Raw genomic sequence first — 115,343 nt, forward strand, 5'->3', positions numbered from 1 at the left:
GAAAGATGAAGGGTATAAAATAATCCGGTGCCAGATATGAATTAATTTACCAAACAAGATTTGGCGGTATAATTGCTTCTTATTTACACTTAATCGATGGGAAGATATCGTAAAAAAGCTGAAAGACGCATTTATCATGATAAATTGCTTCCTTTATCCAGACTGGAAATGCTAATTTAATGAGCCGTTATCCAGCATAATGTCCAAGCAACAATAGATAACAGGAAAAAATGTGAAATATTTTCTGATTTTATTACTGGTATTGGTGATCTTTGTCATCTCAATGACTCTTGGATCAAATAACGATCAGAACGTTACATTTAACTATCTGATTGCTAAAGGGAATTACTCTGTATCTACACTTTTGGCTGTATTGTTTGCTGGCGGTTTCGTGTTAGGTTGGGTTCTCTGTGGATTATTTTATCTTCGTGCTCGTTTGTCATTAGGCAGAGCTGAACGCAAGATTAAGCGACTTGAAGCGCAACTGGAGCAACCTGTTGAACCTTCGGTTACTCATTCATCGCTTGCACTTAGCAAGGAATAAACTCCTATGTTAGAGCTGTTGTTTCTGTTGCTTCCTGTGGCCGCTGCTTATGGCTGGTATATGGGGCGCAGAAGTGCTCAACAGGATAAGCAACAAAATGCTGATCGCTTATCACGAGAATATGTTGCCGGGGTTAACTTTCTCCTTTCTAACCAGCAAGATAAAGCCGTGGATCTGTTTCTTGAAATGCTTAAAGAGGACAGTTCTGCTTTTGAAGCGCATTTGACTTTGGGGAATCTATTCCGTTCCAGGGGAGAAGTAGAACGGGCTATCCGTATTCATCAATCTCTTATGGAAAGTGCTGCTCTGACATTTGATCAGCGTTTGCTTGCCACGCAACAATTGGGCCGCGATTATATGTCTGCGGGTTTGTATGATCGGGCTGAAAATATGTTTGCTCAATTGGTGAATGAAAAAGATTTTCGGCAAAATGCGTTTCAATCATTGCTGACTATTTATCAATCAACCAGTGATTGGAAAAAAGCCATTGATATCGCAGAGAAACTGGTCAAATCTGGCAAACATGATTTACGGGAAAAAATTGCGCATTTTTATTGTGAACTCGCTTTACAGGAGATGAGCGGTGATGATCTTGACGAGGCTATCGGTTATCTCAATAAAGCGGTTCAGGCAGATAAAAACTGCGCCAGAGTTTCTATCATGTTGGGGCGCCTGTTTATGGCCCGGCAAGAGTACAACAAAGCGGCGGATGCTTTAAAATCTGTTCTTGAGCAGGATAAACAGTTGGTGAGTGAGGTGTTGTCTATTCTCCAGGAGTGTTACCAGCATCTGAATAAGATTGATGAATGGGAAGATTTCCTGAGACGTTGTGTCGAGGAGGATTGTGGGGCAGCGGCCGAACTTTTGCTGGCTGATATTGTCGAGCAGCAAGAAGGGCATGAAATTGCGCAAATTTACATTAACCATCGATTAGAGCGTCATCCAACCATGCGCCTGTTTTATCGCCTGATGGATTACCATTTGGCTGAGGCAGAAGAGGGGCGGGCAAAAGAAAGCATTATCTTGCTACGGGACATGGTTGGTGAACAAATTCGTACCAAACCTAATTATCGCTGCCATAAGTGCGGCTTTACTTCTCATTCACTTTATTGGCACTGCCCATCATGTCGTTCGTGGGATTCAATTAAACCGATCCGTGGATTAGATGGTCAGTGACAGTGTCACCATAATATTGCTTTGTTAGTTAAAAAGGTTAAAAAATGACATCTCATACCTTAACATCGTTTGGTAGACAGATTAGCTCGCCTGTCATTGTTGCTTTAGATTACGACAACCAAGATGCGGCGCTGGCTTTTGCCGACAAAATTGATCCACAGGATTGCCGTCTGAAAGTAGGTAAAGAGATGTTTACCCTGCATGGTCCGCAGTTTGTTAAATTGCTGCATCAACGGGGTTTTGAAGTATTTCTGGATTTGAAATTCCATGATATTCCTAATACCACCGCCAGAGCGGTAGCCGCTGCTGCTGAGATGGGGGTTTGGATGGTAAACGTACATGCTAGTGGTGGTGCCAGAATGATGACCGCGGCGAAAGAGGCGTTGCTACCTTATGGTCATGATGCTCCGTTGTTAATTGCTGTCACGGTATTAACCAGCATGGAACAATCGGATCTACAAGGTATTGGTATTGATATGACACCAGTGCAACAGGCTGAAAGGTTGGCAAAACTGACTCAGGCATGTGGGCTGGATGGTGTGGTTTGTTCCGCGCATGAAGCTCAGCAACTGAAAAAGGTTTGTGGTCAGAATTTTCAATTAGTGACTCCGGGAATTCGTCCGACGGGCAGTGATGCGGGCGATCAGCGCCGTATCATGACGCCAGAACAGGCGGTATTGGCTGGTGTTGATTATATGGTTATTGGGCGTCCGATTACCCGTGCCGCCGATCCTGCGGCCACATTGCGTCAAATTAATCAATCTATTGCGGGAGTGATTAATGCAAGATAATAATTCGCGGTTGGTCTATTCCACAGACATAGGGCGTATTCAGGAAGAAGTGGTTAAACCTCAGCGTCCAAAAGGAGATGGCATTGTTCGTATTCAGCGTCAAACCAGTGGCCGTAAAGGAAAAGGGGTTTGCGTGATTACCGGGATTGATGCTGATGATCAGACACTAGTTGAGCTGGCGGCTGAATTGAAGAAAAAATGTGGCTGTGGTGGTTCAGTCAAAGAGGGTGAGATCGAAATTCAGGGCGATAAAAGAGATTTATTGAAACAGTTACTTGAAGCTAAAGGTATGACAGTTAAATTAGCGGGTGGTTGATAGAAGGGCGGATATTCGCCCTTCATTTATACCCTTCATCTTTCAAGCTGCCGCTTTGTTGGCTACTTTCACTCACCCCAGTCACATAGTTATCTATGCTCCTGGGGATTCGTTCACTTGCCGCCGCGCTGCAACTCGAAATCTATTAGGTATATTTCATTCCTGAGTCTAATTATTGGTAGCGTTTTAATATATTTATTAATAATATTCCTAAGCATTTAAATTAAAAAAATTCACAATAAAGAGGCAAGGTATATTATTATAAATATTCTATGGGAATAATTTGTTGATATTATTTTTTTCCTCTTAAAAATAAATTTCAATTTTTTAATTGAAATAATAAACAAGAAACGGTAATGTGAAATTTAATATTATTTCTTCATTTCTCTGATAAGATCATTATTTAAGGTTGTTCTCATGTATAAATGAGCAGTTTTGATGATAAAGGCGATGAGTATTATAATTACTTTTTAAATCATAGAGATAATAATTTAAATCCATTTTTTTAGTAAAGAGGTTGACTATGGAGAATGATCGTTCTACCATGAAAAACATGGAAGGTGAGCAAGCGCCCAACATCAGGGAAAACATGTTGGATGTTGTTGAGGAATTGATTTACACAAGGGGGATTGCAGCGACAGGTATCGATCTGATAACGCGCACGACAGGTTCTTCACGTAAGACAATTTATCGTTATTTCGGTACGAAAGAGGGGTTGGTAGAAGAGGTTCTTCGTCGGCGAGATGAGCGCTGGATGCGGTGGTTTACCTCGTCATTAGCCGAATATAAAACACCTAAAGAGAAATTGCTGAATATTTTTCTGGTATTACAAAGATGGTTCGCAAGTGATGATTTTAGAGGATGTGCATTTATCAATACATCCGGTGAACGCCCTAATCCTGATGATCCTGTAAGAGTCATTGCTAGGGAACATAAAGAGAAAGTTTTTACTTACGTGCTTTCTATTTGTGAAGAAATATCGCCAGATTCATCAGCGGATTTAGCCAGAAAATTTTTAATTCTGATAGAAGGCGCTATTACAACGGCTCATGTAATGAATGATAGAAATTATGCTTTAGAAGCAATGAATATTGCTAAGGCATTGCTGAATAAATACGATGTGAGTTAATGGAAAATTTAATATTAGGAGACAACATGTCTGATACAAAAGAAATTCGCCAGCCGGTACCGCCATTTACCCGCGAAACCGCTATTCAAAAAGTCCGTTTAGCGGAAGATGGATGGAATAGCCGTGACCCTGAAAAGGTTTCGTTGGCCTATTCATTGGATACCCATTGGCGTAATCGTGCTGAATTCGTGCATAGCCGTAAAGAGGCTCAGGGTTTATTAACCAGAAAATGGGCGAAAGAGCATGAATATCGCTTAATTAAAGAACTTTGGGCGTTTACTGAGAATAGAATAGCGGTTCGTTACGCTTATGAATGGCATGACGATTCCGGTAACTGGTTTCGCTCGTATGGTAATGAGAATTGGGAGTTTAACGAAGATGGCTTGATGTACAACCGCTATGCTTGCATTAATGATCTTCCGATAAAAGAATCTGAACGCAAATTTCATTGGCCTTTAGGCCGCCGTCCTGATGATCACCCTGGATTATCTGAATTGGGATTGTAATTTAATCGCAGTATAAAGCCGTAGGTTTGGCTGCCACTCTTTTCTGGTGACGGCCGGGACGCTGCCGATGTGCGGTACTCCCTGCCGTCAGATTCTGATTAACAGAAGAATCCAGAAGGTTCGTCCCCTGAATTTATCGTTTGAGGCAGGACAGATTTCGGTTAATGCAGTTCGTGACCTGATGAAGTTCGTCAGCGGGAATATCATCAGTTACATTCTGTGCAATATGAGCGAAGTCGGCGGCGACATCCGCTACTTCATCAATGATGGTGTTCATTCTGGCCGGCATGATGCCTGCATCTTTGGCAACCTTAAGCAACATGGTGCGGGTGATATCCGTTCCGTGGCCGGTCACCGAGGTTTGATGTTGTCCGCCGGGGCCGTCCGCAAAGGTCAGATCATAGGCGGGGGAAACGACCCACTCATTGCTTTCATTCAAAATGAAGGAGAAATTTTTCACATGATCATCGCGATTATGCATCAACACGTTGAACACCATACGCCGGGCCTGGATTTCTCGCTCAACAACAGAGCGTGTGATGGAGCCAGTCGCCCGTAAGATATTTATGTAATCCATACAGGGTAATCGGAAGTCGGCATGTAGGGCACCGGCCATACTCAGTACTGGCACTCGCATTCCATTCTCACGATCAAACCGCCGGACACCGAAGGCAGCGAGTTCTCCTTCAAGGCGGAAATAGCGACTTGTGGGGAAATCAATGCCCGCCATTCTGGCGGTACAGGCATACGCTGCTTCAAGGGCACAGACCCAAGGATTTTCCTCTGCTGCGGGGAATTTGACCAACCAAGGCTCACTCCCTGGGAACGCAGTCGTTTTCATCTGGCCGGTGGATGGATTATATTCTACCTGTGCTTTTGGTCTGGCTCCGTGAGGCGAGCCGCCAAGTAGGAAAAGTTCACGCAGTGCCTCCGAGTCCTGACCAGTTACTTCCTGACGGATCTGCTGAGCCAGCCCGGTCAAATTCAGAATACTATATTTGTCTTCCTGGTCGTCTGGTAAAGGCAGGGCAGGTTGGTAAGTCAGAGCTCCCATCGTGTTATCGCTGAGCAATGCCAGGCGTTCCAGAACGGAAATCCGACCAGGATCGACATGATTACGGCGAAGGAACCGGTCCATAAGCAGCCGTCCCCACCCATCTGGCAGGGAATCTGCGATGAAGCCGGGGAGCCAGTCCTGAAAGTATTCAAAATTCGCGTAAGTATCAGCGGAAAGTGGTAGTTGCAGAGGCGAGAATTCGATACCGCTATCAAGAGCTTTGTCGGTGTACTCAAATAAATAGCGGCCATGCCCGGTACTTTCGGCCAGATGACCCAATACCCACTGTTCTCCACGACCGTTGTAGATCACTTGTAGTTGGCCAAGTGATCGGTACTGAAAGTTTCGCGTCGTCATTTTTTTGAGTCTCCTGATTGATGAGCGCGGCCATTGCCGGAGGGCTTCCGGGATGAACGTTGGGTTCGCCGGGCGCGCTGGCGAACCGGCGCTTTCATGGCTTCGAGTTGAGCAATGCTGGCCGGTTGTAGCATAAACAGGGACTTAATTTCGTTCTCCAGCCGCAGAGCAAAGGCGACCTTCATAAAATTCTCAAGCGTGCCCCGCCCGCTGCCTTCAAGTTTTTTGAGCGCCGAGACGGAAATACCGCTCCTGAGTGCTAGCTCTGTCTGGAGCATGTTACGCCGTAGCCGATGTTCCCGGAGGCGATGCCCAAGTTCTGCCAGCAACTCCGATTCGGTATAAAGCATTAGAGCCACAAACACATCTCCTAAGTTTGAATTTGGTAGTTAAGAGACTTTATTATACCTCTTATTTTACCAAAACCTGATATGAAAGAAGAAAACTTTAAGAGCTTTATATAAGTCTCATAAAGGTATTTAAGATACTTTAGAGTTTTATATGAACTCTTTATAAAAGAAATGCTAGTGAATGCCTGACTTGTAATAAGTTATCTACATCAAGGCGACCCGACTACCGGGAGAGGATCTGATATATTGCGGCGAAATGTTTCCTCATGTTGTGTTGGCATGGTTAGATCTCCTATGGAATGTGTACAGCAATATTTAATTTTCAACGAATAGTTTGAAATAAATAAGGCGAGAAAAAATTCCTCGCCTCAATTTGGTGTTTCAAGTAATACAAAGAGACCTTTTAATTATCCAGAACTTTTAATTATCCATAAATAGGAAAGGGGCTATACCAACGATTTTTTCTGTTATGAAATTATGATGCAGATTGACTGCAATAACAGAATAAATTATTGCTCCGTCTGGCGTGAGTGTCACCGATCGTTTTGAACGTGAAAGAATCACCGTTGGTTGTAGTTTGGGTTCATAACCACCGCCAAGGCCGGTATCATGTACTGATTTCATGTTCATTCTATTCAATTCTTCACGACAGGCAACAAAGGTTATTTCATCATATTTTGCCATCCGTTTGTCGGTTCTCAGTAGAGTAAAAATATCGGACAATTTTTTACGATTTCCAGCTTCTGGGCTAACCAATAGTGCATCATATTTATAGATATTTGTACTGTCTGCTCTATTTTTCCATATTGCCGCCTTCACCTCCTCCTCAGGCATTTTTTCATAATATTTGATACCGTAATTTCTCACCTTGCCATGATTGGTTGTATTGGCTTCTACTCCAGTGGCTAGCCGATAATTTTCAATATCATCGGCAGCCATATTCTGAATATCGTTCACGGTAAACGTTTTATCACCTATTTTTACACTGGCCGCACCTGCTTTATTGCCTGATTCTATCGTTGCATAAGGTTGTATCGTAAAGCCACTATTACCCAATGTGACATCAAAAGGCGAATTTAATGGATTATCCGGTGCTTCTAATAATGTCTGATCGTGGGGACCAAGAAATTGAATCGTTTTTCCCGTGGGGACTTGCGTCGCTGCACTATCAGAGAAAAAATATCCATGTGAACTCAGCATCAATTTATTCGCAGGTTCATTAGGTACTGTCCATAATTCGAATGCACCCCCAAGCTCAATTTTTTGCGGTTCAAATTGAGGATATTCTTTTTGTAAAAGCCCAATTCTGGATTGTGCTTTTGTCTTTCTAAAATCACCTGTTCCAATGTCTTCTTCCGGTTTTTTATTAGTTTTTCGCCATTCCCTTACTCTATTTCGATAATCGGTAGCTGATTCTCCGGGCATTTTTTCAGGTTTTCCATCACCTACACCCATGACATTACGGTGTGATTCATTGGTGCTTATTCTCGTGCTTGTTAATGGGATTTGACTATCGCCTTTACCATAATAAGGTTGAATAATATACTCGCTTTCACCTTTGAATATAGCATATTCCGCTCTGAATCTATTTTCTGTCAATAAAGCCGAATTATTTTCCAATAAATAGTTAGAATCACTGAAATCAAATAATGTATTTTTATCGTTGGAGAAATATTTTGTTCCCACAATACGTGACTCTTCCAGCAAAGAAAAACCGCCACTGACTTTTTGATCAATCATTTTATTATCGATAGAAGTAAACCATGTTGGGTAACGATTATAATAGATATGTAGCATCTCATGATATAAAGCGACAGCAGGTTCACGGGAACGCCAGGGCTCCTCGGTCAGTTTCTCTTCTGTGCCAATCAGGTGATTCTCTGGATCAAAGGCGATACTGCTACCGGCGCTATTACGGGCATAAAATTGACCATTTTTTTCGCGTACAATGGCATCCATCGTCGGTGGTTGGATATTTAAACCCTGTTTTTCAAGTTCCTGAATAACGATATTTCCGGAAGGAATTTCACTTATTTCATCTAGTACGTGAGTGACTTGATTAATAAATAGATCATTACCGGTTATTGTGATCCCGACAGGAGGAATATCTACACGATTACCCTCTATCGATGTGTATTGTATTGTTTTTTGGATATTACCCGAAGAATATTTTGGCATAGGTGTGCCAGGTATTTCTTCAATGGCTAGAGCGATTTTATTAATCTCTGGTGCATTAGGTAATTGATTTTCAATGGGATAGATTTCCCGCAATAAATAAGGTAGTTCGGTTTTGATAGCATTAATTTTTTCAGCCGAAATACTGAGATTATTCTGTAATGGCAAGGTGACTTCACGTATCCAGGCTTGTTGGATATTGACTACCTTTGTGTTGCGTAGGGCTTCTTTATTTCCAAGTTTTAGCGATTTTTCAAAGAAATGGGTTAATGTGTCAGTAATATCTGATAGTTTATCGATATCATACTTTTCATAATTTTTGAATGCGGTATTGATATGAATAAATGCATCCAATATTTTATCGTTATTAATATTACTGCGTGCTGCTTCAAGTTCCTGAACTATTTTTTTACTTTGTTCCAGGATAAGAAGTTTATTGGATATATCGGTATGAGTGATCCAATGTCCATTTTTATCTAATTTCACCGCAGGCCAGTAACTAAATTGTTCTGGATAAGCCGGGTTGGCTACGCGCCAGGTGTGGTTTGCTTCATCCCATTTGACTTGATAATTCGCACCAGATTCCTTTATATAGTAGTTCTGTTTAATTGCTGTTTCCGCATTAGTGGGGCGTATTGAATAAATCCCTTTATATACTCCCTCATTTGCATGAGGTACCATTCCGTCGAGTGAAATATTGCTGACTTTCCATTCATATTTAAGTTTACCAAGTCCTCTGGTACTTTTGCTAAAAATATCAGCGAAACTTTTCTCAAGTTTAATGCTATTTTTTATTGCACCTACTGCGCTTACGACGCCTCGGTAAGTTAAGGTCAGCGTTGATCTAATAGGTAAAGGTTCAATTAAATCGATTAATCCGCCGAGCAAAATACTAGAAGATTGGCGCAAGGTGATGATGCCATGCTCTGGTAATGTTCTGATAACTGCTGTAATTAAAGCTCTCCCAGTCAGACCGGCTTGTCTGAGGCGCAATGTGGTTTGTGTGACTTTTGCAGCCATTGATTCAGTTAATGACATACCCAGGGTAGCAACAACTAACAGCACATTCGCTGTATCAAAGACAATTGAGCCAATATCCTCTCCAGTTAATTCATATTCACTATCGGTTGTTGCTTTATAGATAACATTATAGAAAGGAATAAGAATAGTTGCTGCTATATGCCACCCAGAAGTAATATCCAGTGCTTGTTTACTTTTTATTGCAATATCATTTAAACCTTGCTGTATTATCGTTGCGGTAATAGAAAGTAAGTTCTCTTCTTTATAAAAATTAAATTTAGGTGAACCTGTGAAGCTAATTCCTGAATTCATTCCTGAAGTTATACCGTAATAATCATTCCAAAATGCGTCGTAAGAATATTTATATCTGTTTGTTTCTGAGAAGCCACTCAAGGTTTTGGCCCGCTCAGAGCCAATTGGAAACAGCCTTTTCCCAGTATTGACTATTTGATTTTCCATAAATATTCCGATGCCTATCATAATTTTTCGCTCAATTAAAAATAGTGCATTAGGTCTGGACATAGCACGTAAGGTGGGCTGGCTATCAACTTGTTGTTGGGAATATTTTCTTGCTTTCACTCCTCCTTGTATTGTTGAGACAACCAACCAATTACCCTGATACATTTTTATCATGGCGACATTTCCCATGCCCTGTTCGACTGAATAGAGAAAAGCTTCTTCTGGTGGATTAATAATCTCTTCGGCAGTTAATTGAGCAACCGGAGATGAAAGTATTAATTTACTAAGTGAAATGGATTCATAATGACTGTATTTGTTTTTATAAACATTAAATTGTTCATTAAAATTATATTGTGAATCAAATTTATCTCTCTTTTTGAAATCGATAAAAGAAAAGTATCCTGCTGGCTCTACGTTACTTTTATTGAAAGGATTAAGTTTTTGCTTGTCATTTTCAAATAATTTTATTGTTTCTAATGTGGAATAGTTAAATGCTTGCTCCACATTGGCATGCTCTTTTCTCATTTGATAAATGATTGCTGCTGTTAAAATAATACAGCCTTCCATTTCAATATGTTTTGATTCTTGAGAAAGAACATGATCAGTATCATAGTGAATATTATGTTTTTTAAATAATAATTCAGCCTGATTTTGGGAAAAAAGGATATCGCGATAATCACCATGACCTTGAGTCATTTTTTCGACTTTAGGGACAATCTGATATAATAGAGCACCTAATGAAGATAAGACTAATAAATGATACTTAGCAGCTTGTAGAGTTTGTAGTTCAAGAATATCTTTCTGGTTATATTCGGTACGATGTTGTTTTTTTAGTGCTACCTCTTCTTTGGCTAGTAGAGCTAATAGTATATCATCGCCAATACTGATACTTTGGTTTGTTTCTGGATGAATAATCGGAATGCCTGGATTAATATTATTAGCGGAAATTAAATTATTTACCTTTTCAATACCTTTTTTATAGGATTTGAAAAGATCTTCTTTATCTTTGATTCGTTGATTATAATCTGATTTTTCTTTATCACTTAACGCTATATTGCCATCTGACATAAAAGTTAGCAATGCATCAGAATAGACCTCATCATCGATCTCTTCGGTAGAAAATGCCTGACGATATATTTTCAGTAAAGGTTCTTCCGCGTTGATACCCAGTTCCTGCCATATATCGATTTTAGTTTGATCTGAATCTATTTTATCTTTATTTATGCTTGCTAATTTTTCATGAATTTCTATTTTTGATATTAAAATATTGATTGCTGTATCGATATCAGGACTATCATAATTCTTTATGAAAAAGAGGTTGAATATATTGTTAATGTTATTCAGCAAATCAGAATATTTTATTTCGGAATATTCATTGAAAACGGCATTCACAGCTTGTTTTAAAGTCTGTTGTAATTTAGTTGAGTATTTATTATAAGAAAATAAATTTTCTATGATATATAGACTTACTTCTTTAATATCGGAGGTTATCCAGGTTGGATAGTCTTGATTGCCTTTTAACAGGGAAATAAAAATATTATCACTGTTTTTATCATCTTTTTCCTTATATTTCCAATATTCTCCATTGACCACGGTATATTCATTTTCTTCTGATTGATAGGCATCGTTTTTATTTACGATATCATATTCAAAATGTGACATATAATCCTCCAAGTTGATTAAATTTATTATTTAGCTATATAGCTACCGCATCCATCTGATTTATAGAAATGACTGTTCATATAAAAACATTATTTTTTGATTTTAGCGTCACAATCGTAAGGCAGGGTAATTATAGTTGATCTCAGTTAATATCAAATATCAATTAATAACATTGTAAAATTATTAATTAGTATAACTATATATAAATATTTATTTATAGTTTTTTATAATATGGTTAAATATAACACAATGTATCCATTGAGGAGTGAGCTGAAAGGTCTCTGTGGCTAATACGGGATGTTTATTACAGGCACTCTATAGCGAGTAGTAAACAGTAAAATAGTCAATGTTTGTAAAGAAGTGGAAAGGAAAATGTTATCACTGTGTGTGGGATATTGCTAATTAAACGTTTTGATTGGAATGCAGCTGTATATTAGAGGGATATCGGTCATTTCTTGAGAAACCAGAACAATTCGGGGCTAAAATGTTATTTTTTGATCATTAATATTAAAAAAATCCCTAACAATATTTGCCAGAGATTTTTTTATAAAATACTATTTTTATGTTTGATTAATGGAGATTTATTCTTTTTTACTGGGTCTTAATACTATTAGGGGGACCGGATAATCAGTCGATCAATTTTCTTGTTATTGAACTCCTTATATTCCTTGCGAAGGGATAATAAGAAATCTGGATCTTGCGCGGTATAGTACAAATATCGTGCTGATAGGGTAAATGAATCTGCATTTTCCAGCGCTTTTCTGGCGCCAGTGGCACGACGTTGTTTCTCTGTTCGATCCTGTTCATTTGCCGGTGGCATAAGGATATTGAGCAAATCGGTTAAATCGTGTGAGCCAGGGGTGGAGAGAACACCAATATATTTATGATCTTGAGTCTGCAATACGCCATGTGAGAGCTCATGAATCGCGATATGTGCAACGTGTTCACGCCCTAATAGCGGATCTTCATAGACCCTATTCAGCGCATCGGTATATACATTGAGATAAGTACTCTTATCGCCTTTTGACCGTTTTTTATACTCATCAACATTCAAATCGGCAACGGTACTGGATGAACCTGATTTATCCTTTTGATAATGAATATTTTTTGTGGTTTTCAATTTATCTAGTCCATGCATAACGCTGTCAATACGTTTCTTCCATTGTGGTAGTTGATCAGCTTCCTGATGACCACCGAAAAATATCCTGTAGATTTCAAGAGCACTTTCACTATTTTTGCTCTCTTTCAAAAAGTTACTGGCTATTTTGAGTTGTTTAATGGCTCTTTTTTTACCTTCTTTGAAAGTCGCTTGAGCTCTATCGTGCGCATTGGTGCCCGATTCATCCTGATAACGGATCGGGTTATTCTTGACCATGCGGTACAAGTTCAAGCCATCGACTGTTCCGGCGGGATCGGCACTTAGCCATCTTCCCATCCACGGCTGATAGTAACGATATTGGTAATAATACAACCCGGTTTTGTCTTGCTCTTTACCTGAATACCTGACGGTTTTATAACTGGCTTCAATCTGGTTTTTGGCTGTCCATATTGCTGTGCCTCCGTATGGATAATACTCTTCCTGGCTGATGATTTTACCTTTGGCATCCAGTTCAAACATGCTGTTGCCAATTAGATTGTCGTAACTGTAGCGTATTTGATCTCTGTTGATATCATTGGACTTCATTGCTTCCCAGTGTAGTACCCGAACTTGTGCCCGGCCGGCTTTCCCAATAGTAATAACTTGTAGGCTTTCGGTGATCTCGGAGCCTGATTTTGTTTCCCGTAGTTCTAGTCCGGGTAGATAAACAACCCGTTGCTGCTGTGTACTATGACTCGTCTGCTGTTCGCTCACTTTCAGCACCCGCGTTGCATCTGTGTTGTAGCGGTACCATTCCTTATCTGTTGCGTTATTACTATTATTATTACTATTGCTACGGCTGATCGTAGTGACCTGTTGCAGTTCACCTCGCGGATTCCAATGCAAGTTTTGTCCCGTTCGTAGCGACATCTGATGTCCACCGGCATCAAACTGTAAATCGACATCATCTGGCGTTACTCCGGGCTTACTCAGTATGGCCCGGTTGCTGCGGTGAGATACGATGATTTCCGTCGTATAAATATTACTCGTTGCCGGGGCGTTATGTTTGATTTGCGTCAAGTTGTTACCTCGGTCATAACGGTAGGTACGAATGTATTTGGTATAGGTATTGTCATCAGAGGGAAGGGGGACGATAGGGTTGGGTAGCCGGCTGTTTTGCTGACCTATGTTAGCCATCTCACGGCCGGTGGATTCGCTAAGTTGATACAGAGAATCATAGGCATAGGTGTTTTGGGCGGATATTTTCTGATTGCGCCAGAAATGGGTTTCTTCTGCATTGTTGCGAATACTCACCACATTACCTACCGGGTCATATACATAGTGTAAAGACTGTAATAATTTCTCATTAAGGAGATATCTTTTGGCACGTTGAGTGGAGATATTGGTTAATCTCTGGGTCTCGGGTTCATAAGAGTATTTGGTGGTTACGCCGTTACCATGCGTTTCGCGTAGTTTTTGGCCTGCGGCTCCATAGGAGAGGGCGTTAACGATTATCTGCTCTGTCTGCCTTTGGATCGTTAACCAACGACCTTGCAGTTGCCCGGCGACATTATACGCTAGACGTTGCATATTTCCTTTGGCATCGATTTGCATCAGGGGAGCACCGGTAGCATTAGTGGTATTTTTTGAGGTGTAAATCTCATTTTCTAGTTTGCTTTGCCAGACTGGCCTGTTATCACCGCTCCAGTCCGGTATTTGATCGTCTTTGAGCAGTTGTCGTGACCAGGACAATTTCGCTCCGGTCAGAGACAAGCTGTTATGTTGATTCATCCCTGCGGTGTCATAGTGACGTGTATACTGACCGGCCAGATTAAGATTTTTCTCTGCCGGGGAATTACTGGCCCAAATAAAACGTTCGATAACCTGTGGCGCTTCTTCATTAATGGATTGTTCACTGACTGATAGCAAGCGACCAGGCAATGAGCGATCTTCATACTGCCAGGTTTGCACTGTGCTTGTTGCATTCACGTTCAAAACCGGGCGAGCTGCAACATCTTTTAACGTCACCGTACACCCGGCATCGGCACTTATCGTGCGTAGTACCGTGCCTATCAGGTCGTATTGCCAGTGGAAATTGGGTTGTACGGTATTATCTGCTTGCATTAGATCGTATAAACGCGGATCGATACTTTGGACCCGATTTCCGTGTAAATCATATTGATGTCGGGTAATGAGTATGTCGGTATCTTCGTTAGCTTTAGCACGGTGGAAAGCGATCTCCCTCACGGCCAATCCTCGGTTATCTAATACATTGACGGTAGGTGTACCGGCATATACGGCCGGATCGAAGGTGGATGTCATTTTATTTATGCTCCTTGATTTGATGGTTGTCCTAATAGGTGAAAAGGTAAAATTTTTTGCGATTGCATCCCTTATATAAACCCCCTTATTTGCATGTTTTCAGCTAGAATAATCGAACGCTCTAATTTCCTCGTTAAAACCTGTCACTTGTTCAAAACTGAGAAGACCTAATTTATTCCTCGACCGAGCCCAAGAGGCTTAAGCTATTTTTCTTGCCAAAGATCATTAGCTCGACCAATTAGCATTGGTCCTTTTGATAAAAGGGCTTTACGATAAACTAACCAGCAATACTCTGCTAGATCATTAAGATGATGATTATTCCTTTGATTGTTAGGGCATTCGAACATGTTTACTCCCAGATTAACGATGTTGCGCTTATTATGTGAATCTACCATGGATTTCAAAGATAAATTATTATTGGGAATGGGAAAATAGGGTTCAGCATTGCTGCATCACAGATATTTTCCCTGATTTGGTGTGATTGTGGTTGAGTGGTGATGTTTTTGTATTTTAAACGGTTTTAATTATCTTTTCATAATTAACTTTCCCCACTCTTTGATGAAAGTTTTAATACTTGTTTATTAATGCTATTAATTCTAATTTCTATTTTGTTTCTTGTCCTTGCTAATGTATCTAAGGTTAATTTTTCTCCCTTTATTTTAGAGGAAAACCCGGAAAGGCTCATTGCATTATCGCCATAGTTTCTACGCATAAATGTGACTGCATCAGAATGGCTTTCATTGAGAACTTCACGGATACTATTGGTGAAATCTAATATATGTCTGGCTTTATCATTACTCAATCCTGCTAATGCTTTATGGTGCGATACGGCCAGTTCAGCAAGTTTATAGACAGGAATTTTTGCCGGGGATATTTTGCTTGCAATTTGTGATGTGATTAAACCACCGGCAGTCACTTTTAGATTGTCTTTATTACCAAGCTTCTTCTTTATTGCTTTTAAGATAGGGTTTTTATCGTAATTATTGATATCAAATATCATGTTTCTTGTTTTAGGATAAGGGTGTGCGATTTCCAATTTCTCATTTAATTTTTCAATCGCCGTATCATTAAGATAATTTAATCCTGTTCCGGCTAATGCACCAATACCCATGCCAGCCAGAGTGCCAATACCCGGTGCTATAGCACTTCCTATGGCCCCGCCAATAGCGCCGCCGGCTATACTGCCTCCTGTATTTAATAGGGTTTGTAATGCAGTCGTCCCTATATTTTTAGCCATATTACTTCCAGCAGATTCAGGGGAGTTCATTGATTTTAAGGTCCAGTCTAATTGTTTTAAGTGACCTTTAACCACAACCATCCATTTGTAATATTCGGAAATATTTTCTTTCCAAAATGTATATTCATTAGTTTGGTCTAAACTAACAGCATTATTTCTCCTCATATGATTTAAATCCAATCCCATACCTAATGATGTGCTGCCTATATTACTCTCATCATATTCAGTCTGTATTGAAGGTCTTTTAACGCTATTCTCTAAATGTTTAGTATTTTCACTGTATTTTTTGTTTGGCATATTACCCTCTTTTTATTGCTATACTTAATTTTGGCCAAAATAGTAAATTCAGCCCCAATCCAAATATATATATGTCCTCATCATCTTCGGTAGAATTCCCTAACTACATTGATTGTTTTTTTCTCTGTTTTTTGAATGTATATGATTGATTAAATAGAAATGCTAAACTTCAATTAATTTATCAGTATTTTCTTCAATAATTATAATACCTATACCATTTATCTTAATCACTGTACCCTGATTGTTTTTCCATGTTGAGATAATCCCCTTGATTTTGGGTAAATAACCTGAATGGCTAATGCCCGAAACATTAAGAATCATATTTTTATTTTCCTGATGTTCATTACTTTCCATGGTGAGTTTAGTTGTCAGCTTTACTTTATTAAGTGCAAGGCGGACATCTTCTGTGCCCCCTAAATCGGCACATAATTTATCAAATAAGGCTTGGTTTATTTGTGAATTATCCAGAGTTGATTTTTGATTCAAAGAAGTGGAAATTTGTCTAACTGGTTTTATGGCATCTTCAATATTTTGCAGTTTTACTGGTGCGGTAATGGAATATAATAAAGAAAGGCGAGGGCGATTACCGAGAGCTTGCCAAAAGTTACCTAGACTATTTAGATTTTCTTGTGGTGGAATAACTCTGGTATAGGCTCCAGGAATTTTAGGTAATTGGCGGTTGTTAATTAATGCGTTTAAAATAGCTGTCATGACTCGCGCAGCTTGATTATTGGGTTGACTGTCAGGGCTGGAACCATCTGTTGGTGGTTGGCTCGAATGCCAGTAAGTTATTAAATAGTTATAATTAATATTTACCCATCCTGGTAATAGTGAGCTGGTGGTAGGATGATAACTCCTCGGTTCGGCAGAACGTAGTTGTAGATCTTCGTGTATATCATAAAGAAATACACTGACCGTAGGCTTAGAAGGGATTGAATTAATTTCAGGTAGATCAAAACGGATATCAACTCCTTGATTAAAAATGTTGGGATGCTGAGATAAGATTTCATTTAATGCGTTATTAACTGCAATAATAGCATAATTAGGATCAATTATATTTGTCATATCGACTCCAATTTTATTAAATGTTTAAAAGAATAGTCGGCCAGTTTTATTCAATTCGAGAATAATAGCCCGTTCTATATGTTTATTTTCAACGCTATTATTATTATCATTTGCCGATAATATTGATGATAATAGAGCAATATTCTTGATATCTGCACCGGTTAGATCTGCCTGTTTAGCCAAATGTTCATAATCAAGCTCATCCGATAGATGAAGTTGTTCAGGCCAAATTGCCTGCCACATTTTTTTACGTAATATTTCATCGGGATAAGTAAAATGGGTAATAAAAGTAAAACGGCGGTTAAAAGCATTATCTAAATGACTGCGATTATTAGTGGCTAGAATCACTAATCCGGGATAATTTTCCAATCGTTGTAGCAGATAAGAAACTTCAATATTGGCATGTCTGTCTTGAGCATCTTTGGTTTCACTGCGTTTGCCAAATAAGGCATCAGCTTCATCGAAAAACAGCACGCCAGAATCGGCTTCGGCCAGATCGAAAATGCGGGAGATATTTTTTTCCGTTTCACCAATATATTTATTCACCACCGTAGAGAGATCGACTTTAATCAGATCAACACCAAGATGTCCGGCAATCACTTCTGCGGCCATCGTTTTTCCGGTACCAGATTCACCGTAAAATAGGGCGCTAATGCCGGTACCATAACCTATTTTTTCCTGAAAACCGGCGTTTAATACTTGGTTACGGTAATTAATAGCGGCAATAATTTCTCTTAATTGTTGAGTTAATCCCTCTGAAACGACTAAATCATTAAAACTGCGTTTGGGTGTTATCCGTTGAGCTAATTTACCAAAATTTTGTTGGGCACGCAGATTTAATGCCTTACGTAAATCGATTTCTTCTAATTGTCCTTCTGGTTGCCGTAATATTTGATATTGAGTTGCTTCTTTAATAATTAAAGGTAACGTTTCTGGAGTAAATGAAAAGCGCTGACATAACTGAGTAAGATTAATTCCCTGATCGGCATTATCTGGCAGATTTGCTGTCAGTATCGCTTTTTTCTCTGCCAACGTGGCTATAGGCATCTCAATTTGCACCATTGGTAGGTGTTGAACCCATATTAATGAATCGCCCGGCTCTATCAGACAAACCACTCTTAAATTTGGTTGATTTAACAGAGCGGATAATTCGCAGATCCCTATTTTCTTTTCCTCTGTAAGCAAAGAGAAATTGCGGATTAATAAACAGGAATCGTGTAGCCGGGCTTCTCGTATTGCATCGATTAACAGGCCAGATATTGTATCAGTGTTCTCTTCGTCCCGTAGGCAGGCTAAATCAAGAATTAAGGTACTGATACCATGAAATGCCATAATATTATTGACCGCTAATTCTCTGGCGCTGTCCTGTTTTCCTCTGAGTATAACTAGTGGGCGAATCTCATCGGTTTCATTTAATAATATCTTCTCAAGTGAATAATAAAGGGTTTGCGGATACCAAGTCTGTAAAGCAGAAGAATGCCAATAAGCACAAGTTATCAAAGGAGGTAAAATAACGCGTTGGCCGGATAAAAAATGCCAGACAGCACTGTGCGTTAAAAATTGCGTTTGAAGCCAAATAGATTCCTCGTGGTTATTGATCTGTAACAGATGGTGACTGATTAATGGTGTTTGTGGCAGAAAGCTATTTTGCAGTAATTGCCAATCACTTTGGCGTTGGCTAAATAATTCAATGGCTAAAGCAAAACTGGGCCACTGCTTTTTACTGTTACCGTGCAGAAAAGCAAATAATGCATGATAACGGCTGTCAAAATGGGGTAATAAGCCTAGCAGTAAAATATCACGCTCAAATTCAGTGAGTTCAAAACGCTCTATCAGCAATGATAATGAACCGGAAATAGACTTATTTTCTGCTGCCTCATGATTAATAATATCATTCTGTTTTAACCAATGGGGCATGCCTAATGGTTTTATCAAACGTTGCTCTATTTCATCTTCGGTCAGTAAAAAACTTTCTGGTAAGGAATCGTACCAATTTCCCTTTTGGTAATAGTAGCGTTGTAATAACAGATCAATACGCTCCAAATGAGGATAAATCCAATGTAATTCTGCTGCCATACAGTGGTTATTTGTTAGAGGAAAGTTCATATAAACCTTTTAAATATTTTGCCAGTTGATTAATACAGGGTGATCCAGCCAAGGCAATTTGGCGATATTTAATGGCCATGGCCAGTCAGCTAATAGTGCATCAAATGGTTGATGTTGAATTGTGATGTTGATTTCCTGTTCATCTATTCGTAATTCTCCCGGCCGTTGTAAAAACAATTGGCGAACATCATTGTGGCTTAATTTTTTCCAGGCAGGAAGTTGGGCGATAACCGCATCCAGCCATTGTTCTGTTATCAACTGTTTTTCTGGTTCAATGGGCATTGATTCGATATTTTCATCAGCCATGAATCCACATAAAATATGATTTAATCCTTTGTGTTCTATCGGAACTTTTTCGTTTCCCCAAATCAGATAATCAAGCAGATCAACGGCACTGAATTGAGCTTGACGATGGATAAATTTTTGCTTTTCGATTAAACCGAGTTGATTAAACAGAGCAGGTAATATCGGCCATAAAACTAATATTCCCGCATTATTTACCTGACGCAGAAGGGTTTGTTCAGGTAATAAAGTTGTTTCAGAGAGTGTGGTGTCGTCAGTTCGATGTTGGTTGTGGTTATTTTCTTCTGTTGTAATAGCGCGTTCTGATAGATATTGACATTCTTCAATCGATAGATATTTCTTACAGTGTTGTGAAACCGGTATTGTTTGCCAAAGTTGTTTTAGCCAGTCATTTAATGGAGTGTGGTGGGCTATAGCTTGGCGAAATAATGCGATAATAGATGCTATATTAATCGTACCATTATTAAGTTCAGTCGTGATACGTGAGATAATTTTTGCATCGGGTTTAGGAATTTCCTTTGTATTATGCTGTTGTATATATTTCAACGCATTTAATATCAGTTGGCAGGAGGAAACGAGTTCCTCCTGATGCTGCGGTGTGATTATTTTCTCCGATAATTTGCGATTAACAGTAATTAATAAAGCGGGTTCTTTGATAACCAAAAGCTTTTGCAGACTGTATTCGGATAAACAGCTTTTTGCTAGTAATAGTATCCATTTGTTTTGTACTCTGGTTAATTGGTTAATTAATTGTGTGATATTGATGTTATTAATTTCACTATTCTCTTTTGTCTCCGTTCGGTTTAATGTGGAATTTCCTTGATGTAAATAATAAATAAAGTTTTCAACATCTGTTTGATTATTTACCTGATATTGGCTTAATGCTTGACTTAATTTAGAATTAAGCCGAATAGGAAACAGTGAATTAAAATTATGTAAACTTATTTCACCAAGGTTCAGAGTGAGTTCCTCCAAATAGATATTTGGATTAATGGTATATGAATTAAAACAGGCATTGATCAACTTATTTATATTGAATTGATTAAGCAAGGAGCCATGCAATACTTTTTTAGCTACCTGTGTGTTATTAACTTCAATAGTAATGATTATCTGGTTTAACAGATTTATATTTGACCTCATATTAATATTCTCTTTTCTTAACTAATAAATATGGGGAAATTGGTTATTATAGTTAATAATCAAATGGGTTTGCTTCAACTATATTGTAGCTTATGTCTTCTGAAATAGAAGGTTTTTTTCCTAGCGTTAACATTTCTAAAATATTGTATGCTTGATCTCCTAAAGGAGCGCCATTATTTTGCCAACGTTTGTATATTTGGGCAAAGTTGTTGAAGTGTGATTCTGGTAACCAATGAATAACTAATGAGATATGAGCAGGTAGCTCAGCTAAAATCTCATATTTTACCCAAGATTCTAATTTGTAAAGATCGACTGTGCTATTCTCAAATAATCCTTGATTCAGTACTACACTAATTACAAATGAAAAGTGATCGGTTTTGATATATCTATTTCCGGAGAAGTACCATTGATGATTCGATGCATTACTTTCCTGTGGGAAATTATTTTCTTGACTTGTTATTTTTTCAACTAATATTTGTCTATTAATACGATCAAATTCTTTTACCTTCGCTATAATTTCATTATAATAATCGGCTGTCAGAGTGATTTCATCATTCTTTTCTATCATGGCTGGGAAGGAGTTTTGGTTGTTAATAGTAATCCATCGTTCATTTTCTGTTGCCTCTTTGGTGTGTCTTCTATTATCATAAACTAATTGATACTTCATATCTTCCAGCCATATTTTGCTGTTTTTCCAGTTCATAACATATTTTTCTTCCGCTATTTTATTCAATGTGTTTTTCAGATCCTTGCTGTTATCAGCGCTAAGGGTGAATCTGTCTTCTCTCACTTCTGTAATCATTAGATTATTCACTGTGATTGTCTCTTGGCCGAGGTAAAATTCTAGGTCAATTAATTGATGTTGCTGTAATTTGGTTTCTCCATTATCTTTCCACATGATTTCTAATTTATTATTTTCAATCACCTTAAAATTAGCTTGTTGATCTTCATTGAATTTATTATGTGGTTTTACCGGTAAGAGTTGCCGATGTTCAATGAGATAAAAAGGAAGGTTAGCCAAGTCTGGTTCTGGTTTAAAACACTCTCCGCCTAATCCCAGTCGGGCAGCAATACGCTTCTGGAGGGCAGACACTTTATCAATACGAATATTATTACGTTGATAGGCTAGGCTAGGTTGTTGAGCAAGATATTCGCGCTGAGTAGATAGAAAATCTTTATCTTGGGATTCTTTTAGCCCTGGTTGCTGTGAGTTTGTCTGTAGGAGAGGGATTGAACATTGAGCTCCAAAATATCGCAACAGATAATCTATAATTACCAACTCTCTGGCATAGCTTTTATCATTATTGTCGATTTGCGCCCCATTATTTATCTGATCAATTAAATTAGGTTTTATGTTTTGATGAATATTCTGACCTACACTATTTTCTTTAAAAGGCCATTGAGTTCCATATACAGTATTTCCTCGTTGTTTAAAAGCCAATAGTTTTGGTAATAAAGCGAGATCAGCACAGCTATTAGCCAGCATTTGTTCAAATGGCAACATAAACAGGTGTAATGGTATTTGTTGTTGGGTACTAGTTTGTAATCCATAGCAAGCAGGTAATTTATTACTTACTGGGTAGTAATCCAGAATCTTACGATGTTTACCCCAATTTAGCAATTCAGGTTGTGTATCAATCAATGGAACTGCAATAATCTTGTTTTCTATATCTTGTTTAGAAATCGTAACTTTAATCCCACCTTTGGCGGTAATAGTGAGTGGACTGTTTGGTGAGGTAATCAATTGTAAGGGATCATTGTCCCATAGTCTGGGGTAGTACCCTTGGGCGATTTCCCAAGACCAATTATCATTTAGTAGCTTAGAAATTTTTTCATCATGTTTATCTAACGTTAATTGGGTAATATTCTTGATTCCTTTGATCTCCAGTAATTGGTTAACCAGAGGGCTTAGATTTAATTTCTTAGATTTTGTGTAATCTTTGATTGAAGGTAACTTAGGTATCCAACCATGACGTAAATAAGGTCCATTAAAAATTTCTTCATTACTGTAACCCATTTCTTTCATCGCTTGGGTGGTATAACGTAGCGGCTTTTCAAGCACCATTTGTTCCGCTGTTATATAAACTTTAGCGAATATATCTGCGATATTTTTGACGTCATCATCAAGTTGAATATCAATCTTTAATGGCAAATCAACAGGCTGCAACCAGATAATCTGACTAACCGACTCTCCCAAATTACGATTATCTTTAAGAAATGCTTTTAATCTATCCTCAGCTAGTGTTTTATTATTCTCACTTTCCCGGCTAGGGATTAAATAAAGCCAATAGTTTCCCCTTAGTGTTAACTTTAATCTGTTTTGATCTTCAGTGAAACTATATTGCCGTTCTTGCTTGTCATACCAGTATGTGTAGCGTTGATTTTCAGGTTCACGAATAAGCTGTACATCGTTAAAGAGAAAATAACCATCGATTTTGTCGTTGCTATGCAAATCCAATAAAGCCCGGCGATAATCCTCTTCGGTGATGGGGCCACAAGTTAATATCTGTTGTGGGCCAAACTCGTTAGGGAAAATACCATTGCCGGGTGTCTGTTCCTTTTGTTCAGGAGTAAGAAGATCTTTCAATGGTAATGAATGGCGGTAAGCTAAATCAGATGCACCGTAACAACAGGCTTCTAATAAGGTGATGCCGGGATCATTTTCCCCCGCATCATTCCAATATTGACCGGATTGTTGTTCAATAACGGTTTTTGCCTGAGTAAGTAAGGTATCAAAGGTAATATCATCTTTAATAATGGGAAATAGTGTATCTCGATTATTCATTTGTTAACTCCTTCGTTTAGGGGTTTTTATTCCAGACTAAAATCAATACTTCATCATCGTTAGCTTCTATACTTTCACCTATGGAACCAGTGAGGCTGCTTTTTTTTAAAGTTAAGTTAGTGACTCGTTCAACTAAAGGTGATTGTTGAATCGTGGCTAATAGTGGGTAATAGTCAATGCGATTACCCGGTGTTACGCCAATAGCTGTATTTTCTCCCCACGGCATATAGATTCGACTCAGTTCCTGCTGTAATTGCTGGCGGCCATAATCGGGGTTAACTCTTGAAGCAAATACCAATTCATAGTTAATCGGGACATCAACGTATTTGGGATTCTTAATTTCAATGGTTGTCCAGGGACTGCTTAATTGATCTAACCATTCGACCATTTCAGTTAATCGGGCTTGGTTCAATTCTGGGCGTAGTGAATCATCGTTATCTTTATATCGGTTATCAGGGATAACGATTAATTGTCGTTTTTCTGGCGCGGGAATTTTGGTTAATTCATTGGTAGAAGGATATTTGATATCAAATATGCTGACAAACCGTTCTTTTAGTAAGGTGACAATATCGCTCCAATTCAATGCCCGGTTACGATGGGACAGCCGGGCAGGAACCCGTTTCAGGAATGTTTGCTCATCTTCTTTCGGGCCACCGTTCCAAGATGCCCAAGGTTGAGTTATCTCGCTTATGGCAACAGATGTATTGACGGGTTGTTTAATACTGCTGGCGGTCAATCCATTTAGCAAGTGATCCGATTCAATGGTTTCTGCGTTAATTAGAGTAGCGGTTATAGCGTTATACAACAGTCCTTTAATTCTTGGATAATTAGGCGGTTTTTCACTAGATACCTTTGGTGCCACCTCAGCTTTTAGCCAGTATTTATCTGTTGGCATTAGAGAAGCCTGATTTGAAGCATTTTGTGGTAACAACGTTCGCCAAGTTCCCCGATCAAACAGGTTGCGGGTTTGGTCGTGAACCCGTTGGGTTAATGGCTGCCATGTATTGTCTTTACTAAGATAAAACCAGGATATGGAGAATTGTTCAAAGCCTTCTAACTGCCAGTACAGAGATAAAGTTTGTCCCGGTAATACATCGGTAAAGCCTAAATAGAATGTATCATTGGTTGGTGACGATATATTTGCTTGGTCCCAAATTTGGGGGCCAGATTGAACTATGGCATCGTTGGGTGTTGGGCTAAAAAGCTTAATACCGTTTTCAGGTAATTTAATATTATCTGAGTGGCTTAATATTATTGCCGATTTCCAGTCAGTGTTATCTTTCCGATACCAACGCAGGTCGGTTAGTTTCCCTTGGTTCGCTAATAAATCAGCATCTGATGCATACTGTAACGGGTTTCCGGCGCTATCCTGCCCGGCATCAAACAGGGTTCCTTTAGGGATAAAATATTCCGCATTATCTGTATTTAAGGTAATGCTTAAAGCAACGCTATCCGCTTGGGCATTTTTGGGTTTTAGACCTAATAATTCCCGGTAATAAAGATCACGATGCCGTGCTGGAAAGGTATTGAATAATACTTTGGTTGTTTCTAATAATTTTAAAAAAGCCAACACAAAAGCTTGATGGGCGGGTAAATAGCCATTGGCTTTATTAGCGTTTTGGTAAATATCCGCTAATTTCTCAGGAGTATTTTCCTGAATAAAGTAGAAGCTATCCCAGAATTGTTTTTTCTCTTGATTGAAAGGAATTTTTTTAGCGTATTCTTGTAGCCAATTTAAAATATCCAGCGTATTTCTTTCATCAAGTTTAAAATCTGTCTCTGGTACGATAGCGGCGAGTTTATTCTTTAATTCGGTGAGTCCCATATTATACCACCTGTTATTTGAATATATTGCTGATAACTTTGTGTTATTTAATAATGAGTTTTAAGGGATGATTTATCCGGCATTAACGGCATATTGGCTGGCAATAAAATGGCCTTTTCCCATACTGGGTGCTGTCACATCCGGGCCACTCGATGGATTATTGGCTGGCTGTGTCGGGGTAAAACAGGCGATAAATTGTTGCCCGACAACCATCACCGTGGCAGGGCTACGGCAAAAGTTTACCTGCTGACTAGCATCCAATTGAGCAATGGTGACCATACCCATGCCGAGTATCGGATGGCTAGGGGTAATGTATTGCGCTTGAAGTTGTACCTTTTTTTCATCACCCACAATGGCGATCTTTTTGCCCTGGATTTGCGCGTGTCCGCTGCCTTTGATGGTTGCCTGCTCCAAAATGGTGACTTCCCGGTTGCCGAATAATGGCTCGAATAGCAGACTATCGCCATCGACGATTAGTTGTTTGCTCATAAATTTACCTTTGCCTGACCTTCGTTGATTTCGAGAATGCTTTCAAGTTGTTGAGTGATTTCGCTGCCTCTTAAAGCATAGGCCACTTGAATATGTAGGGTATTCGGTGAATCTGTTTTCTGAATTACCTGAATATCGGTGATTTCTGCTCTAGGTTCATAACGTAATACTCGCTCTTCAATGCGGGTTTGAATTTCCGACAGTAATTCATCACTGATGTTTTCAAACATATAATCATTCAGACCACAGCCATAATCTTCACGCATAATCCGTTCGCCGGGTTCAGTTAAAAAAAGGATTTCCATACTCTGGCTGACATTTTCGGCACCTTCGGCCATTGCTATTCCAGTCTCAAGAGAAAACTTTGGCGGAAATGCCCAGCCGCGACCATAAATGTCGGCTAATATTTGGTTTGTCATTCCAATACCTCATTACTGTGTTAAGTTAATTTCCGAGCCCTTAATATCGACCCTGGATTTTCCTGTGGCGGATAAAGATTTTTCCGCTTGTATATTAATTTCTTGGGCCTGAGTGATGAGATTTTTAGTTGAATTAAACGTAATATCTTTATCCTGTTGCAGAGAAACTTTATTTTCTCCGCTATTAAGTGCTACAGTGTTTTCTTTGTTATCGAATATTAATGCTTGTTGTTTATCTCCTTGCTTAATAACTAAAGTTTTCACCGGATTTTTTTCACTGGGTTCTAACGGTGGTTTATTTTTAGGATTATGCATGGAACCTAATATCACCGGAAAACGGGGATCGCATTCAAAGAATCCGATAATTACTTCATCTCCCGGTTCTGGGTAAAAGCAAAATCCACTTTCATGACTGGCATAGGGTTTACCTAATCGAGCAAACAGGACACCTTGGGTTAAGTTTAATGCCGGTATTCTGACCGGGATACGGCCTAGTGATTGGCTGTCTGGTTGATATTTTTCCACAATACCAATATGTAACTCTTTCACTTGTGGCACTGGAGGTTCCATATCTGGTCGCAGTCCTAAGGTTAATCGGGTGCGCCAGCCTTGCTTTTGGTTAATTATTTGATTTACACCAGTGATAATCCCTTGACCATCCATTCCCTGACCAAAACCCTTTAATGCCAGCACATCTCCCGGTTGATAGCGGTGACTGCCTTCGATTTCAAAACTGCCAGATATATTATGGCTTCGCAGATTATCCATGATGCCCTGAGCAAGATGTTTGGCTTGTTCATTATCCAGCGGATAGCTGTAAGCCCATTGCCACTCTTTATCAGCCAGTGCGGCGATACTGTCCACAGCCAATTTATGACTGCCAAGTCGGCTATTTTGGGTATTGATTGCCTGAGAAAGCTTCTGTTGAGCAATATTCCAGGCGCGTACACTCACTGTTTTGGGGCTATGTTGGTTATTCCACTGGAGATCCGCCTCAAATAGCACAATGTCTTGATCGTTGGCATGTCGATTAAGAGTATGTACCGTTGACTGATTCAGGGCCTTAGGTGTTATCAAGGTAACTGATTCATTGCCGGGCAACAGCCAGATGTTAGTGGCAACCAATCGGCTTTTTAGAAATGCCCAGTCATTGCAACGAAATTGTACCATTTGTTCATGAACGGCTTTAAGTTGAGGCGCCTGCTTTATCGTCGTTTGGATACCATTCTGATTGAAGAGTTTTTTGATAATGGCTTCATCACTCTGTTTATTGAATAGCTGTGAGTGAAAACTGTGGGTTAATTTTTGCAGATGATGTTTTGCTGTCAGGGTAATGATGCTGTCCTGACCTTTAAGCCCCAGTGTCTGCCGAACGATGACTCCCTTAAACAATACGGTTTTTTGCATTTGCACGATAACTTCATGGTTCGGGCGACAGCTTGCCAATTCAGCCTGCGTTTTGGTGTCAAAAATATGGTTGGCATCACCGGCGATACCCAGAGTGATGTTGGCCGAAGGGATACCATTGATGTGATGGTGGGTTATCAGACTGATTACGGTAAATTGATTAAGAGTCTTACCACCTATTTTAATAGTTACTGTGGGTATTTTCATGCATCCCCCTTAGCTTGTAGGGTTTGTCCGGGGGTAAAGTCATCAAGATTATCCAGACCGTTTTGCCAGGCCAGTGAGAGATAATCGATACCACCGGCCAAAGAGGCACCAGCACCTAAGGCGATCAAGGGTAGGGAAAGCATATCGGTTACGCTCACCGCCGTGGCCGGAGGTGATTTTAACTGTCGCTCAGTATTCTGAATAACAAAGCTCTCGTCTGCCACCAGGGATAGGGTGGCGCTGGCCCGTAATGGGGTGGCGTCTCGGTCAAACAGGGTGTAATTGATAGCGAGTCCACTGGACCGGCAGGCAAAATAACCTTTGTTTTCCCAGCGCATTTTACCCCATTTGATTTTAAGAAAGTGGGGCACTTTGGTGCTGGCATCAACTGCACACAGGGATTTTAGGGTTGCCAGTTGTGTCTCTATTGGAGTGTTATTGCCGGGCATTGATGCATCAAACAACAGGACTAACGATAACCCGGCGGGTTGGGATAACACATAGCGGCTGCTCTGGCTGGCACGATTAACACTTTCATCCTGTTGGTAGCGGGTTTGGTAATCCAGTTGGATCGTATCGGGGTTATACATGGCCTGTAAGCTACCCACGGAAACTTTGCCTTCCCGATCTTTAAAGGCTGTCAGGGTGAGTCTGGATAAACCGCGTTCAATTAAACTCATAATCACCTCCTGTTTCACGTAATGCCTCTAATACCTCCCGTTTCACCATCTCAATCAAACGGGCGTTATCCAGTTTTTCCTGAGCTAATGTTCGTGGGGAGAGTTGATCACTCGTAGGATCAGTGACTTTAGCCTGAATAATCAGTTCCTTAATTTCTACAGTCATGCTTTTACTCCTAACCATCGCATATCCTGATAACGTAATTCCAGAGAGCTCACCAGCACAGTGCTGCTATTAGCATCAAAGTCGCTGGTGGACCAACGCACAGGGAGTGCGTTACTGACCGTCCAACTTGCCACTGGCAATGAATGTTCATTCAAGAGCATGATAACGACGTCGGCATACACCGCTTTTTCACCACGCAAAACGCGATCAAATACCAGAGTGAGTGGGGTAATGGTCATGACGCCACGCTCCAATACCAAACTGCCATGTTGGATTTTTTCAGCTAGCCAGACATTTCTGGCGTTTTCCCCGCCCTGGCTGTGTTGGGTGGTTTGCAGCTCTCGGTTGAGTCCCGATATGCGCTGAAAGGCGATATCAAGTGGACTGGGAATGTTGTTAAACAGAAAACTGGCGATAAAATGGTGTGATACTGACGGGGTATATAGGTTGTACATGTTTTTCCCCTGTTGAGATTAGCTAGGTACGGAATTGTTACGGATATCAAATGTCAGACTCAGTTCAATAAATTCCGCTGGAATTAACAGGGCCAGCTTGATTGTCATGATCATCTTTCCGGCCAATATATCCGCTTCACTCATTGATTCATTAACACCCAGTGACACCTCAAATGCTTGATCTTCCTGAGTGCCTCGCAATCCGCCTTTTAACCATAGCTGGCGTAGCCAGTTGTGGGCTTGACCTTTAAATTTCATCCAAGTGATGGCGTTGTTGGGTTCAAAGACAAAGGCCCGGCCGAGTTGGGTCATGTGGGTTTCGATGTAGGAAACCAGACGACGAAGTTGGATATAACGCCAGGGAGAAGCGGGGTCGTTATCCAGCGTGCGGCATCCCCAGATTTTAATGCCTTTGCCGGGGAAGCTGCGAACCAGATTCAACGAAGGCACTTCTTGATTAAACAGGGCTCCAGCTTCAATGAAAGAGCGTACCGGCCCGATCACTTTGGCTAAAGCGACATTGGCGGGAGCAGTCCATACCCCTTTCTGATGGTCGTTACGTTGAATGACGGCAGCCACCGCCGCGGTAGGTGAAAGTACGATATGTTTACCGTCTTCTTGGTAGGTGGTTTTTATCCTTGGCCAGTATACGGCGCCCCATTGGCGATCACTTGAGGAAAAATCGGCCAGACAATTAGCGGCTAATGTCGGATCATCCGGGGCATCCAGTAATCCCATGATGCCGCGTCGGCTTTTGCAAAGATCGAGTATTGATTGCCATGCTTGTTGCCAAAGGGCTTTTTGCGCGTCGGTATCATTAAAACGGGTGATATCAGGTGCGACAATTAGCGTGATTTCGCTTTCTGCGGAGATCGCTTGTTTTACCCACTCCTGTTGTAGAACGGTGATCAATAATTGAAAATCGGTTAGTGATTTATCATGACCTAGTGATAGTGCATAGGCTCGCTGTCCGCCGTTTTCAAAAAAGTGGCGCACGGAGTAGTACATTAATCCTGCCTTACCAAAGGGTTGGGTAAACTCGGTCAGGCTGTTGAGTTTGACGGCGGTTTTATTGCTTGAATTTTTTTGGGTATAACCGATAAAAACGGGTATACCGATAAATTCATTGTTTGGCGGCAAGGATATACGGTTTTCCGTTATTGTGACGCCCGGCTGTTTTATCTCCATTATCATCTCCTCAATGACTGAATGGACGCGGTGTTAAACCGCGCCTCAGTACGGTTACTGTGCTACGTATTGTGAAAATTGAAGGATAATAAATTCAGCCGGACGCACTGCCGCCATACCGATTTTGACAATCATTTTCCCTTGCTGAATGTCGCTCTCGGACATGGTGATATCTTTACCGATCTGGACAAAGTAGGCTTCCTGCGGTTTATTTCCCGCTAGTGCGCCTTGTTGCCAAAGTTGATAGAGATAATTGTCAATGGCTGCTTGTACCCGTTTCCAAGTTGGCTGGCTATTAGGTTCAAAGACGGCAAATCGCATTGCCCGCTTGATATCCCGTTCCGCTGTATTAAATAAACGTCGTACCGGAATGTAGCGCCAGTTGTCCGTTTGATCTAATGTTCGGGCTCCCCAAATCAGTGTGCCTTTGCCGGTAAAGTGACGGATAGCATTAATACCGGCTTGATTCATGGTGCCTTGCTTATCATTTGTGATCGGCTCAGATGGTTTAGCATTATTCAACGCCACGTTGGCAGGCGCTTTCCAGACACCACGACTGGCATCAGTTGCAGCATAAACACCCGCGACGGCAGCGCTTGGGGGCAAGGTAATTTTAGTGGTTTTTAATACGTCATCGACCGCCTTTTTAGCGTTAGTGTATTCCCCTGATGAAGTTGTTTTCAGATTATCTAGGGTGGTAGCACCGTCATAACCGCTTAGCGTAATATGGGCATCTGCTGGTTTGCTATAAGTAAAAGAAGTCACTAAATCAGGGTAATAGACCGCGGTTTTATCCGGTTGAGTAGTGGGTTTATTTTCTCCATCTGTGCTATCAGCAATCAAGAAGTAACCTACTTTTTGTTGCAATAAGGAGTTTACCGCATCGTAGACCTTCTGTTTTAACGTTTTATCCGTTTCAGGACAGACCAGTAAGGTAATCTCCTGTTGTTTTTCAATCAGCTCTGGCAGCGTTGCTAAAGCATCTTGTTCAGTCTTTACCAACGGCAACAGATAACAGACTCCACCGCCGTTGTTAAAATAGTGTTGTATTGCAAAGGCACTCACAGAAGTAGCTGTGACAGTGGCAGCATAAGTATAGTTTTTTTGGGGGCCATCACCTTTACTTGTAGCCGTCACTGATACGGTCGGTGAAAGTGAAAACTGTGAGATAAAATCCAACCAACTGGTAATTTTAATACAACTCCATTTTTTGGGTTGGCTGCCGTCTTTTTTAAAAAACTTACCAATAAAGACGGGAATAGCGGTTGGACTGGTGCTAATCGACAGCGCTAGCGAAGCGTCTTCTTCAATATAAACGCCCGGTGTGGCATAGGTTGCAGAAGTCATGGGGTTTTCCTTAAATAGGATAAGTATGTGGTGATCTTGAATCAGCTATTAGCCCCATTAAGATTGGGCAACATTTTGGGTAAATTGCAGGATAATAAATTCAGCAGGGCGAACCGCAGCCAAACCCACTTTGACAATCATTCTGCCCTGTTTAATATCTTCTTCGGTCATGGTGGTGCCTTTACCAATTTGTACAAAGTAAGCCTGTTCCGCCTTGTTACCGGCTAATCCCCCTTGTTGCCAGAGGGTATAAAGATAGTTATCGATAGCCCGATGTACTGCTTTCCAAGTGGGTTGGCTGTTAGGTTCGAAGACTGCAAAACTCATGGCATTTTTAATATCCCGTTCTGCACTGTTAAATAGGCGGCGAACCGGGATATAACGCCAGTTATCACTATCATCAAGTGTGCGAGCGCCCCAGACGGTGACGCCGGTATTTGGGAATTCACGGATCATATTGATGGCTTTACCGGTATTATAGGTACCTTGCAAATCATCAGTGACTTTAAACTTCGGTTTCACTCCACCTTGTAATACAACATTTGCCGGTGCTTTCCAAACACCTCGGTTGTTATCGACACTGGCATAAATACCGGCCATCACGGCGCTAGGTGGAATATCAACGTTGGCTTTATTTGCCCCCCATTCGGCAGTTAGCCAAGGGTAATAAACGGCGGCAAACGAGTTTTGGTCATAATCATTTCGAGATGTGCCACCAGAATTTAACTCTGTGGTTGGGCCATCAAGAATGGCAAATAATCCTTTTCCTGATTGGCAAAGTGTACTTACGGCAGTTCTGATATTTTCTCCGGCAGCAACCAGTAAGGTGACATCATCTAGTTTTGGAATTTGTTCTGCTAACTTTCCGGTTTTTACGAGATAACCATATCCACCGCCATTAATAAAATAGGCACGTAGTGAAATATCAAGTTTGTCGCTAGAGTTAAATTTCCCGCTTTTTAGTGTCAAATATTCCAACCAGCTATTAACACGAATATAAGGATTATCTGATACTGATAAATTGTTATCTTCGACAGCAAAAACAGGCACTGCCGTTGCACTGGAACGAACTGAGAGTGATAGCGAGGCGTCCTCTTCAATATAAACGCCAGGATAGGTTGGTGTTATTGGCATATATTGCCTCCAATTATTGAGCGATATTTTACATGAATTGTAGAATGATGAATTCAGCCGTTATTCTGGCGTTTTAGGCTGCCTGAATCATGACTCTATCCGCAGTCAGCTTTATCTCTTGGACTGCGATATCATTGCTGGTGGCATCAAAAGAAGGGGAGGTTAATGAAGTTGGGAACGCATTTGCTACGTTCCAAGTCATTAAAATTTCGGTGCCGGCTTCATTAGTCAGGCTAATTGAAACATCTTTTTTCTCAACTTGATTAAGCTGAATGGAATTAAGCCAGTCGAAAAGTTTAGTATCCCCAGGGAATACCCCTTTACGCAGCGTAATATTGATCAACTGACGTTGGCCCGGCATTTTATAGTGATTACCAATACCATCTTTATATTCTATTACATCATAAGTGATATCGAGCCCGGAAACGTTGTTGAAAGGGATTTGCTCATTACCAACGGAGACAACAAATCGATAAGTCGGTATTGGATAATCAACAGCAATTTGTTCTGTAGTTATGGACATGGTTTATTTCCTTAATGTGTTATTTGTATGGTAGGTCAATGCGGTTATCGCCATCCCCTTCATCTTTCAAGCTGCTGCTTTGTTGGCTGCTTTCACTCACCCCAGTCGCATAGTTATCTATGCTCCTGGGGATTCGTTCACTTGCCGCCGCGCTGCAACTCGAAATCTATTAGGTATATATTTCTCTTAGCATTTAGCGATAGACAATGGCTACCGCACTAACCTGTTTTGCCTTGGTTGCTATTTATATAGGAACGTTATTCGGTGAATTTAAGATCACATTAATGATCACGGTAAATTATAATCAATGTTTGTTAGTTTTAAATATCAATTGTTATTATAAGAAATTATTTTATGTAAAAATAATTTACAAAGAAATTGTTTCGTATTCATATTGTTATATTTTTTTAGCCAAGTATGAATAAATATTGTGTTATAAATTTTGACATGAAGATAATGATGCTTTGTTAATAAAATTATTTATTAACAAATGGTTATGTTTTATTTTTGAATTTAATCCAGCAAGGCATTTAGTTTTAATAATGGGAAGCACAGAAAATGAGTATCTTGTTATCTGTTGTTACTCAGCTATGATTCATATCGTTTTGGTTTTATAGATAAAGTTATATTTGATTTGATAGTTAAATATCTCTAAAGGAATATTACCTTATGAATTATAAATACTTACTCACCATTTCAACAGTAGTGTCGTTTTCCATTTTTACTATGCCAGCATTGAGTCACTCTGATCGCTCTCTTCCTGCGACTACGATAACTAAACAAGTTAATGCTGAAATGGCATCTATTTTACCTTTCAACGATAAATCTGATTTTGATGATGCTAAACGTGGTTTTATCGCCAAACCAGATTCTCTGATTATTCGTGATGCTAACGGTAAGGTTATATTGGATCTAGACCAGTATCGTCAGTTTATTACCGATAAAACGCCGGCTCCAGATACCGTTAATCCGAGCTTGTGGCGTAATGCCCAACTTAATATGGAATATGGGCTCTATAAAGTGAGTGATCACATTTATCAAGTGCGCGGTTATGACATATGTGACTGCTCCCCGCCGTAAAGTAAACGGCGAGGCTTCCCACTTCTCAGGCCGCCACCGTCGATATGACGGATTTACGCTGGCCTCCATGGGCAGAGGCGACGAGTCCCGCCGCCTGTAACTCCATTATGCCCTTACGCTGGATATTGATTGCCGCGTTTACATCGCGATCATGTTCAACATGGCAGGCAGGACATTGCCAGATCCGCTTATGCAGCGGCATTTCCGGCACTTTGTGACCGCAGCAATGGCAGGTTTTCGAGCTGGCGAACCACTGATCCAGTTTGACCAGATGAACGCCCGCCGCTGCGGCTTTGTATTCCAGTTTCTTGATGAAGCCATGCCAGCCTGCATCCCCGATAGCGCGGGCAAGGTGGTGATTTTTCATCATGTTGCCCGATTTCAGCGTCTCAACAATGACTGCTTGGTTTTCGTCAACCATTGTCCGGGAGAGTTTGTGTTGAAAATCGGCGCGGGCATGGGCTATCCGCTCATGGACTGCCGCCAGACGTAAGCGTGCCTTGAGGCGGTTAGCGCTGCCCTTTTGTTTGCGGGATAGCGATTTTTGCTTACGGCGCAGGTTACGGGTGGCATTGATAAGGTGACGAGGGTTATTCACCTTCTCCCCGTTCGACTGGATAAGATAGTGGGATAAACCCATATCACACCCTGTCACGCGGGTGATAAAGCCTGGCTTTTCCGGCAAATCCCTGCCATCGTCACACAGAATAGCGGCGAAATATTTTCCCGTGGCTGTTCGGGATAGCGTTATGCTCTTAACTTGCCCTTCCATTTCTCGGTGTAGGTGCGCCTTTATCGGTGACAATTTCGGGATCTTCACTGCGCCATCCAGTACTTTCACCCCAACGCAGTGATAGCTGGATTGCCGGCCCTGTTTGCGTTTGAACGTGGGAAATTGAGATCGCAACTTCGGATTGAAAAAATTATCAAACGCGGTATGCAGATTGATCACCGCCTGCTGTAACGCGATGGCGTCATATGCCTTGAGCCAGGCGTACTTGCGTGATTTCTTCGCGACCGCCAGTAGCGGTTTGAGGTCTTTGCGCGGATTTAAATTCACGCCGTGACGTTGGTAAGCCTGCTTTTTGATGTACAGCGCCTTGTTGTACGCAAAACGGACCGCACCGAACTGGCCATTAAGATATTTGGCCTGTTCTGGCGTGGGATAAATGCGTACCTTTGTGGCTCTTAACATATTCAGCGCTCATTGAGAGAGTGCCTTCATTTTAGCCGGTTACAGGAAGATATCAACGGGTTGTGCATGTGATATTCACGACAAAATCCCGTCGAAAGCGCTTTGATGGACGGATGATAAACCCGTTACGTGAGGCATTCAATTCAGCGGCGGCAAAACGAGAATGTGAAAGGGTTGAGAGGGATGGTGAGTGTGATCATGTGCATTTGCTGGTCGCCTATCCGCCGAAACGGGCAGTCAGCGTCATGATTACTCATTTAAAATCGGTATCATTACGGTGCCTTCGTCAGCAAAACCAGACTTCTGTGGTCGAGGTCATACTTTACCTGTAGCACAGGGGGCGCAACGAGAGAAACGTGAAAAGCGTACGTTGCCAGTCAGAATACGCCGGAGTAGCCAGCCCTAAATTGATGAATTTATCGCTCTGCTGGACAGTTTCCCATTCTGGTTCAATATAGTGACACCCCGTGCAGAATAGAAGGTGATGTATCTCAGTGAAGTGATGACGCTCCTCATCTTATTCCACATGAGCCATTATCGTGATTTTAAAACGTTTTATATTCAGCATGTTAAACACTATCTTCAGGCCGATTTTCCCCGGTTGGTCAGCTACTCCCGGATGATTTGTCACAGGCCCTGTGCGATGAACTGGACGCAGAAGGAATAACGTTAATCACTCATGTCCGTAGTAACATGAAGGCAAAAGCGTTATCTCTCTGGGATAAGCTGATGTTAAGAAGGCGATTTCTGATAGAAACGGTCGTGGATCAGCTCAAAAATATTTCTCAAATAGCGCATTCAAGACACCGAAGTCAGCTCGGTTTTTTATTGGAAATCGTCGCGGGCTTAATTGCTTATACATTCCAACCTAAAAAACCGAGCTTGAATTTACGGGATTGTGATATCGCTATTTTTAAACGAAGCTGAGGTTAATGTAATCATTCGCCTTGATTGCGGATTTTTAATATCAAACTACAGCGATTGAGCTGTAGTTTGACGCAGAAAGGGGTTATGAGAAAAATCAGGCCACAGGGCGGGCGACAATATTACGCGTTTCCATTCTGACTTCCTCAATACGAACATCAATAATGTCGTTCAATTGGTAAGCGACTTCACCTTTGATAATTACGGTGCCGGTTTCTTGGCTACATTGCAATTCATCACGCACGGCATGTAGGAATGGTGCGGGTATGAAGGCCACTGCACCGTTATCGACCAGCCGGACACGTAAACCGCCACGGGTAATATCAATGATTTCTGCGGTAAATCGTTGCTCGGTTCCTGCATGTGGTTGCAGGAAGCGTGCGTACAGCCAATCCCCCACATCACGTTCGGCCATACGATTCAGTCTGCGACGTTCAGCCAGTTGCAAACAGGTTTCTTCTGAGGGTTGTTCCACATCCGTTTTTTGAATAATCGCTTTCAGTAAACGATGGTTAATCATGTCGCTGTATTTACGGATCGGTGATGTCCAGGTGGCGTAAGCATCAAAACCGAGACCAAAATGAGGGCCGGGTTCAGGTTTAATTTCTGCGAAAGTCTGGAAACGACGAATGCGACTATCAAGGAATTGTGTTGGCTGTTTATCCAATTCACGGCGTAATTTGCAGAAGCCGTTTAAGGTCAATAACTCTTCTGTGTTAGCATCGATACCATTTTCTTTTAGTAATTCAACCACTTGTTCAATTTGCAGTGGTTCAAAACCCATATGAACATTGTAAATACCAAAACCTAACTTATCGCGTAGTATTTTGGCGGCGCACAGGTTAGAAGTGATCATTGCTTCTTCGACAATACGGTTTGCTGTACGGCGTTGCTCTACGACGATATCCAGTATGTAACCATTATCATCAAGGATGAAGCGGTAATCAGGGCGATCTTTGAAAATAAGCGCATTTTGGTGGCGCCATTGGTTGCGGCGATCGCTCATTTCCTTTAGGAGAATGATTTGGGCCTTAATCGCTTCAGAAGCAGGTTCCCAAGTCCCGGTTTCTTCCAGCCAATCAGAAACTTCGTCGTAAACCAATTTAGCTTTTGATTCAACCCAAGTAGAGAAAAACGCAATATCATCACCCAGTTGACCATCTTCCAGAATAGAAACCTGACAAACCAATGCCGGACGGCGGGCGTTAGGGCGCAGAGAGCATACATTCTCTGACAGGTCGCGCGGCAACATGGGAATATTAAAACCCGGCAGATAGTTAGTGAAAGCACGTTGATGGGCGATTTGATCCAGTTCGCTGTCAGCAGCAATATAAGCGGTTGGATCAGCAATGGCGATACTGAGTTTCAGGCTACCATCATCTTGCTTAGCAATATGCAAAGCATCGTCCATATCTTCCGTGGTTGCACTGTCAATAGTGACAAAATCCAGCGACGTTAAGTCAATGCGCTCAAGATCGCCATCGTTCATCTGGCAATCGGCAGTCATAGTGGGAGCATCATGTTCCAGATTATGGCGAGTGAGCGTTACCCACCAAGGGGCGTAGTGATTGTTACTTTCAGTGATATAGCCGGTAATTTCCGCATGAAAACCACGGCTGCCTTTCAGTGGATGATGACGCATTTCAGCGACGGCCCAATCACCATGCTGAAATGGATGAGTGACCTGATTGGCCGGCCGGCAATGGATCGCATCTCTTAGCAATGGGTGATCAGGAATGATCCATAGACGGTTATCATTTTCTTTTTTCTGGATACGGCCAACAAAGCGATTTAGAAATGGTTCGACCAATGTTTCTGGCTCGGCGATCTCTCTTTCTTTATCAGTATGAATAGCGGCAGTCACGCGATCGCCATGCATAACTTTTTTCATGTGTGGGGGAGGAATAAAATAACTTTTTTGCCCATCGACTTCTAAGAATCCGAATCCTTTTTCGGTACCTTTGACCAAACCTTCTACTCGAAGTGTTTGGGAATGAAGTTGCTGTTTTAGCTGTGCAAGCAGCGGGTTGTTTTGAAACATAATATCCGCGGAGAAAGTTGAGGGTTATTATCAGATAGTTTTTTGGAATAACAGTTTTACGCGAATTGATGGTGTCGAGCAAGCAACATCTGCAAAATAGCGTAAAACAGTATGGAAATTGCAATAGAAAATTACAATAGTTACTCAGGGTAAATTTTTTCTTTAAATTCACATAGATCTTCAATAATACAGGAACCACAACGAGGTTTACGGGCTATGCAGGTATAACGACCGTGTAAAATAAGCCAATGATGGCAATCAACTTTAAATTCTGCTGGAACGACTTGCAGTAATTTATTTTCGACTTCACCGACATTTTTACCAGGCGCGAATTGAGTTCGATTACAAACCCGAAAAATATGGGTATCGACCGCAATAGTCGGCCAGCCGAAAGCGGTGTTTAACACTACATTGGCTGTCTTGCGGCCAACACCCGGCAATGCTTCCAATGCGGCGCGATCTTCGGGAACTTCGCCAGCATGTTTTTCCAGTAATATCCGGCAGGTTTTAATTGTGTTTTCCGCTTTGGTGTTATAAAGACCGATAGTTTTTATATACTCTTTCAGCCCATCTACACCAAGGTCAAGTATTGCCTTGGGGGTATTAGCAACCGGATAGAGTTTCGCTGTGGCTTTATTAACACTCACATCTGTTGCTTGCGCTGAAAGCAATACTGAAATAAGTAACTCAAAGGGTGTTGTGAAAACTAATTCAGTTGTTGGCTTTGGGTTGTTATCCCGTAAACGCGTTAGAATTTCGATACGTTTCTGTTTGTTCATATCAAATAGAACTCTCCGATCCTGGTGACATTGTTATTGCACGGCTTTTTTCTTTTATTGCTCTGGTTTTCATTTTTTCGTCAATAAGATATTTCGCTGCCAGCATTAATCCCAAACCGATAAAAGCACCGGGTGGTAAAATCGCTAACAGGAAAGGGGAATCCATATGAACGATTTCTATTCGTAATATCTTAGCCCAATGACCCAGAAGTAAATCAGCGCCATCAAATAGGGTTCCATTACCGAGAATTTCTCTCATAGCACCGAGAACAAACAGCGCGAAAGTGGCTCCTAATCCCATTGCTAAGCCGTCAATCGCAGAGGGCATGATTGGATTTTTCGCGGCGTAGGCTTCAGCACGACCGATAACAATACAGTTAGTCACAATCAGTGGAATGAAAATCCCTAGTGATTCGTACAGACCAAAAGCGTAGGCGTTAATCAACATTTGAACAGTACTGACAACCGAAGCGATTATCATAACATAAATTGGAATACGGATCTCATTGGGTACCCAACGACGCAAGCTGGAAACCGCAATGTTGGTACAGACTAGAACCAGTGTCGTTGCCAGCCCTAAACCGAGTGCGTTGGTTGCAGTGGAAGATACGGCTAACAGTGGGCACAATCCTAGCAGTTGTACTAAAGCGGAGTTATTTTTCCATAGCCCCTGGATAAATAAGTTTTTGGTTTCACTCATGATTTTTCTCCACAGGATTCTAGGGAAGAGAGATGCTCAGGTATGGTCTGTAAATAAAGCGCGGTCCGTTTGACTGAGTTTACCACGGCGCGTGGGGTAATAGTGGCACCGGTAAATTGATCAAACTCACCGCCATCTTTTTTCACCGCCCAGTGCCGGTCATGATTTGATGTGATGGTTTTCCCTGAGAATACATTAATCCAGTCTGAAATCCGGGTTTCAATTTTATCCCCCAGTCCTGGGGTTTCATGATGTTCTGTAACCCGTACACCAAACACTTTTCCTGAGAAATCTGCTCCAACCAGTAATTGAATAGCACCGGAATAACCATCCGGGGCCGTACTTTCTAGTGCTGCCGCCACAGGTTGACCATTTTTACGGGCCAGATAGAGACGATGAGGCAAGTGATTGCCCAAAGCATCCGCATTGACTAGATAGCATTCGTTTTGTATATCGTTGTCGTACAGAACAGGCGGAATAACCTGATCAAGCAGCGACTTGTGCTGTAGTGCGGCCTGTTCTGCGATAGTACTTTTGGTGAGTGCATTCACGACAGCCGTTAGCCCGGTGGTAATGGCTGCAAAAATGGCTAGTGTGATGCCGTGACGTCGCATGGTTTCTAACATAACGGCTCCTTATTTATGCCCGTAAACGCGGGGTTGGGTGTAATGGTCAATGAGTGGCACGGTGATATTCGCCAATAAGACCGCAAATGCTATGGCATCAGGATAACCACCATAAACACGGATAACCCAGACTAACAGGCCAATCATGGCACCAAAAACCAAACGACCTTTGGGTGTCGTGGAAGCACTGACGGGATCGGTTGCAATAAAGAATGCACCTAGCATGGTTGCACCGGAAAACAGTTGCAATAATGGCGGCGAATAACGGGATGGATCAATCAACCAGCTAGTGAGTGCACATAAACCTAATACCAGGATAAATGCCGCCGGAATTTGCCAGGTTATCACTTTTCTGTTCAGCAGAATAAGTCCACCAACAAGATAAGCAATGTTGACCCATTGCCAGCCAATACCCGCCAGAGATCCTTGCAATATAGGTTGGCGAAGAACGTCATCAATATTGTGGGTCAATAAACCGGTTTTGAAACTATCCAGCGGTGTAGCCTGGCTAATCCCGTCGAAACCTTGTTGTAACTGCTGTAATGTTGTGCCATCGGGAGTATGACCGCTGAAGATCACTATCAGGCTGTCTAGGGGGGTGATTTGTGTTGCCAGTAAATCCATGGGTGGCAACCAACTGGTCATTTGCACTGGGAATGATATTAGCAGTACGACATAACCGACCATTGCCGGATTGAATGGATTTTGACCAAGGCCACCATATAAGTGTTTGGCAATAATCACCGCAAAGGCAGTTCCCAATACAATCAGCCACCAAGGCGCCAGCGGTGGAAGGCTGATCCCTAAGAGTAAACCTGTCAGTAATGCAGAATTATCCTGCAAACGAGGCATAATTGCCTGTTTACGTAAAGATAGGGCAGATGATTCTGCAAGCAGGGCGGTAATCACTGCAAGCAGGATCTGGAACAAGGTACCGTAACTAAAGAAGTAAGTTTGTACCGCAATACCGGGGATTGCTGCCAGCACAACCCACAGCATAATGCGGCTGGTACTTTGCTGATTGTGTGTAAAAGGCGAACTTGCGACTTTTAGTTTTTTGTTGTCAGTCTGAACGGGTCTGAATTTCATTTATAACAATCACTATTCTATTGAAATTTTCTGTTGTTCTTGAGTGTCTTTTTTGGCCTTAACTCTGGCGATTGCGGCAGCGATTGCCGCTTTGCGCGGATCAGTTTCTTCCGCTGACGGTGTTTCTGCCTGAGTTTCAGCTAATTGCTGTGTTTGGGCTTGCTTGGCTTTAACACGAGCAATGGCAGCCGCGACGGCAGCCTTACGCGGATCAGTTTCTTCCGCTGGCAGTGTTTCTGCCTGAGTTTCAGTTAATTGCTGTGTTTGGGTTTGCTTGGCTTTAACACGAGCAATGGCAGCCGCGACGGCAGCCTTACGCGGATCAGTTTCTTCCACTGGCGGTGTTTCTGCCTGAGTTTCAGTTAATTGTTGAGTCTGAGTTTTCTTGGCTTTAACACGGGCAATGGCAGCCGCGACGGCAGCCTTACGCGGATCAGTTTCTTCCACTGGCGGTGTTTCTGCCTGAGTTTCAGTTAATTGTTGAGTCTGAGTTTTCTTGGCTTTAACACGGGCCATCGCGGCCGCGACCGCATCTTTATGAAGATCTTGCTTTTTAGCGGTAGTTTCTGGTTCCTTCGTTTCCGGTGATGGTGTTACTTCCTGATTTTGTGCTGCTTTCTTCGCTTTAGCTCTGGCAATTGCTGCGGCTAATGCGGCTTTGCGTGGATCTTCTGTATTTGTTGGTTCAGATGGCGCAATACTAATATCTTCCGCCGTCTGTTTTTCCGCCTGACGAGCGCGAAGTTGTTCTTTTCTTGCCTGACGAGCCGCTATTACTGCCGAATTATCAGGTGCTTGCCCCGGTTCTATAGCAACAACTTTACCTGCGTTAGCCTGTTTTTCCTTCACGCGGGAAAGTGCATCTTGTACAGCGCTTTTATCTTTATTATCAACTTGAACGGCCGATTTTTTGTGTCGTTCCTCTCGGGCCAGTTTTTCTCGTTCCATGCGGGCCTGCTTAGCTTCGAAACGAATTTTGGCTTCGGTTGAACGGCGGTTTTCCTGATCCAAGGCCCGAATTTCGGCTTTCTCCTGGCGATAATATTGTACTAGAGGAATATTGCTTGGGCAGACATAAGCACAGGCGCCGCATTCAATACAGTCGGACAGATTGTGATCTCTGGCCTTTTCGTGCTCTTGTCCCCGACTGAACCAATAGAGCTGTTGCGGCAATAAACGGGCAGGGCAGGCTTCCACGCATAATCCACAACGGATACAAGCCTCTTCCGCTGTATTTGAATCCATTTCCTGATGGGATGGCGCCAGAATACAGTTACTGATTTTAACGATGGGCACGTTGAGGTCAGGCAGCGCGAATCCCATTAAGGGCCCCCCCATAATGACCATCTGTTCTGATTGTGGTGCAAAACCGGCTAACTGGAGAAGAAATTGTACCGGGGTACCGAGTCGCGCCCAGAAATTACCCGGCGAGGTAACGGCTTCGCCAGTAAGCGTAACGACTCGCTCAATCAAAGGTTCTCCATCAATAATAGCGCGCTTGATAGCAACCACTGTACCCACGTTCTGCATTAGCACACCGATAGTAGAGGAGCGGCCGCCGGAGGGGACTTCTTTACCGGTCAGGATTTTGGTCAGTTGTTTGGCACCGCCAGAAGGATATTTGGTCGGGATAACCCGGACAATAATCGATTTATCGCCTTTTAGCGCGGTCTTAAGCTCCTTTATCGCTTTTGGCTTATTATCTTCGATACCAATCAGGATCTGCTCTGGTTTAAGCAGATGTTCCAGAATACGAATGCCTTCAATAAGTTCGTTGGCATGCTCCTGCATCAGGCGGTCATCCGCGGTAATATAAGGTTCGCATTCTGCCGCGTTAATGATCAGCGTCTTAAGGCCATGACGGCCACTTTGCAGTTTGGCGGCGGTAGGAAAGCCAGCCCCCCCTAAACCTGCGATACCGGCTTGATGGATTCGGTTAAGGATCGTGTCTGTATCCAATGATTGATAATTAGGTGTCTGAATGCGTTCACACCATTGGTCTTCACCATCAGGGCGTAAACGAACACATAACTCTTTCAACCCGGATGGGTGCGCTGTAATACACGGTTCAATGGCAATGATTGTACCGGAAGTCGATGCATGAACCGGTACAGTACGACCAGTGCCAAATGTTAAGGGCTGGCCTTTAAGCACTTCATCACCCACTTTAACCAGTAACTCGCCTTCCGTACCCAAATGTTGTTGCAATGGGATGATTAACTCTTCCGGTAGTGGCGCAATACGTAAAGGCGTCTGGCTGGATTGCAGTTTCATTTCAGGTGGATGAATACCGCCAGCGAAATCCCAGATTTTGTTTTTATTGAGCAAATTGAATAAATTAAACATGGTGTTCAGCCTCAATATTTTTAACCGGGATACTTTTAATGGAAATGGCGTGAGATGGCTGAACAGGAATATTTTTAACTGGAATGGCTTTTAAATCCCATTTCCAGTTGGCAGTGGTTGTTGCTACAGGGATCATCGTAATACAGTCTGTTGGACAAGGAGCAACGCACAGGTCACAACCGGTACATAAATCTTCAACAATGGTATGCATGGCACGGGTAGCACCGACGATAGCGTCTACAGGACATGCCTGAATACATTTAGTGCAACCAATGCAATTCTCTTCATCAATAAAGGCGACTTTGCGTGCGGGGTTTTGTACGTTTGCATCACCATCCAATGGTTGCGGATCGATACCGAGCAGCTCTGAAATTTTCAGCATGACTTGCTCACCACCCGGTGCACATTTATTAATCATCTCGCCATTATTCGCTACTGCTTCAGCATAAGGGCGACAGCCAGGGTAACCACATTGTCCACACTGACTTTGCGGCAGAATATCATCAATGTTTTCAACAATGGGGTCCTCTTCCACTTGAAAACGGCGGGCAGCAAACCCCAGGATTAACCCAAAAATTAACCCTAGTGCACTGAGTGCACCAATAGCAATCCATAATGATGTCATCAGAACTTCACCAAACCACTAAAGCCCATAAAAGCCAAGGACATTAAACCCGCGGTGATAAGACCGATAGATGATCCCTTGAAAGGGGCGGGTACATCAGCAACAGCCAGACGTTCACGAATAGCGGCAAACAGTACCATAACGAGAGAAAAACCAGCGGCAGCACCGAAACCATAGATAGCGGATTGTAAAAAATCGTGTGATTGATTGATATTCAGCAGCGCCACACCCAGTACAGCACAGTTAGTTGTAATTAACGGCAAGAAAATACCCAATAACCGGTATAACGTCGGGCTAGTTTTGCGTACAACAAGCTCAGTGAATTGCACCACAACCGCAATGACAAGAATAAAGCTCAGGGTACGCAAATAGATTAAGTCCAGTGGTAACAAAATAAAGGTATTCACTAGCCATGAACATACAGAGGCTAGTGTCATAACGAATGTTGTCGCAAATCCCATCCCGATGGCAGTTTCCAGCTTTTTAGAGACGCCCATAAAAGGGCATAAGCCAAGGAATTTCACCAAGACGAAATTGTTAACCAATACGGTTCCAACAAATAAAAGAAAATAGTCAGTCATTGCTGTGCCTGAAAATGAGTTTGTTGATTTTTTATTAAATTATAAGTATGCCCTTGTCTTACCAGGGGCAATCTATTGTTAATGATAACAACCAAAGAAAGTTGAGGTTATCGATCTTGTGTGAAAGTCATTTTGACTCGATGAGAGCGCTTAATGTAGGGGACAAAAATAGCGGTTGCCAATAGTGGCCATGCTAATGCACGCAAAGCCATTTGATCAGGAATAGGGGAGAAAGCGAAAGTTTTCAATGCAATTAATACGGTAATAATGAGCCAAATAATAAAAGTTTTCGGGAATCTTTTTGATCGCATGAAAAGCAGTTTCAATACCCATAGGGTGAAACACCACATTACCGCAGTAATGGTGACAGAAATAAACCACATTAAAGTAAAGTGATTATTACCTGCACTCAATGCATTGTTTTGACTAAAAAATGCCAGAATATATAGGGCGAGCATGACACTGGCACTGAGAAAGGTTGTAATCAGATAAGCCGCCGGAGCCAGAACCCAACCATTAATTCGGTGATAATCATTGGTTTGATACATAAATCATTCCATTTGAAGCTATATGAAAAAAGAATAATAGGCGATTCTGATGAGTTAGGAAATAGATTGATTGAAAGATATTCAAGGATAGATTCAGAGATAATTTGCGAAACGGGCATCACCGATGATATTTTTTACGCATGCTGAATTGCTGCATATTATTAATGGGTTTGAGAGGCTGTTATGCGTGAGCTGTTAAAGGTTGGGCTGGTGGGGTATGGTTATGCGAGTAAAACGTTCCATGCACCGTTAATTGCTGGCATTGCTGGTGTTAACTTGGCCGCCATTTCCAGTAGTGATGCTGAGAAAGTGAAATCAGATTGGCCAAATATCCCGGTAGTATCCCGCCCTGAGGATCTTTTTAATGATCCTGACATTGATTTAATCGTTATTCCGACACCTAATGATACGCATTATCCTCTGGCACAGAAGGCATTGGCTGCGGGTAAGCATGTTGTGGTGGATAAACCGTTTACTATCACAGTTGAACAAGCTGAATCTTTAAAAGAGCAGGCAGAGAGGGCGGATTTATTACTTTCTGTATTTCATAACCGCCGTTGGGATTCCGGTTTCCTGACGATAAAATCGTTAATTAGAGAGAATCGTCTGGGCAAATTAAAATATTTTGCATTCCATTTTGATCGTTATCGCCCGGTTATACGTCAAAGATGGCGTGAAGCGGCAGGGCAAGGAAGTGGTATTTGGTATGATTTAGGCCCTCACTTACTCGATCAGGCGGTTCAACTGTTTGGTAAACCGCAATCTATTACGGCTGATTTGGGGATGATCCGCCCACAAGCGGAAGCGGCAGATTATTTCCACGTGTTGTTGAATTATCCGGATATTAAAGTGGTTCTTCATGCAACCACCGTGGCCGCGGCTGAATCTGCGGTTTATACGTTGCATGGTATGGAAGGCAGTTACGTGAAATATGGTCTTGATCCTCAGGAAGAGCGATTAAAAGCAGGGGAAAGGCCACCACATGCCGATTGGGGATATGATATTCGTGATGGGATTGTGACGCTGTCACGTGGAGAGGAATTAGTCACTGAATATGTACCGACTTTGCCCGGTAATTATCCTGCTTATTATGCTGCGATCCGTGATGCGATTATGCTAGGTAAACTTAATCCAGTCACGGCAAATGAAGCCATTCAAATCATGAAATTAATTGAGGCAGGTATTCAGTCCGCAAAGCAGCAATGTACGGTGGCGGTGTAAGCTTATATTTTGTTGTCACTTTCTATATTATGAAACCCCTATTATCAATTAGCCTGGTTTGCCGGGCTAATTATTTATAAAGCAAGGAAAATGATTAATGACTTGGTGGCAAAGGTTAAGAATAGATCCTTTTTTGATGATATTAGTGACAGTGGTTGTCATTGCGACATTCTTTCCTTGTGAAGGGGAAATTAAAGTCTGGTTTCAACGATTAACTACAGCGGCTATTGCTCTTCTGTTCTTTATGCATGGTGCTAAATTATCTCGTCAAGCCATTATTGCCGGTATGGGACATTGGCGGCTTCATCTAGTGGTTTTTCTCAGTACCTTTGTCTTATTTCCGATTATTGGATTAGGGTTGAATTTATTAGTACCCGAAATCATGACACCAACGGTTTATTGGGGATTCCTTTATCTTTGTGCATTACCGGCTACGGTTCAGTCAGCAATTGCTTTTACCTCGGTTGCTGGTGGTAATATTGCTGCTGCTATTTGCAGTGCTTCAGCATCCAGTATTCTGGGCGTGTTTTTATCGCCAATATTAGTTGGACTGATGATTCATAGTCAGGGCGAGGGCAGCCCCGATACGTTGGAAGCAATAAAATCCATAATTCTTCAATTGATGGTTCCTTTTATTATCGGGCATCTGTCACGGCCATTAATTGCCGGTTGGGTAGAGAAACATAAAAAGTTGGTTAATATGACTGACCGGTCATCAATTCTTTTGGTGGTTTATGTGGCTTTTAGCGAGGCGGTTGTAGAAGGCATCTGGCATAAGATTGATGGTTATTTGCTACTAATGATTGGGGTTATTTGCTGCATCATACTGGCGATTGTACTGATGATTAATACTTATACCGCTCGCTGGCTAGGTTTTAATAAAGAAGACGAAATTACAATTGTCTTTTGTGGATCAAAAAAGAGTCTGGCTAATGGTGTGCCAATGGCGAATGTTTTATTCCCTGCTGCGACGGTTGGTGTGATGCTGTTGCCGTTGATGATTTTTCATCAAATTCAATTGATGGTGTGTGCAGTATTGGCGCAACGTTATGCTAAGAGGTTAAGACGGAAATAGATATGTAAATAGCTGGCAAAGCGCTTTCCTCAGATCGTAAAAATTGGGTTGAGTTCCCTGTGCTCTATTATTTTGAAAACTACTTAGGGCAACCCATGTGACTGCTCCCCGCCGTCAAGAGGGTGTCGCAAAAGGTTAAGGGTTTACGGCGGTTTTTGCTAATTTTTTAATGTGTTCACAATACTAGTAGCTTGTTTTTTATCATTTGCCCCCATTCTAAACGAAGGAGATAAAGATGTTTGGATAGTCGTTGTGAATATAGGAATACCGTTGAATGATACTGTCATTTGGGTTCCAATGTTTTTATTGATTAGAGCATTAAGTCGAGGAAAACAGGGTTTATCTTTTTTTACTACTACTGATAACTCATTATTCATTCCATCATGTGATCCTAAATAATCAATTTGATCTGTACACGCTTGAGTTAAGATAAATTTGTCACCGGATAAAAATTCAAATTTTAACCCTTCTTTCGTTTGAATTAGCCTATTTCGATTGTTTTTATCGGAACATCCGGCTATTGCGGAGAGGAACATCATAATAACAAATAGATTTTTCATAATTTCGAACCTGTCATATTTAAAAAATACATATAGCCCCACTTAAAAATTAAGTTGGGCTATTAGTAGTATATTATTACTAATCCCAAGTAACAATAACATTTTGTCCGGTAGAAAAGCTTTTACATCTTATTTTGTCTATTCCCGCTCCTCCTCCATGGATCATGCAATCACCTGGGTCTGTACTGTTGGCATATTCATCTCCTTAAACAAACGTAAAAAATCAGTTATGTTGATAGGAAAATAATAGTTCTAGAACTCTATATATTATAAATAATATTTATGTTTATGTGATTTTTGTAGGTAATATTTTGTTTTTAAATAAAATAAATTAGTCTAACTAAATTGACTAGACCAACAAAAATAACTATGCTTAAAGTATGTACAACAAGAGGTCATGTTATGGAAAAGATTAACATCTACGATGCGAAAACTAACTTGTCCAGAATTATCCAGGAAGTTGTTCGCACTGGTGAGCCCGTAGTGATCGCCAAGAATGGTCATGCATTAGTTAAAGTTATCGCATACAGAGAAGATAAGCCTAAGCGCAAGCTCGGTTTCCTCAAAGGCAAAGGTAGCGTCCCTGCCAATTTTGACGATATGAACAGCGCTGAAATTATTGATATGTTTGAAGGAAAATATTCTTAATGCATTTGCTGCTAGATACCAATATCCTGCTGTTCATGGCGTATGAACCGGAAAAATTGAAAGCAGATATTGTTGATATACTTGAAGATACCAACAAAACTCTTTGTTTTAGTGCGGCGTCAGTATGGGAAGTGGTCATCAAAAGCAGTCTCAACAAACCTGATTTTTCCGTAGATCCCAAACAGTTCAGGGATGGGTTGTTTGAGGCCGGTTTGATTGAAATTCCCATAAAAAGCGAGCATACGCTTGTTGTGAACGTTTTACCTGAAAAACTACATAAAGACCCGTTTGACCGGTTAATTGTCGCTCAGGCGAAGTACAACAATATTCCACTGATCACAAGTGATAGTAAGCTGATAAATTTTATCAGTGATTACATAACCGTGATCCCTAACAAATAGCCAAAATCAGTATAGATAATTTAGATATAGTAGTTTCTATTGGGATCTGAGGCATGACCCAGACTTTTCAGTTTCGGAAGATCATATCACTTGGATGAATATGGTTGCGGATGGAGAATTTATTAAAGCATTAGGAGACATTCCATTTAAATATAGGTTCAAATATGCATAATTTTAAAGCCTCTTTTCTTGGAATAAAAAGTAAGATTAAGGAATAAGTAACTTATTTATGACTCTAAGTATAATCATCCCTTCTTATAACAAAAAAGAAAGCTTAATGTCTTTGCTCTCTTTACTAAACAAGCAAAGCGCGGACTTTAGTGACTTCGAAGTAATAGTTGTAGATGATGGTTCTAGCGATGAGACTTGTCTCGCTGTTACTAAACGAGTTTACAACTATAAACTCAAGTATATATACCTAATAGATTTCGAGTTGCATCGCGACGGCAAGGGAGCGAATCCCCGGGAGCATAGAGAACTATGTGACCGGGGTGAGTGAGTGCAGCCAACAAAGAGGCAGCTTGAAAGATAACGGGTATATATGTACCCGACGAAGGTTTCCGTGTAGCCCGAGCGAGAAATATTGGAGCTAAAAATGCAAAAGGGGAGCTACTAGCTTTTGTTGATGCTGACGTACTTTTGCCGAGCTATTTCGTTAAGAGAGTGATCAAGTTTCATAGCTCTAACCCACAATCAGTTTCGATTGGGAATGTATACGGTCTATACTCTGAAAATAAGTGGGATCTAAAAGTTGACCTAGATGATGTAGACAGCACAATTAAAAGGATGAAAGAACTAGGTGTTGGCGAAGATATTCGCCAAAGTTCGTATGCGAGATTCAACTATAAATTATGCTCTATGCCTGCACCCTGGGTTTTTTTATGGGGAACAATATTTAGTGTAGAAAAAGAACTCTTTGAAAAAGTGGGCTGTTTTGATGAACATTTTAAATCATGGGGTGGTGAAGATATTGATCTTGGCTTCCGGCTTCACAGAGCTAATTCTCAATTTCATTTGTTTGAGGGGATAGAAGGTGTACATCTGTCTCATCCAGAAAATGATGATGTAAACTATAGGACCAACTTAGAAAATAAAAAGTATATTTCTGAGAAGTATAGTAATGAAATGACAGATTGGCTTATAAAGGAAGAGAATATATTTAAATTAAATGATTTGATAATTTCAAAAAACACTAACGAGAAGGATTCATAATTCAGGAATGGGTTTCCCATTCCTGAGAAAGAAGTTTATATTTAACGATTTGCCACTTTCACCCGTAGTGCTTGTTTTTCTGCATCACTGATAAACGCGGTTTCCAGCCCATTTATCTGAGCCTGGCGAATTTGAGCAATAGATAAACCCGCAGCGGGGGCGGCAACTTCATATTCATGGCGGATGTCGATGCCTTCAACTGCCGGATCATCTGTATTAATGGAAGCAAGAATGCCTTTTTCCAGAAATCTTTTTAGTGGATGGTCCAATAAGGAATTAACGGTGCTGGTTTGAAGGTTTGAGGTTAAACAAGCTTCAATACCAATACGGTTTTCAACCAAATAATCCATCAATACGGGATCGGTAATGGCTTTTACTCCATGGCCAATACGAGTGGCGCCTAATTCCCTAATTGCGTGCCAAATACTTTCAGCGCCAGCAGCTTCGCCGGCATGGATGGTTATATGCCATCCAGCATCACGGGCTTTGGTAAAATGAGATTGAAAAAGATGGCCGGGAAAACCTAACTCGTCACCTGCCAGATCCAAGGCCGTAATATGTTGGCGGTGAGCTAGCAGACTAGCTAATTCCTGAGTACAGGCTTGTTCACCAAAAGTTCTGCTTAAAATTCCGATAAGACGAATGTCGATATCGTTATTTTGACGGGCAGAATGGATACCATCAATAATCGCTTCGACGACCCCTTCAACCGGCAATTTGTGGTTCATCGCCATGTAATAAGGGGAAAAACGTAATTCAGCATAGTCGAGCCCAGTATTGATGGCGTCTTCGACGTTCTCGATAGCAATACGACGACAAGCGTCCAAATCAGCGAGTACTGCCACCCCCCAATCAAGTTTTTGTAAAAAGCTTACCAAGCTCGGTTCATTTTCAATAATTTGTACGTGAGGGCGTAGTGATTCCAGATCATTTGCTGGAAGCTGAATATTATGCTGGTTGGCAAGATCTAAGATAGTCTCCGGCCGGATATTTCCATCGAGATGGCGGTGTAAATCTGTCAGTGGGAGCTGTATATCAATCATATTCCGGTCCTTTTCTATAAAAAAGCCAGTCAAATACGTTGACTGGCAATTTAATAAAACGTTTATCGGCGCGTTTTATTGCGCTGGTTGCACAGTACCTTCTACTTTTACCTTTCCACTGTCGTGGGTATCGCTTTCTGGCACTATTTGTTCTGGCGCTTCACCATCATCAGAAGGGTCGGATAAACCGTATTCAGACATGAATTGATGTAAGGACATTTTTTTACCGTTTATTTCTACATTACCATCTGCATAGTTAAATTTAATGCTGATAGCATCTTTATCAACCGTGGTAATTTTAAACAGTTGTCCTAATTGTTCAAACTGTTTTATCTGTTGTTCAGCATTATGTTCAGCTTTTGCTTTATCCACACCATTCATTATCATTGACTGAGTGGCGAGCTCAATCATCATAGGTTCTGGTAATGTGATATTCAGAGACATGTTATGAATTAAAGTGCGAATAGCTTCTTCTGTTTTCATTGAAGACAAGCTACTTTTATCTTTCGGCAAGTTCTTCAAACCTACTTGGTAATTAATGGTGCTTTCACCTTTGGTATTCTTCCAGGTTAATGGTTCAATACCAAATTGTGGATTGTTTTTCAGTAAAATAGGCAGGTTAGAAAATACCGCGTCAACAATCTCTGTGTTTGCCGCATCGGAAGAGAGATCACTAGAAGAGAGTGATTTGGCTGTGGCATCATTGTAAGCTTGAGTAAATTTACGCATAGCTTCACCGTCCAGACGATCTGCGGTAATTACAAACTTACCAGAACCAAAATCTATATTTTTCAGTTTGAGACTATCTAAACTATAAGTGATTTTCCCTTTCAGATTAGTTTCATCTTCACCGATATTTGAATCTATTTTAATACCGGAAAGCATCATATCTTCATTGCCGATGCCTTTTAGGCTGATTTCCTGAATTTTGACGCTTTGATCGCCAATATAGATATCAAATTTGCCTTTTTTATTGGCTAGGTTTAAATCAATACCTTTGACAAGGAAATTTTCGTCATTTTTATTGATGGCTAACTGGTCACTCTTGATTGCCAGTGATATCTCTTTCAGATCATGGCTGAGATCGGAAGCCAGTTTGGCACCGGAAAAATTGAACTTAGCACCATTTTTTTCAAAATCGACAGGAATGATATCAACATCAGAAATAACAGAACCACTATAACTGACACGTGAATCAGAAGTGAACAGCGATTTTCCTTTAGTGATTTCAAACAATGGTTTTAAAGATCCATTATTTTCCAGTTCGGAATGGATGGAAGCTATGCTAGGAATTAAGGTTAATTTTTTCACTTGTGTAAGTGGGAAAGGGCCGTGATCAATCACAGACTTAATTGAAATCTCTTCACCTGGTTTGATTTCTGCGTTTTTAACGCCATCTTTAATTGTCAGAACAATACGGACATCAGAACTGAACACGCCACGGTGGAAATCTTTACTCTGTAGCATCAGATCTGTTTCAGGGAAGGCTTTTTTCATCTCGGCATTGGCGCGGGAAATAGATTGATCTATACGTTGTTCAATCTGTTTACCTGTATACCATGAAGCTCCAGTCCAGGCTGCTCCCAAGGCAACAATAATGCCTACTGCCACTAACGATTTTTTCATAATGCAAATCCATCCTTTTAATGCATATTTTGCAGGTAATATGCATTCTCTTGGTATAAAAATGGCCGTTAACACAGCTTGGAGTTTAAGTCGTGCTTAACAGCGCCTGTGAATAAGTTTTAGGCCCAGATTGGTATTATTAATTAAAAACCCGGGCGGTAAAACCATCACCGTGAATTATCACAGCCTTTTCGGCAGCAGATATGAATACTGACTCACCTGGGAAAATTCTCAATTGGTATTCGCCAGATTGTATAACTGTTTGACCTTCAACACAAAAAACAATCGATGCTGAATTGTTATCAAGCGTAATTGACTGTTCTGATAGAGAATAAATAGAAAATGCAAAATCATCCACTGGAATAGGGAAGTTTTTCGCTGTTTTTTCCTGTCTTGGCAGCGTAAATAAGGTGTTTGTTGGTTTTGAAGCAAAGTCTAGGTTTGTCATTAGCTCAGGAATATCAATATATTTGTTGGTTAAGCCCGCTCGTAGGACATTATCTGAATTTGCCATCACTTCAAGAGCAACGCCTTCCAGATAAGCGTGAGGCGTACGGGCGCATAAAAACATGGCTTGACCGGGTTCAAGTTCGATGACATTAAGTAAAAGTGGAATAAATAGGCCATTGTCGTCAGGGTAAAATGCCGTCATTTTTTTGATGGAATCCCAGGGTTCTCCGAGCCGACTATTCAATGCTGATTTCAATACGCCAAGAGCTAACTGCTTTTGTTTACCACTCATATGCAGTAATTGGGAAAATAAGCAGGCAAGATTCTGTTCATTTGGTGTCTGAATAAAGAACGGAATCTTGGGATGGGCCGCAATAACAAATTCCAGTAATTGTGCGATTTCGTTTAATGGACGGAACCCATTCATTGCCCGGAAAGGGGTAAGGGCATAAACCAATTCGGGTTTATGGTTATCATCTTTGTAATTTCTTTCCGGGGAATCCAACGGAATACCGGCGATATTCTCTTTGGCAAAACCCTCTTCTGCGGATTTTTTATCAGGATGAACCTGAATTGAAAGAGGTTGAGCGGCGCACAATACCTTAAATAGGAAAGGCAACCGGTGAAATCTGTCTGAAACTTCTTTCCCCAGATATTTTGCCGGATCACTGGCTATTAATTCATTTAAGGCAACCGGTTTTCCCGTTATAGGATTGGCGACAATTGAACTGCTTTTAGGATGGGCACCCATCCATAATTCAGCCATTGGCAGATTATCTGGATTTTCAACACCATAAATATCCGTCAGGGCGGTTTTGCTTCCCCATGAATAGTGCTGGATCTGATTTATCATCTTCAACATGGCCGTTACTCTCTTTTTAAAAAAATCAATCTATTTCCTTTCTACCACAATACGATAAATACGACTTGGTTGGCATAATCAGGAACTAATATATGGCATGATAACAGAATGCTAATCAGTTTATCTGCAAAGACCGATTATGCATATTCGATTATTCTGTGTGTTAAGGAGAGATAGTAATGGCAGCCACTCGCATTGAAAAAGACTCAATGGGGCCGATCGAAGTACCTGCTGACCAATTGTGGGGAGCGCAAACTCAACGTTCACTTGAGCATTTTCGCATTTCGCAGGAGAAAATGCCGGTTGCATTAATTCATGCTTTGGCATTGACCAAACAGGCTGCGGCCAGTGTCAATATGGATTTAGGTCTTCTGCCGAAAGAACGTGGTGAAGCAATTATTGCTGCTGCGAAAGAGGTGCTGGAAGGTAAACATCCGACAGAATTTCCTCTTGCTATCTGGCAGACCGGTTCTGGAACACAAAGTAACATGAACATGAATGAAGTACTGGCGAACCGTGGTAGTGAGATCCTTGGCGGGGTGAGGGGTAACGAACGCCTTATCCATCCTAACGATGATGTCAATAAAAGTCAGAGTTCTAACGACGTTTTCCCAACCGCAATGCATGTTGCCGCTGTTATCGCGCTGCGTGAACAGCTTATCCCTGAGCTAAAAATATTACAAAAAACATTGGCTGATAAAGCTGAAGCTTATAAGGATATCGTTAAAATTGGTCGTACACATCTGCAAGATGCGACACCATTGACCCTTGGTCAGGAAATTTCTGGTTGGGTAGCAATGTTAACGCATAACCTGAAACATATTGAAGACAGTATCCCTCATGTTTGTGAACTGGCATTAGGGGGAACTGCGGTTGGCACCGGTTTAAATACTCATCCTGAATATGCTGTTCGTGTTGCTAAGAAACTGGCTGAATTGACTAGCCATCCGTTTGTTACTGCACCAAATAAATTTGAAGCCCTGGCAACTTGTGATGCTCTGGTTCATTCTCATGGAGCATTAAAAGGTTTGGCTGCATCCATGATGAAGATTGCAAACGATGTTCGTTGGTTAGCTTCTGGCCCTCGCTGTGGTATTGGTGAAATTTCAATTCCAGAAAATGAACCGGGCAGTTCAATCATGCCCGGTAAAGTTAACCCAACTCAGTGTGAAGCGGTGACGATGCTTTGTGCTCAGGTGATGGGGAATGATGTTGCGATTAATATTGGTGGGGCATCTGGCAATTTTGAGCTAAACGTGTTCCGCCCAATGGTGATTGATAACTTCCTGCAATCCATTCGTTTGCTGGCTGATGGTATGCGCAGCTTCAATGAACATTGTGCAGTCGGTATCGAACCTAACCGTGATCGCATTACTCAGTTGTTGAATGAATCTCTGATGCTGGTAACGGCGTTGAATACACATATCGGTTATGATAAAGCCGCAGAAATTGCTAAGAAAGCTCATAAAGAAGGGCTGACATTAAAACAATCGGCGATGAAATTGGGTTATCTGACCGAAGCAGAGTTTGATGAGTGGGTTCGTCCAGAAGATATGGTTGGCAGCTTGAAGTAATTGTTGTTTGAACCCTGAAAAATTGACCGGAGACGAGTGCTCCGGTTTTTTCTTATTTTTTTATCTTTACTAAGCGGGAATCAATGCCAAAATCTAGGCGTTTAATCGTATTTATATATTTATGAAAATCTTCCGCTATAGGATTCAGAATGACATTATTTTCGTAGGGGACAATGGCAGAGGGAACCATCAGGCCAATAGAATGACTGACCTCGAACCATTCACTGCCTATTTCCATTGTGTAAGTAGAGGGTACGGGATCATTCCAATCAGGAGGTAATGTATCAATGTCTAAAATATCAATTTGGTTTTCAGGAATGTCGATACTTAACAAAGCAAAATCAGTGAGAAGTTCATCGTCTCCGACATGAACAAGTATTTCTAGCACAGCCAGAGAGACTGAGGTAGCTACATAAACCGCAGGTCTTCCTATATTGTGCCAACGGCCTCCATACAACTTTGTCCCTCCATGCTGATTCGACATATTTTGAACGGGTAAGTCGGTATAAGATCACGATACAATTCCGTGCTCAATTCTGCCTATGAGATTCATGACATCTAGCGCTCCACTTTCTGTATCGAGCATTGATTCAGGCGTTACGTATCCTAAACCCCGGATAGGTCGTTTCATCCATTGAGCTGCTTTATCTTTGTCACCATTAAATAAATCTACAGCATGATCCATGACACGTACAAACCGAGCAATACGCTGACTTTCATCAGCAGTAAATTTACCTTTACTTGAGCAGCGTCTTGAATAGCTGCGTATTTGGATACCAGCAACCCGTAAAATATCCCTTTTACCAAACGTTGACCAATTTTGTATTTTATCAACTATAGTGACTGGTAACCCTTCATTTAATATTGCATTCAAATGTGGCCCACTGCTTGATGGGAAACCAACAGTTCGCCAAAGTGAGTTACTCTGGACTTTATGGCTTGGTGTAAAAACTCGCATAAGCACCTCTTTGGTCATTTGTCACTATTATAATAGACAGTTGACTACGCCTGGTCAAATAAACAACATGTGCTAAATCTCACGATATAAATGTAGCCTTGGAATAATCAACTCCAGTGGTTTGGCTTTGGGTTTATAACGATGCACTATGGCATTGGCATTGTAGTTAGCAAGTCTACCTATCTTTGGTTGGTTATCGCCATAGTCTACATAAAACGCAATTATTGGCAGGGGACAAGCATATTGCACCTGTTTTTGTTGTTCCGCATACCAGACTCGTGCAATAGGTTGTACTTTTACTGGGCGCTTGATTTTTAAAACCACATCATCAGGTAATGTTTTTATATCGATAATTTCTTTGGCGACCAATGCTGCCCATTGTTCACGAGAATAGGGGGAAACCGCACGCCCAGAGTTATAACTTTTCTCCAAACGTTGCAGAATTTGATCTTTTGTCACTTTATTGATGATGTTTTTATTTGCCCAACCAAAACGAACTGAATCGGGATTGAGAAGGGGAGTGATGGTTCTGTAGGCATTTAAAGTTATCAACCCATGTAACTGACTGTGAACAAATTCAAACCGTTGCTCTTTATCCACCCCTGATTGCACAGTTACGATATGTTCAAGTTCTGCTTTCAACTTATTAATTTCGTCAATCACAAGTAAAGCTGAACGATACTGTTGTTGATTGATAGAAAAACATAATACACCAGGAAGACGAACGGCCGCTTTACTGCTGATATTTTGAGTATTGTGATATATAAATAGCTTCAGGTAATGACTTAAACCTAAATTTAGGGCGTCATTACCTGTCATTTCATTAACTATTATTTCTGTTACTGGGTCATGTTCATTGCCTTTTTCTACATCAGGCAGAACGAACACATGAGCGGCCAACAAAGGATAACTATGTAATTGTTCGTACAGTTGTTTCAACTTACTTTCTTGTTTTTGGAAACAACTATTCAAATCTTCGATTGATAAATATTTACTCATTTGAATAACACTTTTAGTTACAACATACTTTTTATTATAAAATAAAAAACACAAATATTGAACTCAAAAATTGTATTTAAAACACAAACCACATGCCAACAAAACAAAAAAATATCCATCAGGCTTCATACATAACAGCCCCAGTTTGCGCAATAAGGATAGTTTAGAGCTCAGTTAGCCAGTAACTTGGATAAGGTTAACGATGACCACAAGCCGGTTTTGATTACTCGTCAAAATGGCAAGCCGGCAGTTGTCATAAGTCTGGAAGATTTCCAAGCCTACGAAGAAACAGCCTATTTGATGGCTAGCCCGAAAAATGCTGCACGCTTGAACCAAGCTATCGCTGAAGTGGAAGCAGGAAAAACAATTAAAAAGGATTTATTAGAAGAATGATTCTGTCTTGGGCTGAAACAGCATGGGAGGACTATCTCTATTGGCAACAAACCGATAAAAAAGTTCTAAAACGTATTTGCACACTCATCAAAGACATTAAAAAGCAACCCTTTGATGGATTGGGCGATCCAGAACCTTTAAAGCATAATTGGTCGGGGTACTGGTCTAGACGCATTGATAGAGAGCATCGCTTGGTTTACAAAGTAACAGATGATGCAATCATTATTGTGCAGTGTCGCTACCACTATTAATAAATGAGGGAACAGCATGACGCTGTTCCCGATAATAGTTATTTTATAAGTTATACCAAATATCAAGCAGGGCTAATTGTTGTATCGATTACTTGGTAAAAGGCATTTAAGGTATCTGAGATTGTCCAAACTCCCAGTATAACATGATAGCCTTGATAACCCTCTGGTACTGTACATTTATTAATAACTCTACTACCCGGCATTTTTTCCTGATAATCCTCAAAACAGAAAGGTGTGCTATTAAATTGCTCTCTGGTTAAAGGTTTATTGGGATCCCAATCAGGTTTGGTAATAAAATATTCCCAACTTGAGGTTTTATGTTGAATCATAATTTCCCACTGGAACTCAATACCACCGGCAGTAATAGGAATTTTTTTCCAACGATCTTCGGTTTGAATATCTAATGCGCCAAAATGACCAATGCCAGCGCTAGCAATATGACCATCTTCCGGACCAGCTTGTGGAAAGCCTTTCTTAGCTTCAAGAGATTGAGGCTCATACTTGACCAACCCACAATCCGTATTTTGTTCATTTCCCTGTGCGGAACAAAGGAATGCACGACTTCCTGGGCTATCAATATAGCCATGAGCCCATGCGCCATTAAATAAAGCTGTAATTATCGTAGCAGCTAAAGTCATCACTTTCACTTTATGTTGTTTATACATAATAGTGTCCTCCATTTACAGGATAATTTATCTACGACAAATAAAGCCCCAGGACTTAATTATTCATTCTAGATAAATATAATATAATTATCCATTTCATAAATTGATTAACAATCTAATTATATTAAGTTATTGAAATTTTGTTTAAAATATGCCTGTTACTATTTTTTGTAATATAAAACGATATAATTTTCCTAATTTATTTGACATAGCTCATATAATAGGCAATTGATGCGTTTTAGGTAACATCTGCTATTCTTGAGCTTGACGCAGAATTTTTTAGCGGGACGAGGGAAATTTAAAAAAATCCCTCGATGAAAATCGAGGGATTTGATTTGTGTAGGAAAAACAGCGGATCTCGGTGATTATCTTGTTAAAACTGACAAACAAGAGCTGTATCAAGGCAATTTCGTTGATAATCATCCCAAAAACCTAGGGGATAATCCTCGATATCGCTTTTTAACAGCATTGGTTTTTGCCATCTAAATTGTTTGAACCCCGCCTTTTGGATCGCTGTTTGATACTGTTCACGACTCCAACGATACATAGTGAAAGGACTGGGTGGTGTGGTAAGAAATTCAGCTCTCAGGAGAGTTGTATCTTTCACAGGCTCTTCACTCAGAATTTTTATACAATAATTTCCATAATTCCCTTTTTCTAATCGATAATCAGGTTCAAAGGTATATGCAATTAGTTTACCGGAAGGCTTGAGATGAGCGGCAATGACACGGAACATAGCTTCAAGGTCTTCAATAGATTTTGCATGGCAAAATAACCAAGCTGCATTGACTATGTCAAATTTGCCAAATGACTCCATCTTGCAGACATCTCTTACGTGAAATTCGATATCGTCACCGTATTGTTGTGATTTGCTTTTCGCAATTGCTATCATGTTATCTGATATATCGACTCCAATGACTTTTGACGCGCCACGATTCCTGTATTCTCGACTAAAGAGACCATATCCACAGGCTAAATCTAATACTGATTTCCCGTGTATATCTCCTGCCAGATTGAAGATAGTTCTGATTTCTACTTTGATATGGACAGCCGCATCTGAAAAGCTCTCGTAAAGATGTGCTATAGGGTCATATAAAGGGTCATCTTTCATGTTTTTTATCCTTAGCTAAAGGCCACAGTACTTTATTTATCGAAGAGGTATATTACTTAGTATGAATTAATAATTACTGAAAGTCTTTCTCTTGTTATATATTAATACATTAGTGATGAATTAGATATGATTTTTATATTGGTTAATTTTCGGGTAAACATGAAGGAGTAAATAAATATAAAACAATTATAATATATTTTGTGGAACTATTACTTTTATAATAATTATGTCATGTCATCAATTGTTGAAATGAGCTATACTCTCAGCGTTAAACAATAGAGAAATATCAATTAAAAGGAGATTATCATGCAGAATAATATTCTGGTCACAGGTGGTAAGGGAAAAACTATTAGTCACCGAAATATGACGATCAGCGTATTAACAGGAGTGAATCCTAGTTCACTGGATATCTTTATTCAGCGGGAATGTCATCGCTGGAAGTTTTAATTGTATGACTCGGGATAACACTTGTTCGAAGTAAAATTCAGTGGATAGGGATAGCACAATGAACACTGAGAATAAGAAAATAGTATATTCTCATTTTGTATTAAAAAATTATAATAATTTACCAATACATTACGGTTTAAAACAACTAACCTGTTCAAAACCGTAATATCTACCTAAATGCTAGAATAATATTCTACTAATGTTTAATAATATAAAGATCTTTTGTCGATACAAAACCCAATGGACTCATATAATACCCACCAATATAAGATTTGACTAATCTGACGCCGATATAGTAATAAACGGGAATTGCGGGTACATCTTTTGCCAGAATGTCTTCCGCTTGCTGAAAATATTTTCTTTCATTTGTTGCTTTAGCTTTATTTATCAAATCATCATAAGCATAATTGCTATATAAGAATGTATTATTAAAACTATCAGTAACAAAATTATTTAAAAACGAGGCAGGATTATCGTAATCAGCGATCCGTGCATATCTCACCATATCAAAATTACCTTGACGAATAACATCCAACATGGCTTTTCGTTCTTGGTTCTGTAAAAGAATATCTACATCCAGACTTTTTTTCCACATTGAAGTCGCTGCAATAGCAATCCGTTTATGCTCTTCTGACGTATTATAAAGAAGTTTAAATTTCAATGGGTTACTTCTATTATAACCCGCTTCATTTAATAATTTCCTGGCTTTCTCAATTCTTGCTTGTTGGGTCCATGATGCATAATCAGGTTGCCCTAAATTCATTCCGCCAGTATTTGGTGGGGTATGATTATAAGCAGGTTCTTGGCCTTGCCCCAAAACTTTATTCGCTATGATCTCTTTATCTAAAGCCAAATTTAATGCCTGTCTGACTCTGACATCATTAAAAGGGGCTTTTTGATTATTAAAATCATAATAATAAACACCTAATGCTGGTGTGATATGAACTTGATTACCTAATTTGGCCTTTAAAGATTTAAATAAAATCGATGGGATATTCTTGGTGATATCAATTTCCCCAGCTAGATAACGATTGATATCTGCCGTTTCTGATGCTATTGGAAGGTAAGTGACTTTATTAATAACAGTATGAGCACTGTCCCAATATTGTGAATTCCTGACGCCAACCACTTTCTCATTAACAACCCATTCGGACAACTTAAATGGTCCACTACTGACAAATACATCGGAATGAGTCCATTTTTCGCCATATTTTTCAACCGCTTTTTGGCTAATAGGTGCCATAACAGGGTAGGCCAACATCTGTAAAAAATAGGATACAGGTTGTTCTAACGTTACTTCCAACGTCAAATTATCCAGTGCTTTTACACCTAATTCATCGGTTTCTTTCTTGCCAACAACAATATCTTTTGCATTGACTACGTGCATGTTTCCAAGATAACTGCCATACGGAGACGCAATTTTGGGATCAACTAAACGTCGCCAGCTAAAAACCACATCATGGGCAGTAATAGGGGAGCCATCAGACCACTTTATTCCTTTTCTTAGATGAAATAACCACACTTTATTATCTTTGGTTTCCCAACTGACCGCTAAATCAGGATTGATTTTTCCATCACTGCCCGCTCGAATTAATCCACTAAAAAAATCATGAATAATATTAAATTCAACATCATTTTCAACTTTATGAACATCAAGAGACACAGGTTCTGAACCATTATTGCGAACGATATCTTGATTAACTGACAATAATGTACCTGCTGGAATAATTGCGGCATGAGATAATGCCAGATTGCCAAATATAATACCTGTGAATAAGGATATATTCCTTAATGTTTTATTCATTGTTTGTTCTCCAAGAAGATTTCATTTTTGGGTATCTATTTCAGGGAAATCAATTATTTGATAATTAAGGTTTTTATGTGCTCTTGTAAACCAAACCTCAGAATGTTTATGACTATTTAAGATATTAAGTTAGAATTATGTGATTCTATTGAATACCCTATTTTGAATAAAAGAGGTATAACTATAATTAAGTATTAGCATAAAATACTTAGCGCTACTTCATCAATATCATGAAATTTAAGCAATAAATCTAATTTGTTTTTTAATTATACACCTTGAAATATTCACTTATCACATGAATTATTTAAACCATTTTTCCTAAATAATACCCAACGGATGAGATACAATGTGGAAGCTAATATGAAACATAAAAAAATAAGTGATGAAGCCAATGAACAGAATGATGACCTGAGAGTCAGCCGTCGTCGTTTTATTCAAGCGAGGGTGGCACTTATATCTATTCCTTTTGTTTCTACCCACCAAACAACCGCCGGAGATAAAACAGACCAGAGCTCACTACCGATTAATGTTATTGATACAAGTGAAACGAAAGTCATACCCACCTGTAGTACATTTGATTGTGGAGGAAGATGCGATATCCGAGCTCATGTCCGAGCAGGCGTTGTCACCCGCATAACCACCAGACCTGATCATGAACTTGATGAAGCAATGCCGATCATGCAAGCTTGCGTCCGCGGCAAGGGCTATCGCAAATTTGTTTATCATCCTGATCGTTTAAAATATCCGATGAAACGAGTTGGTAAGCGGGGAGAAGGAAAATTTGAACGAATCTCCTGGGATGAAGCGACAACCATTATTGCGGATAAGCTGAGAAGCATTACTGAGAAATATGGCCCCGCTTGCCGCTATGTTAGCGTTAATACCGCGATAATTGGCGGTGTATCATCAGGGGATAAAATGTTACGTCGTTTATTTAATATTACCGGCGGACATTTACAATATTACCATTCCGTGAGTATGGGCAATACAGCGGCAGCGACACCTTATACCTACGGTGTGGCAACTTCGGGTAGCACACTGGATACCTTAGAAGATACCCCGTTGGTGATCCTTTGGGGCCATAATCCGGCTGAAACTATTTTTGGTCACACCAATCACTATTTCCAGAAGATGAAAAAAAACGGCACCAAATTTATTGTTGTCGATCCCCGTTATTCTGATTCTGCTTCCTCGTTGGCTGACCAATGGATTCCTTTGCTGCCAACAACTGATAACGCATTAATGGATGCAATGATGTATGTGATTGTCAGTGAAAATCTGCACGATAAAGGGTTTATTGATCGCTATACAATTGGTTTTGATGAAGACAATATGCCGGATGGCGTTCCTACCAATGAATCTCTGGTTGCTTACCTGACAGGTACTAAAGATGACATTGTGAAAACACCGGAATGGGCTGAAAAAATCACTAAAGTACCGGCAAATATCATTCGTCAATTTGCCCGTGAATATGCCAGCACGAAACCCGCCGCCCTGATTCAAGGATGGGGACCACAACGTCATATCTGTGGTGAACGTGTTGCACGTGGTTCAACAATTTTAGCTACAATAACCGGCAATGTAGGTAAAAAAGGGGGATGGGCAGCCGGTTTCGGTGGTGTCGCAGGTAATAAATCCCTTTATGGACTCGATGTTGGTAAAAACCCGGTAAAAGAAAAAATCTCCGTGATGAACTGGGTCCAAGCAGCCGATGATGCCAGTAAAGTTACCCCGGCAGATGGTTTAGTTGGTGCAGATAAGCTGAATACCAATATCCGTATGTTATTTTCGCTGGCCGGTAATTACCTTGCAAATCAAAACCCGGATATCAATCAGGCAGTAAAAATATTGGTAGATGAATCTAAAATTGAATTCATTGTCTCCAGTGATCTTTATCTAACACCAAGCGCCCGATATGCAGATATTTTATTGCCGGAAACCAGTTTTATGGAACGCTGGAATATTGCCTATCCTTGGGGTACCGGTAGCTATTTCATATTGTCATCAAAATTGATCGAACCTGAATTCGAACGGCGCTCTGATTATGAATGGATACGCGAAGTTGCAGAAAAACTGAATGTTGAACAGGAATTCAGTCAAGGTCGTGACGAAAAAGCGTGGATAGCCCATATTATGGAATCTAGTCGTCAGGCTATGCCAAAAGAAAATTTGCCCACTTTTGAGGAATTACAACGGGCAAGCAAACATCTTTTCAAAATACCTCCTTACGTGGCTTTTGAAAAAAATATTCGTGACCCAGAAAATCATCCATTTCCAACACCCTCAGGAAAAATAGAGATATTTTCTAAGCGTCTATACGACATGCAACATCCTGAGATCCCTGCGTTGTCGCATTATGTACCGGCATTCGAAGGGCCGGAAGATAAATTAACTGAAAAATACCCGTTGCAATTAATTACCTGGAAAGGGAAAAACCGCTCTAATTCAACCCAATATTCAAATCCTTGGTTAAAGGAAGTACAAATCCAGAAGTTGTGGATTAATCCGTTGGATGCGCAGAAACGCAAAATTAAACAAGGGGATTTGGTTCGGGTATTTAATGATCGCGGTGTTTCTATGATCCCGGCGGAGGTAACTCAACGTATTATCCCCGGTGTGGTGGCAATGCCGACCGGCGCATGGTGGCAACCGGATAAAAATGGTGTTGATTGGGGAGGTTGTGTCAATGTGCTGACATCATCCCGTAAAACCCCGCTTGCACACGGAAACTCTCATCAAACATTATTGGTTGAGGTCGATAAAGCATGAGTGAATTAATGGGCAAGAGAAGGGCAGAGTAACTATTGGAATTAAAACGTTGCAACTGCATTATCCAGATAATTGAACAGCAATTTATCATTGATCACACAAATGACGCCGGTGTATGTCTATTATACCCCATCAGATAGTAAAGGTGAGACAATAACCCTTGATGACTCACTGCAAAGGAGCCCCCGTACACCAGAGCCGTGGGCTCAGTAGTACCAGAGGCCACAACAGCGGCCCAAGGGGTGAGTGTGCTCCCTTTTAAGCAGCCTCACCCCGGACAGGGTTCTGAAATTCAAGAAGTTCACCTGTATAACAGCGCGGGGAAGGAAGTTAACTTTAACGAATTAGACGAGTTAGGAGAGTGGAAAATAACCCAGCAGCAAGGGGATTTACGCCCAATTCAGCGCAAAGTTCCATGATGTTAAAATTATCTAACTATTTCAGTCAGTGACTTATCCATTTCCCAACCTTCTTCAAATGGTGACAGGTTAACAAAATTGTCCCCAATGATTTATGCTCTTGCATTGATTCAGATATTGATGCAACATTGCATCAATATCTGAATCAATGAGGTAATAAAATGCGAACTACTGTCACGATTGATGATGTACTGTATGCACAGGCGCTGGAAATGGCCGATCCTAGCATGGACAAAGCTGATATTTTCCGGGAAGCAATGAAAACGTTTGTTCAGGTGCAGGCTGCAAAGCGGCTCGCTTCGCTCGGCGGTACATCGCCTGAAATGCAGACGATTCCCCGCCGCCGCGAGGAGCCATCCGCATAATGACTATTTTAGTTGATACATCCGTCTGGGTTGACCATTTCAAAAACCGGAATGACGGGTTGATTCAGTTGCTGAGCCGGGATCTGGTTCTGATTCATCCAATGGTATTGGCAGAGATAGCATGTGGTACCCCTCCGGCTCCAAGACTGCGAACACTTGGTGATCTAGGTCTCTTACCACCGAGCCATCAGGCCAGTATTGCCGAAGTGATGGCGTTTATCGAAAACGAAAAACTGTACGGGCTTGGATGTGGTTTTATTGATATTACGTTGCTGGCATCAACCTTAATAACGCCAGGAGCAAGACTTTGGACATTGGATAAGCGACTTGAGAGATTGGCTAAACGTCTTAATGTGAGTTATCAGCCGATTCATTGACCGGAAACTTATAATTATTTTTTCAGCGGGATTTGGGGTTTGAAGAGTAACGGAACCATAGAAACGAGAGCATAAAAATCCTTGGGGCACTCATACCGCAGTTCGCGTCTGAAGTAGATAATGTGCACCTTGTTGACTCCACTGCATCTGCTGTTTTTTCACCATGCGCTTAGCAATAACTTCATTGATCGTCGATTCAACAAATGAAGAGGAAATGGGTTCACCATACCGGTACATTTCACCGTAATTCGGGATCATCATGCGATTATTTTCAATATAGGTGTACATTTCATCTATATGTTTTAACAATGATTTATTATTACCATAATGCGATATGTCTTCATCACACATGGCAGCACAATCATCCAGGTGTTCTAATGCCTTAATCACATTTCCATGCCAGATAGACCATTTTGTACTGGTTAAAGAATCTAATAATTCTGTACCAAGCTCCGGATCGTTTTTAGATCGGGTGACCACAGAATTCCGCGCCTGTTGACATTAGCAAATACTTTTACCCACCTTAAAAAGGTGAGTAAAAGTACAAAAAATAGAAAGGAAAAGGTTATTGTAAGGAGAGGAGTTCTTCACGGCTAAGACCGGTGCTTTTCATAACCAGTTCAATACTGGCACCATTCTTTAAAAAGGCACGGGCAATATTAATTGAAGCTTGTTTTTCACCTTCCTGAATACCCTGTTGAATACCTTGCTGAATACCTTGTTCCCGTAATCTCTGTGCAATATTCATTATTGCCTCCTGATGGCTGCCTACCTGTTCAATCAGTTTCTGAAGTACCTGTTCAAAATGTGGAGAATCCATTGTAACAAACAGGTAGTTAAGAATAGTAACAACATCGTTGTCACTATTATAATTGTACTTAAGGGCCTGTGCCAATAATGTGGTCACAGCTTCAACCCTGTCTCGCAAATTTTTATGTTTCATCGCCAGTTCCATCACGGCGATTTTGCGATGATTGACTAACTCATTATCATCAATCACGGTCACATCGACTAGTGGAAATGGATTGAAATACACCTCTTCCGCTAAGCGAGGTAATGAAAAGCATTGTGTCCAGCGTTGCTGGAAAGGATAAGGGCTGCTATCACCGTGGTAAAACAAAACGGGCACAACCAGCGGGAGTTCCTTATTTCCTTGTTGAAGGTGTTGATTCATCGCCATAAAAGCATAATGCATCATGCGCCATGCCATCATTTTATCCGGCGTTGACTGATGTTCAACAAGTACATAAATATAACCGTCACCTTGTTGAGTTTTCACCGAATAGAGCACATCGGACATTCTTGAACGTAACTGACGGTCAATGAATGAAGAATTAGTCAGTGTTAACGTATTAAAATCACATAGCCTCTTAATTTTCTCCGGCAGATGAATGTCAAAAAAGTCTCGGGCATTCTCTATCTGAGCCATAAACCCTTTGAATGTAGCATCATGGGGTGTGGGGCGCGCCTTTTTATTATTCATATTTTCTTATTAAAAAATAATTCCCATCATCAGTGTACAGCACAATAAAGTCTAGTACCAAGGTGGTTTTATAATTCATCATGCTACGTTATCAGCCGTGACCAGTTGACTGAGCGCTTGTGCTGTCTGGCGCATAGGCTCAGCAAACACCAACAATGTTTCCAGTGAAACACGAATGGCAGGGGCATGCACATAGACACAGGCAATCAATCGATTTTTTTGATGAGAGCATAAAAAACCTTGGGGTAATCTTTTAATGTTCCCCTCAGATGACCGTTCTGAATGGCAAGCTGAAGGCACAACTTGAGCGTTGGTATCCTAGCATCAAAGATTTGCAGGAGAATGTAATGTTTGATTTTTCGGGAAACGGAACGATGTCCCTCTTGTTGAACTACCGAGAAATCCTCGGTAGTTGCTAAATACCTTATACAAGCATTTCTTGAATAACACTATAGGGTTACTTTGTGTTTGACTGGGCAATTATTAATTACATTAACGCATAGATGCCCGATAGCGAATATATCTTGGGCGGCGTTTTACCTGTACCATCCGACTTCGATCCGACATTTAAAGTGATGCTTCCGAACGACAACTGTCTGGTTTAAGTCAATAAATCTCTCAAATTGCGCCTGTAATAGCGCGACACAATGAGGAACATCAAATGGACCGCATGCTAGAAGGTAAGGTTGTGATTGTTACTGGCGGCGCGAGTGGCATCGGAGCAGGTATTGCTTTAGCCGCTGCACGTCATGGTGCAGCAACCGTCATTATCGGTGATATCACGGATCAACCCCGAGAGGGAGGAACGCCCGTGTTCCAGCGCCTTCGTTCGCTTGGTGCAAAAGCCATATTCCACCGGTGTAATGTCACCTCACGAAGCGAGATGGATGCATTGGTCGATGTTGCTACACCGTTCGGCGGTGTTGATTTGATGGCTTGCAATGCAGGAATTGCATTAGCTACCGATGGCCCACAGATTAGTGCAGACGATTTTCACAAGCTGCTTACGGTCAACCTTGATGGCGTTTTATTTGGCGCGCAAGCGGCGGCTGAACAGATGATAAAACTGGGCAAACGCGGAAGCATTGTGGCAACGTCAAGTATGGGGTCCATTAGGACAGGACAACTTACAACCGCCTATTCCACTAGCAAGGCTGGCGTGAATATGATGGTGGCCGCATTGGCCGATGCTTTTGGACCGTCAGGTATTCGTGTTAATGCAGTATGCCCAGGACTGATCAATACAGCACTTCCTCTTTCCTCGCCGGAAGTCGCGAAAATGTTTGATGGGTTACGGGAGAGGATGCCACTCCGTCGACTGGGAGAACCGGAAGAGGTAGGAAATGCGGTTGTGTGGTTAGGATCAGATCTCGCATCGTTTGTAACCGGTGTGTCACTGCTAGTCGATGGCGGGCAAACAGTAGTACTGTGAGGACAAGCATTTCGGTGGTTGATATATTCCGAAAGAGAGTAGGGTAAAATGGCTGTTTTTCAATCGCATACTGGAATTATTTACATGGAATCATCCGAGCTGAATATTTTCGCCAGTCTTGCCAATTGAGCAATTTCATTGTTGGAGGCGCCATTTCTGAGGATATCCAGTACCGTCGTGGATTCAGCCAGATCGAGTATCTTGATTTCACGGATGAAAAAATTGCATTTTTTTACGCCGCTGACTGGACCTAGATTAGCTAGTATTTCTGGAACACCTTTTAAGTATCCTTTATTACTGGTTTTTTTATTTACCGAAAACTGGAACACAGGATACAAATTCTCTATTCCCCAATTTAATACAATGAGTTTATGACTTTCACCATATTTGTTTACTGTCGGGCGAGTCACTCCTAATATATCAGCAACCTTACTGGACTTATAAACACCACCGTATTCCCCAAGATGGGAAAGAAAAACGTTTCTACTTTCGATAAATGCCTCGTGTTCTTTCTTTTCCGGTGTGATATTTTCCACTATTTCAACATAGTTAGCTCGTCCTTTGACTTCTGTCCAAAATTCATCATCAGGTAGCGTTAACAACTGAGAAATACTCTCTGAGTCTTTGTTTTTAAGCACATTAATAAAATGATTAGCAAGATTCATGATGCGTGCTTTGACCAATTCAGACTGATCAAATCCACTTTTCGGTTTTATTGCCAGGGCATTGGGTTCTTTCGTTGTTGTCCCCATAGCTACCTCAATTATTTTTGTCATTTTTAAAAAATAGCATACATGAAATGGTAAGATGTGGAAGTTTTATCACCAGTTTCTTTTTACATGTACCAAGAATTAATTAATAACGGATGGGTACATTGGAATCAACGCGGTTAAAATTCTTATGTACACTGGAAACGAAGACCATGAGTCGGTGATACCGGTTTGTCCCTCGATTTTCACCCTGCCACTTTTTGGCGCCTATGGTCTTAATCATTTGTAGAAAAACTTCAGCCAAGCGCCTTAATGCAAGCATTATTTCTCGGCACTCTTTCCACAAATCAGAATAAATAATATTATCATCTAAACTTAAACTAAATTCATAAAAAGGATCACCAAAAAAATAAGAGGTATATATGCACAGCCAAATTAATTCATTGCCCCAATATATGTTAGCGATCAGCATCATTAAGCCCGGAGGCCCGGAGAAATTGCATCTGGTTCAGGTTCCGCTACCACGGCCAGGAAAAGGCTACTTGTTGGTAAAAGTGGCTGCGGCAGGTGTTAATCGGCCTGATATATTTCAAAGAATGGGTTCTTATCCACCACCACCTGATGCATCTCCATTACCGGGGTTAGAAATTTCAGGAGAAGTGGTTGCCAAAGGTGAAGGTTGTGAACGCTGGAACCTTGGCGATAAAGTTTGTGCCCTTGTTGCTGGCGGTGGTTACGCTGAGTATTGCCTGGTACATGACGCCATTGCCTTACCCATCTATGGCTTGGATTTTGTTCAGGCAGCCGCATTGCCAGAAAACTTTTTTACCGTCTGGGCTAATGTTTTTCAGACTGGCAAGTTGAAACAAGGAGAAAATTTGCTGATTCATGGTGGTACTTCTGGGATAGGCAGTGTCACTATTATGTTAGCAAAAGCTTTTGGTGCCAGAGTTATTGCGACTGTCGGTTCTGATGAGAAAGCTAAAGTTGCCCACAGTTTAGGTGCGGACTTTGTGATTAATTACCGTAAAGAAGATTTCGTTGATCGGGTATTGAAAATCACTGGCAATCATGGCGTTGATATGGTTGTTGATTTAATCGGTGGTGATTATGTCAATAAAAATTATAAGGTTGCTGCTAAATTCGGGAGAATTATTCAGATTGGTATGATGAAAGGAGACCCTGAAAATCTTAATCTGATGCCCTTAATGCTAAAACGCCTGACTCATACGGGTTCTACATTACGCTCTCGCAATATAGAAGAAAAAGCAGAGATAGCCAAAGAGTTAGAAAAACATGTCTGGCCACTACTGAAATCAGGAAAAGTCAGTCCATTAATTTGTAAAGTATTTGATCTGAAAGATGCCGCTGACGCACATCGAATGATGGAAGCCGGTGATGTTATCGGCAAGGTTATGCTGGTAAATGTATCATCTTAACAGTACTTCTGCTTAAATCAGGGCTATTTCAACTTATAGCCCTGCGTTCTATCTACTAAGCACTTCACGTTAGAATAAATCCTTATAATTAATAGGCTTAATAATTGATAAATCATTATTTCCCTCGGTTTTTTGATTGGTTTTTATTCGTTCTTTGTCCTTGCGCACAAAATCAGAATTTATATCTAATGTCATTGTTAATATTTTAACAAATATAGTCTATATCTATTAACAAATGATCGTTTATGGATATGTTAATGACTAATCTATTCCACCTGATAGATTTTTCTTAATGTTTAGAATAATGAGGTATGACCAGCTATTGATAAGTTAGGTGGCATATAATTTTCTGTCTGCCTATCAGAGGATGATAGTGATTTCATTAACAAATAAAGAATTTCAGAATCTCTCTGTTGCTGACAGCCGTTTTTGTTAGTTGAAAAAGGGTATGTGATTATGACCAAGCAGTTTACTTCGCACTTAAACATTGATGCGTTGTTTTTAGGCCCTAAATCAGAGAATACGGTTTTTTTTAGAGAAATGATGGAATATGCCGTAAGTGAGCATATGCACTGGCGTTCTGATTTTCACCCAGAAGATCCCGCCCTGGTAACCTCAGTTGATCGTTACGCACCTGATTATAGAGAAACCCTTTATCGGACAGAGGGTATTCTGAACCAGCTCTCCGCCAAACTGAAAAACACCTCTGTTCCCTGGTTTTCTCCTCGTTATATGGGGCATATGAATGCCGATACCTTGATGGTTTCCAATCTCGCTTATGTCATGGCGATGATGTACAACCCGAACAATTGTGCCCACGAGTCATCACCGACAACAACGGAGCTAGAAATTGAAGCAGGGCTAGATTTATGCCGGATGTTTGGTTATGACCCCCGCCGAGCTTGGGGACATATCACATCGGGAGGAACCGTCGCCAATTATGAAGGGCTATGGGTTGCGCGTAATTTAAAAACCATGCCTCTTGCCATTGCACAACACCCGCAATCCAGTGATTTGGTCGCAAATAAATCAGAACAACAACTGTTGAATATGTCACCATCAGATATTCTGGATTTAACGGATGAATTAAAAAAGCGAGGCATTTTCGAAGAAGTTCGTGAACTTTCTTGCCGTGGTGTTGGGATAAAACAGGGAATGTTTGGCAAAGTCTTGGTTCCCCAGTCGAAACATTATTCATGGATGAAAGCAATGGATGTTCTAGGGATTGGTCAACAGCATATTGTGCCATTGCCGGTCGATGCAAATTACCGTACCGATGTTGAAAAAATGCGTGAAATTACGTTCAGTCTGATAGAGCAGGGAGAACCTATTCTAGCTATGGTAACCGTAGTTGGAACAACGGAAGTGGGTGCCATTGATCGCGTTGATGAAGTTATTGCGTTGCGTAAAGAGTGTGAAGAACGTTATGGCGTCTCATTTTATGTGCATATTGATGCGGCTTATGCAGGTTATGCCAGCGCAATGTTCCTTAACGAGCGGGGAGAGTTTATGGAATATGATGAACTTATCCGCCGTTATCGTGAATTGGCAATCATTCCCGAAGATATTATTTGGCCTAAACCTGAAATTTACCAAAGTTTCCGGGCCATGTGTCAGGCTGATTCAATCACCGTAGATCCTCACAAAGTTGGATTTATTCAATATGCCGCCGGTGCGGTATGTATGAAAGATAAGCGTATTGTTGACCTAATTTCCTACCGTGCAGCTTATGTTTTTGAAGATGTTGATACTCAACAGGATCAAGCCGTTAACCGGCGTGTCGTGCTCGGTGCTTCTATTATGGAGGGATCTAAAGCCGGAGCTATCGCCGCCGCGATTTGGGCTGCTCACCGATTGGTTCCACTTAATATCAGTGGCTACGGAAAAGTGATTGCTGCCGGTATTGTGACAGCCAATTGGATGGTTAAAAAACTTTTAACCACAGAACCATTGGTTGTTGATAAACGCCGGTTTGAAATTCATGCCATGCCGAATCCTGATTTCCATATGGTCAATTTTACTTTTAAAGAGCAAGGAAATGATGACTTAATGCATCACAACCATCTTAACAAACGGATGTACGAGCTTTGTTCATATACCTCTGGACGTACCTATACCAATGATTTTTTGACTTCTTCCACCTCCCTTGGTTATGAGGAGTATGGTGATACTCCCTGGCATTATGTTGAAGGTTGCGGTTTTGACCAAGAAGAATGGCAGAAAGTCCACAGTTTATATGTCTTACGTGCTGCTGTGATGACTCATTGTTTACGTAATGCTGACGATTTTGACGAATATTGGGAAAGGCTCCAGAAAATTTTTATCCACAAACTGACTCAAATTGTTGATGAAGAAGAAAAAAAGAAAGTGGTCTGATTTTCTATTATTAAATATTTATTGTTGATTCGAAGGGAAAAAACGTGAAGAACCGTACTTTTGGCAGTACTTTTATCATAGCAGGAACAACCATCGGTGCTGGCATGCTGGCCATGCCATTAGCAACCGCCGGTGTAGGATTTGGTGTAAGTTTGATCATGCTGGTTGGTTTGTGGGTCTTGATGAGTTACACCGCATTATTGCTGGTTGAAGCTTATCAATATGAGTCTCCTGATACGGGGTTAGGGACACTTGCTCAGCGTTATCTTGGCAGCGGCGGCAAAATGTTAGCTGGTTTCAGCATGATGTTTCTGATGTATGCATTAACATCGGCCTATATTAGTGGCGCCGGGGAATTACTGACAGTCAGCCTCAACAAATGGTTGAATTTATCCCTTTCTGCTTCAGTGGGTGTTGTCGTGTTTACCGTGATTGGTGGAGGAATTGTTTGCATTGGCACCAGCTCTGTAGATATGGTTAATCGGGTTATTTTCAGTGCAAAAATTATTTTTCTAGTATTGATGTTGGGAATGATGATGCCGCATGTTCAGCATATTAACCTACTGACCATGCCATTAGAGCAAGGATTAATATTATCTTCAATTCCTGTGATATTCACATCATTTGGTTTTCACGGCAGTGTTCCCAGTATTGTGAAATATATGGATGGCGATATCCGTCGACTCCGTTGGGTATTTATCATCGGCAGCGCAATTCCGCTATTTGCTTATATTCTCTGGCAATTGGCGACGCTCGGAAGTATTAACTCCACCACATTCGTCGATATCTTAGCTGAAAACGCAGGATTGAATGGCTTATTACACAGCATTCGCGAAGTTGTTGCTTCACCGAAAACGGAGCTTACAGTACAAATGTTTGCCAACCTGGCGCTCGCAACCTCATTCCTCGGTGTTACACTTGGCTTGTTTGATTTTTTGAGCGATCTGTTTAAACGCAAAGATAGCGTAGCCGGGCGTATGCAAACTGGTTTGTTAACTTTCGTTCCGCCATTGATTTTCGCGCTATTTTACCCAAAAGGTTTTGTAATGGCGTTGGGATATGCCGCCGTCGCGCTGTCAATTTTGGCGTTATTATTACCCAGTCTCTTGGCCTATAAATCCCGTCAGCAAAATGAACGTCGATATCGGGTACCTGGCGGTAAACCTGTACTATTACTGGTATTCACCTGCGGTATTGCAGTAATAGCAATCCAGATTGGGATAGTAAGTGGAATGTTGCCGGAAGTAGGGTGAGTACTAGGTTATCGAAGATAAGTTCTTCTTTGACCTAAAAGGTATTCTCTGACAGACTTAAGGTCTGTGCTGCTGAAAGTAGGGGAGTAAGCACTTTAAAAACAAAATGGAGAAAAATTAAAAGCTATAATAACTATCTCTGTTTGCCTCTGTGAAAAACTAATATTAATTATAAGGAATTGAATCATGGCGAAAGAATTATTTACTGCCACAGTAAAATCTGTAGCTGGATTGAAAGTTGAATGTAAATCAAGAGATTTCTCCTTTTATTTGGATGAGCCACGTAATTTAGGTGGTACTGATCAGGGGATGAATCCAGTTGAAGCTTTACTCTGTTCTCTCGGGGCTTGTAAGTGTATCGTAGCAAAGGCTTTTGCTAAATTGCATAAAATTAACTTAATTGATATTCACGTTGATCTGGAAGGTGAACTTGATACTGATGGTTTCACTGGTAGAAATAAACAAGCGAAATTAGGTTTCTCTAAAATAGTGACAAAATTTCATATTAAAGCTGATAATAGTGAAGAAGAGATTCATGCCTTTGTCGACTTTATTAATAGAACCTGCCCGGTTCATGATACCATCGAGAATGCACCAAGTTTTGTCACTGAAATATATTGTGAATAAGAGAAATTCTAAGTTGGCATAATCCCTCAAAGGAAAGAAAGGTTATTTAAGTTAACCTAAAAAATCCTCTACAGTGAAGTAGAGGATTTTATTATAGCGTTAGGGGAATCAATGTTTATCTATCTTCCCCCCCATTAACAGTAGCATAAGAAACAATTACTATTGTTTAATAACGTGAACCACAGTTATATTACAACTTACGTTTTCTATACCAACTGCAATATTTAAACCCTGTGCATAAGCTTGGCTTAATAGCTTGTTAATGTTTTCAGCGCTTGAACCTGACCAAATATAACCTGGTTTTCCACAGTTACTGGCTAATTTTCCGCTGAATGTATAAAAATAATGTGCAGGATTGTCCCCATCAGCTTTAATTTCTGCGACTCTGACAATTCCACTATTCGTTTCCGCGGAGAATGCAGGGGCGCTAATCATACCAACGAGAATAAATAACATAGATATCAATTTTTTCATAAATCACTCCTGATTAATAATAAAGAAAATTTGGTGTATTTGGAGTATAAATTATCATTAATTTCGTGTCACTATAAAAAGTGTTCTGTCTGATAAATAATGTCTGGATATTTTCTTATTAAAATTAATGCTATATTTATTATAAGAATTATTTTTATGAAGAATAACATAGCAATAATGACATAAACTGCATTACTTTAATTAATAAAAAATCCTCCACAGTAGTGGAGCTATATGTAATTATTATGAGTAAATAATTTTTCGAAGTTGCATTTGTGGAATAGTAGAAGTTTTTGACTGTCACTTCCGTTAATAATTTTCTTAAATTAAAAGTATATGTTTCCGACGTATCCCATTACACTATTAGATAACTAATATACAGATAGTTAACACAGATATTGTTATTCTAGTAAAGGTTTCGTCGATATATGAATAAATTATTATGCAATTCAGAGTCAAAATTAAAATCTTATTTATCCATAGGAGATATAGGGATATCTGATAGCCTTTTAGAAATACTTAAAAACAGTTGCGGTAGTTACCCATCACCAGTAAAAAAGTTCATAGAACTGCTTAAATATATTCAAAATAATAATATCAATATGACATCATTTAAGGAGTTAGTTGCCCTTCATGAACTTGTAGCCCCACATGATTCTGCTGTGGTTTCTATGATGTCAATTCATTTTAATTTGACCATAGGTACTATCGCTAACTTAGGAGTGCAAACGCCATATGTGGAAGATCTCTACCAAAAACTTTGTTTAGGTCGTGCTATTGGGGTATATCTGGCGACTGAATTGGCTCATGGGAATGATCTAATAGCAATCGAAACACAGGCTAATTATCACCCGGAAAAAGGTGTATTTATATTGAATTCACCTAGCCCAAATGCATATAAATTTATGCCTAATACCACACCTTGTAAATTACCAAAAGTAGCTGTAATTTTAGCTCAGTTAAATGTATCAGGAAAGAAATATGGTATTTTTCCATTTATTCTGCCACTATCCGTAAATAGTAAATTAACTCCTGGCATTAAAATTACTCCACTTGGCGATAAGCCAGGATTTTATTTAGATAACGCAATCACTTCATTCGATAATGTTGAAATTCCTTTTGAAGGACTCCTTGCTGGCAATATGATAACACTGACCAAGGATGGTAAAATATCATTGCATATTAAAGAATTAAGAGAAAGATTCTCGTTAATTACAGATAGAATACATTCAGGAAAATTATGCATGGCAGTAAGCTCAGTTGCAGCAGCCAAATCAGCCCTTCATATAACCAACACATATGGAAATAAACGAAAAACATTCGGTTATTCAGGGGCTATGCCAATAATTAATTACTCTCATTTCAAAGAGGGTATTGCTTGGGATACTCTGAGTACGATTATTCACGCGTTATACTTAAAAGAATTAATAAGAAAGGTTTCAATTATATTATCAGAATCAGTTAAAAACTTTAAATTTAAAGATGAACTACTTATTGAAATCATTACCGCTAAATCCCTATGCACATGGCGAACACAAGAAATATTAATTAATTGTCGTGAACGCTGTGGTGCCCAGGGATTATTTACGCTTAACAAGATATCCCCTTATCTAATATCTAATTTTGGTGCAATTACTTCAGAAGGGGACAATCTTGTGTTATCACTAAAAGCCGGAGGGATGATCATTCTCAATAAGATGAAAGAAATAAACAAAACATCTTTCCAGAATAACCTATTTTCCATTTTGAATGATTATATGAATTTTTTATATAAAAAATTAAATAGACTAATAGTGAATAATAATAAGAAAATAAACTTAGACATGCTCAATAAGCATAGTGGAGATTTTCTAGAATTAAGCCAGACATATGCCGTTTTATCCGTGGTGACGACAACTATTGATACATACCACAATAATAATAATGATGATTTTGATATGATCATCGAAGGTTATCTTCTCGACTGGATTCATCGTACCATGAGCAATCTTCTGAAAAGTGAAGTGATCAATTTACAGGAATCTCAAAAAATAGACGAGAGACGCATCGAATATATACGTAAGCATGCAGAAAGAATAAATGACTATATTTCTAGTTTTGGCGTGGATAAGGCAGGAATTGAAACACCAATATCAAGTCATGATTATATCTCCTGGTATGCAAATAATCACCATCAAATAAAAAATAATTAATCATAAAACAGGTCTAAATGCGAGACATTGTCGTGAATATATAGAAAATTTCGGTGACTAGTTAAAAGGCCACCGTTAATGAAAGGGCGATTAACTATACCCTATGGGAACGAATCCCCGGGAGCATAGATAACTATGTGACCGGGGTGAGTGAGTGCAGCCAACAAAGAGGCAACTTGAAAGATAACGGGTATATATTAGTTTCCCTTTAATGCAACAATATACTGTAATAATCGTGGAAAAAATCGATTAAGGTATACACCAATGACCTCTCTATTACCTCCGGGGTATATCTCTCTTTTTTCGCTAATGATTGCCTTAACAATTTTTCTGGCGCATAAATCGACTGGAATACCGTGTTCCAGTTCACTATCAATGCGCTGATAAGGCTCCCCATTTCCAGTGAGAGATCTGATAGTAATATCGGTATTAATAAAACCGGGGCAAACAAGTGTAACACTGATATTGTCTTTCATATGTTCAGCACGCAGAGACTCAAAAAAACCATGTAATGCATTCTTCGATGCTGCATAGCCAGAGCGATTCGGAGTACCAAACTTACCTGCCACACTGGAGAGAACCACAAAATATCCACTTTTTTTCTCAATCATCGAAGGGAGTATAGTTAATGCTATGTTAACAATAGATAAAAAATTTAAATTCATCAATTTGTCATAGACAAAGAGCTGTGTGTCTGTGATTAAAGAGCGTTGACTGACACCAGCAGTAAAAATGATACAGTCAATACTCCCCATCAGTTGAAGCACTTTATACACCGCTTCTTTCGCTTCGTCATGATTTGTAATGTCGAAAGGGATAACATTTTCCTCCGGAAGATTAATTTCCGTCGCCAATTTTTTCAGCAAATCTTCTTTCCGGCTAGAAATGACCAAGTTTGTCGTATAAGAGTCAAGCTCCTTAACTAAGGCATGCCCAATCCCCATAGATGCACCAATTACCCAGATATTTTTTCCTGCCAAATTCATTTTACGCCCTCATCATCAGCCAGACACCGCCAAACACCATTAATACCCTTCACAGGTCTGATAGTGATACCTGCTTTTAGTTCCGGATATCCCTGATAACTCGTTTCGAAAAATCCTCTTTTACAAAACTCACCGATAATAATCGGTAAAACCATACGAGCATAATTCATACCCAGACATATCCGGGGGCCGGCGCCAAAAGGAATAAAAGTACGGTTAAGCTTATGGCTGTATAGTTCACCTAGCCAACGCATAGGGATAAAGTCGTCAGCTTTTTCCCAGTAGTCTGGATGTCTCTGCAAACAATAAGGGGAAATAACCACCATTTTTCCTGCGGCGATCTTATATTCACCTATAGTGATATTTTCTTTAGCCGTCCGGGAAAAAGACCATACCGGAGGCAGAAGACGCATACTTTCATTAATAACCGCGTTGGTATATTTTAATTCGAAAATATCATTGGTCTTTTCCAATACAGCTTGGGTATATTCATCTTTAATAATTTTATGCCAGCGTTTATAGCGGGAAATGAAATAAAATGTCCAGGTGGCTGCGGATGCAATCGTTTCGTAAGACGTTAAAAAAAAGGTAAGTAATTGATTCTTTATCTCATCATGATTGGTTTCATTTTCCAAGATCATGTTTAACAGACAATCTTTCCCGCTATGATTGTCATGATTTTTAATCATTTCAATGATTTGTCTGTCAAGTACGGATTTTTCCTTCCTGAATTTTAATGCAGAAAACGTAGGAATGTTAGGCGGCAGTTTAATAATCGCCTCAAGACGTTTAATGACATAATCAGAAGCATTTTCAAGCGCTATTGAAACGCTGTGCCTATTGATATCACTACTACTTTGTCCAAAGAGCGTTTTCAAAGCAATATTCATGGAAAGATCAAGCATATCTTTGAATATGTCACGTTGATGCCCATCTAAAACAGTATTATGAGAAAAGTTTATGACGATATCTTTTATCGGGGCGATCAACGTGTTTAAACTGGATATAGTGAAAGCATGCCTGGCATTATCGCGTTGTTTTTTCCATACCTCACCTTCTGTAGTGACCATCCCTTGACCAAGCAATAACTCTAATTCGCGATAACTGGGGCTTTTAATAAAAAAATCTATCCTTTTTGCTAATATTTCTGCTACCCAGTCTGGGTTGTTAATGAAAATTATACTCTCCGGGCCCATTCTTATTGTGCAAATATCGCCATTCTCTCTTGCTGCATTAAGAAATAGTGATAAAGCATCCGATTTATAATCCAATATTGAACCCAGTAAAGGTAAACCTTTTACTTCCTTAATCTCTTTATAGTTCACTCTTTTACACTCCTTTTATACCCTTCATCTTTCAAGCTGCTGCTTTGTTGGCTGCGCTGCAACTCGAAATATATATTTTATCAAAAATTGCCAATAATAAGAAAAGGCTTACGGATACCCGCTTTTTCAGCTTTCCTGCACTGATAATCGAAGTCGTGATACGCATGTTGCATCCGCTGCACTGTAGAATAACCATGAATGTTGAAAGAGGTGTTGATTAACGCTGCATAGCCAGTTTCATTTTCAACTTTCTGTAGCATTTCAATATCAACGTCTGATTTAACCACAAGCGGCCTGCCAGTGGTTCTACCATCATGTATTTTATGCATCACTCCCTCATATCTTTCTTCCGATATATTATCGTTATAACTTAGCGCAATAATCATGCCATGAAGTGAGCCTGTTACTCTGTTGACTTCTTTAATGTTAAAGAGAACCGGTAAGTTCTCTGATCTTAATACAGGGGCCATTGGCATATGGTCATCCCGGCCGTTAAGAAGGTTAATTTCTTGTTTCAACTCACCAGTCGGTAAACACAGTGTAGAATTTGACATAAGTGCTCTGGGACCTAATTCCCCCCAGTTTTTTACTGTATTGACAATATATCCCTTACTCACATAGTGAGCGGTATTTTCAATAAAATCAGCTTGATTATCTGTATAAATGATATTCTTTGCATATTTACCATTGTACGGTAAATATAAATCACGCTTTAGCAATAACAGATTTACGCTTCTATGAGATAATGTATTATCAAGAATAACAGCGCCTGTCAGTGCATGCACAATATCACCAGCAAGGGGAGAGCAGCAGATATCTCCCTTTATACTATTCAGTAAAACATTATTGAGTTTGACATTGAAATGAACACCACCGCCAACAATCAGGTTTTCAACTTTTTCACTAGCAATGAGTTTTACCAAATAGGTTTCTAAAAATTTGTTAGCAATATAGGAAGAAATAACACGGATCTCATATTGACTTAATCCATTTAAGTGCCGCAACAACCACAACGGCATTCTCACATGCTTTACGGCCATTTCCTGCATATATTTAACAGAAAAGCCATGTGAAAAATGCTGATGTGCGCTTTTTTCTAAAATAATTTCTGACGGAGACTTCTTTATCCCCAATAGGGTAACAGGCTTGCGAGAACTGCTCCATTCAAGCTGGATTTTATTGCGTTCGTGGTAATACGCCTTCTTTTTAGAAAAGTTTTCATCATTAACACCAGGTAGGAAAGATTTGATATCACTTCTAATGGCTGATATCAAACCACATTCCTTATTTGACAAAAAACCATCGGATAATTTTATTATAATTCGGTTGAGTTTATTAAGTTTATTATCGTCTAACAGGCGTGTTATTTCCGTTTCGTAACCAAGTGACTTATATTCATCTTTCAACGGCGAAAAACCGGTATCGGCGTTGCATACTACACGGGCAAATAATATTCCGCATGAAAGATCTGCTGCGGAAATTCTTTTCACCCGTTGTAATGTCTTTATGCAATCTGCCAATGCTTTGTTTTTATCGATTATCACGGTATAGAGAGATGTCGATTCATAATCATCCCCCGTACCATCAGTAATCAATATATGATATTTTTTAGGTAGATTGTTTTCTTTATGATGTTCCCAGGCTTCAATGATGCCATTTATCGCATGGGTAGCATGATGGTTTATTTTCAATTCATACAGCTTTACTCTTTTTATGAATTGCTCAAATATTTCTCTATCATTGCCACATAAAGCCTTTATAGTATGGTTATAATCAACCTCGCCAAGAAAATTAATAACATTCAATTCATCAATATCATATTTCATCAATTTCAATATTGTGTGGATGGGGACATATTCTCCACCTTTTGAGCGATTTTCTTTTTCATCTTCAATGGCAAACATATCATCAGCATCATTCCATATGACCGCTGAAGCATTATGCCCTAAAAAGAGACATGCGTTCTTATAATGCTCTCTTTTTTTCATCATCGTGCTCATTATTGGTTTCCATTATATCGAAAGTTAATTAAATGTGCCCTTTTATGATATTGAGAACTTTATTGATGTCCTCAACCGTGTGTCCATAGTTAATAAAAAAACGTAAACGAGCTTTATTCTCAGGTACGGCTGGATGCAAGATAGGTTGCACATTGATTAAATTCTCCCTCAACTTTTGATAAATATAGATACATTTATTCTCGGCGCCTATCATAAGAGGGATAACTGGGGTATCTTTACTGAATCCTGTATCTAGACCAAATGAATTCGCTTTATTAACGAAATATTTTGATAATTCTTGTACTTCATGAACTCTGTACTTTTCCTTTTGTATCACTTTAATAGCGGTAAGCGCCGATGCGGCAGCAGCCGGTGGCATGCCCGTGGTATAAACAAAACCCGGCGTCGTATACCGTAGATAAGTTATAAAGGATCGCTTACCCGCGATATAACCACCACAGCTTGCAAAGCTTTTACTAATTCCACCCATACAAATATCTATTTCAGATGGCATGACATCACAATGCTCGCAAACACCCCGTCCACTTTCTCCCAAAACCCCAATGGAAAGACACTCATCTACCATCAACAATACTTTATGCTTTTTCTTTATTTCAACAAATTTCTTCAAATCAGGAATATCGCCATCCATACTATAAGCACCTTCTATAAAGAGCATGACTTTCCTGTAATGTTTCCTTTTCTTATTAAGAAGTTCATCAGCCATTTGCCAATTATTATGCGCAAACGGCAACATATCCGCCTGAGACAATTTTCCGCCCTGGAGAAGGCTGTCATGGCTATATTCATCGTACAAAATAAGATCGCCACGCTGCATTAAATGACCAATAACGGTCACATTGCAAAAATTGCTGCTTACAAAAGTAATGGCGTCCTCATGACCGGTAAACTTCGCTATCTCTGCTTCCAGATCAACATGAACAGGGCGTTGACCCGCCACAATCCTTGCCGCAGAAGGGCTGGTGCCATATTTATTGATAGCTTCTATGGAGGCTGATTTAACCTCAGGATGTTGAGCCAAGCCAAGATAATTATGGTTAGAGAAATTGAGGTAGTTTTCCTCATTCATTACTGTATGAGAACCATTCACTCCTTCATGGGTTGTAAAGAAGGGGAGACTAACGCCTTTCATTGATTCGAGACGAGCCTCAATTTCTTTTACGCCTTTCAAATGTACAGGATTAAAGAACGCTTCGGGTATAGCATTAATATCTTCAAATGCTTGATGATCACCTTCATTCTCTAGCTGACTCGTAATCTGCGTGCGCAATTCAGGCGACAGTTGGTTGTATCCGCTGATAAAATTGTAAATGGCTTCTAATTCATTTAAAAAAGACCCCAAGTATTCATGGCGCTCAAAGATATCTGAAGGTAATTGGTGAGAGGTCAAATCTGAAAAATCGGCAAGCAAAGTCGCTTTCTGGAGTGAATCGATCCCAAGGTTATAGAGATGAATTTCTCCAGCCGTCATATCAGGCAACGCTTCTCCCGTTTCTCGAATTAACCAGTTGTCAAACCAGTTTATAACGAAGGATCTATTCGTATCCTGATGGTTATTTTGCTGATCACGACTTGCAGACTGGGCATTCCATTCATCAATTACAGTTAACTTACCAGAGAGAAGCAATTCCTGCATGGCCTTGCGACGTACTTTACCACTTGATGTCTTGAGTATTCCGCCAGGCCGGATAAGCATAATTTTACTAACAGAGACATCATGGTTATTCGTAATATTAACTCTTATTTTCTTCATTATTTCTTTGACATCGATTTTCTTAATGTCGCTTCTTTTTACTTCTTGTATGACGATGACCCCTTTTTCATCCGCAAAAGCGACACATCCCCCTGAAATAAGCGCGGTGTCAGACATCTGTGACGTATTTTCTATATCTTGGGGATAATGATTTTTTCCTCTGATAATAATGACGTCTTTTATCCTGCCACTAATATATAGCTCTCCATCAAATAAAAATCCCAAATCGCCTGTTCGCAAATAAGGGCCTTTATTATCTGATGTATACTGATTGAACGCACCGTTGGTGGCATTCTCATTATTCCAGTAACCGTAAGTTACGGAAGGCCCTTTCAGCCAAATTTCGCCAACGTTACCTTCAGGTAATATGTCTGCCATATCAGTTTTGCAGATAATAATCTCTTGATTTTCGTATGGTTTGCCATGGCTGACCAATGTGGTGCTGCCATTCACGCTGTTGGCTTTAATAGCGTTTCCTTCACTCAACGCTCTCGAATTAAAATTCTCTACTTTCATTCCGTGGTTATTAGTTACGGGCCCTGAAACATATAGGGTACTTTCTGCCAACCCATAACAGGGATAAAGAGCGTCCTTGTTAAAACCGTAAGAGCTAAATCGTTCGGAAAAACGTTGAAGGATATCTGCTCTGATTGGCTCTGCTCCACTAAATGCATTCTTCCAATTTGAAAGATCAATAGACTCCAAATCCTTATCGCTTATTCTTTCAACACTTTGCTCATAGATAAAGTTAGGTCCGCCGGAAATGGTCGCTTTATATTTTGAAATAGCTTTTAACCACAGAGCGGGTTGCTGAATTACTGAGGTAGGCGGCATCAATACAACCGGAACGCCGCTATAAAAAGGCTGAAGTATACCGCCTAATAAGCCCATATCATGGTAGGGCGGAAGCCAAATGACGCCACAGCCCTCTTCTGAACATACAAACCTGTTTTTTATTGCCTCCAGATTATTGATTAAATTTTCATAACCGACCATGACGCCTTTAGGCTCACCGGTTGAACCCGAGGTATACTGGAGCAATGCCAGATTTGATCCGCCCCGGTAAGATGCATCTTCCTGGGCTTCTATCAATTCATTTGCTGATATTACCTTTACTTCATTAAAGCCGCTTTCTTTTGCAAATACTTCTTTTGCTTTCTCACTCTGTTTTGAGGTCGTGATCACTAATCGGGCACCACTATCCATTATTATTTTCAGAATAGTATCCCAACCTCTTCCCTCGGGCCGGGCGCTATTAACTGGTACCGCGACCACACTTGAGTATAAGCACGCGGCCATTGTCTGAACAAAGAGTAGACCGGAAGGCAACATAACTATTACCCGATCGCCAGGCTGACAGTATTGCTGTAAATAATAAGCGATACTTTTTTGACCCCGGTGTAAATTATTCCAGCTTAATTGTTCTTCTTCTCTTTCTCCGTCAGAAAGGAACTTGAAAATTAACTCGTGAGCATTTTCCGATGCTCTTTTTTCAATCATTTGACAAATGATGTTCATTGATTAACCTTGTAATGAAGCCCGTGTTGATGATTCAATGTTCTCTAATTTAGGATGACACTTAAGAATATGTAAAGTGTTGTACATATTTAAGCTTTCAAAGGGTTTGAGGACTAGTGGAACGAAAACGATACGCTAAAATCGTCAGAACACCTTCATTAACTGCCTGACTGGAGGCCGTAGTTCTCCTTTCATCACTTGTCCAGACAGCGTAAACAGTTCACTTGCCGCCACGCTGCAACTCGAAATCTATTAGGTATATACAATGATTGAGATAATTAAAATAAAAATCCAATATGTTCATTTTGATTTGTAAGTATAATAGGAGAAAATGATTTCTAGTCATTATTTTAATAACGGCAATGTCTATTCATTCTATTATGATTAACCTTATAATATAATCACTATACCCTTCATCTTTCAAGCTGCTGCTTTGTTGGCTGCTTTCACTCACCCCAGTCACATAGTTATCTATGCTCCTGGGGATTCGTTCACTTGCCGCCTCGCTGCAACTCGAAATCTATTAGGTATATATTTTCCCAATAATTGCCTGCCTTAATTGTCTATTATTAGTGAACTTCCAACTTATTCAGAATAATAGCTATACTTGAGAATAATAATGTGGCTCCATGTCATACATTAAGATAACTTAAATTAATATAGTGAGAAATGGACATGTATAATAACAGCAATAATACCGATGAGAAATTAAATATTAGCCATCAAACCGAGCGTTCTTTATCAGGGTGGGCTCCTAATGCTTGGATGGGACAATTGCATGATGATAATCGACTTTTGAGTCATATCACCATTCCGGGAACACATGAAAGTTGTGCCCACAGGAACATATCTGGGCTTGCTAAATGCCAGGATTTATCAATATCGGACCAATTACAGCTAGGAATTCGCTATTTGGATATCCGATGTCATGCAGAGACGAATAATAGAGGATTTGTCATTGATGGCTATGAGGACAGGTGGATTTTCGCAATGCATCACGGGATCATCAATGAATACACCGTATTCGATGAGGTAGTTAATGACTGTCAGAATTTTCTTAAAGCTAATCCATCAGAAACGATTCTGATAAGTATCAAGCAAGAGCAATCAACGGAACCAGACGAACTATTCAATGCTATTTTCAAGCATTATAAGGACAAATACTCTCCGCTCTTTCATGATGACCGCCAAATTCCAAAGCTTGGTGATGTCAGAGGGAAGATTGTTGTCATCTCAAGGAATAAAGGGTTGCCTGGGATTGCTTGGGTATCAATGGATATTGAGGATCACTATGATAACCCTGGGAAGAAGGAAAAATATCATCTTGTCATTGCTCATCTCGAAAAGGCGTTGAAGGAGCGCGGGGATTCGCTATATCTGACTAACACGAGTGCATACAGTGGCCCTGATTTTACTCTTGATTATGCTTTTTACATGTACAAAAGCCTTAAGAATTGGCTTATTCATACCTACCAACCTGAACACCCGGGTTACGATAAGCCAACTCTCGGAATTGTAGCAATGGACTTTGTTGGCAGATGGAATAACGGCGATGTGGTTTCTCTACTCTATGAAGGTTGCAATTCCGACAAAATGCCAGGTTGTTCAAGTTCCAGCTAGGTTCACAGGGCTTTTGGCTGGCCGAGCACTTTGAAGTATCAATCGAACTAAATATGGAAGCTATTCCCAGATCCAGAGCAACCTGTGACCCATAGTTTTTTATATCTACACGGAAAATCATCAATTACTGAGGTTTAAGTACAGCCTTAAAAGTGCTGTAGAGGGCAAAGTGGGAGTAAAGCTGCAAATACCCGTTTAAAAAAATCAAATGTTGTATTTTGCAGCTTCGCTCCCATTAGTCTAGATTGTGGTCACTGAGCCTGGTTGGTGCAATCATCTCAATTGTTCGCACCAATTTCCTTTTCGATTTTGGCCACCCGTTCCTTAAGCTTTTGGGAACGGTTCTGGAAATTCTTAATGGCGACCACGCAGGATGCACGCAATCAGAATATTGATATTCCAGACAGAGTGCCTCTGTATAGTGATCGGCCTGAGCTTCTCCGAACTCTATGAGTGCAACTGACCGCCATTCTGAAAAAATTGCGCCTATCAGTCGAGCCCAGCTATAACTAATAAATATATAAAAACGCAAATCTTATTTACAAAATTAACTCACCATTATAAAAAATCGAAAAATATTTACTAACGCTTAAATTATTTAACATAAAAACCACATCAAGTAATTTTATTTTTTTGCTTATCATTGGCGGCAGCACCCAAAAAAAATATATAGATCTCATTCTGTTTCATTCGTGGCTATTGTCACGGGAAGAGCCCTGACAAACTGGCTCTGGCTACAAAAATTTAATTAAAATTGAATCACTCATGTCTATAATATAATCAAAATTAAGTTATTTATCAGCGCTTGACACAATAGAGGTGCTATGCTACTTATATGTCAAGCAATCATATAAACAACTATTCTTTATACTTAAGGATATTATCGAGAGAAAATAAGCCTGATGCTTCAATTAAAGCAGTCAAGAAACGGCAACACCGGAAATCAACGCTGCAATTTATATTAGTATTTATTTCAACAAACACCAACATGATGGGAAAATATAATGACTGAAAATACACGAGTACAATTAACTCCTGATGATAGAAGTGGATATCCACCTATTGAAAAGCAAATAGCAGGAGATATAATACGTATACTAAACTTTATGCAAACAGATGAAGGTCATACAGCGGCACATGGAATTGAATATCGAGCTAAGAAAATAATATTAGCATACGCTTTATCTGTAAGTGGTATTCATAATATATCTCAACTTCCAGATGACTATTATAATAATAAAGATACTGCGGATAGAATTTATCAAGAATATATGTCTAATCTTGAATCTTCACTATTAGATGAGAATGGTGAGCAAATTGCTAAAGATATGGCAAATGGTTTTTACAAGAACGAACTGGATTTTGAAGGTGAACATCCTGAAAATATTTGGGATGTTCCTAGCCTTGAAAATAAACCATTAAGTGATTATTTAGATGAAGATAAATTATTAGCACTATATTTTTTCGCTTCACAGGAAATCCCACTGGAGGAAAATCAACAATCAAACGCTGCAAGATTTTTTAAATTAATTGATTTTTTATTTATCTTATCTGCTGCAACATCACTAGGAAAGAGTATTTTTTCAAAAAGTTTTTACAGTGGACTAGAAACTAAATCATTAGAAAATTATATTGCGAGAAAAAAACTTTCTAAACCTTTCTTTCGACCACCCCAGAAGTTACCTGATGGAAGAATAGGTTATCCGGCCGGCCCAATAAAACCGCCTAAATTGCCTCAAACAGCACCGTCTACGTCTACATTGAATCCAACAACATCGTCTAAATGGAGAGTTAGTTTCCAAGAACTGAGAAAGAATAAATCTGGGAATAGATTTGCTGATATGGATGCTGCCGCAAAACAAAAATATAGCTCATTTATAAAAGAGGTGCAAAAGGGTAATGATCCAGTTACAGCAGCAAAAAATATTGGTACAGCAAACGGAAGTAACTTCGAAAAACTGAAAGGTAGAGATTCCTTTAGTATAAGGCTAAGCCAAGAACACAGGGTGACATTCATCAAAAATGACCCTGACAAAATAATCGAGATTCAAAGTGTTGGAACCCATTATAAAAATGTGTAGCCTGATTTATATACCTAATAGATTTCGAGTTGCAGCGCGGCGGTAAGTGAACGAATCCCCGGGAGCATAGATAACTATGTGACCGGGGTGAGTGAGTGCAGCCAACAAAGCAGCAGCTTGAAAGATGAAGGGTATAGATGGTGATAATACCTTTCCTTAGCGGTGACCGTCCTGGCGGTCACCGAATTCACTAATAAAACAGCTCATTGCCATTCGCCAGTCCAGCCGTGACTCTATTAAGTAGAGCATAAATCTATGGGTGACCATAGATTTATGCTCTCAGGTTAAAATTAACAAGGAAGGAAGGTCACAGGTGTTCTTTGCCGGCGAAGGGATCAAGCCGGCTTTCGCGATGCGCCGGCAACTGCTGTCACCGGCCTATTTAACGCGCTGACATGATATACCGACGGCGTTTGTTCGTTAGGCTGCACGGTCGCATCACAGGATTGTCAAAGATGTTGCGAAATATACCACTTATGGTATAGTGAATTTATACCATATCAGAAAAGGTATAATCAGGATGGGGCTACAAGGTGAAAAGCCGCTAGTGTGGATTGGCAGCAGCAAGAAAGATTTGCTGGATTTGCCGAAGGACGTGCAGCGCTTTTTTGGCTTTGCACTGGACTTTGCGCAGCGTGGCGAAAAGCATGATGCGGTGAAGGTAATGAAAGGGTTTGGCGGCGCCGGCGTTCTTGAAGTGGTCGAGGATGATATAGGCGGTACCTACCGGGCCGTGTACACGGTGAAATTTGACGAGGCGGTCTTTGTGCTGCATGCGTTCCAAAAGAAGAGTAAACACGGCATAGCGACGCCGAAAGAAGATATGGACATCATCCGCAATCGACTGAAAGTGGCCACTGTGATGGCCCAGGAAATGAAAAATGAAAGAGAAAACCATTAATGGCGTAGCGGTTGAAATCAGCTCCGGTAACGTGTTTGCCGACCTGGGGTTTGCCGATGCCGAAAAACAAAAAATCAAATCTGGCCTGGCCGTTGAGATCATCAAATCTATCAAGCGACTGGAGCTGACACAAACCACCGCCGGCGAACGTATGGGGATCAGTCAGGCGAAGGTATCCCACCTGTTCCGGGGCGACTTTTCTAACCTGTCAGAGCGTAAGCTGATGGAGTGTCTGAACCGGCTGGGCTGCGACATCGAGATCACCGTTAAGCCGACCACCGCCGAAACCGGGCATTTAATCCTGACACATAGCGGGTAAGCTCATATGCCCCTGCTTTGAAAATAGGGGCAAACCGAGGGAAAACCAATGGACTTATTTCATGGTATTTATTCTCAGTATTGGGGTTTCAGGAGCAATGGAGCAGTAAACACCGTTAAACGGTCAATTTAAATAGCCAAAAATTGGGTAGCCAACTTACATCGTGAATTGCTATTTTTAGCCATTCTATTTAACCATTTATCAGTACTTATGGTTCCGTTGCTCCTCAAACCCCTGATTTGCGTGTCACCACATAGTCAGCGCTGTCTTTTGAATAGGTGTCCGGGGCGCAGACTTGTTCGACGGTCTCGGTTGCCTCATCGCAATAGGCAATGCAGTCCCGGCTGCCATAAATCAGATGAATGGCATCGGGATTTGCATAGACATACACGGGTTGTTCAACCACGGTACTGAGTAAAAAAACTTGTCGGCAATGGGCATGGGCATGGGCATGATTTGAATCTTCAAGCAGCTTTAATAGGATTTGTCCGCCTAAGGATAGCCCGATCACACAGTAGTTGCGCTTGAATGGTTCAAAAAGTGGGGCCTGAATCACCTGATTGAAGCGTTCATATCGTTTTTGGATATCCGTCGCGCAGGCGATTTCGTCCGCTTGCATTTTATCAGGCAAATCAAAATCAAGGGTCGCGATACCAAGCGCTGCTAAATTCTGTTGCAGTGTGGAGAAGAATTCATTTTCCCGGGCGGGGGCATCAAATGCCGTCATGTGACCGGAATGCAAGAACACACAGCAAAGTGGAGATGATGGGGTATCGGGCACCATCATATGCACTCGAAAAGGCTGGTGATCCGCATCTTTTAAATGATAGTGCTGAGAAGTAGGGTTCATCGTCCCGGACCTGTCTGCAAAACGCGTCTTCGCAAAAAAGTGTGCGTATGTACAGAATTGAGAATGCACATACGCAACACCTGTGATTACTTTTTCAAGGCCGCAGAGGCTGCGCCCACCATGGCTAAGGTAATCCCTTCTTTCGTCGGTTTGAGCGTAATGGAATGGCGATTCTCTTCATTGGCTAAAGACGTTGCAGCGCCGACCATCGCCAGAGTAATGCCATCATCTGCGGACAGATCCATATGACTTGTATGCCGAATGTAATCAAGTAAAGCAATGCATCCTTAATAAATCAAACTTAAATGCAATGCGTTATATTGCTATGCAAATGGATTATTTCTCCAACTAGTTAATTCAATAGTAATAGGGGAGCGTAAATAAACCGTGGGGCAATCATTTAAATGTTTCTTCAATACACCACGGTGTAATATATCAAGTCCTACGGCGTGATATAACTAATTTATCCTTAGGACGGTCCACCCAATCGGAAGGCTTATTGTTAAAGTTATCCGCCAGCAAATAAGACGGAGTTTTAGCTAACCAATCAGAGAGCGAGATATCTTGGTAGATACCGTTATCTAGCACAACCAGTACTTGAAGATCATCATTACCAATATTTTCGATATAGTGACCGAATCCCTGTGGCACGTAACCGACATCGGTTGGTCCATATTTTGCGGTTTGTGCGTGTCCATGGGAACTAAACACGGTCATACGTCCTTTGCCTGAAATGTAATATTGCCACTCGTTGGCATTAGGATGCCAATGTAGTTCACGTATTGCGCCAGGTTTAACCGTTTCTATGAGACCGGTGATCGTGGTAGAAATGGGAAATTCCTTCGATGATGCCCGATAAATACTCCCTGAGTCGTTCTCGAAGAAGGGTTTATTTTTCAAGAGTTCATAACGATGGGTAAGTGGGGCATCGTTCAATCCTCCATCGTCAGCCGGTAGAGGAAGTTTTGGCGGGATAGCGCCACCAACGATGTAAGCTTCACCCTGTTTAATGTTAGAAAAAACAGATGCCGGCATGTTGACACTTTTCTCAAGCACCTCTTTCGGCATATGCGTTATCCAATCAGTAATGCTGAAAGTGCCAAATTCGGAGAAGTGCCCGTCATCAAAAGTCAGAATAAAATGCGCTCCATCCTCAAGCGCCTGAATGGAATGACCATGACCTTTGGGAAAATACCATATATCTCCGGGACCAAAATCGGCTACTTCACTTTTACCTTCCGGATCAATAATGGTAATACGTGCATGACCTTCCAGCATATATGCCCATTCAGCAGCAATAGCATGCCAATGAAGTTCACGGACACCACCCGGTTTAAGTAACATATCAACACCGGCAATCCCTGCGGATATCGGGAATTGTTCTATCGTGGCTTCCCGTGCCCATCCATTTTCCAATATTCGTTTTTTACTATCGGTGAATTTATATTTATACAAACTTTTGGCATTTATTGGCGGTTTATTATTACCAGCAGTGACTGTATTGTATTGTTCATCAGCAACAGCGGCTTTAATTATACCGCCCATGCTAGCGGCAGCCGCGCCAATTGCAGATGCCTTCAAGATATCACGACGAGAGAACATATCTATTGCCTCCAATGAATTAATAGATACCAGCAAGAATAGTTGCAAACTAATATCTATCAATTTGATTTTTTTAAATTAATGATTGTCACGGAAGGAAAATTAGAAGTGACTTATTTAAGCATAGTAGAAAATTAGTCGTCCAGGGAAAACCAGAGGTAACTCTGATTTTCCCTGAAGTGTTATTATTCTTTTACTCTTTTTGGCCGGAGTAAGAGCGAACGTATTTCATAATGCAGTCAAGTTTTTCGCAGGTTTCCTGCCATTCTCTTTCTGGTTTTGAATCTCTGACCAACCCTGCGCCCGCCTGGAGCCAACAGCGCCCTTGATACTGATAGAGAGAACGTAATACCAGCGCCGCATCCAGTTTTCCTGAGCTATCCAATAACATGACACAACCGCTATAAAGTCGGCGTGGTTCTCCTTCATAACGTGAAATTGCTTGTAAAGAAGGTTTCTTCGGTATTCCCGAAGCGGTTACCGCCGGGAATAAGGCGATGAACGCATCCCAACGATTTTTGTCTGTTTGTAGTAATCCTTTTACCCGAGATGCCAAATGTTGTACTGAACCCCGTTCACGAATCGCCATAAACTCTGACACACAAAGTGTGTCAGCCTGACAAATCGGCGCCAGCTCTTCTAATGCCAATTTAGCCGAAACGGCGTGTTCGGAGATCTCTTTCGGGTCAGAAAGCAAATCTGCTCTCAACCGTCGATCCTGATCTTTATCATGTGTCAATGCTCTGGTTCCAGCCAAGGGTTGCGTGCTGACCCAACCTGAACCATCCGCTTCAACTACGGTTTCCGGGCTAAAACCATAAACAGAGAAATCTTCATCACGTAAGAAGAAGGAACGGGCAGGTGTGTTAGCCTGACGGCCTAACCAGTAACTGTGTGGCATGTCAATATCCGAGCCAAGTTCAACCTGACGTGACAGGATCACTTTTTGGTAGTGACCCGAGGCAATGTCCTTAACCGCATTGGTGACGTTATCCTGATAACGTTTCGCCGCGTCTGATGTATTGATAATTTCCATATCTTCTGTACATGAGAAAACAGGTGGGCCTAATTGATCAGCCCGTCTAATTTTCTCCCTCAATATGGCGAGCTGACTCTCTTCGAGGGTTCGTATCAGAACCTGTCCTTGAGTTATACGTAATTCATGCTGCGGAATAGTGATTTTTATTAACGCTTCGTTTTGTTGTGCTAATGGTAACCCATAGGTCATATGGGAGAATTCAAATAAAGTTCTTCCATAGGCCCGCCAGTCTTGAATGGGCAGGGCATTGAGCGCCTGTTCAAGTTTTTGGCTCAATGTGCTGATATCGTATGGATGACGATTACCTTGTGGATCAATCAATTGCCCCGACGCATCCGCACTGATGGCCGCGGCACAGCCTATCCCCAGTGACCATTCACCTTTCACTTCATAGAGCATATAAGGTTGTGACTCGTCATCTGAAAGCAAATGCGTGATCAAATCTAATGGAGTGCTGGTAGTAACAACAGTTTGTTCATGATATTGCCGCATTGGGCGGCCATGTTCTGCTTGTGCCATCTGTACCAAACGGCGTTTATCAATTTTTCCCACGGTGGTGAGTGGCCAATATGGGACAAGCAACCATTGATCAGGGATTTTATGGCGCTGAACCCCTTTCTGTTGTAGAAATGCCTCTATCTGCATCGTTTCTGGTCGATTGCCATTCTTAGGTAAACAGGCGCAGGTTCGTTCACCCAATAGTTCATCAGGCACAGAAATGACAACGGCATCATCAATGTCAGGGTGTTGCAGCAACAAGGTCTCAACTTCTTGGGTCGAAATTTTCTCACCACTGCGGTTAATCTGCTCTTTAATTCTGCCCTCAACGATCAGGTTGCCATCTGAGGTCATACGAACGAGATCGCCGGTACGATAGAACCCATCGGGGGTAAAAGCCACGGTATTATGCAGCTCTGAACGGTAATATCCCATAATGGTGTAGGGACCACGTGTAATAAGCTCTCCTACCTCACCGGGTGCCACAGGTTGCAAATTGGCATCAACAATTTTGATCTCATCTTCTTCTGATAACGGACGCCCTTGGGTATTAATGATGACCTCGTAGGGATCATCCAACCGGGTATAACAAAGTAATCCTTCCGCTGTACCAAACACCTGCTGCAAAGGCCCAAGGCGTACTATCACTTGTTCCGCTAGTTCTGGTGTCAACCTGCCACCACCCACTTGCAAACAACGTAGGGATGAAAGATCGCTTTGTTCCCAGTCGCGGGCCTGTTCCCAGAGCCGAGCCAGAGCCGGTACTAATGCTAGATGGGTCACTTTGTGTTGCTCAATTAGCGGCATGGTCTCATCAAAACTGGCGGTATCGCTCAGAAGGACACTTCCGCCCTGGGAAAGGGTACCCAAAATACCGGGGCTTCCTAGTGTGAAGTTATGTGCCACGGGCAGTACGGCTAGATAAACACTTTCTGTATTTACCGCACACAGACGGGCTGACAGCACAAAATCATAGGTATAAGCATCGTGAGTACGTGGAATTAATTTCGGTGTACCGGTTGTTCCGCCCGAAAGCAGCAATACGGCAATATCACCATAACTTGGACCGGGAATATTTACCGGTTCATCATCAATAGATGCCAATGCGGTAAATTCTTCCGCTTCTCCATCAACAATGATGTGTTTTAGATCGGGGCAAGATACCGCAATTTCTCGTGCCATTTTTCGGTAGTCAAAATCATGGATGCAATCGGGGATAATGTAAGCAACCGGGCGGGCAATCTGGCAAAGGGCATGAACATCATGCGTCCGCTGTGTCGGCATTAATAACACCGGATGAGCACCTAACCTAAACAAGGCAAAACAGGTAACGACAAAGGAGATACAGTTAGGCAGTTGTACCATAACGTTATCCCCACGACGGATCCCACGACGAAATAACCCGCTGGCCAATCTCTCTGCGGATTGGTGCAATTCACGGTAAGTTAGTTGTTGTTCTTGATAGATCAATGCTGTTTTATCGCCCCAAATACCAGACCACCCGGCAAGTTGTTGGTCCAGCGTTTTGCCATTCCAAAGATAGTCTGGCGTCATAGTAAGTGTTTTCCCTGGAATAGAAAAAGGTGCCATTATGCGAACTCCTGTAAATAGACATATTGTATAAATTGCGTAATGTGACGAATAAAATTCTCAGGTTCTTGAGTAATATAAAAATGGTCGCCAACAACCTCCTTGTAGCGATATGAAAGATGTTGCTCTCCGTCTGCCAGCCATTGCTGCCACTGTTGAACTTCTATCGCAGAAGCCTCTTTGTCTTCACTGCCATAAAGCAGCAATGTTGGTGTTTGCAGTTTTACAGCGTCAGTCTGAATGAACCGGTGATAATGTTCTGTAGCAAAAAAATCAGCCCGTAGCATCGGTAAGAACAGCGCAAGCAAGCCGGGATCTTCTCGCAAAATCGGGCTACAACCGCCGATATCAGTCAATTGTTCAATAAATTCATGATCAGGTAATCCACTAAGTTGGCGGCGAGATTGAAGATGAGGTGCATGGCACCCCGAAAGTACCAGCGCTTTGGGTGAACAGTTTTGTTGCTCAAGGCGTTGGCAAGTTTCAAAAGCAACTTGTGCCCCCATACTGTGACCGACAAGTATCAGGTTTTCTCTCTGTGCGGGGGTGAATGACACCATCAGGTCAGACAGTGATTGCGCCAATGACACAATGCTGGTGGCAGCCTTTTCCGCCATGCGGCTGTCACGTCCGGGGTAAATGACCAGCGAAACCGCTATATCTAAATTTTCCAGTGTGGGCCAGTGCCGGAATGCACTGGTACTGCCCCCGGCAAAGGGGCAGATTAACAACGTGTATTTAGGTTTGTCGTGAGTCGTCAGGCACGGACGAATCATCGGGTGTGTAGGGAGTGCCCACGTCATCAACATTCTTCCTTAGTTAACATCAATTTTGCTGGCTCAATCCAAACAGGGGACGATAAATCCTGAGTAATAGGTTCTCCCATAATGCGCAAAATTTGTTGCCATAAACCTGCCAACCGCAGTTGATAATCGTAAGCAAAAGCAGATGGGCAGGGGGCTCCGTTCAATACAGCACCCAAAGTATTGAGTAGAAATGCCACACCTTTAGCACCATCACATTCAAATGCTGTCATCCAGTTTTTGGTTGCCGGACAAAGAATTTGTGATGTTGCTTGGTACAGATAGTTATCATCCGGCTGACTGGCATTCAGGTAGAGGCTTTGTTCGTTATTCAGATGATCAGGTGCATGAAGGACGGGGGTCCAGATGACCGGCCCGTAACTGGCTTCCTGCGTAAGATAACCGACAGGCCAGATCAGCGTCATTTTATGCATCACCATATTGTGCATATCGGGATCTCTCAGATCCAGATAGGATTGCACGTTTAACGTTACTGTTGTCCCCGCAAAGCTAAGTTCAAAGCAATGAAATGCATTGCTTCTCTGACCGACATAAACTATCTCCATCTGTTCTGGACAGTGACATGCCTGTAACAACAGATCGAGTGCGGAAAATAGCAATTGGCGACTGGTTGTCAAATAACCACTTACCGGATGTTGCTGTGATAGGTGACTGATTTGCCGCGCCGCATGTAACCAACTTCTTCCAGCATCACATTGGCTATAAAAGCTATTTACCCAAAATATTGCATCATGTTTGTTTGCGGTTAATTGATGTCTTTTAATGGCTTCGGCATCAAGGGGATGTTCCTGAATGACAGAAATTCCACGAGCCAAGAGTGCCTGAGTAAGCTGATCGCCTTTGCCGCCAATAACCTCCGCCCGTATTACCACGCAGGCAATATCAATATCCTCTGGTACTTCATCCAGTGAGCGGAATAGGGGCACATTAAAATCACAGGCAAGTTGCCGCGAACGAGTACTGCCCTGTGCCAAAATACCGGCTAATTCCAGACCAGCCTGAGGTTGTAAAAACGCATTAAGATATAATTCGCCAAATTTCGAACCGACAATCAGAACCCGCCGTGGCTTTATCATATGTTCTCCTTAACAAGATTTAGTCAAGATATCTTTCATACAGGTAACCAGTGAGCCAACATGTTCATGTTGGAACAAGGTGTAATGATCGCCCGCAAGTTGTGTCACATGGACTGGCCCAAAAGCCTGCCAGCCAAGATCGATTGAGGCGATGGTGGTTGGATCGAGATAATCCATAAAATCGGGTAGTGCCTGTACTGCCCGAATAAGCCAGAAAGGCTGTGAAGTCTGTGGTGGACAGTAGTCAAGCAACGCATTCAGGTTATGGCGCCACACGTCATAAAGTGCGGTCAGTGAGCTATCAATCTGGGCAGATTGTGGCAAAGCATCGTGCAACGTATTAAGGAAGGTCTCCGTATCGGCAGCGATAACATGATCATCCAGAGTTAGACCGGGGAATTGCCCCTGCAAATCGAGCAGGAAATGACGATGACAAAATGCTTCATTCAGAGTCAAATCGACCCGCACATTTGGCGCAAAGCTGTCAATCAAGATGCATTGAGAAACACTTTCCCCCGCCGCTCGTAATTGATGAGCCATTTCATAGGCCACCAATCCACCGAAAGACCATCCTGCCAAGGCATAAGGTCCTTGCGGCTGTAAGGCACGGATTTGACTAATATAGTCAGCCGCCAACGCCGCCACGGAAGGCGTATCCGTATCTAAATTATCTGGCGAAAATGCTAGCCCAATCATGCGTTGGTCGCCGAAATTGGCCGCCAAATGGCGATACCCTAACAGATGTCCGCCAATAGGATGGACGATAAACAGGGCAGATTGCTTAATACTCCCCTGATTCAATATCACCACTTGGCAAGGGTTTTCTGGCTGATGTTCAATAAATTCAGCCAAAGAGTGTACAGTATCGTAAGTTTGTAGCAGGCTGAGCGGGTATTGACGGTTAAACGTCTGATTGATTTTCACCATTAACCGTACTGCCGCCAGAGAATCGCCACCTAATGTAAAGAAACTCTCATGAACACTGATAGCTTGTTGTTCCAATACTGATTGCCAAAGATTCAATACAGCTTGTGCTGTCACACTGAGAGCAACTGATGATGCTGGATTAACTTCCTGTGCCTCCTCAACCAAGGTAGCCAATGCACGTCTGTCAATTTTGCCGTTATCTGACACAGGGATCGTATCGAGAATGATAAAGCGCTGTGGACACATCCAAGCAGGCAAGGTTTGTTGCAACCAATGAGGCAGAACCGGTAAAAGCTCTGTAGATAGCGGTGCTTCGTCAGATAAACGCACACCCGCGACGAGTTGCAATGCACCTGTTGACGTAGTATGTGCAAACGCTAATGTTTGTTGTATATCCGGGTGCTCGCATAAGCGGTGTTCGATCTCGCCTAACTCAATCCGGTAGCCCCGAATTTTAATCTGGTGATCATTGCGCCCCAAAAATTCAATATTACCGTCTGGCCGCCAGCGCCCTAAATCACCGGTGCGGTACAACCGTTCACCCGTTTGAGGATGAGTAATAAAGGCTTGGGTGGTTTTTTCCAAATCATCCCAGTAGCCTAGCGCTAACCCTTGTCCACCAATATAGAGTTCCCCCGTTACCCAAACCGGGCAGGGTGAAAGTGTTGCATTGAGTACATAGAAAGTCTGATTAGTCAGTGGTTTTCCATATGGAATGCTACACCAGTTTGGATCAACTTGAGCAATAGGATAGGCAATAGACCAAATTGAGGCTTCGGTTGCACCGCCCAAACTGAGAAGATTCAACGCAGGGTGAAGGGCAGATAATCTTTCCGGCAAACTGATCGGTATCCAATCACCACTCATCAATACCCAACGCAGGCTATCCAAGGAATGTGGATAATCTCTGGCGTATTCCTCAAGCAGTTGCACAAATGCCGGAACAGAATTCCAAACTGTGACCGATTCTTGTTGTAACCACGTCAGTAATTTGTCGGGTTGTCGGCTGTCACCGGGAGAAGGAATAACCAGTTTTGCCCCACAACTTAAAGTACCGAACAGATCATAAACTGAAAGATCGAATGTCAATTCTGATATTGCCAATACGCTATCGTGTTCATTGAGGGCAATGCGTTGGTTAATATCACAGATAGTATTAACCGCGCCCTGATGGTCTATCATCACGCCTTTCGGTTTTCCGGTAGAACCTGATGTGAAAATCACATAAGCCAAATCCTCAGGACAGGCAAGCAAGCACTGTTCACCGGTATTTTTCGGTAAGCGGTTAAGTAATATTTCATCCAGAGAGATAACCTGTACACCCTCAGGCCAACCCATCTGTTGAGCAAAACTAGGTTGAGTCAATACAGTATCAACTTCCCCCGATGCCAATAACTGATGGATGCGCTGTTGTGGGTAGCTAGCATCAATAGGCAGATAAGCCCGTCCCGCCAATAAAATCGCCATAACCGCAACAATCTGTTCCCAACCCTTTTCCATCACCACGCCAATCAGAGACGAATACTGATTTTCTTGTGCTTGCAGATGGGCAGCCAGCGCCAGACTTTGTGACCACAAAGTGCGGTAATCAATTTGACGATAAGCATCGACTACAGCGGTACGTTGTGGGTAGCGATTCACCGCCTGCTCAATTAACGAACAGAGCGTATGGGGCGGAAACACATGCTTTGTCGCATTACTATCTTGGCACAAAATCCGATCACTTACCGGGAGCCACTCTGGTAGTGGGGCGCTCCATTGGTAATCGGGTTCAAGTAGGGCGGCGACGCTAGCCTGATAATGAGCAAACATGTTTTCTGCAACGTGTGGCTGGAACAGTTGCGGCAAAATTGCCCATTGAATGATAACGCCACCCTCTGAGCCGGAAATCAGCATACAGTCGAGATAAACATGCGGTGTTTGCGCACCAAAAAGATTCAGCGTTCCCAACCCCGATGGCCCTTTACCCGCCGTACCGGTTGTATCGTTGAACACGATTGGCATCCCGGCGTTCAAATTGTGACGGTGCTGATTTTTCTCTCTGAGCACCAGTTGGCCGTCAAATAGCGCATGTTGCAGATCAGCTAACCACTGTTTCTGTATCCGACTTACCGCGTCACTGAATCCTGTGCTATTGCGTAAATCCACTTCCAACAACGACGTGGTAGACAGATTTCCGACCAACGTATCGCAATGTTGCGGCATTAGCAGTCGGTTGCCATGCAGAACATTGATGGTGAAATGCTCGCTGTTGCTCCATACCGCCAGAATATGGGTGAATAACGTCAGCATAACTTGTGATGGTGAAGCTCGGTATTCTGCTGCACGTTGCTGCAAACGCTGCCATTGTTGCGGGCTGATATATCCCGTCAGACATTGTTGATTAAGCTGTTGTGACTGATGATCTTTTAACGGTAACATCGGAGCATCAGGCAGATAAGGTAAGCGATTAAGCCAATATTGCCGACTTTGTTGCCAGGCTTCCCCCGTTTTCTCCTCCTCCAGCGCTTGAATATAGTCACTAATAGTCACTGCCGGTGGTTCTGGCCGCCAGTTAGGTTCCAGATATCCGCGTTGCAAATCGCGTAGGATTAACGTCAGACTTTTCCCATCAGCAACCAATAGGTCGATAGTCAAATGCAATAAACATGCCCGGTCATCAGTATGATATAGAGTCAAATCAAACAACGGCCAGTTATCGCTAGGAACACCTTTAGTACGCAGGGTATCGCGGGCATCAGTGAGTTTTATCTCGCGCTGAGCGGGCATCATGTTACGACAGTCAATTACCGTCGGGGTATAGCAGGGAACTTCTGGCAAAATATGATATTGCCCATCCTTCACATAGCCACGTAATTGCGCATGGTGGTTCACCACACGATTCCAGGCAGTAGTGAAACATGGCAGATCAAGATCGTTGATAGCCAGTTCAGCGTAGAAATGCGCGATACCGTTACCAAACTGAAACAGTTGGCTTTCACCTAACCAATAAGCATATTGCAACGCAGTAAGTGGAAGCGTCTGTTCCGATGCTGAATTCGCCTCAAGTGGAACAATCTGTGTAGCGGATGTTGTTTCAACCACTCGCAAGGTACGACAAAACTCACTCAGCTTAGGATGTTCAAACAGCTGTTGCAAATTTGCCTGTTCGTAACCTTGACGACGCAATTGTACTACCATTCGGGTAGCAATTAAGCTGTCACCGCCACTTTGGAAAAAGTCACTGTGGCGCTGTATTGGCTGAGGAAGCAGTGAACACCAGAGCGCGATTACCTGCTGTTCTATATCATGGAACTGGTCATCCGCTGTTTCCGGTTGCCCTGTTTCCAACGTTGATGACAGTGCCACGCTCTCTTTAGCAGTCACGAGCAAGGGTAATTGTTCTTGCTGTTGAACATGCAATGAATAAGGCGAAGTGGAAAATTGTGCTGCTATTTCACTGACATTAAGCCGCGCTTGCCGTTCAGCCCGCGCCAGAATCAATTGTTGATGCAGTTCTGGCCCATCTTGCCCCGGCCATTCCAATGAAACCCGATAGCCGGATTTCTCCAAACACTGACGCCAGTCTGCAAGCTCCATCAATGCACTATCGCCGCGATCATCACTCCAGGCATTAATGCCTTCAATAAACCCAACACTAGCAAGTTGCATCGCGCTTTCGCGTTTCGTTGATTCAATAATCAACAACCATCCACCGGTTTTCAGTAATCGTGACAGGCGCTGTAGGGTGTTTCGCAGATGGGTTGCGTCATGCAACACATTAACCGCCATAATCAGGTCGTAACCAGATTCAGGATGCTGGCTAAAATCAATACGCTGATTAATATCGAATAGCGCAAATTTTACGGTTTCGCCATAGTGATTAAGCAACTGGTGTGCATCATCCAGAAATAGCGGTGAAACATCGGTAAAGTAATAGCGTTCAATCGATTGTGCATTGCGTTCAAGTACCTTCGCTGAAGTTGCACCGGTTCCTGCACCAACTTCCAGTACAGTGAAATGCTCAGATACCTGACTCAATTGCCGGACAATTTCAGCGGCAGTTTGATTCAGGCAACGTAACGCTGGATTCTCACTATAGAGGCTGGCAGTGGTCTGTTTATCGGCAAACAGCAGTTCCAACGCATTCCCTCGCCCGGCAAGCAGGGCATCATGTTGCTCAATACATGTCGCGACATAGCGGCTGATCGTATGGCACCATACGGCATCGTCCAGTTTTGCCGTAGGAGCAGGAACATGATTAAGCGGTTGCAAACAACGGTATCCATCAGCGGTTCTTTCAATCAATCCTTGGTTGTTTAATAACAACAACCATTGGGTAAGAAGGCGCTGATACTGTGGCGCAAGTTGTAAACGTTGTTCAATCTCCGTGCGAGAGTGACATTGCCGTGGAGAGGTGAACAAGTTATGGCGCAGTAATGTCTGGCTCAAACCAAACAATGCTTGCTGCTCAATGTATTGCCAAGAACGTTCAAACGCCTGTTGTTCTGTTAATTCAGGCAGTGGTAACACATCGGTGCTTATTGCTAACGGTTCTGGTAGCGATAATGGCAAATTGTTTTCTGCCACCAGCCATACGTTATAACCTTGCGTGTCGTCCTGACGTGGCTGAATCTCTGCTAACCGTATTTCAGGTTTAGAACGCAGATATTGTTCGACTTGACGCAATTCAGGTTGTTGCGGCCAGAAGTTATAACGGGTATGACCGGAAGGCGGGATATGAAGATCATAATGTTCTATGCAGTCAGGCTGGCGGCAAATTTGCACTAACATCGCATTATAAGCGGCAAACAGTGCCTCAATAACCCCCGGTTCCAACACATCATCCATGCAGTACCAGTTAAACAGCAGATCACCATCCACTTCCATGACCTGATGATCCAGCCAAACTTGTGGGGTTTGACTCAGAACAAAGACTGGATCACCCAGTAACTGAGTAATGGATTGTTTAATGGCAACGCCTTCTTGTGCCATTCCCAACATGCTGGTGAAAACCACCGGCGTCAGCGGTTGTCTGCTCTGTGATTCACCGTCTTGTTGGCGGCCAAGTTCTCGCAACACCTCAACACCATTGACATAGTTATGGCTCAGCCGTTGCCATAGCAAAGCTTGTGTCTTCTCCATGCTGGTACGCAGGGAAGTTGTCTTACGTAAGTCAAAATCCATCAACATGACGGAGGTAAAATCACCAATCAGATCTTGAACCTCTGGATGGAAAGGCTGCCGGTTAAAGAATGTCAGGTTGAGGGTAAACAGCGGATGACGGCTGTACCATTCCAGAGTATGCGCAAACAGCGTCAGCAGACCGGCAGAAGGCGTCACACCCCATTGTTGCCAGCGTTGTTTAAGCATTTGCCAATCAGATTGTGCTAATCGACCTTCATAAGTTGTGAATTGTGGTTGACTACGCTGAGGCAGTTGTGGATTGAGCGGCAACCTTGGCGCCGGAGGCAACGAAGATAATTGTTCCTGCCAATATGCCCATGATGCCTGCCACTCTTTACTTGCCCGTTGAGCTTGTTCCGCCATCACATAGTCACGGAAGGTAAACACCTGTGGAGCCAGTGGTTGCTGATGGTAAGCGCGTTGCAAATCGTCCATCATGATCCGGAAACTCTGTACGTCAAATTGCAACAGATCCAAGTTCATATGTAAGCGGCAACGCGCATTCGGTAGCAAAGAAGCAGAAACTTCAAACAGTGGCCACTGTTCCGCTGGCGGCACCTGATAAGAAAGTGTGTGGCGACGCTGAACCAGTGCCTGTTGGCAAGCGGTTTCATCCAACATACGCAAATCATCTTGTGATAAAGCATACCAAGGGGTTTCAGACAAAATTCTTTGTTGCCCGTCTTCATCCACCACCATACGCAACATGCCATGACGCTGAATTAAAGCATTCCATGCCTGTTCGAAACGTGGAATATCAAAACTATCCAGTGTCAGATCCCATTCAAATAAGACGTGACACGCGACACCGCCAAAATCAATGGCCTGAGTACGACCAATCCAGTAAGCGTGCTGAATGGGTGTTAACGGGAATGGGGCGTGACGTTGGGCGCTGTCAATAATGATCTCAGGCTGAGAACAGGCTACTACTAACTGTTCAGGTAATACGTCGCCAATAAGCCGATTAAGCCCCTCTAAAGTCATATTCTGATAAGCCAACTCGGAAGTTAATCTGAAACCAAATTGCTGGTGGATCACCGCATTTAGCTCCAAAAACTGTAGGGAATCCAAACCGAATTGCAGTAAGTCCTGTTGTGGCTCCAAACGTTCAGGCTGTTCTAATCGTAACAATGCAGCGATATGTTGACGCAACCAATTAAGCCGTTCTTCACTGTCCTGATACAGCGTGTTATCGACAGAGTGTGAAGGAGCAGAGACTTCCACCGGATGGATATAAGCAGTGTCAGCCTGTAAACGCCGCGAAATATCAGGGTGATGTTCATCTAACCGTATTGCCAAATAACAGGGAGATGCGGTATGCAAAGATTGATTAAAATGCCAGATACCTTCATTGACGCTGAACGGTAACATGCCATCTTGTGCCAATTTTTCCACTAATCGCCGGTCGCGAGCCATACCAACGCCACCCCAAACACCCCAGACCAATGTTTTTACCATCAACGGACTCGGTGCTGTCAGCGCCAAAGATTCCAGATAAGCATTGGCAACGGCATAAGCACCTTGTCCTTGAGCACCTAACATTGATGCGGCAGAAGAATGAAGCAACAGATAGTGTGCATTATGTTGCTTAAGAGCAGTTTGCAATGCCGATGCACTCAGCGCTTTTACTGATAACATCTGTGACAGACGTTGAGGTTCAAGTTCTGCCAACCGGGTGTGATCAGCGATACCCGCCGCATGAATTGCCCCGGCGATACCATCCTCTTGTGCCAGCATTTGCACTGCATTTAATAAAGCAGGTGTATCAGTAACATCAACTTTAATCCAGCGTATCTCACATTCAGTATTCAGTGATAACTCTTGAACAAAACCATCCCAATCCGCATGTTGACGGCGGGCAAATACCGCAATTCTGCGTGCACCTTGAGCCAACAACCAACGGATGGAAATCTGACCAATTCCTCCCATCCCCCCGGTCACGATATGCCAACCCTGATGGGGAATCGACATCGACTGTTGGGAAAGCAATAAGGATTGACGCTGTAAAACCGGTACCGAGACTTGATTTCCACGTACTCTCAACCAGCGATTATGTTCACTCAAATATCCAAGCGCTAATGACAAAACGTTAGCATCGTTGATATCAGCAATATCAACCGCCTGAATACGGCGGTAGGGATACTCTTCAACTGCGACACGTAACAATGCCCAGACAGCATATTGAGCTGGATTGATATTTTCTGGTGATAAGGTGGTTTCCGGTTGAGCGCCACAGGTGACAACGGTTAATGATGTCGCTTCATCACGTTTTAATTCGGTAATAACCTGATCACATAATTCAACTACATCACTGCCGGTAAGCAGTAATAAGATATTTCCGCTTTCTGGCTGTAAATGAATACCCGCCTGACGCCAATGATTAACTATCTCGTCATTCACAGTTGAAGAACGGAGAGTATATGCCGTTGAAAATCTTGGGTTATCTGTGATGTTTATGGTACGCCAATGTAGAGCATAGTGGGTGTCGGGACACGGCTGTGGTACGGGAAGCCATGAATTGGTCGCAGTTTGTGTTGACACAAACTGACGCGGCAAATCGCAACGATCGCTTAACAGGGCAAATAGACGCTCACCCGCATAAATCAAAGCCGGGAAAGCAGTGAGTAAACGTGCTTCTAATAATCTGCGTTTGGCATATGGCAAGGGACAATCAGGACGATACATTTTACTTGCTGTTGGCCCAGAAACTTCCCGGTAATAACCTTGCTGGACACAATAAGTTAGCAATTGTTCCAACAAAGGGCGCCAACAGGGTTGCAGCCGGCCAGCCCGAATAGTATCGATAGCACTGAAACCTTGTTCAGTATCACGCCCATGACATTGATATACCAATGCATCGGTATACAACTCACGTAGTGTTGCAGCATCGGGGTTTTGCTCAATAGCAGGATCGAGCAGAGCATTTACATCAAGTCCAGCATTGACATTGGTTGTAGATTGCACAGATTTGGTTGCAGGGAAGCGATAATGCTGTTCATCAAATGGATAGAGCGGAGCATGACATTTTTCCCCAGTAAGTGAGAAAAGATGCGGCCAGTCAAGGTGCACACCAGCACAGTAAAGTTGCATGAGAGCCGTTTGCTGAGCTGTCTCTGGAGAGCTTTGACGCTGTACGCCAGCAATCCAGGTTTCCTGTGGCAGACTGACACGCCGCCCGATGCCGGTTAATTGTGCATCAGCCCCCATCTCCATAAATAATGCCACCCCTTGCTGGCGAGCAAATTCAACAGCCGGGTAATAGCGCACAGTCTGACGCATATGGTTACGCCAGTAGTCCGGTGAACCCAATTGTTCAGCCGTTGCAATATTGGCTGTCAGGGTAGAAATCAGCGGAATTTCCCCCAATGCAGGTTGCAACTGGCTACAACGCAGAGAAAATTCCTCCAGTACACCATCAAGCATGGCTGAATGTGCTGCACAGGCAACATTAAGACGCTGGCAACGAATCTGCTGTTGTTCCAGGCGTTGAGCCAAAGTAGCAATTTCCGTCTCTGTACCGGCCCAAACCCAGTGTTGTGGGCTATTGCAAACCGCCAAATCTAATACCAGCGAATGAACGAACGGCAGTACTTCTTTTTCATTGGCAAAAACCGCTAGCATTGCGCCCCCTTGGGAACAGCTTTGCATCAGTTTGCCTCTTACGGCAATGAGCGGCATCACCTGTTCAGGTGTGAAAACCCCCGCGACAACGGCAGCGGCAAATTCGCCAACAGAGTGCCCCAATACATAATCAGGCTTTAATCCAAGCGCCTGCCAATGTGCCGCCAGTGCAATTTGATGCGCCACAATTGCCGGTTGTGCATATTCGGTAGTAGCTAATGCAGCATCATGCTCCCCGAACATTACTGCTTTTAATGGCAATGCCAACTCTGATGCACAAGCTGCACAACAACGATCCAACATAGCGGAAAAAACAGGAGAGCTGGCATACATTGCTTTTCCCATTCCAGACCATTGACAACCCTGGCCGCTAAATTGCCAAAGTTGCTTACTTTCGCTATTGACTTGCCCACTGAAAATGTTTGGTGTTGGGTTTTTGTCGGCAAAAGCGGATAAATTTTCAGCACCTTGTGGTGTTAGCGTCAACGCTAAACGCCAGGGTAATGAAAGATCACGCCCCTGTAATGCGGTCAAGGCCAGATCTGCATGATGCTCTGGTGCACCATTGAGCGCAGCCGCATAACGTTGTGCCAATTGACGTAATGAAAATTCAGAAGCAGCAGAGAGCAATAAAGGCGAAGTCTGCGCATGACGGGCACGGTGACGACGTAATTCCTCTGGCAATGACTGCACCACGACATGGCAGTTAGTACCACCAATACCGAACGAAGAGACGCCCGCGGTACGTAATGCTTGTGTCCAGCGCTGCCCTTGTGTTGCCAGCCTGAATGGACTTTGTTCCAACCGTAACGCCGGGTTGGGTTGCTGGACATTGATCGTCGGTGGAATATAGCCATGCCAAACAGACAGAACTGCTTTAATCAAGCTAGCAATGCCGGCGGCCGTATCAAGATGACCCATATTGCTTTTCACTGAGCCAAGATAACAAGGCGCTACCGCCACACTACGGTCAGAAAATATGCTGCGTAGCGCGTCAACTTCTATCGGATCGCCAAGAGGAGTTCCTGTGCCATGTGCTTCAATCATGCCAACATCATCAATGCTAACATCGGCCAGTTGGAGTGCTTCGATAATAACGTTGCGCTGACCGTTAACCGACGGGGCTGTAAAACCAACTTTCTCATTGCCATCGTTATTAATGGCACTGCCACGTAGCACAGCCATGATGGGATCGCCATCACGCAGAGCATCACTCAGGCGTTTTAGTGTGACAACACCAACGCCATTGCCACCATAGGTGCCATTTGCCAGGCTATCAAAAGGGCGACAATGCCCATCAGGCGAGAAGATCATGCCCGGCTGATACAAGTAACCACTTTCTTGCGGGAAAGAAACCGCTACACCACCAGCCAACGCCATGTCACACTCACCGGCACGCAGGTTTTCACAAGCCATATGCACGGCAACCAGTGAACTTGAACACGCTGTTTGTACCGTCAGTGCTGGACCTTTTAGGTTTAATTTATAAGCGGTACGTGTCGCAAGATAATCTTTATCGTTACTGATTAACGCTTGAAGTCCTTTAACTTTGCCAACATCGGTCATGGAAAATTGTGACCATGAAGGCCAGGTACTGACTCGGCTACTACCAAAAACACCGGTTTTCAAGGGGACATAACGTGGCGCATAACCAGCATGTTCAAGGGCATGCCAGGCGGTCTGGAGAAAAAGACGCTGTTGAGGATCGAGCATCTCCGCTTCCTGACGTGAATAACCAAACAGCGAGGCGTCAAATTGTTCCGCCTTCTCTAATATCGCTGCCCGATTGACAAAGTTTTCACTCTCAATGACTTCGGGAGAAATACCTGCATCTAATAATGTTTGACGAGAGAGCGGAACAGTACACTCAACTCCGCGTTGCAGGTTATGCCAGAAAGTATCGCTATCTGGCGCCTGAGGAAAGCGGCAGGCAAGGCCAATCACTGCGATAGGATCGCAATTATCGTAGTGAGGCGTTAAATCAGTCATTATGCAGCTCCTTTATGACGTTTTTCCCGTTGTTGCAGACGCTTTTGTTGTTGACGCTGACGAGGGGTAATCGACTGGCGATTTCCGTCGTGAGAATCCTTCCGGCAGCGCAAACTGAGCGTCTCTGGTGTTGGATAAGCAAATAAATCAGTCACGGCAAGATGATAAAAACCCGTATGTTGTAATTTGCCATGCAATTGAATTAGTTGTAGCGAGCTGGCTCCTGCCTCAAAAAAGTTCTGCTGTGCGTTAATAGGATGATTTGTTATGGACAAGAACAGGCGTTGAATTTCGCTGCATATTTGTGGGTCGAATCCCTCCGAACGCGGTGATGGCGCAATGGCAACAGCAGTATTTTCAACCATCATGGATTGCTGGCGTGGCATCAATTGTTCCAGTGCTGCATGCCAACTTTCTGGCTGTGCCGCAAGAGTACGCAATAGCGTCATATAGCTATTGAACATGTTTTGTAATTGACGCGGTTCAAACAATTCTTCGACAGCATCCCAATTTAGACAAAGTTCATTATCGGATTCATAAACCTGATGATCCAACCAGATTTGTGGTGTTTGGGAAATACCCCAAACGGGTTTCATCCATGATGAATGCGAAAGGAATTGCCCCTGATGTGTTCCCAATGCACTGGTGAAAACAACCGGCATAATGGCCGTATCAGGGCCGCGGCTCTGTGCCAATTCACGCATTACTCTAATTGCTGAAATGTGACGGTGATCCAAATCCTGCCATAGCTGTTGTTGCAATCTACGGGCACTTGATAACCAATTTTTCTCCGGGCGCCAGGCCAGTAATGACAGGGAAGTGAAATCACCCAGAATGTGATTAATATCTTCATGCCAGTGCGGGCGATCGAACAGGGTAAGGTTAAGCGTTAGCTCCGGTTTGGTACTGAACGCAGAAAGAACCGCTGCATAAGCCGCAATTAAGAGCGCAGAAGGTGTTATCTGATAAGGAGTTGCATGTTGTTTTAACTGACTCCATTCATGTGCAGACAACCGATCGCTATAGCGCACAAAACGTGGTGATTGAATACTTTCCGGGGCAACTCGTAGTGGCAATTGTGGTGCCAGTGGTAATGTTTTCACTTGCTCCTGCCAATATTGCAGCGAACGCTGATCTGCCGGCATTTGCTGCTGGCGTAACACACAATCCCGGAATGTGACTTTCAACGGTGGCAATTCATGCTGCTCGTCGAGATAGAGCTGTTCTAATTCGGCCAGCAATATCTGCATACTCAACCCGTCTAATAGCAGATTATCCAGACTGACAAATAGCCGGGAGACAATCCCATCGTCTTGCGCAAGCTGGAAATCGAACACCGGCCAGTAACTGGCATCTAATACCTGATGTGAAAGTTGTTCACGTAATGTGTCGGCCTGCGTAATGTCGGTGAATGGATGTTGTTTGACGGAGAACAACGGGACATTTTCTAATATCTGCTGCTGCCCATTGACAACCACGGTTCTGAGCATTGGATGACGCTGGATCAGACGATTTAGCACCCGATTTAAACGTTGAACATCTAACTGCCCTATCCGGTATTCGATAAAGAAATGTGCCCCAACACCACTTAAAGCGAAACCCGGATGGCGTCCGACCAAATAAGCCTGCTGAACTTCCGTCAGTGGGAAAGGGTGGTATTCATTTTGCTCTTTCGGCAGAGCGGACTCTGCTGATGAGGTTTCAGCCAGAGGAACCAGCGTAGCTGCAAATGCAGCCAATTGAGGGTGACGGAAAAGATGACCCAGTTCACCTTTGAAGCCTTGTTGTGTCAGTTCACCAACCAAACGTGTAGCCAGAAGACTGTCTCCGCCAAGTTGGAAAAAGTCACTGTCACAGCCCAGTTGCTCTGTATTGAGCAAGCGTTGCCAAATGCCAGCAACGGTTTGTTCCACCGCATTCAACAAAGCCATTTCATTCTTGCGGGGTGCTGTCTCTGTTTTTGTCGCTGACTGTAGTGCTTGCGATAGCGCCTTGCGATCAATTTTGCCGTTAGGTGTCAGTGGCAAGCGAGGAATAATATGCAAGCGCTGTGGGATCATATATCCCGGCAGATGTTGTGCCAGCCCCGATTTAATTTTTTCCCGATCAGGGATAGTGACACCGTCACTTGATTGCATCAATAACACACTAAGGTTACCGATGGTCATTGGCGTTTCGGCCTGTAGTGACGATACTTGTAATGACGATAACCACTGTGACGCAGAGCGTAATTGAATACCTTGAGGTGAAAGCAATTCAGTCGTAATCAGGGAGAGAGACGATGCCTGTTGCAACTCCATTGCCAATATCAACGCGCCAGGTTGAGCAAGTGGTACCAATTCCTTGATACAACGTGCGGGATTTTCTTCCCGGTGTAATACGTTATTCAGCAGAATAATATCAGCCTGATGTTGCAGCGACTCAGGAACTTGTTCAGGCCAACTTTGTTCAAACCAACATTGTACTGACGCATGAGCATAACCATTTAACCGTGTTTGCGCCTGATTGACCAATGCCAGAGAACGTTCAAAGCCGAGATAACAGAGATGTTGATCAGTAATATGTTCTGCCAACCACTGGGCACAGCGCCCGCTGCGAGCATCAAACTCCATCAAAGTCACGGGGCGTTGTAATCGCTGAGAGAGGGTGGTGATGACCTGTTGCAACCCTGCCAACCACTGCTGGGTTTCTGGCAACACAAACAATTGTTGTTCCGGTGCGAATTGCGGATCGTCAAGTAATGCAATCGCCGTCTGTTGACCAGTAAGAACATCACGTAGCACAGCGTGCCAGCGTTCCGGGATACCTATCGCCTCATGATTGGATGTAACAGGTAACCATCCAGCCTGATATACATGTTGTGTAGATTCAACCAGTACTTTGCATTGGCAAAGATATGCCAACATACGAGCAAACCAGTCATAGTATTCCGGTTTGGGCCGATAGTATTTCAAGCAATCTGTCAGTGATTGCGGTGAAGTAAACGTAATACCGTGACGAGATAGATGTTCCAGCAGGAACATTGCAACTTGAGGTTCACTGTTATCCCCGGTTATTGCGTGCGTTGCAGGGAACAGATCACGATAACGAGTCGGTAACTGAGGCGCACGATTTACCCGTTGGCATAAATAATCACCGTCCAATTCAAGGAACGCCACCAGCGACTTCTCTTTTTCGCCACTGGCGAGTGCCACCCCTTTACTGATTCCAGTTACTTGATTAAGTGCCGCATCAATTTCTCCCAACTCAATTCGGTAACCCCCAATTTTTACCTGGCTATCACGACGCCCCAGAAATTCAAGCCAGCCTTCAGGATGGTAACAACCCAGATCACCGGTGCGGTACCAGCGTTCCCCTTGATCGACAACAAATTGAGCGGAAGTACGTTCTTCATCATTAAAGTAGCCTAATGCGACACCGGCACCACCAATCCAAAGCTCACCGACAACCCAGTCAGGGCAATCACGACCATCTTCACCTACGACACGGTAACGCTGGTTAGCCAGGGGATAGCCATACGGAATGGAGCGCCACTGTGTTTCAACTTCTTTGACAATATATTCGTTTGACCAAATAGCCGCTTCTGTTGCCCCCCCCATTGCACTCAAAACACCATCAGGATTGAAGGCTCGGTAACGTTCAGGCAGTGACAAGCTGATCCAGTCCCCGGACAACATCACGGTACGAAGTGCTTTCGGCGCATCGACCTCCATACCTTCGCAATAGGTCAGCAACATATCGAACAGTGCAGGCACGCTATTCCACAACGTCACATTATGACGCGCGATCAACGTTTCCCAGGTTGATGGGTCACGACGCTGTGCTTCATTAATTAATACCAGCGCACCTCCCGCTGTGAGAATACCGAAAATGTCATAAACGGAGAGGTCGAAATGTAGGGCAGAGAGTGCCAATAACCGGTCGCTACTTTGGACCTGATGACGTCGATTGATATCCAAACAGGTATTGAGTGCGCTTTGGTGGCTGATAACCACTCCTTTTGGCATACCGGTTGAACCAGAGGTATAGATGATATAAGCCGGATCAGTAATCGCACGCTTAGCCATGTTTGCCAAAGGCGGCCATTGCTCATCCTGATGCCAGGAAACACAATGCATCTCTTGTGTCCGGTCATCATATTGCTGTTCAGGATCAATGATAACGACACGGAT

General features: G+C 41.9%; 86 protein-coding genes and 5 pseudogenes (1 of these 91 cut by a window edge). 34 read left to right on the top strand and 57 right to left on the bottom strand.

Annotation, left to right across the window (positions count from 1 at the left end; translation table 11 throughout):
- Positions 1-232: 232 nt before the first annotated feature.
- The 6 genes from KZ793_RS09820 to KZ793_RS09845 all read left to right on the top strand — a co-directional run bounded on the left by KZ793_RS09820 (position 233) and on the right by KZ793_RS09845 (position 4,462).
- Positions 233-544 carry a LapA family protein gene (locus KZ793_RS09820; protein WP_225815169.1) on the top strand — a complete coding sequence of 104 codons (312 nt, stop codon included), beginning with the start codon at positions 233-235 and terminating at the stop codon, positions 542-544.
- A gap of 6 nt (positions 545-550) precedes the next feature.
- Entirely contained in the window at positions 551-1,720 is a 1,170-nt protein-coding gene (gene lapB, locus KZ793_RS09825; protein WP_225815170.1) for a lipopolysaccharide assembly protein LapB, read from the top strand.
- 44 nt (positions 1,721-1,764) lie between these two features.
- Positions 1,765-2,511: an orotidine-5'-phosphate decarboxylase gene (gene pyrF, locus KZ793_RS09830; RefSeq protein ID WP_225815171.1), complete on the top strand. Its 747-nt coding sequence runs from the start codon at positions 1,765-1,767 to the stop codon at positions 2,509-2,511.
- Positions 2,501-2,827 (top strand): stress response translation initiation inhibitor YciH, encoded by a 327-nt coding sequence (yciH, locus tag KZ793_RS09835; protein WP_225815172.1) that lies wholly within the window; start codon positions 2,501-2,503, stop codon positions 2,825-2,827. The genes pyrF and yciH overlap by 11 nt, the downstream gene beginning before the upstream one ends.
- Before the next feature lie 523 nt (positions 2,828-3,350).
- Positions 3,351-3,956, top strand: coding sequence for a TetR/AcrR family transcriptional regulator (locus KZ793_RS09840; RefSeq protein ID WP_225815173.1), 606 nt, complete (start codon positions 3,351-3,353; stop codon positions 3,954-3,956).
- Positions 3,957-3,982: 26 nt separating this feature from the next.
- Positions 3,983-4,462, top strand: a complete 480-nt coding sequence (locus KZ793_RS09845) for a nuclear transport factor 2 family protein (protein ID WP_225815174.1) — start codon at positions 3,983-3,985, stop codon at positions 4,460-4,462.
- 133 nt (positions 4,463-4,595) lie between these two features.
- Here KZ793_RS09845 and KZ793_RS09850 read toward each other — a convergent pair whose 3' ends face one another.
- From KZ793_RS09850 to KZ793_RS09945, 20 genes are all read right to left on the bottom strand, one after another.
- The gene (locus tag KZ793_RS09850; RefSeq protein WP_225815175.1) at positions 4,596-5,876 is read right to left on the bottom strand and encodes a type II toxin-antitoxin system HipA family toxin; all 1,281 of its coding nucleotides are present in this window, start codon (positions 5,874-5,876) and stop codon (positions 4,596-4,598) included.
- On the bottom strand, positions 5,873-6,226 hold the full coding sequence (locus KZ793_RS09855; RefSeq protein ID WP_225815439.1) for a helix-turn-helix domain-containing protein: 354 nt from the start codon (positions 6,224-6,226) through the stop codon (positions 5,873-5,875). The genes KZ793_RS09850 and KZ793_RS09855 overlap by 4 nt, the downstream gene beginning before the upstream one ends.
- 420 nt (positions 6,227-6,646) lie before the next feature.
- Positions 6,647-11,542, bottom strand: a complete 4,896-nt coding sequence (locus tag KZ793_RS09860) for a putative adhesin (protein WP_225815176.1) — start codon at positions 11,540-11,542, stop codon at positions 6,647-6,649.
- A gap of 610 nt (positions 11,543-12,152) precedes the next feature.
- Positions 12,153-14,942, bottom strand: coding sequence for an RHS repeat-associated core domain-containing protein (locus KZ793_RS09865; RefSeq protein WP_225815177.1), 2,790 nt, complete (start codon positions 14,940-14,942; stop codon positions 12,153-12,155).
- Between the two features lie 538 nt (positions 14,943-15,480).
- Positions 15,481-16,476 (bottom strand): hypothetical protein, encoded by a 996-nt coding sequence (locus KZ793_RS09870; RefSeq protein ID WP_225815178.1) that lies wholly within the window; start codon positions 16,474-16,476, stop codon positions 15,481-15,483.
- Positions 16,477-16,638: 162 nt separating this feature from the next.
- Entirely contained in the window at positions 16,639-17,541 is a 903-nt protein-coding gene (locus tag KZ793_RS09875) for a DUF4255 domain-containing protein (protein WP_225815179.1), read from the bottom strand.
- Positions 17,542-17,565: 24 nt separating this feature from the next.
- Entirely contained in the window at positions 17,566-19,647 is a 2,082-nt protein-coding gene (locus tag KZ793_RS09880; RefSeq protein WP_225815180.1) for an ATP-binding protein, read from the bottom strand.
- Between the two features lie 9 nt (positions 19,648-19,656).
- Positions 19,657-21,090, bottom strand: a complete 1,434-nt coding sequence (locus KZ793_RS09885) for a contractile injection system tape measure protein (RefSeq protein WP_225815181.1) — start codon at positions 21,088-21,090, stop codon at positions 19,657-19,659.
- 52 nt (positions 21,091-21,142) lie between these two features.
- Complete coding sequence (locus KZ793_RS09890; protein WP_225815182.1) at positions 21,143-23,875, bottom strand: hypothetical protein; 2,733 nt, start codon at positions 23,873-23,875, stop codon at positions 21,143-21,145.
- Positions 23,876-23,891: 16 nt separating this feature from the next.
- Positions 23,892-25,700: a hypothetical protein gene (locus KZ793_RS09895; protein WP_225815183.1), complete on the bottom strand. Its 1,809-nt coding sequence runs from the start codon at positions 25,698-25,700 to the stop codon at positions 23,892-23,894.
- Positions 25,701-25,772: 72 nt separating this feature from the next.
- Positions 25,773-26,189: a hypothetical protein gene (locus KZ793_RS09900; RefSeq protein WP_225815184.1), complete on the bottom strand. Its 417-nt coding sequence runs from the start codon at positions 26,187-26,189 to the stop codon at positions 25,773-25,775.
- Positions 26,186-26,608 (bottom strand): GPW/gp25 family protein, encoded by a 423-nt coding sequence (locus KZ793_RS09905; protein WP_225815185.1) that lies wholly within the window; start codon positions 26,606-26,608, stop codon positions 26,186-26,188. The genes KZ793_RS09900 and KZ793_RS09905 overlap by 4 nt, the downstream gene beginning before the upstream one ends.
- 12 nt (positions 26,609-26,620) lie before the next feature.
- On the bottom strand, positions 26,621-28,222 hold the full coding sequence (locus KZ793_RS09910; RefSeq protein ID WP_225815186.1) for a phage baseplate assembly protein V: 1,602 nt from the start codon (positions 28,220-28,222) through the stop codon (positions 26,621-26,623).
- Positions 28,219-28,902, bottom strand: coding sequence for a CIS tube protein (locus KZ793_RS09915; RefSeq protein WP_225815187.1), 684 nt, complete (start codon positions 28,900-28,902; stop codon positions 28,219-28,221). The genes KZ793_RS09910 and KZ793_RS09915 overlap by 4 nt, the downstream gene beginning before the upstream one ends.
- Positions 28,889-29,068 (bottom strand): DUF5908 family protein, encoded by a 180-nt coding sequence (locus tag KZ793_RS09920; protein WP_225815188.1) that lies wholly within the window; start codon positions 29,066-29,068, stop codon positions 28,889-28,891. Before KZ793_RS09920 ends, KZ793_RS09915 begins: the two co-directional genes overlap by 14 nt.
- On the bottom strand, positions 29,065-29,523 hold the full coding sequence (locus tag KZ793_RS09925) for a phage tail protein (RefSeq protein ID WP_225815189.1): 459 nt from the start codon (positions 29,521-29,523) through the stop codon (positions 29,065-29,067). Before KZ793_RS09925 ends, KZ793_RS09920 begins: the two co-directional genes overlap by 4 nt.
- 18 nt (positions 29,524-29,541) lie before the next feature.
- Positions 29,542-30,711: a phage tail sheath family protein gene (locus KZ793_RS09930; protein ID WP_225815190.1), complete on the bottom strand. Its 1,170-nt coding sequence runs from the start codon at positions 30,709-30,711 to the stop codon at positions 29,542-29,544.
- 54 nt (positions 30,712-30,765) lie between these two features.
- Complete coding sequence (locus KZ793_RS09935) at positions 30,766-32,058, bottom strand: phage tail sheath family protein (RefSeq protein WP_225815191.1); 1,293 nt, start codon at positions 32,056-32,058, stop codon at positions 30,766-30,768.
- 57 nt (positions 32,059-32,115) lie between these two features.
- Positions 32,116-33,192 (bottom strand): phage tail sheath family protein, encoded by a 1,077-nt coding sequence (locus tag KZ793_RS09940; RefSeq protein WP_225815192.1) that lies wholly within the window; start codon positions 33,190-33,192, stop codon positions 32,116-32,118.
- A gap of 73 nt (positions 33,193-33,265) precedes the next feature.
- Entirely contained in the window at positions 33,266-33,715 is a 450-nt protein-coding gene (locus tag KZ793_RS09945; protein WP_225815193.1) for a phage tail protein, read from the bottom strand.
- Between the two features lie 669 nt (positions 33,716-34,384).
- Between KZ793_RS09945 and KZ793_RS09950 the strand changes: the two genes are divergently transcribed.
- Positions 34,385-34,795, top strand: coding sequence for a hypothetical protein (locus KZ793_RS09950; RefSeq protein ID WP_225815194.1), 411 nt, complete (start codon positions 34,385-34,387; stop codon positions 34,793-34,795).
- 25 nt (positions 34,796-34,820) lie between these two features.
- Here KZ793_RS09950 and KZ793_RS09955 read toward each other — a convergent pair whose 3' ends face one another.
- On the bottom strand, positions 34,821-35,990 hold the full coding sequence (locus tag KZ793_RS09955) for an RNA-guided endonuclease InsQ/TnpB family protein (RefSeq protein WP_118986960.1): 1,170 nt from the start codon (positions 35,988-35,990) through the stop codon (positions 34,821-34,823).
- Between the two features lie 62 nt (positions 35,991-36,052).
- Between KZ793_RS09955 and tnpA the strand changes: the two are divergent.
- Both tnpA and KZ793_RS09965 read left to right on the top strand, forming a co-directional pair.
- Positions 36,053-36,350 (top strand): annotated as a pseudogene (gene tnpA / locus KZ793_RS09960) (IS200/IS605 family transposase).
- A gap of 124 nt (positions 36,351-36,474) precedes the next feature.
- Positions 36,475-36,917: pseudogene (locus KZ793_RS09965) on the top strand (transposase); the annotation flags it as partial.
- Between the two features lie 94 nt (positions 36,918-37,011).
- Here KZ793_RS09965 and KZ793_RS09970 read toward each other — a convergent pair.
- The 9 genes from KZ793_RS09970 to KZ793_RS10010 form a co-directional block, all read right to left on the bottom strand.
- Positions 37,012-38,955 carry an exoribonuclease II gene (locus KZ793_RS09970; RefSeq protein ID WP_225815195.1) on the bottom strand — a complete coding sequence of 648 codons (1,944 nt, stop codon included), beginning with the start codon at positions 38,953-38,955 and terminating at the stop codon, positions 37,012-37,014.
- A 140-nt stretch (positions 38,956-39,095) separates the two neighbouring features.
- On the bottom strand, positions 39,096-39,734 hold the full coding sequence (gene nth, locus KZ793_RS09975) for an endonuclease III (RefSeq protein WP_225815196.1): 639 nt from the start codon (positions 39,732-39,734) through the stop codon (positions 39,096-39,098).
- A gap of 1 nt (position 39,735) precedes the next feature.
- Positions 39,736-40,434, bottom strand: coding sequence for an electron transport complex subunit E (locus KZ793_RS09980; protein ID WP_225815197.1), 699 nt, complete (start codon positions 40,432-40,434; stop codon positions 39,736-39,738).
- Entirely contained in the window at positions 40,431-41,060 is a 630-nt protein-coding gene (rsxG, locus tag KZ793_RS09985) for an electron transport complex subunit RsxG (RefSeq protein WP_225815198.1), read from the bottom strand. The genes KZ793_RS09980 and rsxG overlap by 4 nt, the downstream gene beginning before the upstream one ends.
- Positions 41,061-41,069: 9 nt before the next feature.
- Positions 41,070-42,149 (bottom strand): electron transport complex subunit RsxD, encoded by a 1,080-nt coding sequence (gene rsxD, locus KZ793_RS09990; RefSeq protein WP_225815199.1) that lies wholly within the window; start codon positions 42,147-42,149, stop codon positions 41,070-41,072.
- A gap of 12 nt (positions 42,150-42,161) precedes the next feature.
- On the bottom strand, positions 42,162-44,495 hold the full coding sequence (gene rsxC, locus KZ793_RS09995; RefSeq protein ID WP_225815200.1) for an electron transport complex subunit RsxC: 2,334 nt from the start codon (positions 44,493-44,495) through the stop codon (positions 42,162-42,164).
- Positions 44,488-45,120: an electron transport complex subunit RsxB gene (rsxB, locus tag KZ793_RS10000; RefSeq protein WP_225815201.1), complete on the bottom strand. Its 633-nt coding sequence runs from the start codon at positions 45,118-45,120 to the stop codon at positions 44,488-44,490. The genes rsxC and rsxB overlap by 8 nt, the downstream gene beginning before the upstream one ends.
- Positions 45,120-45,701, bottom strand: coding sequence for an electron transport complex subunit RsxA (gene rsxA, locus KZ793_RS10005; protein WP_011146612.1), 582 nt, complete (start codon positions 45,699-45,701; stop codon positions 45,120-45,122). Before rsxA ends, rsxB begins: the two co-directional genes overlap by 1 nt.
- A 107-nt stretch (positions 45,702-45,808) precedes the next feature.
- A complete protein-coding gene (locus KZ793_RS10010; RefSeq protein WP_225815202.1) occupies positions 45,809-46,249 on the bottom strand; it encodes a DUF2569 domain-containing protein in 441 nt (146 codons plus the stop codon).
- Positions 46,250-46,432: 183 nt separating this feature from the next.
- On the opposite strand from KZ793_RS10010, the gene KZ793_RS10015 reads away from it, so the two are divergent.
- Positions 46,433-47,470 carry an oxidoreductase gene (locus KZ793_RS10015; RefSeq protein ID WP_225815203.1) on the top strand — a complete coding sequence of 346 codons (1,038 nt, stop codon included), beginning with the start codon at positions 46,433-46,435 and terminating at the stop codon, positions 47,468-47,470.
- Between the two features lie 97 nt (positions 47,471-47,567).
- Complete coding sequence (locus KZ793_RS10020) at positions 47,568-48,545, top strand: bile acid:sodium symporter family protein (RefSeq protein WP_225815204.1); 978 nt, start codon at positions 47,568-47,570, stop codon at positions 48,543-48,545.
- A gap of 158 nt (positions 48,546-48,703) precedes the next feature.
- Here KZ793_RS10020 and KZ793_RS10025 read toward each other — a convergent pair whose 3' ends face one another.
- Complete coding sequence (locus tag KZ793_RS10025; protein WP_225815205.1) at positions 48,704-49,105, bottom strand: hypothetical protein; 402 nt, start codon at positions 49,103-49,105, stop codon at positions 48,704-48,706.
- 402 nt (positions 49,106-49,507) lie between these two features.
- Here KZ793_RS10025 and KZ793_RS10030 point away from each other — a divergent pair, with 402 nt between their 5' ends.
- The 4 genes from KZ793_RS10030 to KZ793_RS10040 all read left to right on the top strand — a co-directional run bounded on the left by KZ793_RS10030 (position 49,508) and on the right by KZ793_RS10040 (position 51,366).
- Complete coding sequence (locus KZ793_RS10030) at positions 49,508-49,753, top strand: type II toxin-antitoxin system Phd/YefM family antitoxin (protein ID WP_225815206.1); 246 nt, start codon at positions 49,508-49,510, stop codon at positions 49,751-49,753.
- Positions 49,753-50,154, top strand: a complete 402-nt coding sequence (locus tag KZ793_RS10035) for a type II toxin-antitoxin system VapC family toxin (RefSeq protein ID WP_225815207.1) — start codon at positions 49,753-49,755, stop codon at positions 50,152-50,154. Before KZ793_RS10030 ends, KZ793_RS10035 begins: the two co-directional genes overlap by 1 nt.
- 229 nt (positions 50,155-50,383) lie before the next feature.
- Entirely contained in the window at positions 50,384-50,653 is a 270-nt protein-coding gene (locus tag KZ793_RS22860) for a glycosyltransferase (RefSeq protein WP_397443597.1), read from the top strand.
- Between the two features lie 38 nt (positions 50,654-50,691).
- On the top strand, positions 50,692-51,366 hold the full coding sequence (locus KZ793_RS10040; protein WP_317987458.1) for a glycosyltransferase: 675 nt from the start codon (positions 50,692-50,694) through the stop codon (positions 51,364-51,366).
- Positions 51,367-51,407: 41 nt separating this feature from the next.
- Here the strand turns inward: KZ793_RS10040 and add are convergent, their stop codons facing one another.
- The 3 genes from add to manA form a co-directional block, all read right to left on the bottom strand.
- Positions 51,408-52,409, bottom strand: coding sequence for an adenosine deaminase (gene add / locus KZ793_RS10045; protein ID WP_225815208.1), 1,002 nt, complete (start codon positions 52,407-52,409; stop codon positions 51,408-51,410).
- Between the two features lie 75 nt (positions 52,410-52,484).
- Positions 52,485-54,035 carry a YdgA family protein gene (locus KZ793_RS10050; RefSeq protein WP_225815209.1) on the bottom strand — a complete coding sequence of 517 codons (1,551 nt, stop codon included), beginning with the start codon at positions 54,033-54,035 and terminating at the stop codon, positions 52,485-52,487.
- 139 nt (positions 54,036-54,174) lie between these two features.
- Complete coding sequence (manA, locus tag KZ793_RS10055; RefSeq protein WP_225815210.1) at positions 54,175-55,347, bottom strand: mannose-6-phosphate isomerase; 1,173 nt, start codon at positions 55,345-55,347, stop codon at positions 54,175-54,177.
- A 179-nt stretch (positions 55,348-55,526) separates the two neighbouring features.
- Here manA and fumC point away from each other — a divergent pair, with 179 nt between their 5' ends.
- Positions 55,527-56,921, top strand: coding sequence for a class II fumarate hydratase (gene fumC, locus KZ793_RS10060; protein ID WP_225815211.1), 1,395 nt, complete (start codon positions 55,527-55,529; stop codon positions 56,919-56,921).
- A 52-nt stretch (positions 56,922-56,973) separates the two neighbouring features.
- Here the strand turns inward: fumC and KZ793_RS10065 are convergent.
- The 3 genes and pseudogenes from KZ793_RS10065 to tus all read right to left on the bottom strand — a co-directional run bounded on the left by KZ793_RS10065 (position 56,974) and on the right by tus (position 58,878).
- Positions 56,974-57,436, bottom strand: a pseudogene (locus tag KZ793_RS10065) (RES family NAD+ phosphorylase).
- On the bottom strand, positions 57,433-57,879 hold the full coding sequence (xre, locus tag KZ793_RS10070) for a type II toxin-antitoxin system antitoxin Xre (protein WP_225815212.1): 447 nt from the start codon (positions 57,877-57,879) through the stop codon (positions 57,433-57,435). The pseudogene KZ793_RS10065 and the gene xre overlap by 4 nt, the downstream one beginning before the upstream one ends.
- 72 nt (positions 57,880-57,951) lie before the next feature.
- A complete protein-coding gene (tus, locus tag KZ793_RS10075) occupies positions 57,952-58,878 on the bottom strand; it encodes a DNA replication terminus site-binding protein (protein WP_225815213.1) in 927 nt (308 codons plus the stop codon).
- A 174-nt stretch (positions 58,879-59,052) separates the two neighbouring features.
- Between tus and KZ793_RS10080 the strand changes: the two are divergent.
- Together KZ793_RS10080 and KZ793_RS10085 are read left to right on the top strand one after the other, a co-directional pair.
- Positions 59,053-59,271: pseudogene (locus tag KZ793_RS10080) on the top strand (type II toxin-antitoxin system Phd/YefM family antitoxin); the annotation flags it as partial.
- Complete coding sequence (locus tag KZ793_RS10085; protein ID WP_225815215.1) at positions 59,268-59,522, top strand: Txe/YoeB family addiction module toxin; 255 nt, start codon at positions 59,268-59,270, stop codon at positions 59,520-59,522. The pseudogene KZ793_RS10080 and the gene KZ793_RS10085, both read left to right, overlap by 4 nt.
- Before the next feature lie 62 nt (positions 59,523-59,584).
- Here the strand turns inward: KZ793_RS10085 and KZ793_RS10090 are convergent, their stop codons facing one another.
- Positions 59,585-60,187, bottom strand: coding sequence for a lytic polysaccharide monooxygenase (locus KZ793_RS10090; protein WP_225815216.1), 603 nt, complete (start codon positions 60,185-60,187; stop codon positions 59,585-59,587).
- A gap of 373 nt (positions 60,188-60,560) precedes the next feature.
- Entirely contained in the window at positions 60,561-61,298 is a 738-nt protein-coding gene (locus KZ793_RS10095) for a class I SAM-dependent DNA methyltransferase (protein ID WP_225815217.1), read from the bottom strand.
- Positions 61,299-61,604: 306 nt separating this feature from the next.
- Here KZ793_RS10095 and KZ793_RS10100 point away from each other — a divergent pair, with 306 nt between their 5' ends.
- Positions 61,605-61,745, top strand: a complete 141-nt coding sequence (locus KZ793_RS10100; protein WP_225815218.1) for a hypothetical protein — start codon at positions 61,605-61,607, stop codon at positions 61,743-61,745.
- Between the two features lie 196 nt (positions 61,746-61,941).
- Here the strand turns inward: KZ793_RS10100 and KZ793_RS10105 are convergent, their stop codons facing one another.
- Positions 61,942-63,549, bottom strand: a complete 1,608-nt coding sequence (locus KZ793_RS10105; protein WP_225815219.1) for an ABC transporter substrate-binding protein — start codon at positions 63,547-63,549, stop codon at positions 61,942-61,944.
- A 360-nt stretch (positions 63,550-63,909) separates the two neighbouring features.
- On the opposite strand from KZ793_RS10105, the gene KZ793_RS10110 reads away from it, so the two are divergent.
- The 4 genes from KZ793_RS10110 to KZ793_RS10125 all read left to right on the top strand — a co-directional run bounded on the left by KZ793_RS10110 (position 63,910) and on the right by KZ793_RS10125 (position 67,479).
- Positions 63,910-66,318: a DMSO/selenate family reductase complex A subunit gene (locus KZ793_RS10110; protein ID WP_225815220.1), complete on the top strand. Its 2,409-nt coding sequence runs from the start codon at positions 63,910-63,912 to the stop codon at positions 66,316-66,318.
- A gap of 248 nt (positions 66,319-66,566) precedes the next feature.
- Positions 66,567-66,737: a hypothetical protein gene (locus KZ793_RS10115; RefSeq protein ID WP_225815221.1), complete on the top strand. Its 171-nt coding sequence runs from the start codon at positions 66,567-66,569 to the stop codon at positions 66,735-66,737.
- A gap of 161 nt (positions 66,738-66,898) precedes the next feature.
- A complete protein-coding gene (locus KZ793_RS10120; protein WP_049585747.1) occupies positions 66,899-67,102 on the top strand; it encodes a type II toxin-antitoxin system VapB family antitoxin in 204 nt (67 codons plus the stop codon).
- Positions 67,102-67,479, top strand: a complete 378-nt coding sequence (locus KZ793_RS10125; protein ID WP_046395413.1) for a type II toxin-antitoxin system VapC family toxin — start codon at positions 67,102-67,104, stop codon at positions 67,477-67,479. The genes KZ793_RS10120 and KZ793_RS10125 overlap by 1 nt, the downstream gene beginning before the upstream one ends.
- Before the next feature lie 93 nt (positions 67,480-67,572).
- On the opposite strand, the pseudogene KZ793_RS10130 reads toward KZ793_RS10125, so the two are convergent.
- The 3 genes and pseudogenes from KZ793_RS10130 to KZ793_RS22550 all read right to left on the bottom strand — a co-directional run.
- Positions 67,573-67,947 (bottom strand): annotated as a pseudogene (locus KZ793_RS10130) (ISKra4 family transposase); the annotation flags it as partial.
- Positions 67,948-68,044: 97 nt separating this feature from the next.
- Positions 68,045-68,962 (bottom strand): Rpn family recombination-promoting nuclease/putative transposase, encoded by a 918-nt coding sequence (locus KZ793_RS10135; RefSeq protein ID WP_225815222.1) that lies wholly within the window; start codon positions 68,960-68,962, stop codon positions 68,045-68,047.
- A 78-nt stretch (positions 68,963-69,040) separates the two neighbouring features.
- On the bottom strand, positions 69,041-69,172 hold the full coding sequence (locus KZ793_RS22550) for a hypothetical protein (RefSeq protein WP_255619260.1): 132 nt from the start codon (positions 69,170-69,172) through the stop codon (positions 69,041-69,043).
- 451 nt (positions 69,173-69,623) lie between these two features.
- On the opposite strand from KZ793_RS22550, the gene KZ793_RS10140 reads away from it, so the two are divergent.
- Positions 69,624-70,394 carry a glucose 1-dehydrogenase gene (locus tag KZ793_RS10140; protein WP_225815223.1) on the top strand — a complete coding sequence of 257 codons (771 nt, stop codon included), beginning with the start codon at positions 69,624-69,626 and terminating at the stop codon, positions 70,392-70,394.
- Between the two features lie 80 nt (positions 70,395-70,474).
- Here the strand turns inward: KZ793_RS10140 and KZ793_RS10145 are convergent, their stop codons facing one another.
- Positions 70,475-71,146: a hypothetical protein gene (locus KZ793_RS10145; RefSeq protein ID WP_225815224.1), complete on the bottom strand. Its 672-nt coding sequence runs from the start codon at positions 71,144-71,146 to the stop codon at positions 70,475-70,477.
- Between the two features lie 380 nt (positions 71,147-71,526).
- Between KZ793_RS10145 and KZ793_RS10150 the strand changes: the two genes are divergently transcribed.
- The 4 genes from KZ793_RS10150 to KZ793_RS10165 all read left to right on the top strand — a co-directional run bounded on the left by KZ793_RS10150 (position 71,527) and on the right by KZ793_RS10165 (position 76,799).
- Positions 71,527-72,543: an NAD(P)H-quinone oxidoreductase gene (locus KZ793_RS10150; protein WP_225815225.1), complete on the top strand. Its 1,017-nt coding sequence runs from the start codon at positions 71,527-71,529 to the stop codon at positions 72,541-72,543.
- Positions 72,544-72,999: 456 nt separating this feature from the next.
- On the top strand, positions 73,000-74,919 hold the full coding sequence (locus tag KZ793_RS10155) for a pyridoxal phosphate-dependent decarboxylase family protein (RefSeq protein WP_225815226.1): 1,920 nt from the start codon (positions 73,000-73,002) through the stop codon (positions 74,917-74,919).
- Positions 74,920-74,963: 44 nt separating this feature from the next.
- Complete coding sequence (gene tyrP / locus KZ793_RS10160) at positions 74,964-76,172, top strand: tyrosine transporter TyrP (protein ID WP_225815227.1); 1,209 nt, start codon at positions 74,964-74,966, stop codon at positions 76,170-76,172.
- 186 nt (positions 76,173-76,358) lie between these two features.
- Positions 76,359-76,799 carry an OsmC family protein gene (locus KZ793_RS10165; protein ID WP_225815228.1) on the top strand — a complete coding sequence of 147 codons (441 nt, stop codon included), beginning with the start codon at positions 76,359-76,361 and terminating at the stop codon, positions 76,797-76,799.
- Positions 76,800-76,958: 159 nt separating this feature from the next.
- Here the strand turns inward: KZ793_RS10165 and KZ793_RS10170 are convergent, their stop codons facing one another.
- A complete protein-coding gene (locus KZ793_RS10170; protein ID WP_225815229.1) occupies positions 76,959-77,273 on the bottom strand; it encodes a hypothetical protein in 315 nt (104 codons plus the stop codon).
- A gap of 428 nt (positions 77,274-77,701) precedes the next feature.
- Here KZ793_RS10170 and KZ793_RS10175 point away from each other — a divergent pair, with 428 nt between their 5' ends.
- Positions 77,702-79,465 (top strand): acyl-CoA dehydrogenase family protein, encoded by a 1,764-nt coding sequence (locus KZ793_RS10175; protein WP_225815230.1) that lies wholly within the window; start codon positions 77,702-77,704, stop codon positions 79,463-79,465.
- A gap of 197 nt (positions 79,466-79,662) precedes the next feature.
- On the opposite strand, the gene KZ793_RS10180 is transcribed toward KZ793_RS10175, so the two are convergent.
- From KZ793_RS10180 to KZ793_RS10195, 4 genes are all read right to left on the bottom strand, one after another.
- The gene (locus KZ793_RS10180; RefSeq protein ID WP_225815231.1) at positions 79,663-80,451 is read right to left on the bottom strand and encodes an SDR family NAD(P)-dependent oxidoreductase; all 789 of its coding nucleotides are present in this window, start codon (positions 80,449-80,451) and stop codon (positions 79,663-79,665) included.
- The gene (locus tag KZ793_RS10185; RefSeq protein ID WP_225815232.1) at positions 80,448-81,776 is read right to left on the bottom strand and encodes a cytochrome P450; all 1,329 of its coding nucleotides are present in this window, start codon (positions 81,774-81,776) and stop codon (positions 80,448-80,450) included. The genes KZ793_RS10180 and KZ793_RS10185 overlap by 4 nt, the downstream gene beginning before the upstream one ends.
- A gap of 80 nt (positions 81,777-81,856) precedes the next feature.
- Entirely contained in the window at positions 81,857-83,776 is a 1,920-nt protein-coding gene (locus tag KZ793_RS10190) for a carbamoyltransferase C-terminal domain-containing protein (protein ID WP_225815233.1), read from the bottom strand.
- Positions 83,777-83,804: 28 nt separating this feature from the next.
- A complete protein-coding gene (locus tag KZ793_RS10195) occupies positions 83,805-87,068 on the bottom strand; it encodes an aminotransferase class I/II-fold pyridoxal phosphate-dependent enzyme (protein ID WP_225815234.1) in 3,264 nt (1,087 codons plus the stop codon).
- A 675-nt stretch (positions 87,069-87,743) separates the two neighbouring features.
- On the opposite strand from KZ793_RS10195, the gene KZ793_RS10200 reads away from it, so the two are divergent.
- From KZ793_RS10200 to KZ793_RS10220, 5 genes are all read left to right on the top strand, one after another.
- Positions 87,744-88,688: a phosphatidylinositol-specific phospholipase C gene (locus KZ793_RS10200; RefSeq protein WP_225815235.1), complete on the top strand. Its 945-nt coding sequence runs from the start codon at positions 87,744-87,746 to the stop codon at positions 88,686-88,688.
- Between the two features lie 1,004 nt (positions 88,689-89,692).
- Positions 89,693-90,769: a Txp40, insecticidal toxin (previously name A24tox) gene (locus KZ793_RS10205; RefSeq protein WP_225815236.1), complete on the top strand. Its 1,077-nt coding sequence runs from the start codon at positions 89,693-89,695 to the stop codon at positions 90,767-90,769.
- A 259-nt stretch (positions 90,770-91,028) separates the two neighbouring features.
- The gene (locus KZ793_RS10210; protein WP_317987454.1) at positions 91,029-91,163 is read left to right on the top strand and encodes a DUF4113 domain-containing protein; all 135 of its coding nucleotides are present in this window, start codon (positions 91,029-91,031) and stop codon (positions 91,161-91,163) included.
- Between the two features lie 126 nt (positions 91,164-91,289).
- A complete protein-coding gene (locus tag KZ793_RS10215; RefSeq protein ID WP_225815237.1) occupies positions 91,290-91,670 on the top strand; it encodes a type II toxin-antitoxin system RelE/ParE family toxin in 381 nt (126 codons plus the stop codon).
- Positions 91,651-91,989 carry a helix-turn-helix domain-containing protein gene (locus KZ793_RS10220; RefSeq protein WP_225815238.1) on the top strand — a complete coding sequence of 113 codons (339 nt, stop codon included), beginning with the start codon at positions 91,651-91,653 and terminating at the stop codon, positions 91,987-91,989. The genes KZ793_RS10215 and KZ793_RS10220 overlap by 20 nt, the downstream gene beginning before the upstream one ends.
- A gap of 226 nt (positions 91,990-92,215) precedes the next feature.
- On the opposite strand, the gene KZ793_RS10225 is transcribed toward KZ793_RS10220, so the two are convergent.
- From KZ793_RS10225 to KZ793_RS10260, 8 genes are all read right to left on the bottom strand, one after another.
- A complete protein-coding gene (locus tag KZ793_RS10225) occupies positions 92,216-92,839 on the bottom strand; it encodes a hypothetical protein (protein ID WP_225815239.1) in 624 nt (207 codons plus the stop codon).
- 86 nt (positions 92,840-92,925) lie between these two features.
- Positions 92,926-93,084, bottom strand: coding sequence for a hypothetical protein (locus KZ793_RS10230; protein ID WP_225815240.1), 159 nt, complete (start codon positions 93,082-93,084; stop codon positions 92,926-92,928).
- Between the two features lie 190 nt (positions 93,085-93,274).
- On the bottom strand, positions 93,275-94,441 hold the full coding sequence (locus KZ793_RS10235) for a cupin domain-containing protein (RefSeq protein ID WP_225815241.1): 1,167 nt from the start codon (positions 94,439-94,441) through the stop codon (positions 93,275-93,277).
- Between the two features lie 193 nt (positions 94,442-94,634).
- Entirely contained in the window at positions 94,635-97,532 is a 2,898-nt protein-coding gene (locus tag KZ793_RS10240; RefSeq protein ID WP_225815440.1) for a salicylate synthase, read from the bottom strand.
- A 35-nt stretch (positions 97,533-97,567) separates the two neighbouring features.
- Entirely contained in the window at positions 97,568-98,344 is a 777-nt protein-coding gene (locus KZ793_RS10245; RefSeq protein WP_397443599.1) for a thioesterase II family protein, read from the bottom strand.
- Positions 98,345-98,370: 26 nt separating this feature from the next.
- Entirely contained in the window at positions 98,371-99,468 is a 1,098-nt protein-coding gene (locus tag KZ793_RS10250) for a Gfo/Idh/MocA family oxidoreductase (protein ID WP_225815243.1), read from the bottom strand.
- A gap of 9 nt (positions 99,469-99,477) precedes the next feature.
- Positions 99,478-111,171, bottom strand: a complete 11,694-nt coding sequence (locus tag KZ793_RS10255; protein WP_225815244.1) for a non-ribosomal peptide synthetase/type I polyketide synthase — start codon at positions 111,169-111,171, stop codon at positions 99,478-99,480.
- Positions 111,171-115,343, bottom strand: partial view of a non-ribosomal peptide synthetase gene (locus KZ793_RS10260; protein WP_225815245.1) — the 3' portion only. The gene runs 1,947 nt beyond the window's last position; only the last 4,173 of its 6,120 coding nucleotides appear in the window; the start codon falls outside the window, past its right edge — the gene reads right to left on this strand; its stop codon occupies positions 111,171-111,173. The genes KZ793_RS10255 and KZ793_RS10260 overlap by 1 nt, the downstream gene beginning before the upstream one ends.

Source organism: Photorhabdus antumapuensis (assembly GCF_020387775.1).
Lineage (GTDB): Bacteria > Pseudomonadota > Gammaproteobacteria > Enterobacterales > Enterobacteriaceae > Photorhabdus > Photorhabdus antumapuensis.

What these genes read in the sequence shown, in the direction of transcription:
- lapB (WP_225815170.1), top strand. Translation starts at nt 551, where the DNA reads ATGTTAGAGCTGTTGTTTCTGTTGCTTCCTGTGGCCGCTGCTTATGGC.
- pyrF (WP_225815171.1), top strand. Translation starts at nt 1,765, where the DNA reads ATGACATCTCATACCTTAACATCGTTTGGTAGACAGATTAGCTCGCCT.
- yciH (WP_225815172.1), top strand. Translation starts at nt 2,501, where the DNA reads ATGCAAGATAATAATTCGCGGTTGGTCTATTCCACAGACATAGGGCGT.
- KZ793_RS09840 (WP_225815173.1), top strand. Translation starts at nt 3,351, where the DNA reads ATGGAGAATGATCGTTCTACCATGAAAAACATGGAAGGTGAGCAAGCG.
- KZ793_RS09845 (WP_225815174.1), top strand. Translation starts at nt 3,983, where the DNA reads ATGTCTGATACAAAAGAAATTCGCCAGCCGGTACCGCCATTTACCCGC.
- KZ793_RS09850 (WP_225815175.1), bottom strand. Translation starts at nt 5,876, where the DNA reads ATGACGACGCGAAACTTTCAGTACCGATCACTTGGCCAACTACAAGTG.
- KZ793_RS09855 (WP_225815439.1), bottom strand. Translation starts at nt 6,226, where the DNA reads ATGCTTTATACCGAATCGGAGTTGCTGGCAGAACTTGGGCATCGCCTC.
- KZ793_RS09860 (WP_225815176.1), bottom strand. Translation starts at nt 11,542, where the DNA reads ATGTCACATTTTGAATATGATATCGTAAATAAAAACGATGCCTATCAA.
- KZ793_RS09865 (WP_225815177.1), bottom strand. Translation starts at nt 14,942, where the DNA reads ATGACATCCACCTTCGATCCGGCCGTATATGCCGGTACACCTACCGTC.
- KZ793_RS09870 (WP_225815178.1), bottom strand. Translation starts at nt 16,476, where the DNA reads ATGCCAAACAAAAAATACAGTGAAAATACTAAACATTTAGAGAATAGC.
- KZ793_RS09875 (WP_225815179.1), bottom strand. Translation starts at nt 17,541, where the DNA reads ATGACAAATATAATTGATCCTAATTATGCTATTATTGCAGTTAATAAC.
- KZ793_RS09880 (WP_225815180.1), bottom strand. Translation starts at nt 19,647, where the DNA reads ATGAACTTTCCTCTAACAAATAACCACTGTATGGCAGCAGAATTACAT.
- KZ793_RS09885 (WP_225815181.1), bottom strand. Translation starts at nt 21,090, where the DNA reads ATGAGGTCAAATATAAATCTGTTAAACCAGATAATCATTACTATTGAA.
- KZ793_RS09890 (WP_225815182.1), bottom strand. Translation starts at nt 23,875, where the DNA reads ATGAATAATCGAGATACACTATTTCCCATTATTAAAGATGATATTACC.
- KZ793_RS09895 (WP_225815183.1), bottom strand. Translation starts at nt 25,700, where the DNA reads ATGGGACTCACCGAATTAAAGAATAAACTCGCCGCTATCGTACCAGAG.
- KZ793_RS09900 (WP_225815184.1), bottom strand. Translation starts at nt 26,189, where the DNA reads ATGAGCAAACAACTAATCGTCGATGGCGATAGTCTGCTATTCGAGCCA.
- KZ793_RS09905 (WP_225815185.1), bottom strand. Translation starts at nt 26,608, where the DNA reads ATGACAAACCAAATATTAGCCGACATTTATGGTCGCGGCTGGGCATTT.
- KZ793_RS09910 (WP_225815186.1), bottom strand. Translation starts at nt 28,222, where the DNA reads ATGAAAATACCCACAGTAACTATTAAAATAGGTGGTAAGACTCTTAAT.
- KZ793_RS09915 (WP_225815187.1), bottom strand. Translation starts at nt 28,902, where the DNA reads ATGAGTTTAATTGAACGCGGTTTATCCAGACTCACCCTGACAGCCTTT.
- KZ793_RS09920 (WP_225815188.1), bottom strand. Translation starts at nt 29,068, where the DNA reads ATGACTGTAGAAATTAAGGAACTGATTATTCAGGCTAAAGTCACTGAT.
- KZ793_RS09925 (WP_225815189.1), bottom strand. Translation starts at nt 29,523, where the DNA reads ATGTACAACCTATATACCCCGTCAGTATCACACCATTTTATCGCCAGT.
- KZ793_RS09930 (WP_225815190.1), bottom strand. Translation starts at nt 30,711, where the DNA reads ATGGAGATAAAACAGCCGGGCGTCACAATAACGGAAAACCGTATATCC.
- KZ793_RS09935 (WP_225815191.1), bottom strand. Translation starts at nt 32,058, where the DNA reads ATGACTTCTGCAACCTATGCCACACCGGGCGTTTATATTGAAGAAGAC.
- KZ793_RS09940 (WP_225815192.1), bottom strand. Translation starts at nt 33,192, where the DNA reads ATGCCAATAACACCAACCTATCCTGGCGTTTATATTGAAGAGGACGCC.
- KZ793_RS09945 (WP_225815193.1), bottom strand. Translation starts at nt 33,715, where the DNA reads ATGTCCATAACTACAGAACAAATTGCTGTTGATTATCCAATACCGACT.
- KZ793_RS09950 (WP_225815194.1), top strand. Translation starts at nt 34,385, where the DNA reads ATGAATTATAAATACTTACTCACCATTTCAACAGTAGTGTCGTTTTCC.
- KZ793_RS09955 (WP_118986960.1), bottom strand. Translation starts at nt 35,990, where the DNA reads ATGTTAAGAGCCACAAAGGTACGCATTTATCCCACGCCAGAACAGGCC.
- KZ793_RS09970 (WP_225815195.1), bottom strand. Translation starts at nt 38,955, where the DNA reads ATGTTTCAAAACAACCCGCTGCTTGCACAGCTAAAACAGCAACTTCAT.
- nth (WP_225815196.1), bottom strand. Translation starts at nt 39,734, where the DNA reads ATGAACAAACAGAAACGTATCGAAATTCTAACGCGTTTACGGGATAAC.
- KZ793_RS09980 (WP_225815197.1), bottom strand. Translation starts at nt 40,434, where the DNA reads ATGAGTGAAACCAAAAACTTATTTATCCAGGGGCTATGGAAAAATAAC.
- rsxG (WP_225815198.1), bottom strand. Translation starts at nt 41,060, where the DNA reads ATGTTAGAAACCATGCGACGTCACGGCATCACACTAGCCATTTTTGCA.
- rsxD (WP_225815199.1), bottom strand. Translation starts at nt 42,149, where the DNA reads ATGAAATTCAGACCCGTTCAGACTGACAACAAAAAACTAAAAGTCGCA.
- rsxC (WP_225815200.1), bottom strand. Translation starts at nt 44,495, where the DNA reads ATGTTTAATTTATTCAATTTGCTCAATAAAAACAAAATCTGGGATTTC.
- rsxB (WP_225815201.1), bottom strand. Translation starts at nt 45,120, where the DNA reads ATGACATCATTATGGATTGCTATTGGTGCACTCAGTGCACTAGGGTTA.
- rsxA (WP_011146612.1), bottom strand. Translation starts at nt 45,701, where the DNA reads ATGACTGACTATTTTCTTTTATTTGTTGGAACCGTATTGGTTAACAAT.
- KZ793_RS10010 (WP_225815202.1), bottom strand. Translation starts at nt 46,249, where the DNA reads ATGTATCAAACCAATGATTATCACCGAATTAATGGTTGGGTTCTGGCT.
- KZ793_RS10015 (WP_225815203.1), top strand. Translation starts at nt 46,433, where the DNA reads ATGCGTGAGCTGTTAAAGGTTGGGCTGGTGGGGTATGGTTATGCGAGT.
- KZ793_RS10020 (WP_225815204.1), top strand. Translation starts at nt 47,568, where the DNA reads ATGACTTGGTGGCAAAGGTTAAGAATAGATCCTTTTTTGATGATATTA.
- KZ793_RS10025 (WP_225815205.1), bottom strand. Translation starts at nt 49,105, where the DNA reads ATGAAAAATCTATTTGTTATTATGATGTTCCTCTCCGCAATAGCCGGA.
- KZ793_RS10030 (WP_225815206.1), top strand. Translation starts at nt 49,508, where the DNA reads ATGGAAAAGATTAACATCTACGATGCGAAAACTAACTTGTCCAGAATT.
- KZ793_RS10035 (WP_225815207.1), top strand. Translation starts at nt 49,753, where the DNA reads ATGCATTTGCTGCTAGATACCAATATCCTGCTGTTCATGGCGTATGAA.
- KZ793_RS22860 (WP_397443597.1), top strand. Translation starts at nt 50,384, where the DNA reads ATGACTCTAAGTATAATCATCCCTTCTTATAACAAAAAAGAAAGCTTA.
- add (WP_225815208.1), bottom strand. Translation starts at nt 52,409, where the DNA reads ATGATTGATATACAGCTCCCACTGACAGATTTACACCGCCATCTCGAT.
- KZ793_RS10050 (WP_225815209.1), bottom strand. Translation starts at nt 54,035, where the DNA reads ATGAAAAAATCGTTAGTGGCAGTAGGCATTATTGTTGCCTTGGGAGCA.
- manA (WP_225815210.1), bottom strand. Translation starts at nt 55,347, where the DNA reads ATGTTGAAGATGATAAATCAGATCCAGCACTATTCATGGGGAAGCAAA.
- fumC (WP_225815211.1), top strand. Translation starts at nt 55,527, where the DNA reads ATGGCAGCCACTCGCATTGAAAAAGACTCAATGGGGCCGATCGAAGTA.
- xre (WP_225815212.1), bottom strand. Translation starts at nt 57,879, where the DNA reads ATGCGAGTTTTTACACCAAGCCATAAAGTCCAGAGTAACTCACTTTGG.
- tus (WP_225815213.1), bottom strand. Translation starts at nt 58,878, where the DNA reads ATGAGTAAATATTTATCAATCGAAGATTTGAATAGTTGTTTCCAAAAA.
- KZ793_RS10085 (WP_225815215.1), top strand. Translation starts at nt 59,268, where the DNA reads ATGATTCTGTCTTGGGCTGAAACAGCATGGGAGGACTATCTCTATTGG.
- KZ793_RS10090 (WP_225815216.1), bottom strand. Translation starts at nt 60,187, where the DNA reads ATGTATAAACAACATAAAGTGAAAGTGATGACTTTAGCTGCTACGATA.
- KZ793_RS10095 (WP_225815217.1), bottom strand. Translation starts at nt 61,298, where the DNA reads ATGAAAGATGACCCTTTATATGACCCTATAGCACATCTTTACGAGAGC.
- KZ793_RS10100 (WP_225815218.1), top strand. Translation starts at nt 61,605, where the DNA reads ATGCAGAATAATATTCTGGTCACAGGTGGTAAGGGAAAAACTATTAGT.
- KZ793_RS10105 (WP_225815219.1), bottom strand. Translation starts at nt 63,549, where the DNA reads ATGAATAAAACATTAAGGAATATATCCTTATTCACAGGTATTATATTT.
- KZ793_RS10110 (WP_225815220.1), top strand. Translation starts at nt 63,910, where the DNA reads ATGAAACATAAAAAAATAAGTGATGAAGCCAATGAACAGAATGATGAC.
- KZ793_RS10120 (WP_049585747.1), top strand. Translation starts at nt 66,899, where the DNA reads ATGCGAACTACTGTCACGATTGATGATGTACTGTATGCACAGGCGCTG.
- KZ793_RS10125 (WP_046395413.1), top strand. Translation starts at nt 67,102, where the DNA reads ATGACTATTTTAGTTGATACATCCGTCTGGGTTGACCATTTCAAAAAC.
- KZ793_RS10135 (WP_225815222.1), bottom strand. Translation starts at nt 68,962, where the DNA reads ATGAATAATAAAAAGGCGCGCCCCACACCCCATGATGCTACATTCAAA.
- KZ793_RS10140 (WP_225815223.1), top strand. Translation starts at nt 69,624, where the DNA reads ATGGACCGCATGCTAGAAGGTAAGGTTGTGATTGTTACTGGCGGCGCG.
- KZ793_RS10145 (WP_225815224.1), bottom strand. Translation starts at nt 71,146, where the DNA reads ATGGGGACAACAACGAAAGAACCCAATGCCCTGGCAATAAAACCGAAA.
- KZ793_RS10150 (WP_225815225.1), top strand. Translation starts at nt 71,527, where the DNA reads ATGCACAGCCAAATTAATTCATTGCCCCAATATATGTTAGCGATCAGC.
- KZ793_RS10155 (WP_225815226.1), top strand. Translation starts at nt 73,000, where the DNA reads ATGACCAAGCAGTTTACTTCGCACTTAAACATTGATGCGTTGTTTTTA.
- KZ793_RS10165 (WP_225815228.1), top strand. Translation starts at nt 76,359, where the DNA reads ATGGCGAAAGAATTATTTACTGCCACAGTAAAATCTGTAGCTGGATTG.
- KZ793_RS10170 (WP_225815229.1), bottom strand. Translation starts at nt 77,273, where the DNA reads ATGAAAAAATTGATATCTATGTTATTTATTCTCGTTGGTATGATTAGC.
- KZ793_RS10175 (WP_225815230.1), top strand. Translation starts at nt 77,702, where the DNA reads ATGAATAAATTATTATGCAATTCAGAGTCAAAATTAAAATCTTATTTA.
- KZ793_RS10180 (WP_225815231.1), bottom strand. Translation starts at nt 80,451, where the DNA reads ATGAATTTGGCAGGAAAAAATATCTGGGTAATTGGTGCATCTATGGGG.
- KZ793_RS10190 (WP_225815233.1), bottom strand. Translation starts at nt 83,776, where the DNA reads ATGAGCACGATGATGAAAAAAAGAGAGCATTATAAGAACGCATGTCTC.
- KZ793_RS10195 (WP_225815234.1), bottom strand. Translation starts at nt 87,068, where the DNA reads ATGAACATCATTTGTCAAATGATTGAAAAAAGAGCATCGGAAAATGCT.
- KZ793_RS10200 (WP_225815235.1), top strand. Translation starts at nt 87,744, where the DNA reads ATGTATAATAACAGCAATAATACCGATGAGAAATTAAATATTAGCCAT.
- KZ793_RS10205 (WP_225815236.1), top strand. Translation starts at nt 89,693, where the DNA reads ATGACTGAAAATACACGAGTACAATTAACTCCTGATGATAGAAGTGGA.
- KZ793_RS10215 (WP_225815237.1), top strand. Translation starts at nt 91,290, where the DNA reads ATGGGGCTACAAGGTGAAAAGCCGCTAGTGTGGATTGGCAGCAGCAAG.
- KZ793_RS10220 (WP_225815238.1), top strand. Translation starts at nt 91,651, where the DNA reads ATGAAAGAGAAAACCATTAATGGCGTAGCGGTTGAAATCAGCTCCGGT.
- KZ793_RS10225 (WP_225815239.1), bottom strand. Translation starts at nt 92,839, where the DNA reads ATGAACCCTACTTCTCAGCACTATCATTTAAAAGATGCGGATCACCAG.
- KZ793_RS10230 (WP_225815240.1), bottom strand. Translation starts at nt 93,084, where the DNA reads ATGGATCTGTCCGCAGATGATGGCATTACTCTGGCGATGGTCGGCGCT.
- KZ793_RS10235 (WP_225815241.1), bottom strand. Translation starts at nt 94,441, where the DNA reads ATGTTCTCTCGTCGTGATATCTTGAAGGCATCTGCAATTGGCGCGGCT.
- KZ793_RS10240 (WP_225815440.1), bottom strand. Translation starts at nt 97,532, where the DNA reads ATGACGCCAGACTATCTTTGGAATGGCAAAACGCTGGACCAACAACTT.
- KZ793_RS10245 (WP_397443599.1), bottom strand. Translation starts at nt 98,344, where the DNA reads ATGATTCGTCCGTGCCTGACGACTCACGACAAACCTAAATACACGTTG.
- KZ793_RS10250 (WP_225815243.1), bottom strand. Translation starts at nt 99,468, where the DNA reads ATGATAAAGCCACGGCGGGTTCTGATTGTCGGTTCGAAATTTGGCGAA.
- KZ793_RS10255 (WP_225815244.1), bottom strand. Translation starts at nt 111,171, where the DNA reads ATGACTGATTTAACGCCTCACTACGATAATTGCGATCCTATCGCAGTG.